Raw genomic sequence first — 115,343 nt, 5'->3', positions numbered from 1 at the left:
GGACTCGTCGTTCGGGAACAAGCCGCCGATCTTCTTGGCGCCCAACTTCTGCACCACCCACTTGATTTGCGGATCGGAGAACACGTCCGACGGGATCACCGGACGGAAGCTGTACTTGTATTCGGCCGACAGCGCCTTCGGGGTGAAGGCCATCGTCATCGTGATGACCTTGTTTTCGGTGCTGACGGGAAGAAGGGCGAGCGCCGGCGCCGATCCGAGCGGCCCGACCACGAACTTGATGCTGTCGTCGAACACCATGCGGTTGAACGCGGTCAGCGCGTCCGCCGCCTTGTAATGATCGTCATAGGCGACGATCTCGACCTTGTACTTCTTGCCGCCGACTTCCAGCCCGCCCTTGCTGTTGACATCTTCGGCGGCGAGTTCGGCCGCGCCCTGCATCGCCAATCCCCACGCGGTTCCGGCGCCGGAAAGTGTCGCCAGGACGCCGAGCTTCAACGTCTGCGCCGAGGCCGAATATGAGGAAACAGCGCAAGCCGTCGAAAGGAGCGCGACCTTCAAAAATCCACGCATGGCTACCTCCCTGATGTCGGGGAGCAGCTCGCTGCCAACCCCTCTCGATTTTTCTGTTGCTTCGTCCGGGCCCTGTCGGGCGACGGGATGGCGGAACCTATCTTAGGGAATTGACTAAAGTCAACTGTTGACAGTTTAACGTGCATGCAGGAAACATTCCTGCCGCCCCGTTCGGGCCACGACGCAAGCGGGCATGACGGATATGATCAGGAACGAAACAGAACAGGCGGGAGCCAAATGACATATCTGGTCGCCAATGACCTGCCGACGCTGGCCGCCGGCGATCGCTTTCGGAAGCTATTGCAGCGTCCCGGCATCCTGCAGATTCCCGGAGCCCATTGCGGCCTCGCCGCGTTGCAGGCCAAGGCCGCGCAGTTTGAAGCGCTGTATCTGTCGGGAGCGGCGATGTCCGCCTCGATGGGGCTTCCGGACCTCGGCATTCTCACGATCGACGACGTCTGCTTCTTCGTCCGGCAGGTTTCCCGCGCGTCGCAACTTCCCGTGCTGGTGGATGGCGATACCGGCTTTGGCGAAGCGCTGAACGTGATGAACATGGTGCGTGCGTTCGAAGACGCGGGCGCGGCCGCCGTCCAGATCGAGGATCAGATCCTGCCGAAGAAGTGCGGCCATCTCAACGACAAGAAGCTGATCGCGCCCGAGGATATGGCGGCCAAAATCGCCGCCGCCGCCAAGGCGCGGCGGCATCTCTACATCGTGGCCCGCACCGATGCGGCCGCGGATGAAGGGCTCGACAGCGCCATCAACCGGGCACGGCTGTATGTCGAAGCCGGCGCTGACGCGATCTTCCCCGAGGCGCTGCATGACCCGGAAGCGTTCCGCAAATTTTCCGAAACCATCAAGGTGCCGCTGCTGGCCAATATGACCGAGTTTGGACGAACGCCGTTCATGACGGCGTCCGAGTTCGAGGCGCTCGGCTACAAGATGGTGATCTGGCCGGCCAGCGCGCTTCGCGTGGCCGCCAAGGCGCAGGCCGAGCTGTATGACGGCATCCGCAAGGACGGCGGCACCCACCGCCTGATCGATCGCATGCAAACGCGGGCCGAACTATACGCGACCATCGGCTATCACGAATACGAGGCCCTCGACTCATCGATCATCACATCGATCACGCCCGAGGGAATGCCGCAAAAGCAAACCGGCCGATGAAAGCCGCGGCTGGTCCTTCACCGTGGGGCTATCTGCGCGACTGAACCGCAGCCTTGCTCTTGCCAGTCCACGCCGCACCTGCCTTGGGCTTCCGGACGGGCGGCGCGACTTCTTGCCGGGCGGCCGCTTCCCTCATCTGCTCCTCGACATACTGGCGGGCGTTGCTGATATGCAGCCGCATCTTGCGTTCGGCTTCCACGGGGTCCCGACGCATGAGCGCTGCGACGATGTCCTTGTGCTCACGCAGAGCCTGCTTGGCGCGCCCCGGCTTTGTACTCGATTTGTAGCGGTAGACCCGAAGCAGATAATAGAGGTCCTCGCAAAGCATCTGGACCAGCCGTGCATTGCGGCTGCCCTTGACGATGCGGAAGTGGAAATCGAAGTCCTTCGACTCCTGATAATAGCCGGTGCCTTCCTGGACGCTCTTCTGCTGCTGGTGCTGATCCAGCAGCTCGGAAAGCGCCTCCAGCTCATCGTCCGTCATATGCTGGGCCGCGAGCCCGCATGCCATTCCTTCCAGCGCTTCGCGAACCTGCAGCACTTCATACAGATCGCTCGGCGACAGGCTTGCGACGCGGACGCCGATGTTGGGTGTCCGCTGCAGCAGCTTTCGACCTTCGAGCCGGCGGATGGCTTCGCGCAATGGACCGCGGCTGACGCCGAGCGACGCGGCCAGCGCCTGCTCGCTGATCTTGCTGCCCGGCTGCAGGTCCCCGCTCATGATCGCCGCCTCGATCCGCTCGGCGAGCGCATCGACCAGCGACTGGGCAGAGACCTTGTTGCTCAAGATGCCGTTCATGAAAGCCTTTCGATACCGCTCCCGTGGGAGCCCGCACAGACACCTGCCGGCTCGCTCCTCGGCCAAGCCCTTGTACTTACTAGAGCCTTTTCCGTTCCGATGGAATCGGAACGGGGCTCTGGATTCTTGTTTTGACGCGTTTTCTTGACACGAACCGGTGTCCACTTCGCTGGACAACGCTCTAGTATGTCCCTTCGTGAACGACAATCAATCGTGGAAACCTGCGTTCCCGCAACTGTATACAACTAAGCGATGGCCGTTCGATAAACCACATTGCCTTCGAACAGGCGACGGGCGCTGCGATAGACCGCGCCATAGTCCGCCTTTACCGCGCCGGAGCCGGCAGGCGAAACGCCGGCGTCGACCAGCGTGACGCCCGATGGATGCGCGATACGAATGGGTCCGTTCGCCTTGCATAGTTCGGCCGGAATGCTTCCGGGAATGCGCGACGCCACCGCAAGGCAAATCGCTCCCGTAATGGGTGTAGCGCGATGCGGCAGCCCGACCGAGATCATCCGCACCCAGATGTCGGCGTCTTCAGCCGCGAGCTCGCGCCCCGACAGCGTTCGTCCGGATCTCGGGCCCGTCACCATCGCGACTTTGGGAATACCGGTCATACGCCGCGCCTGATCGAGATCCGGCGCAATCCCCATTTTGACCGATGCCGCACAGCGGATCGCTTCCATGCGCTGCAGGAAGGCGGCATCATTGTCTAGCACGTCGGGCAGCTCGTCGCCGGATTTTCCGGCCGCGCTTGCCGCAACAAAGACGCAGGGGTTGGCGGCGTCGACGCAGGACGCCTTCACGCTTTCCCCGCCGTCGATGTCGAGATCATCAACCGCGTTTCCGGTCGGCAGCAATGCGCCGGTCCGCGCCCCGCCGGGCTCGAGGAACTCCAGCCGGATCGGCGCCGCCTTCCCGGCGATGCCATCGATCTCGATGTCGCCGGTGGCGGCCAGCGAACCATTCTCGACCGGAAAGCGCGCAACGATGATCTTCGAGGTATTGGTGTTGTGAATGCGGACCGTGGCTTCGCCATTGGCTGGTGCCGTCACCAGCCCTTCGTCGAGCGCGAACGGCCCAACGGCCGAGGACATGTTGCCGCAATTGGCGCCGTAGTCGACAAAAGTGTCGCGCACGCCGATCTGCGCAAAGGTGTAATCGACATCGGCGTCGGTGCGGCTCGGCGGGCCGATGATGCAGATCTTCGACAGCGACGAGATGCCGCCGCCCATGCCGTCGAGTTGCCGGCCATTGGGATCGGGCGAACCCATCACTTCAAGGAAAATCGGGTCCCAAGCCTTCGGGTCATGAGGCAGATCGTCCCTTCGGAACATCACCGCCTTGGAAGTGCCGCCCCGCATGAACACCGCACGAAGTCGAGCATTTGCCATGGCCGATCCCTGTCCTTATTTCAGCGGCTCGGCATCCAGACGGATGATGTCTGCCGGCCCGCCCGGCTGCGCCGGATAGCGTTGTAGCACGAGCGGGTCATGGCCGGGCACGATGTGCGCCAGCGACGACGCCTGCCGGCGCATCGCGTCATAACCTTCCAGCGTCTCGCTGACGTCGACCACCACCGGGAACGGCCGGTACTGTTCGAAATTCGCGTAATAATGTGAAGCGTCCGAGGCGAGCACTACCCATCCGCGGCGGGTTCGGACCCGCACGAACTGCAGCCCGCGCGAATGTCCGCCGACCAGATGCACCGTGACACCGTCGGCGATCTCGCTCGTGCCATTGTGGAACCTGACGCGGCCCTGGAACAGTTTGCGCACCATCGCGGTGACATCGTCAGCCTCAAACGGGTGACGCAGACTGGAATGGCACATGCACCGGCCGGTGCAGTATTCCATTTCGCGATCCTGGATGTGATAGCGCGCGTTCGGAAAGATCTCGTGATTTCCCGCGTGGTCGTAATGCATATGGGTCAGCACGACATCCTTGACACCCGCAAGATCGACGCCCGCAACCTTCAGGCCTTCCGCAACCGGGCGCGTTATCTGGCGCGCGCGCCGTTTGGCCATGTCGGCGTCAAATCCGGTATCGACGATGATGGTCTGGCCGTCGCCTTTCAGCACCCAGACGAAGAAATCCATCGGCATCGGCCCGTCATGCGCATCGCCGCCGAGGAAATTTTCGGATGTGCGCCGTTCGGCATTATGGGCGTAACGGACCGCGAGAATCTCGTATTCCGACATGCGTTCCCCTCAGCTCGCCGGCGTGTCCTGCGCCTTGCGCCATTCCAGCAGCCGGCGGATGCCCTCCTCGATGGAAACCTCGGGCTTCCAGCCCAGCATCTTCTCGGCCTTGGCGATGCTGAAATCGAGCTGCTTGGTCACACTTGATCGCACGCTCGAAGGTGCCGATTTGTAGACGGGCTTGAGATCGCTGCCGGTGAACTTCAGCAACAGCGCCACCACCCGGTTGAGATCGGTCGCAACACCCGACGCGACGGTAAAGCTCTCAGCCGTGATGTCGGACGCCATCGCCATCACATTGGCGCGGGCGACGTCGGCAACGTGAACGTAGTCATGCACCTCACTGCCGTCGTCCGGAATGACTGGCGGCTCGCCGCGCATGATGCGGTCGTAGTTCTCCATGATGTAGAGCGCGTTGACGCCGCGATAGTGCTGGCGTTCGCCGTAAACCGTCGAGTATCGCAACGCGATCCCCTGGATGCCGTGCTTGGCGCTGTAAAGACGGCAGAGATTTTCGCCGATCAGCTTGGTGCACGCGTACAGCGCTGTCGCGGGCTGGAACGTGGCGAGCTGCGCCGGGGCTGACTCGTCGACCAAGCCCGGCGCCGGATCGCCGTACACGGCGATCGACGACGAGAACACCACCTTCTTGACGTTGCGATAGCGGCACGCCTCGAAGATGTTGACCTGCCCCTCGACATTGACCGCAAGCCCAAGGCTCGGATTCTGGCTGAGCGGCAGCGTCAGGAAGCCGGCGATTGCGAACACGCCATCGCAGCCCTCGAAGGCATCATACAGCTCGTTGATGCGCAGGATATCGCCGCGCACGAGCTTGACACGAGCATCGCCCAGCAGCGACCTGACGGTGTCCGGACTGCCCAGCGCGTAGTTGTCGAGCAGCACGACTTCCCGCGCGCCCTGGCTCAGCAATTGTTCCGCGACATGCGATCCGATCAGGCTGGCGCCGCCGGTCACGACAAATTTTCCTTGGGCGATCTTCATGGACGCTCACACATCGCGGCAAACTGCACAGGCTGTCTCAAGTTTCGCTCCCGTTGATCATCTGTTGAACCGATGTAGGCCGGTGGCGCGCGCATCGCAGCGGTGGCCGGCCGAATTGCACGGACGCTACCGCCCTCGCCTCAAACTGTCTACAGTTTTCATCATGCGACATTGGTGCACGCCGTTGCACCGCCTGCGGGGCTACGCCGTCGCCTTGGCACCGGCGCCTCTGTATAGAGTCGAGCGATGAGTCTGCTTCAGCGATAGCTCGGCACGACCTCGCAACAAAAGAATCGGGAGAAACGACATGTCTGAGAAGGTCGCGGTCATCGGAATGGGGCAGATGGGATCGGGGATGGCGGGACGACTGAGGGAATCCAACCTCGACGTCGTCGGCTATGACGTCAACGCCGATCAGCGCGCGCGCCTCGCGAAGGACGGCTTTCGGATGGCATCGAGCATCGCGGAAGCGCTCGAGGGCCGCGACATCGTGCTAACCAGCCTGCCCGATCCGAAAGCGGTGACGGAAGCCTGGCTCGGCGCCGACGGCATTGTCGCCCATGCCGCCAAGGGCACCCTGTGCATCGAGCTGAGCACAATCGATCCGCAGACGATGCGGCAGGCCGCCGAGGCAGCGGCCGCCAAAGGGATCGCGGTGGTCGATTGCCCGGTCAGCGGCAGCCCCAACGAGGCCCGCGCCGGCAAGCTGATCCTCATCGCCGGCGGCGACAAGGCCGACGTGGACCGCGCCGAACCGATCCTCAAACTGCTCGGCAATGATTGGAAATACACCGGCCCAGTCGGAACCGCGAAGGTCGTCAAGATCGTCAACAACATGATGTCGATGGGCAATGTCCTGGTCGCCGCAGAAGCCTTCGCGCTCGGCGTCGCCGCAGGCGTCGAGCCGGACAAGCTTTATGATGTTCTGTCGGTCAGCGGCGGTCGCTCGCATCACTTCACCAAGCGCTTTCCGAACGCGATCAAGGGTGATTTCTCGCCGGGATTCAAGATGGAGCTGGGCGAGAAGGACCTTGCACTTGCGGTCGAACTCGGGCGCATGACGAAGATGCCGACGCCGTCGGCCTCCGCGACGCGCGAACTTTATGCGCTTGCCCTGGCCGAGGGCTTTCGTGGCCAGGATATCGTGGCGCTGCTGAAGATGTATCAGAACTGGGCGAAGCCGGCCTGATAGCGTTCGTTGGAAGCCTCGCTCAGGGCACCCAGGTCGTCTCCGGCGCTTCCTGCGCGCCGCGCGGCGCGAAAACGACCTTCTTTGCCGACGCCTTGTGCAATTCGCTGACTTCGAGCAGCCGCGTGACCTGCGCGATCTCGGTGACTTTTTCAAGCGTTTCAAGCCGCTCGAACAGCGGCGCGATCTGCTCACGGGGAAGGCTTCGCGCCGCGCAATCGTTGAACTTGTCCCACAATTCGCTGCTGCTCATCGGATTGTCGCCGCCACGACCGACAAGATTGTCGACGCGCCGCGAGAGGCGGGTGCCGTCCTTGAGCGTCACGATGACCTCTGCGCCCCATTGGTCCTCGGCATCGTCGGCCATATCAGGGTGCGGGCTTGCGGTCGTGAGATCCAGAAGCCGCGTGATCTCCGGATCGGAATGGGCATCGCCTTCAAAATCCTTGAGCCGAAGCACGCCATAGCGAAGCGCCCGCGCGACGGCATACTGGACGCTGAATTTGGCTTGCAGCGATGTCTGCGGGTGCGGATTGTTGGTATGGCGCAGGCGCCGGCCATGCGGCCGCACTTCGATGCTGCTGATCTCCGCGGCTTTGACCTTGTCCTCGCGCCGCAGTTGGAGCGCCATCGCAATGGCGGGATGCGTGCTGCCGCAGCACGGGAATTGCTTGAGCGCGATCGATTTCGCCTCGATCTCCCACGGCGCGCCCCAGTTCTCAAAGAGCTTATCAGGGTCGAACGTGCCGGGCCCGTTGAAGACGTTGAGGAAGCCTTGTTGATGCTCGAACACGTCGGTGGCGGCGTCAAATCCTCCCTCCGCCAGCAGAGCCGCAAGCAGGCCATTGCGGCAGCACTGACCGATGTGGAGGGGCTTCGTCATGGTGCCGAAATTGGCCTTGAGGCCGCTTGCGAGCGAGGCCGCAATGCACAGCGCCATCGTCGTCCTGGCATGATCAAGCTTCATGAGATGGCATGCGGCCGCCGCGGCACCGAAAATGCCGAGCGTCGCCGTCGGATGCCAGCCCTTGTCGTAGTGATGAAAATTGACGGCGCGCGCGAGCCGGATCTCGACCTCGACGCCGATCACGTAGGCGGCAATGAGGTCTTCACCGCTGCCGCCGCGCTCTTCGGCGAGCGCGAACAGCGTCGATACCAGCGGCACCGAATGATGGCCGCCCATGATGCCGCTGAAATCATCGAAGTCGAGCGCGTGGGACGCCGTGCCGTTGATCAGCGTGGCATCGAGTGCGCTGGTGCGCCGGGCCGAACCGAATATCAGCGCGGGTCCGGACGCCGTCGCGATGCCCGGGGTCTTGAGGAGGATCTGCGTGCAGGGCTCCGGATAGCCGGCCAGGGTCACGCCGATCGCATCGAGGATGCAGGCTCTTGCCGACGCGACCGCTCCCTTTGTGAGCTGACGCTTCTCGAAGGCCAACACCCGCTCGGCCAGATGCTGGAGCATCGTGGTTCCGGACGAAGCGTGCTCTGCCGAACTTGCCTTCGACGATGCAACAGACGCATCACTCATGTCGGTTCTCCCGTGGTTCAGTCCGCCGCTGCCGCGCTGCGCCCTGCAATCCGCCCGAACGTCGCGCCCGACACGAGACCGGTGCCCGCCGGATAATTGTCGTAGAACAGCCCGCCGACCATTTCGCCGCAGCAGAACAGGCCCTTGATCGGCCGCCAGTCGGTGCCGATCACCTGCGCCGTCTCATTCACCTTCAGTCCGCCGAACGTGAAGGTGATGCCGCCGGTGGCGCTATAGGCGTAGAACGGCGGTTTTGCGATCCGAAGCGCCCAATTGGTTTTCTCCAGCGCGAGCCCCTTGCTGGAAAGACCGTCCTTCTTGGTCGGATCAAAACCGTCGTCCATCTCGCGGGCGCAGGCATTATATTCATCAAGCGTCTTCAGCGCCTGATCCCTGTCGTCGAAGTCGAGTTTTTCGATGAGATCTTCCAGCGTGTTGGCGGTGATCGGCTTGCTGGTCTGGTAGCGCGGCTCCAGCAGGTGAACGACTCTGGAGTCGAAGATCTGCCAGGCCTTGGCACCGGGTTCGGCGAGGATCGCGCGGCCGAACTTGGCATAGGTAAAGAGCGCACCGTCTTCGCCTTCATCGACGAAGCGCCGTCCCTTGCGATTCAGCATGACGCCATAGACATAGCTCAACCGGTTGCTGCGATCGGTGAGTTCGCGGGGTGCAAACTCGCCCCAATCCGCGCTGATCGGCGTGGCGTGGCAGCCGCTCCATTGTCCCCACGGCATCGCGCCGATGTTCATCGCCATCCGCAAACCGTCGCCCTGATTGTGCGGCGTGCCCCGCACTTTCGCCGCACCGACCAGCGGACCGATATGCTGGGTGCGCATCTGCACGTTGGCTTCGAATCCACCGCAGCCGAGGATCACCGACCTGGCATTCAGGACCGAGACGCCGTCGTCATCACGCACCTTGACGCCGTTGATCCTGCCATCGTCGCCGACCAGCAATTCGGTCGCCGCAGTTCCATAGCGAATTTCGATGCCGAGCTGCTCGGCGGTCGAGAACCAGCTCCGCGACAGGCCGACGCCTTCGTGTTCGGCGCGCACGACCAGGCCGCGCGCCCACACCATGACGTTGTCCTTCTTGACCGCGGAAAGCGTGATCGCCGGCTCCATCTTGATGCCGCCGACCTTCTTCATCCATTTCACGGTGTCGAACGAGTTGTGGACGAGCAGCTTCGACAATACCGGATCGGTCCGTCCGCTGGTGACGCGCATCAGGTCGCCGTGAAAATCCTCCTTCGAGTACGGCGATACGCCGTCATAGAAGTTCTCATATTCATCCTCGACGTCGGGGAGCAGTTCGCCGATTTCCCGGGGATCGTCGAAGGCAAAGCGCAGCACGCCGCCGCTCCAATGCGTGTTGCCGCCACGCATTTCCCGCGGTGCCTTCTCGATCACAACGACGCGCTCGGCACCGTTCTCCTTGGCGGACACCGCGGCAGCCAGAGCGGCGTTGCCCGCGCCAACAACGATGACGTCATACTTGTTCATTACTCAACTCCTGTGGGATTGACCTGGTGTGGATCGCAGCAAGGCGGCGATTGCGGCGCGCACCTCGCGTCTTGTTCGGAATTATTTTTTGTCGGGTGTTTCTCTCCGGCTATCGATCCGATGTTGCGATCCGGCGCGGGCGGCTTCGGCCATCGCGCTGAGACGCAGCTCGTAGCCGCGGCGAACGTGACGGCGGGCCAGGTCTTCGGCGGCAACCTCGTCGCGCCGCGCGATGGCGGTAACGATCGCCTGGTGCTCTGCCAATGCTTCCGCGATACGGCCGGGTGCCGCGAAGGTGGTGCGGCCCAGCAGTACGACAGAGTCATGCAGGTCCTGCAGACTCTTGATCAGGAACCGATTGTGAGCGGCGCGGTAGATTTGCTCGTGAAATAGAGTGTTTTCCCGGGCGTGTAGTTTCGGGTCATCAGGCAATTGACGATGCGAATCCAGCATCGCCTGCAGCATGTGGATTTCGGTCGCGTCGGCAAAGCGTGCAGCCAGTGCCGCAGCAGTACCTTCAAGCCGCTCGCGCACATCGTAGAGTTCAGCCACCGCGCGCAAATCGTGTTGCGCGACCGACAGCCCGCCGCCCGGCGCATGGACCAGCATGCCGTCGGATTGCAGGCGGCGCATCGCCTCGCGAATGGGCGTGCGGCTGACCCTGAGCCAGGAACACAGCTCCAACTCGAGAACGCGCTGACCGGCTTCGAGTTGGCCTTCCTGAATCGCATTGCGGATGGCCCGATAGGCATGCTCGGCGAGCCCGCCCGCGGCCCGCGATGACGCGGGGCCGGGCCAGATCACAAGCGTGTCGTCCTCAGCAGTGTTGGAAATCGCGGCCTCCCAAAAGCCAGATCGGGACTTTCCACTATGTATAACTATGTATACAAAGATATGCAAAGGGAATTTTAGGAGTGAAATGCCCACGGGTCAGCGGGGACTCGCCTGCGGAGCCCAGTATTTTGCCTTTGGCCGCACCGGGCCGCGAAGTCCGCACCCGCCGGGCGGACCGACATAACCGCCCGATGCAGTTCACGGTGTCGCTGACCCCGTTTCACGGACTTGCTGCCGGCATGGCCGGCGGATGAACCTGTCTCGCTGGATCGGTGCCGCTATTATTGCGGGCCCGGTGGCCTTACCGTTGCGACGGCTGACGTCCCGCCCCGATGGCAGCGCCAGCCAAATCGAAGCTCCATGCGGCCCGGTGACAGTGACCGGTCAGGGTGCCAACGCTGCACGGGTCAACGGCATGGCACTGCACCTGCTGGGTTCGAGCAGATGTGGAATCCGCACAACCACGCCCGCTCCCGGCCGCGGATTCTGCTCGCTGGCGGCAAAGCGCGGACTTCTCACGCGGCAGCAGCGCAGCGCCTTAAGCCGTGCCGGCGCTTTGTGACGTCCGTCACGGTGAAGCTAACGCGCAAACCTATTCTGGCAATCACAGAATAAAGGGGACACGCATGAACGCCGCTCGCTCACAGGCGTACCTGAATGGAATTGAGAAGATTGGTTGTCGTATCGATGAATTGCAGTGCCTGCTGCGTTTTGCTGAAGGCCAGCGGGAAGCGCGAACAGCGGTCCGACAATTGAACCAATCGTTTTCGTTCCTCGGCAAGGATCGTATTTGTCTTTTCGATCGCGAATTTGACGACGCCCTTCACCGGGCTGTTTTCGCCGAAGTCGGTGATCTCCTTTTCGATCGTGATGAGGTATTCGTAACTCGAAAGCTCCTCGGAGATCTGAAGCAGTTCCCGGATTGTCGACGTGATGCAATCGGCGTCACCAGTGGAAATATCGGGTCGCTTGGCGGTCTGAACGAGATCACCCATCAAGTTCTGGAATAACGGCTTTATGGCTTCGACCTTTTTGAAATCGCTTTCGCTGAGGACGCCGCTGCTGGATACGTTCGGCGCCAGCAGGAGCATCGTGACGCCGAGGGCGAGCGGCACCCATTCGCGACGCAGGCGGGTCATGGATTGCCCATTGGGAACGCAAGCGGGCTTCTTGCCGCCCCGCACCACTCTGCCAATCATTTTCCAGACGGCGGTTACGCCCATTGGATCAGCCTCGGACCTGGTCGCCAAGCATAGTTCGCGATTGCATGCGCTGCTAGGGCGGACCGAACCTGGCCTGCGTCATTTTTGCACGACGAACGCGCGTTCCGGCGCGGGTAGGCAGGCCCGTTTGGTTGTTCCGCATCGGCTTTTGTGTATTATCTGCCCCGAGAGGAACAGAGCTGTGCGTGATGAGAAAAATCAGCGACTGCTCGCGGCTGGGGAGGCCGTCCCCGGTTTGGTTACGGACCCGGGAAAATGACCGATCTCTCGCAGCGGACATTTCGCGCCGTCGCGCTGCAGCGCGCCGCATCGCCCGAACAGCTTGATCATCTCGTCCGCATTACCAGACCGTTCGACTGGATGCTGGTATTTGCCATTTGCATCGCCCTTATCGCAGCCGTCACATGGGGCATCGTCGGCCGCGTCCCTACCCGTGCTGAAGGCCAGGGCATTCTGATCAGCGGTGGCGGCCGCGTCGTCGAGGCGTCTTCTGCCGCCTCCGGCCGGTTGGCAACCATCAGCGTCATGGTCGGTGACCGCGTCACCCAGGGGCAACCGATCGCGGAGATCGTTCAGACCGACATCCAGCAACGCCACCAGGCTGCCGTCGAGGTGTTCCGCGAGAAGGAACGCCAGCACGCTGACCTGATCGACAAAACCAAGCGCGAGCTTGCGTCCAAGGCACAGAATTTTGCGAAGCTGGAAGCCGCGTTCAACCAGGTCATCAAGGCGACCTCGCAGCGCATCGACTATCTGACGAACGATGTCAAAACCCTCGAGGATTTGATGGCGAAGGGATTGACGACGCGGCGCACGCTCGAGGAGCGGCGCCGGGACCTCACCGACGCCCAGCAACGAAAAGAAGATACGTTCAATGAAATCCTGAAGCTCCGGACGACACAGACCGATCTGGAAACCCAGCGCGAACGCGAGACCCAGACATCCGAGTTTGCCCTCAATGACGCTCGCCGGCAGATGGACTCCGCCGCGGGGCTGCTGACCCAGAATACCAGGATCGTCAGCCCGGTGGATGGCCGCGTGCTCGAAATCAAGGTCTCCGCGGGCGCCGTGCTTGCGGTCGGCGCACCTGTCGTCGCGATCGAAAGCGAAGGCCAGAAGCTGGAAGCCCTGATCTATATTCCCGCCGAGCGCGGCAAGAACGTCAAGCTAGGAATGCCGGTCCGCATCGAGCCAAGCACGGTGAAGCGCGAGGAATTCGGGACCATGGTCGGCACTGTCGTGACGATCTCGGATTTCCCGATGACGCCGCAGGGCATGGCAGCCGTCCTCCACAACGACAATCTGGTTACCCGGTTTTCAAAGGAAGGAGCCGCCTACGCCGCAACCGTCAGCCTGGAGCAGGACCCCGAAACCGTCAGCGGATACCGCTGGGCGGTTGGACAGGGGCCGCCGATCCGCCTAACCAGCGGAACGCTGACGCGCGCGGAAATCACCACTCGGCGGCAACGCCCGCTCGATCTGGTGGTGCCCCTCTTGAGGCGGTTGACCGGAATTGATGGATAGCGCCCCGCCGCAGCAACCGCTTCCGCCGCAGTTCCGGCCGCCTTCCCTCTGGCACCGGTTTCGAAGGCTGTTTTGGCGCAGGAACGTCAAGAAGACGCCGACCATTCTTCAGATGGAAGCCGTTGAGTGCGGCGCGGCGGCGCTGGCGATGGTGCTCGCGCACCACGGCGCGTGGATTCCACTGGAGCAGCTTCGCGTTTCGTGCGGCGTCTCGCGCGACGGCAGCAAGGCGAGCAACATCGTCCGGGCAGCGCGCACCTTTGGTTTCGACGCCAAGGGTTTTCGCAAGGAGCCCACGACGCTGCACGAACTGCCGATGCCCTGCATCATCCATTGGAATTTCAATCATTTCGTGGTGCTCGAGGGGATCGACGGCAACGACGTTTACATCAATGATCCCGCGACCGGACGCCAGCGCACCGACATGGCCGAGCTCGATCTCGCCTTCACCGGCGTTGCGCTCACCATGGAGCCGACGGCTGAATTCCAGCGATCGGGCAGCAAGCCGCAAGGCTTGCGATTGCTGCTGCGCGAGTTGCGCTCCTCGAAGACCCCCGTCGGCCTGCTGGTGCTCGTCAGCCTCGCGCTGGTGGTGCCCGCCATCGTCGCTGCCGGCTTCTCGAAGATATTCATCGACAACATCTTGATCCAGCGCACCAGCAGCTGGTTCGTTCCACTGCTGATCGGCATGGCCTTGACCGCGATCATCCGCGCGCTGCTGACGCTGGTGCGCCAATCGCTGCTGCTGCGGCTGCAGACCAAGCTTTCGGTCGTGATGGTGAGCCGCTTTCTCTGGCATGTCATGGCGCTGCCGGTCGAGTTCTTCACCCAGCGTCACGCCGGCGATATCTCCAACCGCGTGGGCGCCAACGAGCAGATCGGCCGCCTGCTCTCGAGCGGTGTCGCGTCGAATGCGCTCAATCTGACGTCGATCGTCTTCTTCGCCGCGGCGATGGCCATCTACGATCTCCCGCTGGCCATCATTGGCGTGAGCATGACGCTGGCGAATGTGCTGGCGTTGAAGTTCATCGGAGGACGTCGCGAAGACCTCAGCCGCAGCCTCGCGCTGGAGCAAGGCAAGCTCGTCGGCTCCACCGTCAGCGCGGTGCGCAGCATCGAAACCCTCAAGGCCAGCGGTCTGGAGGACGAGGCGTTCGGCCAATGGGCCGGCATCCAGGCCAAGGCATTGAACGCCGAGCAGGAACTCGGTGCCTCCTCGATCTATCTTGATATGCTGCCGACGTTGTTCACGGGACTGACCGTGGCGGCGATTCTCGGCGTTGGCGGCCTGCGCGTCATCGAGGGATCGCTGACCCTTGGGGGCCTCGTGGCCTTCCAGTCCCTGATGGCAAGCTTCTCCGAACCGGTGACCGAACTCGTCAATTATTTCGGCAACGTGCAGACCATCAAGGGCGGGCTGGAGCGCCTGGAAGACGTCTACAATTATCCGCTCGGAAAGTCGGACAAGCCAGCGATCGCGCCCGAGCGCTTTCCGCCAAAACTGACCGGCCGGGTCGAGCTCAGCAATATCAAATTCGGCTACTCGATCCTGGAGCCGCCGCTGCTGGATGACATCTCGATCGACATCCATCCGGGTTCGCGGGTGGCCCTTGTCGGCGCCTCGGGAAGCGGAAAATCGACCCTCGGAAAGCTGATTTGCGGTCTCTACAGACCCTGGGCGGGCGAGGTTCGTGTCGACGGATGGAGTTTGCCGGAGATCCCGCCGCAGGTATTCGCTAATTCGATCACCTATGTCGACCAGGACATCTTCCTGTTCGAGGGTACGGCACGCGAAAACCTTACGCTGTGGGACTCGACCATCACCGAGGCCGATCTCTCGCAGGCATTGAAGGATGCCGTGATCCACGAAGACATCGCGACGCGGACGGGAAACTACGACTGCTATATCAACGAGGGCGGCACCAATTTCAGCGGCGGCCAGCGTCAGCGGATCGAGATCGCGCGGGCGCTGGTTTCCAATCCGTCGATTCTTGTCCTGGATGAGGCCACCGGCGCGCTCGATCCGATCACCGAAAAGATCATCGATGACAATCTGCGGCGGCGCGGCTGCACCTGCATCATCATTGCGCACCGCCTCAGCACCATCCGTGACTGCGACGAGATCATTGTGTTGCAACAAGGCAAGATCGTCGAGCGCGGCACCCACGAACAACTGATGGGCGTTCAGGGCACGTACGCAAAACTAGTGGCGCAGGAATGAGTGAATCTCTCCTCCAGCAGGCCCACGCGATGGCCAATCAGGAAGCGACCGCCCATCCGGCGGGCCATATCGCATTCGATGGACGGCATCCAAAGCTGCTCGATCACCGCGGCTATGCGCTCAAGATCACCGCGGGGCATGTCGATGTCTTCGCGGTGCGGCTTGTCGAAGGCAGTACCGACGGCGCCCGGCACCATCTGTTTCGGGCCGAGAGTGGAGAGATCATTCTCGATCTGCAGGAAGGCTTCAACCGGGCGGATCCGCAAATTCAAGTGCTCGCGATCGGAAGCCCCGGTACCGAAGCGCAGCTCGTGCCGCGCATGGACGTTCAGTCCCTCGATCCGATCACCACCTGGATCAGGCGGCTTGCGCGGCTGATCGCCGGACCCAACCCGAGCTGGGACATGCTCGAAGTCGCGAGCGATGGCGCGGCCGAGATCCCGCCGGATGAACGGCGCCGCGGTCCTGCACGCAGCATGGTCTGGGTCTCCCTGCAAGCCGGGACGGCGAAGCCGATGGGGCTTGAACCATCGATTGCCGCTGGAGGCCCGCCACTGCCGCTGACGTCAGGCATGTGGATCGAGGCGGGTCAATCCGGCTGTAGCACGCTCGGCAGTGAAACGATGCCGGACGCCGACCAACTGTGGCGCGCCATCGACCAGTTCCATCTCAGCGTGGCCAGCTGCATCAGGGAATATCTGGCGCGCGACGTCGAGCGCGAGGCACGGCGCCTCGTGCTTCGCACCGAATTGATCACAACGCAGACCGCGGAATCCTTTGAACGCCTTTCCGACGTCGTCGTGCAGCGCTCCACCCACACCGAGATGGCGACCGACTCGGCGGATCCTTTGTTCAACGCCTGCCGGATCGTCGTGGAAGCGATCAAGATGCCGTTCTCCGTCCCGCCCCGCTCCGTACTGGCCCAAGCCGGGTTTAATGGTGCCGTCGAGATCGCCCGCGCGGCACGCTTGCGCGTGCGCCGGACGCTGTTGCGGGGCGAGTGGTGGACCGAGGACGCCGGGCCGCTGGTCGCATGGCACGGCGAGGCGCGAAATCCGGTCGCACTCATTCGCCGCGGAAACCGCCGCTATGTGATGCTCGACACAACAACGGGAACGCGGCGGCCCGTCGATCGGTCGGTTGCAATGGAACTGGCGCCGGAGGCCGTCTCGTTCTACCCGGCGCTTCCGGCTCGCCCGCTTCGGTTCCGCGACTTGTTGACTTTCGCATTCCGGCACTCCACCGGAAGCTTCCTTCGTATCGCAATTGCGATCGTCGCGATCGGCTTGTTGTCGCTGGTGACGCCGCTCATCACCAACGTCCTGATCAATTCGGTGATCCCCCGCAGCGAGCTTGATCAGCTCACGTTCTGCGCCCTCGCCCTCGCCGTCACGGCCATCGCCATCGCCAGCATCCAGACGATGGAGGGGCTGGCGATGCTGAAAGTCGAAGGCTTGATGGATTGGCGGCTGCAGGCCGCGGTGATCGACCGGGTACTCAGGCTGCCGACGTCGCTGTTTCGTGAGTACACGGTCGGCGATTTCGTTGACCGATCGATGGGCATCGACGCGGCGCGCCGGGTCTTCACCGGGCGCGCGCTACGCAGCATGCTGATGGGCGTGTTCGCCTGGTTCAGCATCGGCCTGATGCTTTACTATGATGTCAAATTGGGATTGATCGCACTGTTGCTGACGCTGATCCGCGCGCTGCTGATCATCGCCACCAGCGCGCTGCGTCTTTATTACGAGAACAAGTATTTTACCCAGCAGGGCAAGATCGACGGCTTCGTGCTGCAACTGATCACCGGCATCGGAAAGCTGCGCGTCGCCGACGCGACTGCGCGCGCGCTCGCCGTGTGGTCGAAGCAATTCGCCGCGCAGAAGCGCAATTTCATCTCGTCGCAGAAGGTCTCCAATGCCCTCGGCGTTTTCGAGACGGCGTATCCGCTGATCGCCACCCTCATCATCTTCGCCGCGGCGACATATCTGCAGAGCAAGCTGCTGCTGGATGTCGGCGGCTTCCTGGCGTTTTTCTCCGCGTTCGGGCAGTCGATGGCGTCGATCGGCGCCTGGGCATCCGGCATCAGCGAATCCCTGATCGCCATCCCCAGCATCACCCGCCTGCGGCCCTTGATTTCGGGGGCGGCCGAACTGTCGGACGAACGGAAATCCCCCGGCGAACTGTCCGGAACGATCGAGCTGTCACGCGTGACATTCCGCTACACGCAAGGCGGTCCGCCAGTGCTCGAGAATGTCTCGCTCCGAATCGCGCAAGGCGAATACGTCGCCATCGTCGGTCCGTCAGGCAGCGGCAAATCTTCGCTGTTCCGGCTGCTGCTGGGGTTCGAGAAGCCGGAGTCCGGTACGGTATTTCTGGACGGCAAGGCCATCGACACGCTCGACATCAGCGCGGTGCGCCGCCAGCTCGGCGTCGTGCTGCAAAACGGCAAGCTGGCAACCGGCAGCCTCTACGACAATATTTGCGGCGGCGTCCAGCTGCCGCTCGACCAGGCCTGGGAAGCGGCGCGGCTCGCCGGTCTGGAGAACGACATCAAGGCGATGCCGATGGGCATGAACACCGTGGTTGCCGAAGGCGTCAATACGCTGTCCGGTGGCCAGCGGCAGCGCATCATGATCGCCCGCGCGGTCGCGCGCCGGCCGCGTGTTCTGCTATTTGACGAGGCGACAAGCGCGCTCGACAATCAGTCGCAGGCGATCGTGAGCAACTCGCTCGGCAACCTCAATGTGACGCGGATCGTCATTGCGCACCGGCTCTCCACCGTCCGCCAGGCGGATCGCATTATCGTGCTGGTCGACGGCAAGGTGGTGCAGACCGGAAGCTATGATGAGCTCAGCAACACGCCGGGAATGTTTGCATCCTTCGCCAAGCGCCAATTGCTTTAGTGATATGAATCACCCGGCGCGAACGTCCTTCGCAGCGTGATGCCAGTCACTGCGCCAGGCCGGCGCGAATCTTAGTCTCCCGACCATAGACGAAGCGGATTCTCCCTTCGCTAGAAAACAGGAGGCGACCATGAACCACGAACTTCTCAATGACAAAGAGCTTTCCATCGTTAGCGGCGGCAAACCTGCCGGCGGGCACGGCAGCGGCACCGGTGGCGGCACTGGCGGCGGCGGCGGCGGCGGCACCGGTGGCGGCGACGGCCTCGGCTGGCTCCGTAACCTCATCCGCAACATCTTCCCCTTCTAAGGGCTGAAGGCGTTGACAGCACGGAAGAGACCGCCTCTACAGGCGGTCTTTTTTGTGTTGGACGGTCGCTGCAGTGCCGCATCGCGTTTTGCTGCGCAGCAACGAAACATCCTCTATCCGCTTGTCCGGCCACGGCCAGCCGTCAACCGTTACGAAATACCGCAATAAGCAACGCCGAACCTGATATCGCTCGCCGTCGGGCTCTGCTGGCGATAGCATCACAGCCTCGCAGTGGAAGGCGCCGATGAGTAAGCCAGGTCCGGTATTTGCGTGGGGGAGGCTGTCGGAGGACCTCGCGTTGTTCAAGGCGCTCACGCCGGAGCAGCGATTCAAAACCTTCGATGCCATGATCCGGCAGGACCTCGTCCGCGGCGAAATGCTGGTGGCGCAGGGGGACCCCGCCGACTCCCTCTACATTGTGTTGCACGGCGCCCTCGCGGTACGCCGAACCGGCGACTCTCTCCCGATTGCCGAACTCCGCGCCGGAGAGCTGGTCGGTGAGATCGGGTTCTTCGCCAACCTTGCCCGTACCGCCAATGTGATCGCCATCCGCGACACCAGCGTGCTCGTGCTGACGCGCACCGCCTACCAAAGCCTCGCGGAGAACACGCCGGCGATAGCCGAGGCGCTGCTTGCGGCGCTCGCGCTTCGGTTTGCAAAGCGAACGGAACAGATTCCAACGACGCGTACCTCGCCGATGGCGCGCACGGTGGCGCTGATCGATGGTGGCTTTGAGCCGATTCCAGTCGCCTTTTATCGACGCATGCGCGAGACCCTCGCCAGGACCAACGCCCAGATCGTCGATCCGGCCCGCGTCAGCTCGATGTTTCCCGGCCGCGAGCTGGATGCCCCCGAAGTCACCGACTGGCTCAACAAGCTCGAGCAGGTTTCGCCGCTCGTGATTTATCTCGGCAGCGGTGAGGTGCCGGCCTGGACGCGGAAGGCGATCCGGCAGGCGGACATGGTGGTGCTGGCATGTCGCGGAGATGCGCCTGCGGAAAGCCTGACAGATATCGAAACCTTCGCCTGCCAGGTGCATCCGGTGTCGGCCCGCCGGATCGTGCGTATTCATGACCGGCGCAGCGGCGAAGTCAGCGGCACCACGGCGTGGCTCGCGCGCCTGCCCTGCTTCATGCACCACCACGTCGCGCTCGAGGATCAGCTCGACATCGACAGCCTGATCCGCTTTCTGTCCGGGCGTGCGATTGGATTCGTGGCCGCGGGAGGCGGAAGCTTCGGATTCGCCCATGCCGGCATCTACAAGGCGTTTCGCGAGCGCGGCGTGATGTTCGATATCTTTGTCGGCACCAGCGTCGGCTCCGCCATGGCCGCCGGCTTCGCCAAGAACTTCGAGGCTGACCGTCTCGAACGCGGCGCCCACGAGATCTTCGTGAAGAGCCGCAGCTTCCGCCGCCCGACCTGGCCGCGATACGCTCTGCTGGATCACAAGGCGTTCGATCGCGCGCTCGCCGAACAGTACGGGGCGGAGTGCAGGATCGAGGACTGCTGGCGGCCGTTCGCGGCGGTCGCAACCAACCTTTCGACGCACTGCCTCGAGCTGATCCAGTCGGGGTTGCTCTGGCAGGCGGTGCGCGCATCGAGCGCCATACCCGGGCTGTTGCCGCCCTTCTACACCAGGGACGGCGCGATGCTGGTCGACGGATGCCTGATCGATAACGTCCCGCTGGATCCGATGCATCAACTCAAGAGCGGCCCCAATCTGGTCGTGCATTTCGGCGAACCCGAGGTGGAGAGGTTTGACGTCGACTACGCGGCGTTGCCCGGCCGGCTGGAACTGGCTGCCGCGATGCTGGTGCCGTTCCGCAAGAAGCTGCTTCCGGCGGCGCCCAACGCGGTCAACGTGCTGTGGCGCAGTCTCGTCGCCCATCAGCGCTATGATACGATCCCGGCCGCACCGACCGATCACGTCATGCGGCCACCCATTCCGGCCGGAGTCGGCGTAACCGAATTCGAACGCCACACCGAGATTTTCGACTCAGCCTATCTCTGGGCGCGGCAGCGCATCACAGTGCTCGAAGCGGAGGGCAATTCCGCTATTGCCGCCATTCTTGGAAGCGGTGCGCTGACCAGGCTGTGAGCGCTACATCTGTCTTAAGTCGACAGCACGGCCCGCAACTCCGCGGCCAGCAGGCGCGGAACGGGGTCGCCGGGACACTCCGCAGCCAAGCCTTCAAACAACTGCGCCGCGCCGGTCTTATCGCCTTCGATCAATCGATACGCCGCAATATATCGTTCGCGCCAATCCGCCGAGGCCTCCGGCGGCCAGGGTTCAAAAACCTCGACGGGCACGTCAAGGCCGCGCAGTGACGCGACACCGAGCGGCCTGAACAGGGTTGTCGTGCAGCGCGCGGCCGCGAATGGCCCGACACAGATTGTCGATCCATAACGCTTGTTGAGCGCCTCCAGGCGCGCCGCCGAATTGATGGAATCGCCGTGGGCAGTGTAGTCGAGCTTTGACCTGATCCCGATATCGCCGACAATGGCTTCACCGGTTTCGATTCCGATACGCGTGCGGCCAAAGCCGATGTGAGACGGTTCGATCCGGGACTGGAATCCCTTCGCCCATATCCGGATCTCCTCGGCGCAGTCGAGCGCGCGTTGCGGATGATCTTTGAGATCGAGCGGCGCGTTGAAGAACGCGTGGACGGAGTCGCCGACGATCTTATCGACCATCCCGCCATGCTTCATCACAATGGCCGCCATCCCTTCAATATATTCGTCGAGCACGGCGACAAGCTGTTCGGGTCCTGCGCGATGCGTCATCGCGGTAAAGTCCTCGATGTCGGTCCACAGCGCAGTGATCTCGCGCTTCTCGCCGCTCAACTTCAGGAGGCCCGGATTCTCCGCGATCCTCTTCACAACCGCCGGCGCCAGATGTTGCTCGAATCGGCTCCGGATGCGTGCTTCGCGACGGGCCACCAGCGCGTAAGAGCTGACGGAGGATGTCATGAAGACGAACAGCCCTCCTATGGACGGCATCACGGGATCGATCAGCCGATCCCCGAGCAGAGACGCGAGGATCGCCCCCGACCAGAGAGCCGCCAAAGCGGTCAGGCCGACAAAGGCGCCCAGTACCGGCGACAAAGCAGACGCCGCGCCCACGGCGATCAATCCCATCATCAGGGTCAAAGCAAAGCCTAACGGGACCGCTTGTGGCGCCCGGCGCGCGTAGATCTGTTGAATGGCATCGGCCTGAATCTCGACCGACGGGACAAGCGGATCAGTTGGCGTTTCGCGCAATCCGCCAAGCTCCGGCGCCGATCCGCCGATCAATACAATAGCGCCGGCAAGCCGCGCGCGTTGCATGGCGTTGTTGCTCACGACATCAGCAGCGGAGATCGTGCGCGCCTCCCGTTTGCGGATATCGGCGCCGGCCAATCGCAACAGGCCGTCGCCGGGCAACGGCACGTCGAGATCGCCGACGATGATCCGCTGCGGGTTGGCATCGACGGAATAGGCCGGCGAGCGCTCAAACAGCCGGATCGCTTCCAGCGCCAGGCCCGGTCGCGTCGCTTCGCCGGCGCCGACGAGGAGCGGCACGCGCCTGATCCTGCCATCCGCGTCTCCGGGCAACGAAAGCGCGCCAAGCCCTTTCGCCGCGTCGACCAGCGGCGACACCGGCCCGAGGCCGCCGGTCATCCGCCAGAGGCCATCCAGCACGACCGGATGGCGTGCGAGAACCGGCACCCCTGGGACGCCGTCGGCCTTGTCGGCATCGAGAACAAATCCGAGCGCCACCGGAACGCCCTTCATCGCCGCGGCGAGATGCTTGTCACCGTCGAGAAGACCGCCGGCGAGCGCGCTGATATCCTGATTGCCGGTGAGAGAGCCGAGCTGTCGCGCCAACGCGGCTGGAGAGCGGGTATCCACCTGCGTAAAGAGGACATCGATTCCAACGACGGCCGGCTTGCCACTGGCCACCGCTTCGACGAGACGTGCCATCGTCTCGCGCGGCCACGGCCACGGCCCCAAAATGTCAAGCGTGCGCCGATCGATATCGACAACGACGACCGGAACAGCGCTTGCTGTCTCCTGCGGCTTCGATCGGCGGATCTGCCGGTCGGCCGCAAGCACCACATCGAATGCCCTTTCACGAGATACGTTCCGCCATTCCCTCGGCATCAACAATATGGCGGCGAGGAACAGCGCGAGCGCTAGAATGCCGGCAATCAGACCCGAATGAGTCTTGCCAAGCTGGCTAAGCATGAGACCCGTCAACTTCGGCGAGCTTGAGCGGATCGCAGAAGATTCGGTCCAGCGTGCGGCCAATGGCGCCGACTTCCTCCAGCTTGCCCAGTGCCTCGTTGATCTTGGGACGACTGGCGCCGAGCAGCAAGGCGAGTTCGCCCTGTGACATGCCGAGATCAAGCGGCAGCCGCTTTCCCGGCACGGGCTTGCGGTCGCCGATCGCGACCAGGAAGAAGCGCGCCAGCCGGACATGCATCGGATGAAGCGCGATCGACTCAAGTTGTCCGCTGGTGTCCCGCAGCCGGCTGCAGAGAAACGATATCAGCCGCTCGGACAGCACCGGCCGCGCGGTCCAAAGCTTGCGAAAATCCTCCTTGTCGAGCCGGTAGGTCGTCACCGCCGTAAGAGCGGTGGCATCGGCGCTCCTTGTGCCGCCATCAAGCGCCGCAATTTCACCGAGCAGTTCACCCGCTGTCGCATGCCGAAAGCTCAATTCGCGACCATCCTCCGTGGCGATCGCCAATCGCACACGTCCTTCCGCGACGAGGTAAAGGCCCGTCGCGCGCTCGCCGCGCGTAAACAACGCCTGTCCCTTTTTGAATTTGGCTTCGCGAAACGACGGAATGCAGGCCTCGAGATCCTCGAGAGCCAGGCCCTTGAAGAGTTCGGTTTTCGACAGAAGAGAAACGAGAGTATCTTTGCTGGACATTTGTCGCCTGAATGAAAGGCCTCGGTTTGCAATGATTTGACGTCAGACCGGAAAATCTCTTCGCGTCTTCAGGATCTCCATCGTGAAGTTTCCTGCATGCCGTGCGAAATTGATCAGACAAGCTAACTAACGCTGTCCAAAGCGCCGCGAATCCGCTCCGTGCCCCACTTGGTGGCCGCGGAAGGTTTCGAACCCGGAGTGGCCAGGTTTGTCCCCTCTCCCGCCTGTAGCACGACCTCGCTCCCGCCTCCGGAAACAGTGACCGTGCCGTGATCGACAAACACGCCAAAAACGCCGTTGCTCGGTCCGGCAAAGAATTTTGTGCCACGGACAGCAATGAGGCCGTAGGAACTCCTGATCTTCATTGCGGCGGGCCGGCTCCCACTCGGCCGGTCAAAAAGCAACGGACCGGACTGCAGCGAGATTTCGCCTCCGGTGGTCGAAAGAAACTGGTCAATGACCAGTTGCGCCTTTTCGCCGAGCTTGATCGTCGTGTCCTCGCCCATCAACATCGTCAGCCGGGAGGATGGCCCCGTCCCGACGCGATCACCGACAAAAAGCGAGGATGCTTTCTGCAAAGGCCGCTGCTGGTTGCTCGCATCGACAAACGCTTCGCCCTTGATCTCTTGAACGCGGCCGGCAGGATCGGCGGCGCGCACTGGCGAACTGAGGGCTGCTGACGCAAGCAGCGTGCCGACGAAGCCCAAGAGCTCTCGTCGATCGAACGGATGCCCGAAGTATCGCCGCGATCCCTGAAGCATGAAACGCATCGTACAATCCGCTCTATTGCGGGATTGATGCTAGCGGAGCAGCCAAGTGCAGGCAACCGGAAGCCAACAATGGCTGGCCTCCTGTGTGATCTCACTACCGAACTGCCGATCAACTCAAGCAAATCGTAAACCAAATGGATGACACGCGGCCGCGACCGATGTTCTCAAGCCCGCATCGAGCGCGTTTGGATGCTGCCACGACAAATCACTGCGACAAATTGCAGCGCCGGCTTCCTCTAGTCTGAACTCTCTCTGCCGCATGCGGGAGGGAGACGCCGAACCACCTCAAGACTCTCGGGTCTTCACAATTGCCAGCTCCGCAGCTCACTTCACTCCCATATAGTTCCTTATTTTCCAACGTGTTATCAGGCATGCAACCACTCGAATGCTTGCTGTCTTGAGCTGTTCCCCAGGGAACAGCGGGGTAAAGCGCCGTCCCCTATGCTCTGCCGCCGACGTGAGGCTAGCGATAACCGCTGCCGGTCGGACGAGATGGAGAAAGTCATGATCACCCGGCCCAGCAACACCCACAGCCAACTCGGCGACAACGAACCCAATGCCGTCGTCGGCGGTCACCGCAAGTTTCGCTATAAAACGATGTACGGCCGCACCTATGCCATCGGCTACGTCAACGGCCGCACCCTGATGGTAAGGGTCGACTGATTAGCCAGAGGATACGGCCATCATCACCGTATCCTTGCAGGTTGATGATTTGCTTGATGCAGACGAAAGAGAATGGGACAGCAATTCGCTGTCCCATCCTTTGCGCGGTTTGATGGACACTCTCAGTGACGTCTTCCGCGAGGCCTCAGCGATCTCGACGATGCCGCCTCGGCAGCTTATGCGTCGAGCCCTTCCGAGCGATGTCGCGAACCGTCATGCGCGTTCGAGCAAGGCGGCAAGGCGCGGATCGCTGTACTTGCTGGCGACTCCAGCGCGGCGCAGGTCCTCTGCATACATCTCCAGCATGGCACGGATGACGGCAGGGTGCTTTGGCGCCACGTTGGTCGTTTGCTTTGGATCGGAGCGCAGATCATAGAGTTCGACCGGCTCGCTCGGCGTAGCGTAGAGCAGCGACCAGTCTTTCGTGGTGATGGTGACAGGCTGCCATTCGACCACTGTCCGCATCAGATCGTCGACCACTTCGACCGTCTCGCCGGGATTGGCGAGCGGCAGGGCCGTCAGCACGTGATCGCGCCCTTCGAAGGGCTGACCGCGGACCGCAGGAAGCAGCGAGAGTCCCTGCATCTCCGCCTGGCGCGGCAGGCCGGCCATGTCGCAGATCGTGGGAGCGAGGTCGAGCGCGCAGGTCAGCTTGCTGGTTCGTCCGGGCTTTGCGCCCGGCACATGGATCAGCAGCGGCACCCTGGCGATTTCCTCGTAGAGCGGCGAACGCATCCACGTCGCTTCGCCGGGCGCCCTGCGGACCATCTTGCCCATCAACCCATGCTCTCCCAGCAGGAAGCCGTGGTCCGAGACGAAGATGATGGCGGTGGAGTCCTCGATGCCGAGATAGACGAGTTGGTCGAGCAGATGCCCGATCCAGCGATCGACCAGTTCGAGTTCGCCGCTGTAGAGCGCGCGCGCCACCGCGATGTCGCGATCGGTCATGCCGTGCTTCTTGCAGTCGCCATAGGGCGGGTGCACGCGTTCGCCGGCATAGTCGGGAAGATAGTGTCTGACGTAATAGGCGGGCGGGTCCCACGGTTCATGCGGATCCCAGGTGTCGACCAGCGCAAAGAACTTATCCTGGTAGATTTCCTCCAGGCACTTAGCTGCCTGCACCATGGTGATCGGTGCCGGGCAATCCATCTCGCCGGTGCGCGGATCGGGCTTCACCTTGCCGGTGATCGGCCATTGCGGAAGCTTGCCTTCGCCCTGGCGCTTGGTCTTGTTGGGTGCGGTGTAGGAGCTGTAATGCGGCGTTCCCAGAAGCTGGGATTTCATGTCGTAGAAGAAGTTGAAGCCGCGATCATATGAATAGCCGTTGACCTGGTAGAACGGCGTGTCCACCACGCCGAGCGTCGTGTAACCCGCTTCGGTCAATGAGGTCGCAATCGAGCGATCGGCGCGCGGCAGCGCGCCCCAGCCGACGCCGGCAAAGGCAGGCTTGCCGGTGAGATAGTCGTAGCGCGCAGGCACTGTCGGAAAGCTCGACGCATAATAGCGATCGAAGACCATCGAGCGCGCGGCGAGCCGATCGAGATTGGGAGTTCGGACGTGGCCCCCGTTGTATCCGAGCATGTCCCAGCGGACAGTGTCGGATACGATCATCAAAATGCGTTCCACCACGGCAAACCTCCCATTTTCCGCGTTCTTTTTTAGTAATATATCACATATCACATAACGTCAACTGTAATACGTCACACGTTACATTTACTCACCCGCGAGTTTCGGATAGTGACAGCCATGGATCTTCGACAAATCGGCGCATCGAGTCTGGTGTCCGGACCCAGCCTGCGGGAGCAAGCCAGGCAGGTGATCCGTGGACTGATCATCACGGGACAGATGCAACCCGATCAGCTCTATTCCGTCCCGCGTCTCGCGATCGATCTCGGCGTCTCGGCGACACCCGTCCGCGAAGCTCTGCTCGATCTCGCGCGCGAAGGCCTGCTTGAGCCCGTGCGAAATCGCGGCTTCCGCGTGGTCTCGCTTTCGCCTGGCGAACTCAACGATATCTTCGCGATCCGCCTGCTGCTCGAAGTCCCTGTTGTCGCCGAGATCGCGCGGGCCCGCCTCACGCCCGCGCAGACCGAGCAACTGCGCCATCTTGCCCAGGCCACGAAACGGGCCGCCGATGACGGCAATCTCATTGAGTTCCTGGAGACCGATCGCCAATTCCACGTCGGACTCATCGCTACACTCGGCAACAAGCCCCTCGCCGACCTGGTCGAGACGCTGCGCGATCGCGTTCGGCTTCACGGCTTCAAGAATGACTCGACGCGCGAACATATCGCGCAGTCGGCCAGCGAGCATTTCCAGTTGCTCGACGCGCTGTCAAAGCAGGATGAGGCCGGCGCTGTGGCGGTGATGCGCCGCCACCTCGAACGATCGCGCCACGTCTGGGGCGAAGGCGATCGCAAGCCGCACACCGAAGATCAGACCTGAATCGAGGTCAGCTTCTTCAGGCACCGTAGCGCGAATGACGATCGGCTGTGGCGGATGCCCGGAATGCGATAAAGCTTTTCTCGCAGGAAGCGTTCGTAGCCGGCCGTACTCTCGACGGCGACCTTGACCAGATAGTCATAATCTCCTGTCGTGAGATAGGCCTCGATCACTTCGGGCAAACCAGCGAGCAATTCTCCGAACCGCTCCAGCACCTCCTCATCGTGACGGTCGAGCGTGATTTCGATGATCACTGTTTCCGGCAGACCGAGCTTCTCCTGATTGAGGAGCGCAACATAGCCGTCGATGTAACCCTGCTTCTCCAGTCGCTTGAGTCTGTTCCAGCATGGCGTCGTGGATAGCCCGACCTTGTCGGCCAGCTCCGCCGTCGTGAGCCGTGCATCGGCTTGCATCGCCCGCAAGATGCGCCGGTCGGTCTCGTCAAGGCGCAGTGAGTCCTTCCGCCGCGTCGCTTTCATGACCGAGAACTCTATTCTGGGTATTGGTTCATTTCCGAGGATAATTATATCGGTAACTTGTCAAATTGCCAGACGAAAGGAAGCCTCTTCTCAGGAAACACGGATACAACTTCTCCAAATTTGAAGGGGATGCCGTGTTCATTCTGGAGCTGCACGCAAGCGATCTACATGCCGCGCTCGGTCGCCTTCTCGACCAGGTGCGCGTCGCCGACCTTCGGCTGGCGGCCGTCGATGCCCGCCAGGAAGCCGGCGAATACAAGATCCAGGCTTCCATCGACGTCCGCGACCGCCAGGCCGTCGAAAGGCTCGCCCGCCGCGTCGGCGCGATCATCGGCGTTGCCGCGATCGAGGTGAGAGGCGGACGTCAGCACGCGATACTGGCGGCCGCCCCATGATCTCACCCGATCAGGCGCGCAATGGTCGCCGCAACAGCTTCCGACAGGTCCGCTAACCGTCCCTCGCGAGGCGGCTATTCCCAGGACCAGGCGGAGAAGTCATTTTCGAATTGCGGGACTTCCTTCCACACACCCTTCAGCTTCTTGCTCGCAATGGTGATCCATTGCGGCTGGAACAGGAAGCCGGCAACCGCATCGGTAGCCAGCATGCGCTGCGCGTCGCCGAGCAGTTTGGCGCGTTCGGCCTCGGCCGGTGTCGCCTTGATCTGCTGGTAGAGCGCGTTGAAGGCCTCGTTGTTATAGCCGAGATAATAGTCAGGCTCGGTTATCTTCACGAGATCGAACGGCTCGACATGCGAGACGATGGTGAGATCGAAATTGTGCGGGCCGTTGCCGGCAAACACCTGTGACAGCCACTGCGCCCATTCGACGTTCTCGATCTTGGCTGTTATGCCGACCTTGGCGAGCTGGGCCGCGAGGATTTCCCCGCCGTTGCGCGCATATGATGGCGGCGGCAGCTTGAGGCTGAGCTCCAGCGGCGTTTTGACTCCCGCTTCTGCCAGCAGCTTCTTGGCCTTTTCCGGGTCGTATGGATTGATGCCGGTCGTGTCGACATAGCCGAGCGATCCCGGCGTATAAAAGCTGCCGATCGGCGTGCCAAAGCCATCGACTGCGCCGTCGATCATCGCCTTGCGATCGATGGCGGCGAGAATGGCGCGGCGAACCCGCACATCGTCGAGCGGCTTCCTCTTCTGGTTGATGCCGACGATGGTCTTGGCTTTGGAGCCGCCGATCAGCACATTGAAGCGCGGATCGGCCTTGAATTGCGCCACGCTGCGCGCCACCGCGGCGCGCGGAAACGCATCGATGTCGCCCGACAGCAGCGCTGCAACCTGCGCGGAGGGATCGCCGATGAAGCGGATCGTCACCTTGGAAAGCTTGATCGCAGCGGCGTTGCGATAATCCGGCCATTTGTTCAGGGTGATCGACGATCCCTTGGCCCAGGCACCGAGCGTAAAGGGTCCGGTCCCGACCGGCTGCGTCGCATTGGTCGGCGCGCTCTTCGGCTCGACGATCGAGCCGCCGGCCTGACCGATCAGGAACGGCAGGTTCGGTTCGGAATATTTGAGCACGACCACGACCGTCTCCGCGTCAGGCGCGGTGACCGACTCAAACGCCTGGTACAGGCTCTTGTCCTTGTTGGTGCTGGTCGGCGCCGCGTTGCGATCGTAGGAGAACTTTACCGCAGCGGAATCGAACGGCTCGCCGTTGTGAAATTTGACGCCCTTGCGGAGCTTGAACGTATAGGTCTTCAGGTCTTCCGACGCCTTCCAACTCTCGGCGAGCAAGGGCGATACCGAACCGTCCTCGTTGATCTTGGTCAACGTCTCATAGAGGTTATAGAGCGTGACCTCGGCAATGGCGGCCGCGGCTGCGTTGGTGGGATCGAACCCCGGCGGCTCCAGCGTCATGCCCATGATGACGCTGTCCTTCTTGCCCTGCGCCAGGCTCGGCAGCGGCGCGGCGGCGAACGCGGCCACAACTGCAAAAATGGCTAACTTTCTGAACATCGCTTGCTCCCCTGACATATCGCGCGACCAGACTAAGCCAGTCCCGCATAAAAGGCTAACTCTCCTCCGACGCTACCGGAGGCAATGCCATGACAGTCTCGGCGCGATGGCACGCGGCTGATTGCAATGGACCCACCGTGCGCAGCGCAGGCGCGACCTCGCGACAGTGCTGGTCGGCGAGCGCACAGCGTGACGCGTAGGGACATCCCGTTGCGCCCACCGAATGCGAGGCGATCACCTGCGCACCGCGGCGCCGGCGCACTCCGCCGGCCCGGGCGCGCGGCACCGCTTCGAGCAGCGCCCGCGTGTAGGGATGGGCGCAATGCGCGAACAGATCCTCAGGGCTCCCCTGCTCGACGATCCGCCCGAGATACATCACCGCGATCTCGTCGCAGAGATAATCCACCACCGCCAGATCGTGGCTGATCAGGACGTAGCTCAATCCGAACTGATCCTGCAGGTCTTGCAGGAGATTGAGCACCTGCGCCTGCACGGAGACGTCGAGTGCGCTGACCGGCTCGTCGGCGACGATCAGTTTTGGCTGGGTGATCAGCGCGCGCGCGATCGCGATCCGCTGGCGCTGGCCGCCGGAGAATTCATGCGGGAACTTGTCCATATCGGCCTCGCGCAGTCCGACCTGCCGCAGTACGTCGGCAACGCGCTGACGCAGCGCGGCGCGATCCATGCGTCCGAGCGCGGTCAAGGGCTCCGCGACGATGCGCGCAATGGTCTGTCGCGGGTCCAGCGAGCCGTAGGGATCCTGAAACACCATCTGAAAATCACGCCGGGCGCGGCGTAACTCGTCAGCCGGCAGCCGGTTCAGGTCGCGGCCCATGAGCGACACCGAACCCGACGACGGCCGCTCCAGCGCCATCACCAGCCTCGCGAAGGTCGACTTGCCCGATCCGGACTCGCCGACCACACCGAGGCTTCGGCCCGCCGTCACCTGTGCGGTGACGCCGTTGAGCGCATGCACCTGTCCGGCCGGCCTGAACACGCTTTCGCGCGGCAAGGTGTAGCGCTGCGCCAGATCCTTCACATCGAGCAGCGGCGGTTCGGCGGACGATGACACCTGGTCCAGCACGGTCATGCGCCCAAAACTCCGGCCGCCTCAGCCATCGAAACATCCGTCCTGAGACAGCGCACGCCGTGGCCGGCGCCGACGTCCACCGCGGCCGGCGGCGCCACGCGGCAACGATCCTCGACGATCGCGCAGCGGTCGGCGAAAGTGCAACCGGAGGGCAGATCGGCAAGCTCGGGCACGGTGCCGGCGATGGTCTTCAGCCGGGTGCCCTTGCGCGCCCCAAGGCGCGGGCGAGCGCGAAACAGCCCCTGCGTATAGGGATGTCCCATGCGCGTGAACACCGCTTCCGTCGCGCCGCTTTCGACGACGGTGCCGCCATACATCACCATCATGCGCTGCACATTCTCGGCGATGACGCCGAGATCGTGCGAGATCAGAATCATCGACATGCCGCGCTCGGCAACGATATCCGCGATCAGGTCGAGAATCTGTCCCTGGATGGTGACGTCGAGCGCCGTGGTCGGTTCATCGGCGATCAGCACGTCGGGCTGGCAGGCCAGCGCCATGGCAATGGTAACGCGCTGCCGCTGCCCTCCGGAGAACTGGTGCGGATAGGCATCGACGCGTTTCGCCGCATCGGGCAGCCCGACACGATCGAGCAAGGCGATGGCCTGCTTGCGCGCCTCTCCCGCCGAACAATTGGTGTGGCGCCGCAATGGTTCGGCCACCTGGCGGCCGATCGTGTGCATCGGATTGAGCGCGGTCATCGGCTCCTGGAAGATCATGCTGATGCGATTACCGCGCAGCTTGCAGTAACTCGCATCCGGCAGACCCACCAACTCGCTGCCGTCGAGGCGGATGCTGCCGCTGATGACGGCGCTGTCGGGCAGCAGGCCCATCAGCGCCAGCGCGGTGACGGATTTGCCGCATCCGGATTCGCCGACGAGGCCCAGGGTCTCGCCGCGCCTCAGCGAGAAACTGACGCCGCGAACGGCCTGCGCGGGGCCGCGGCTGGTGTTGAGCCGCACGCCGAGGTCGCTGACTTCGATCAAAGGCGCGTTGGCGGACACGGTCATGCTCAACGCTCCCGCGCCAGCCGGGGATCGAGCAGATCGCGCAATCCGTCTCCGAACAGATTGAGTCCAAGCACAGCGATGGCGATCGCCGCGCCCGGATAGACCGCGAGCATCGGCGACTGGAACAGCAGCGTCTGGGCATCGTTCAGCATGCGACCCCAGGACGGTTGCGGCGGCTGCGTGCCAAGCCCGAGATAGGACAACGCCGCTTCGGCCAGGATTGCGAGTGCGAACTGGATCGTCGCCTGAACGATCAGGATCGGCAGGACGTTGGGCAGCACGTGCTCGATCGTGATGCGGAAGCCGCCTTTGCCGCAGGCGCGCGCGGCCAGCACGAACTCCCGCGCCCAGATCGCATTGGCCGATCCACGGGTCAACCGGACGAGAGTCGGAATCTGAAAGATGCCGATGGCGACGATCGAGGTCACCATGCCCGGGCCGAAGACCGCCGCCAGCATGATGGCCGAGAGCACCGCGGGAAACGCAAAGGTGAAGTCGCTCATCCGCATGATGATCTCTTCGGTCCAGCCCTTGCGCGCGGCGGCGATCAGTCCAAGACACACCCCGAAAGTGAGACCGATCCCGACGGCGATGATGCCAACCATGATGGTGGAACGGGCACCTACCAGCAGCAGCGAGACGATATCGCGGCCGAGCACGTCGGTGCCGAGCCAATGCGCGGCCGACGGTGGTCGCAGCTTGGAGGCCACGTCGATTTCATAGGCGGACCACGGCGTCCAAACCAGCGACAGCAAGGCAGCACAGAGCACCATCAGGCTGAGCGTGCCCCCCGCGACAAAGCTGCGGTGGCGCAGCGCGCGGCGCCAGAAGCCGGTTGCAAGCCGCGGACGCGCAGTGGCGCCGCCAACCTCGACTGAGGCGCTCAGCGGCGTATTCATAGGCTGTGTACCTTGATGCGCGGATCGATGAAGGCGTAGAGCACATCGACCACAAAGTTGACGATGACAACCACCGCCGCCAGCAGCATCACGCAGTTGCGCACCACGATCAGGTCGCGATTGGCGATCGACTGGAAGATCAGCCGGCCGAGACCCGGCAGATAGAACACGTTCTCGATCACGATCGTCCCCGCCAGCAGGTTGGCGAACTGAAGGCCCATGATCGTCATCACCGGGATCATCGCATTGCGCAGCACGTGCTGCCACAAGACGTCGCGCTTGCTCAAACCCTTGGCGCGTGCGGTGCGCACGAAATCCTCACGCAGCACCTCGAGCACCGCCGAACGCGTGACCCGTGCGAGGATCGCCGCCTGCACCACCGATAGCGAGATCGCAGGCAGCAGCAGCGACTTGATCCCGGCAATGATGCTTTCGTCCCAGCCGGCAAATCCGCCGGCCGAAAGCCATTGCAGCTTCACCGAGAACAGCAGGATCAGCAGGATGGCGAACCAGAAATTGGGAAGCGCGATGCCGAACTGGGTCAGCGACATCACGCCCACATCGCCGAGCTTGTTGTGATTTGCCGCCGTATAGATTCCGGCAGCCAGGGCCAGCACGACCGTCATGGACATCGACATGACGGCCAACGGAATCGTCAGCGTGAGGCGCTCCGCAATCAGGCCGGCGACAGGGGTGCCATAGGCATAGCTGTTGCCCAGATCGCCGGTCAGCATCCCCTTGATCCAATGGACGTACCGATAGTACAGCGGCTGATCCAGCCCGAGCTTGACCGTCAGCGCCCGGACGGCGTCAGGCGAGGCATCCGCGCCCATCAGCATCTGCGCGGCGTTGCCGGGCAACGCATCCAGAACGAAAAAGATGATGAGCGACGCGCCAACCAGCGTCGCCAGCAGTGTCAGAAAGCGGCGGAAAAGGAAGACGCTCAAGTCTCGATTCCCTCGTTGGCGGCCAGTCCCTTGCCGGCGATCAGGTGTGATGGCGGCCGCATTTTCGTTTAGACGTCCAGCCCCGGCCACCGGCCAAGCAGTTCTTGCGAGCCCTCAAACAACGCGCTGACGCGCAGCAGTTCGATGTCGCCACGGAATTTGCCGACGAGTTGAATGCCGAACGGCAGGCCGTCCGCATCAAAGCCACAGGGCAGACTGACCGCCGGATGACCGGTCATGTTGAACGGCATCGTCCAAGGAAACCAGCTTGGCCGAACGTCGCTCAACACTCGCCCGTCGATTTCGATCGTGCCGAACAGGTCCTGATCGATCGGAAGCGCGGTGCGGGTGATGGTTGGCATCGCGAGAATATCGACCCTCTGCAACAAACTCTGAATCCGCCGGAACAAGGCTGTACGGTCAAACATCGCCCGCTGATAGTCAACGCCGCTTACCTTCGTGGCCAGCGCCAGTTGCTTTTTGAAGGTTTCGCTCAGCACGTCGCCATGATCGGCCGCGAGCTTCTCGAATCGCGTGCGCCAGGCAGTGTGATTGATGGCCCGCCAGATCGGCTCCACCTCAAATCCGTCGGCGGACATTTCCTCGACCTCGGCCCCAAGGGCTTCCAGCCTGGCAAGCGCCGCCTTGAATGCGGCTGCGACGTCGGCCGCAACCGGCCGGCCTGAAGGCGCAAGGCAGAATGCAATCTTGCGCCCGCGCAGATCTCCGTTTGGAGCCGATCCCTCGACGAAATTCCATTGCGGGAATCCTATCGACCACGGATCGGAAGCATCTTCTCCCGACATTGCCTGCATCATCAGGGCCGTGTCCGCGACGGTGCGCGTCATCGGGGTGACGTAGGTCTGGTTGCCGAACGCGTCCTGCACCTGGCTGTGGGGAATGACACCGTTGCTTTGCTTCAGCCCGACAACGCCATTGCAGGCCGCCGGAATCCGCGTCGAGCCGCCGCCATCCGTCGCGATCGCCAGAGGCGCGATGCCGCTGGCCACGGCAACCGCCGCTCCCCCGCTTGAGCCACCGCTCGAGCGCGCGCCGCTCCAGGCATTGCGCGTACGGCCGAACAACGGCGAATCCGTCAGGCACTTGGTGCCGAACTCCGGCGTCGTGGTTTTGCCTATGAGGATGGCACCCGCTGCCCGCATGCGCGCCACGGCGACCGCATCATGATCAGGAACGTTATCCTTGTAGGGGACCGCTCCGAACGTCGTTCGCACCCCCCTGGTGTTAACCAGATCCTTCACGGTGAACGGAACGCCGTGAAGAACGCCCGGCGGCTCCCCGGCCATGACCGCACGCTCCGCCTTGCTTGCCTCGGCCATCGCCTCGTCGCCGCAGAGCGTGATGAAACAGTTCAACTCGGGCTGCATTCGCTCGGCGCGGGCAAGAACGGCACATGTAATTTCAATCGGTGAAACGTCCTTGCGGACGATCCGTGCGCGGAGTTCAGTCGCAGGCAGGAAGCACAGTTCATCACTCATCGCGCCAAGGCCCCGGGATCGAGTTGACGCGAAGATGACATTCGCATTGACTTCAGGTCCAATACCATCGGACAACGGAGCCATACGATTTCGGTATGGCACGAGATTTCGGTATGCCAATAACGGACCTCCGCCGTCTCCGCTACTTCGTTGCCGTTGCAGAAGAACGCAGCGTGGGTCGGGCAGCCGTCCGCCTTCGCATGGCGCAGCCGCCATTGTCGGTTCAGATTCGCAAACTGGAATCGGAAGTAGGAACTTCGCTGTTTCGTCGGGACACCCGGGGAATGGAGCTGACGGCGTCCGGTCGGGCCTTGCTGTCGCGCGCGCGTGAAGCGCTGGCCCTGACGGCTGAAGGTTTCGAGGCAGCCAGGGCGGTGGCGGCGGGACGCCGGGGGAGATTGTCAGTCGGGTACATGTTCGCGCTCGCCCACGCCGTGTTGCCCAAGCTCGTTCCGGAACTCCGAAGGTCGCTTCCGAAGGTCGACCTCGAATTCATAGAACTGAGCGCGTCGACGCGGGAGGCGCGGTTGCTGGACCACAGCGTGACTGTCGCACTGTGCATGCCTGCAATTCGTCACAGCGAAATTGAGGCCTCCACGATCGGAACGCAGCGATTGATGCTGGCCATGCCGGCCGGTTCGCCGCTGGCACGCTCCGCGGCCGTACCGGTGAAAAGACTTGAGGGCCGCCCGCTGATCAGCCTGCCCGGGGCCGCTGAAGATCCCGCGACCTCTGTTGTGACGTCGCTGCTGAGGCGGCATCAGGTCGGCATGCCGGTTGCGAACCGGGTCGAAACGGTCCACTCGGCTCTCAGCATGGTCCTCGCCGGGGAAGGCCTGGCGATCCTTCCAGCCTGCGCCGAACTCGGATGTCCAACGGGTGTCGTGTTCAGGCCTTTCCTGGATGCCGACGACGCTATTGATGTCGCGGTTTGCTGGCGCCGGGATTCTCTCAATCCGTTAGTCCGGAATTTCCTGAAGTGCGCCGAAAAGGTGATCCGCCAAGTTTGAGCCGATCGATATTATCGCGCGTTCGCGCTCTTGCCAGCCGGCTGGCGACGAGGATTTTTGTCGGAAGATTCTCCGGGACAATCCGGCCGCTCTGCAGTTTCAGGCAGGCCTAGGCCGATGCCTGGACAGCGACGTTCCTGCCAGATATCGAAGCGCCTGCTATGGCGCCGTGCCCAAGGCGATCCAAATCGCAACAGCGATGCACCAGACAATAGCCGCGTATGGCAGAGCAATACGCATTTTGCCTCCGCTCAAAATCGCACGAAACCAACGGGTGAACAATATTGGAATAACGTTCGTTCGTACCGCCCTGATTGAGGTCGATAGCCGCGCGGCCGCCGGCACACAGCCCGCGCTGATCATGAACTGCACGAATCGCACCTAAGACTGTCGCCAGACGACGCGCCAAGTCTACCATCCAATGGGGGTACCCCTTAAAAAACGCTTCTGCGCCAAGGAAGTGTTCTGGTTACGCCGCATCCAGCCGAATATCGTCGTGTGTCAGAATAGCTCTGCACTGATTCGATTGCAGCCTGGACTGTCCCATGAAGTCCAACCTATCGATTGGCGTTCGTGTTCGAATGAGCGCTCTTGGTGCATCACGCTGCGCGCGCCTTGCCAACAAGACGGGCACGATTGTTGGAGGGAGCGTCTACGTGAATAGCGTCAGCGTCTTGTTCGATGGAAATAAATCGCCGACCACCATTCATCGCGAATACGTTGAAGTAGTGCCACCAGCCCTGGACACAACACGAGACAGCCTGGCAAAGCGGCACTGAAAGCGAGAATTTCGTCTCACCCGATTGGGTTAGAGCGCGCCACCAGTACCGATGAGGCTATCGTCTCATGCGAAAATGGCCAGCCGTACGGACGACATGTTCGATCCATCGACGTCGCCGATGACTTGGTACTTCCAGGTCACCTTTATTGATTGGACCGGCACGGATTTCCCTCAGCCTGTCCCAGCTTCCATCAATCGGAAGAGATGGGCTGCGCCGGCTTGTCCTCAGGGGTACCCGCGCGATCGCTCTGCGAAATTGCGAGCGCCGCAAGCACCGTCCGGTTACTGATCTCGAGCTTCTGAAAAATGTGATGAAGATGCACCTTGATGGTGCCGTCGGTAATACTCAGGCGCCGACCAATTTCCTTGTTCGATAATCCTTCGGACACCAGGCGCATGATCTGGCGCTCACGATCCGTCAACGTTGTCAGCGCATTCTCAGCGACCGCGCTTTGCTCCCGAGTTATCGTTTGCTCAGGCGAAAGCAGTGGCAACAGCCGCTGACCTGTCGCAACCTCGCGCAAGGCCTGCATCAGAGCTTCGGACTCCGTATCCTTCGAAATGACGCTGTAGCCTTCGGCCGCAGCTGCCATAACCAGTTCGCAGTCCTCATCAGATGCGGTGAAAAACACCAGTCGCGTGGAAAGATTCTCGGAATTGATGACGGAGAGAATTTCCGACTCGGTCACGCCAGGAATTGAAACGCCAAGAATTGCGATGTCCGGCCTGAACTTCCGCAGCGCCTCGATGCAACTCGCACCGTCACTGCAACTCGCAACAATGTTGAAGTCGCCGTCGGCGCCAAGCAGGCGGCTCAACCCCTGCAGAACGATCGGATGCCGGTCTGCGATCACTACGCTGGTACAACGCATCGGGCGGTCCTCAGCCTGTCCCCCCAATAACTTAAACCCCACTCGCCCCTGCTTGTTTCACTGCTAGCCTAAACGAGTTCGAGACAAATTTCCAACAATGCACGGCATTTGATGCCGCAACGCAAAACGAGGTTAACCTGCGTCCTGTCTGCCTGTCTGTGTCTCAAAAGATGTAACCCCTTCGCAGTGCTTCCGTAGAAGTACGGATCGGTTTCGAGTCACGCGTTACTCGCTTTCGCATTTCATCATTTGAAGCTCTCGCGCCAGTGCATCTGTACTTGGCGACACCGTCAGCAGCGCAAAAGTTTCACAACGCCTGATTAGCGTCGCGCTATCAACTCGCTCAGAGAATGCGGCAGAAGGGGTCGTTAGCCATTATGAACGACATCCATCTGCCCGAGCGGGCACTATAACCAAAGGTATATAGGGATACGGAGAATTCGAATCTAACATTCGTAAAGACTTTACTAACGCGGATCCCTCGAAACCTGCCAAGCCGATATCCCTGCGAACGTAGGAAAGCAAGCATCACAGATTCGGGGCCTTTCAAATCCGCCAACAAAAAACCCCTTTGAACGAAGGAGCAAGACGACCGGAGAAGAAGTCCGACTGAAGTACGAGCCAATCATTTAGTTCAAAACAATTGCGTTTGGCGGGAGAGTAAAATGCGGAGGCAAAAATCTTTTACAACGGTTCTCGTTGGCAGGAGCATCTTAGTTAGGGAAGGAATTGCCAGAATCCTACGCGCAGCAAATTGTCGCACATCCGCCTCGGTATCGTGCGCTGATGATTTGCCGCCCGGCAAACTCCAACCACATCAATTGCTATTTCTCATTGTCCACACCGGTGACGATTTCAGCGTCGCCCTCGAACAGATCGAAATCTTGCGACAGAGGTATCCGGGCGGCCGCTTTGCAATCGTGGCCGATCACTATCGGCTGGATGAACTGGTTTCGGCATTTCGGGCCGGCGCCAATGGCTTTTTCGTCGACGTAATGAGGTGTGACGTATTCATCAAATCCGTCGAGTTGGTGATGATGGGTGAAACATTTTTTCCGCCGGCATTCCTGTCATTGTTCCTCGATTCCAAAGGCAACCATCTGCCTGAGGCGACGCCGAGCGACGAAAGCGGCGAGGCAATCCTCGTTACAAGCGAGGACACGATCGCGCCGCAGCTTTCCCCTCGGGAGAAGTCGATCCTGCGCGGCCTGATCGAAGGCGAGTCCAACAAATCCATAGCGCGAAAAATCGACATCGCCGAGGCGACCGTGAAGGTCCACGTCAAGGCAATCCTGCGCAAGATCCGGGTCCAGAACCGGACGCAAGCGGCGATTTGGGGGATGAACAATCGGGCAAGCAGCTTTCAGCCCTCAATCGCAAGTGTGAGCGAGCGACACCCGAACACCATCGCGGCGATCTCCGAAATCAAGCAAATCGGGGGGCCGGCGCCAGTGGAAGTGCTTAACCACGAGACAAATCAAGCCGAGGTAGCGCGTTACGACGGCCTGATCCGCAAGGACATCAACCCAAGGACTGTTGGCGCAGCGCGGTTTGGTAAATAGCCGGCGATCGCGGCGGGATTTGAAAGTCAGTGCCGCCGCGGTTTGCATGCGTTGCGTGCGCAATAGCGAGGCGTGCCGCCACGACGTCTTCGCGTTGCGCGATGTCCGGCTGCCGACATCGAGATCGAGCCAGAATGGCACGCGAAAGGCCGCGGCGAAATCTCGCGGGCGCTGACGGGCAGGCGGGCCCAAGCTGGCGGCCTATCTCGATCTGCACGAAGTCCTGCAATGTCACACGGACACATCGGCACCGAGGACGCTGCAGACGATCCGGCTCGTGTGCGACCACCGGGAGCCGTCGATGCCGACCTAGGTCGGGTAGCGTCCCTGCGTCTTGGCCAGGCGAAGGGCGGCGACGACAGTCGTATCCGTCGACGGTCGGGAATGCCGCTCGTTGCACGCCCTTGACCGGACCCACACGTCGCTGCGTTCAGACCGCGACGGCGCTCCCCGCCCCTTCTTGCGACGAAGCCTTCGAAGACGGGCTTGGCCGGCCCCGGGAAGCCTCGCGAGAAGCGGACGGCATCAAGACCGTACCGATGAACGCGGCGGGCCTGGCTGGGGCTCAGGGGCGCGCACACCGCTGACCGGGCACACCTGCTTCTCGATGATCTCGGCGGATGATCGGATCGTCGATGATGCGCTGGGATCATGCTGGCTGGAGCTGCGATCGCTCCATCAGACGATCCCTGAGGTTATCGTAACGACACAAACCGCATTGATGTGCGGCAGAGCGTCACGGTGCGTCCTGGTGTCAGGATGGCGGTGGCGCGCGCTTGCGCCGGTCCTAGTGCGCGAGGGCGCCTCGTCGCCGCTTGGATCGGTCCGGCGGGTTCTCGAATTTGAACTGCGCGACCTGTCGCCAAAGCTGCACCTCGTGGCCGTTCACCAACTGCTTGGCGCGCTCTTTCGCGGCATCGTCGTCAGCGCAGTCAAAGTTGACCACGGCCACCAACCGGCCGTGTTCGTCCGAAACGTAGACACGATAATGCGGCATCGTTTGTCCCTACCGTCACCGTTTTATCTGCAAGTTACGCTGCCAGGTATGGAGATTTCGGGTCTTAACGGGCTACCTCTGATGGGCGGCGTGCGCGCTGCCGCAACTCGTCCTCAAGCCCGCTCATGCGGTCGGACCATGCGGTGCTTGCTCACCCCCCCCTGGAGCGGACGCTCGGGCGGTGCCGGTCGGCATGCCTGGACCGCTCCTGGACGTTAAGCTCGATACCACGATAGCCGTTGGGGTTCTGCAATTGCCAACGCCAATGGTCCGCGCACATTTGCTCCAACGATCGCGCCGATTTCCAACCCAACTCCTCCTTCACAAACGTGGGGTCGGCGTAACAGATGGCGACATCCCCTGCCCGGCGCGCGCCGATTTCATACCGAATCGACCTGCCGCTCACCGCCTCAAATGTTCGAATGACTTCCAGAACGCTGCTGCCGCTGCCCGTTCCAAGGTTGACCGTGAGCACCCCTGACCGTTTCAGATGGCGCAAGACACTGAGGTGACCGGATGCAAGGTCGACGACATGGATGAAGTCGCGGATACCGGTGCCGTCCGGAGTGTCATAGTCGTTTCCCCAAACGAGCAGCTTTTCTCGCTTTCCAATCGCCACTTGCGCCACAAACGGCAACAGGTTGCTCGGAACGCCCAGCGGGTCTTCTCCGATGAGTCCGCTTTCGTGCGCGCCAACCGGATTGAAGTACCGCAGGATACCAATCCGCCACTCGTCGTCGGAGCTGTAAAGATCCCTCAGCATTTCCTCGATAAAGAACTTCGTGCGGCCGTACGGATTTGTCGGTCCGAGCGGGTGCTTCTCGTCGAGCGGCAGATAGCTGGGTATGCCGTAAACGGTTGCGGACGAACTGAAGACGAGCGACTTCACGTTTGCCCGTTTCATGGCCGACACGAGCCGCATCGTTCCCAAGACGTTGTTCTCGTAATACGTCATTGGCCGAACGTTGGAATCGCCCACGGCTTTCAGCCCCGCAAGATGAATGACCTCAGTCACCCCGCAGGAACGAAGGATTTCGTAGATGGCCTCTTCATTCCGGATGTCAGCGTGCCGGAAGACGAACGACCGCCCGCAGATGGATTGCACCCGTTGGAGAGAGGCCTCGTTGCTGTTGGAGAGATTGTCGACTGCGACGACGTCAAGCCCGGCCTCCATCAAGGCGATACAGACATGAGACCCTATGTAGCCAGCGCCGCCTGTCAGCAAGATCATTTCGGCCACTTTCCGTGTTCGTCCAACCGGCTTCCGTGCAATGCCTGCCTGGGCGCGCCGGCTGCGCTCTCCAGACCCGGACCGCAATAACTGTTTCTGCGAGAAAGCTTCGGCAGCCGCGCCAAGACGTGTCGTGGCGTAGACGAACGCCGTTGCCGCAACCCTCGTCACCTCCTCCCGACGCGCAGCGGGTCATTCCCGGTCGCGTCGACCCGGCCTATCGCTGACGGGATATTTGAACTGCTCAGGCTTCGGGGAGAAGCGTCAGGACGGTCATGATATCGCAAGGTGACCTCGACTGCGTCACCCGGCTGCAACTCGGTATCTTCGCTTGCGATAATCCGCTCCTGGCCCTTGTCGCCTTTTCTAATGATGGCAATCTCCGTTTGGTTACCGCTTCCGCGCGCGAGTTGTGATCGCACCATCGAAGTGTACTGAAGCTTCTCGCCGACGCTCTGCAACTTCTCGCGAATCTGGTTGAGCTTTACGCTGGTGTCTTGCAGCTCACGGAGCAGATCGAGCCTGCGCTGATCGTCAAGCTTTGCCAGCCTTCTGGTGAGCTCGTCCTGTTGCTTCTTGGCCTGCAGCAGTTGCGCAGAGGTCTGCAGCTTCCGGGTTGACGACAGCAAGACCGCGCGACGCGCGTCCGTAACGCGAGGGCTGGTCAAGGACCCCCTGCCATAAAGATCGGACGCCTTTTGCAATTCTTCGAGGTCTGTGTGAAGTCCCTCTTCCTCTTTCTTCTGCTGCTCCGAGAGCACGCGGATCTCGTCGTCTCCCCGTCGGACGCCGCCCTGAAGGAATGTCTTTTCCTGCTGAAAGTCACTCTGCTTCGTTTTCAAATATTCCGTTTCTGCATTGACTATTTCCGAGATCGCCGATCGAGCTATCGGCACGTCCGTCAGAATGCCTGGATTGAGCTGCGTCGCCTCTCCAAGCTCATTCTTGATGCGCCACATACGCGCCTGTTCTTTGGCGAGTTCAGTCCATAGCGATCCGTACTCGCTTCTCAGATCCGCCGACTCGAGATACGGATTGTTCATTCTAATTCGCATGATGTCGTAGCCGCCTGCCACAGCAACGAGTTGGCGCGCGGTGATGGACGGACGGTAAGGGTACTCGCCCGGCTTCGACACGTCCCCATTTACGTATATCGGTCTGTATTCCGCCACCATCGTTGTGACTTGATCTGCGTCTATCACGATGACGGCCTCGCGCTGTCGAAACACCTTGCTCGCCAGTGCGGCACCAATCTTGTCCCGGGCCTGCGGCAAGGGCAGGCCGGCCACTGGAAGCATTCCGACCAGTGGTAACGAAATATTCCCGTCCATTTGGACGGCAGCACGATGCCGCAGCTCCGGAACACCCGCCACCGAGACCTCCAGCACGTCTCCGATGCTTACCCGATATTCGGCCTTTGCTTGAGGAACGAAAATCGTGAGGCCAACGGCCACCAGGCCCCATTTGATGCTGCGGCCCAGGATGCTGCCGAAGACATCGATATGGAAATCATTGCGCAGTCCGGCATTCCGCATGGTAGCAATTCCCTGCTTGGACGTGGTCTATGGGTGAAGTTCTTCAAAGCTCCTGATGGAAGGCAGCGCGCCTGCATCGCTATCGTCCGAGCGACCGTCCAGATAAGCGATCCGCACGACTTGCCGTTCTTTTGCTCTCCACATTGGCGCTGTGCCGCTCAGTGTCTCCCTCGCCGTTCGATTGATCAGTGCTGAGCATTGCGAGCGGATTTCTTTCCGGCAATTTTAATCCCGCGTTGCCGCAGCTCAATCGACCATCGTGGTTACCCCTCCCTACCCATTTATTGCCAGTTCGAAGTGGCGACTCCGATGCTACTGATTTGGCCAGGGGGACGGAATGGCTGGGTGGCAGAGTGCGATGAGTTACGCCTCCTTTACCAATTTGCCGGCCTCTACACGTTCGGTCGGCGTCGGCAGGACACTCCCGGCACGCGTCGGCAAGAACCGATTAGCTGCCCTGTTGGCATTGGCAGCAAGTACCGAATTCCTGCTCATAACTGTAGCGGCCTATTTCGCCGCCATCCTTTATCATCGACTGATCCTGGGGCAGGTCCTGGTCTCGCCGGATCCCGCCAAGTACATTCAGGAATCCCTTCTGATTGCTACCTTGGAGCTGCTCGTTTCCATTGCGCTCGGCCAGTACTCCCGGATCCTGACGCAGCCCCGCCACATGTTCCTATGGAGTGGCGCAAGCAGCGTCTTCCTCGCATTCTCCTTCTTCCTCTCGACGATATTCGTTCTGAAAATCTCCGAAGAGTACTCACGCGCCACTGTCATCGCCCAGGCCGTGAGCGTCCTCCTCGCGGTACTTGGCACACGGGCAATATGGTTCTCACTACTGCAGCCGGCTATTGCAGCGGGACTGATCGACGCCAGGCGCATCGTTCTAATTGGAGACCAGGGTCACTGCCTGCAGTTCTCCGTTCGAGCGATGGGCACCGGAATTCGCACCATCCACTCGTTCGACTTTCCGACGGTTCGCACCGACGCCTCCGTACCGGCGCTTCCCGACGCGGCCCAAGCACTACTTGATGCGCGCCAGCTTGTCGCAAACTGCCGGCCCCTCCGAGCAGATGACATTGTGATTTTACCTTCGGAAGCGGACGTTCCGTCTGCTCTCGCGCTTGCCAGCGCCCTGTCAGACCTCCCGGTTGACGTTCACGTCCTTCCTGTTGGATCCATCGATCTCATGGCCGTGTCGCGGATCACTCAGTTCGGTGACATGGTGACGATGCGGATCTTCCAGTGTCCCCTCGATCCTTTCAACCGGGCAATAAAGCGAGCATTCGACGTCGCCGCTGCAATCGCCGGGCTGATTATGGTTAGCCCCCTCTTCGTCATCGTTGCGCTCGCAATCAAGCTCGATTCCCGTGGGCCGGTTTTCTTTCGCCAGACACGGCACGGCTACAACAACGAGCCGATTCGCGTGCTGAAATTCAGATCGATGACCGTGATGGAGGATGGCGACAATTTCAGCCCTGTCACCAGACACGATCCACGGGTGACTCGTCTGGGACGCCTCTTGCGCCAAACCAATGTCGACGAGCTTCCACAGTTGTTCAATGTCCTGGCCGGTGACATGTCGCTGGTCGGGCCTCGCCCACATGCGACCGCGCAAAACGAGGTGTTCGTTGAACTGATTTCGTCATTTTCCCGTCGCCACAACGTCAAGCCGGGCATTACCGGCTGGGCTCAAGTCAACGGATACCGTGGCGAGACTGATACCCTCGAGAAGATGCAGCGCCGTGTGGAGCACGATCTCTACTACATCGACAACTGGTCACTCCTTCTCGATCTCAAAATCATACTCATGACCTTCTTCTCCAGAAAGGTGTATTGGAACGCCTACTAAGCGACTCCGGCTGCCGCATCTTCCGCCAGCTGACTTTTTATTTGGTAGTTCGCACAGCGCAACAGGCTTGGGTATCCGCGGTATCCCATTTGCGCCCGCTGTGCAGAACCGCGGTAGTACAACTAGCAGGGCTGGGAAGTGAAAATGCTGCAGAATTTTAGAACTGATAGCTCCGCAACTCAGGACACTATGCTGCCTGAGTCTCGTTCACCTATCGAGCCCCTGCTGGAAGGGCTTTCCTTCATACGGCGGCACCTCGCGATCATGATCCTGGCGTGTCTTGCAACGGTTAGCGCGGCTCTACTCTACCTCGCTATTGCAGTGCCGACGTATACCGCCACCGCGAAACTCGTCGTGGATGCGAAAGCGACTCCAGGAGACACGGCATCCGCGTCAACGATGGTGGAGGGTCAGATCGCAGTCATAAAGTCTGAGGGTCTCGCTCGCACCGTGATACGGAAGCTCAGCTTAGCAGAGGATCCGGAATTTGCCAGGGGCGGCCTGCGCAGCACGATCAAGTCGACATTCCGGATGCTCGGCTTGAGTAAACCGGACACGGAATCCAGCGTGATGCGGCGCGCTCTCGAATCGTTCGATCGCAAGCTTTCGGCCAAGCGCGTCGGCACTACGTACATTGTCGAGATTGCCTTCGACTCCGTCGACCCTGAGCGCGCGGCCCAGATCCTGAACACCGTTGCGGAGATGCATATTGCGGCGCAAATGGACGCAAAGATCAAATCCTCTTTGCGAAGTGAGAAATGGGTCAGGGATCAGATAAAAGAATTAAGCAGCCAAGCGTCAGCCGCCCAAAACGCTCTGGCGAATTACCGTAAGAACAAGAGCAACAGCGCGGATCCTGCAGAGCCCGCCGATCCGGGAACACCCCCATCGCAATTGACGGCGAAAACGCAAGCTGACCTCTCCGAACTTGAAGCCACCGCGGAATCCACTGCAAAGGCTTATGATAATTTTCTTCGTGTGCTGCGTTACATGGAGGCGCAACAGCAATCCTCGCCGACGTTACAAGTGTATCTGCTGATCGAAGCGGCCCCTCCCATGGACGCCAGCTCGCCGAAAGCGGCAATCGTCCTTGGAATATCGATCGTGGGAGGCGTGCTCCTTGGTGTCGCTATCGGAATGCTGCGCGATCTGTCGGATCGAGGCTTCCTCCGCACCAGTGGGGACGGCACCGTTCCCGTGGTGGTCCTTCAGCAAGGTGAAGGGGCGCTGGCCAAACAGAACTATACACCCGCGGCCTTGTCGACGCTTCGACGCCAGAACCCGAGGGAGGAGCCCGGTGGGGTAGCGGAGCACGGCGGAATCAGGCGTGGCCTGGACGCGTGATCGAGTCCCGAGGATGACGACGTCACGGCCGGGCTCGGGCACAGCGGTGGTTCAAGGCGGCGATGCTTCAGCCGGCCTCCCTTCGGCACGAGCCGGAAGGGGTAGTCCAAAAGGGTCGCGGCTCGATGCGGCAGCACGAATATACTCGGTGGGACGTCCTCGATATAACAAACTCATTGTTGATTTTTTTTATCGTCGGCGCCAGCCGTAGATGTTCACAACGGCAAATCTCTTGGGCTCCTGCTCCTCATCATCGAGTGGAGTCGCCCAGGGATTGGCTTGGTAGAGCACGCCCTCGGCGCAGCACGAAGCGTATATAGCAAGAAGCGTACATGGCAATTTGCTTTGTGCAGTATTCAATGAAGTGAATCGAGGGCCTTGGATGCTTGGATCCCTCTTTGGGAAGTCTGTACTGGCCTTCGCTTATCGTTGCTCTGGCGCAGTGGTAACGTTCGCCTTTGGCGTCTGTTTTGCCAGGATGATGAGCATCGAGGAGTATGGCGCCCTCATGTCGCTGATGACGTTCGGGTTGATCGCCTCGACGATTGGCCTCGTCGGTCAGCAACTTCTTGTGGTACGGGAAATACCAGGTCTCGCGGCCCGGAACGACTATCCGGCGATCGGCTCGATCGTCTCAAGCCGGGTTCGTGTGACATGCGTCGGCAGTATTGCAGCGACCGTGATCGCGCTCCTGATATTCGTCGTCGCTCACGGCCGGGGAGGAATATTCGGACGCTGGGAGTATTCCGCGTGCTTGCTTCTGATACTGCCATTGGCATTGATCGAAATGCAGAGCTCAGTCGGTCGCGCGCTCGGCTCCGTCTACCTCGCACTTGTGCCGAAGGACGTGCTGTGGCGATTGCTCATCATACTGCTCGGCGGAGCTCTCTTCGCCACGTATGGCCATCCGCTGAAGGCGGCAGATGTTCTCGTGATCGCAACCGGCGTCCTGATCCTGCTGATCGCCATTCCGGAAGCTTACCTGCGACACCTCGCCGACGGCCATAATAGACTGTTCACCACGGCGGCGAGGCGATCGAAGGAGGGCATTGCCGACACCCTCTCCACTTCAGCACCGTTCTGGGTGACCAGCGTAGCCCTCGTCCTGTTCGTTGCAATCGACATCGTCATCGTCTCGGTTATGGTTGGCCCGGAATCCGCCGGATACTACTACGCCGCCAATCGAATCGCGCTCCTTCTCGATTTCTTCCTGGCGACCTTCTGCGTTCCCGCCGCACCTCTCATCGCGCGCCTGTTCGACGAGGGACGCCGCACCGAGATCACGCGTATCATGTCAGGTGCGACACTGGCTGCCTTTCTCGCAGTTCTTGTGTGCGTCGTGGCATTGGCGCTGGTCGGCGACATCGTGTTGATGGTGTTCGGAGAGAATTTCGTCCGCGCTCACGGCGTCCTGATGGTCCTGTCGGTCGGTATGCTGGCGTCAACATACTGCGGTGTCGGCAGTATCGCACTGAACATGACCGGGCATCAGCGGGCCGCGATGTACATCATGGTCGTCACTTCCGCATTGGGGATCGTGGCCATGATTGGCGCGACCTGGAAGTTCGGGATCTGGGGAACAGCGACGGTTGTCGCCATCGCATGGGTGGCGAACAGGGCATCGATGGCGGCCTACATCTATGCGATGGAAGGGATCGATCTCACCGCCACCACGGCGCTGCTCGCTGTCTTGAAACGCAAGAAACGGGTGCCCGCATGAAGGTGGACCGGGGCGCATTCGATCACGAAAGTTCAGGAAGCCGGCCTTCGATTGGGCCGGTGAGAGTTCTCACCGCCAGTACGCGGATTAGCGGGCTGGTGGTACCGTACCGTCCGGATATTGCGCGGCTTCGGGATGGTGCCCGGCGTGCGGGCCGCAATCGCGACGGACAAATGATGGATGAACGGTGGCTAACCACGGTCTTGTAGAGGCAGATGTTCAGCAAATTTCACAGGCAATCGGCGTCGCGGCTCAATGTCGTGGTGGTCACCCCCCTTGGCGAAGGTGGAAAAGGTGGAATCGATCGCATGATGGATTCCATCCGGTACGAATTTCGCGAGCACCCGCGTGCCAATGTTGATCTTCGGTTTGTGGCCAGCCGCGGAGCGAATATTTATCTGTCACCCGTCGTGTTAGCCTGGGCGCTTCTTAGAATAATCTACCTGCATGCGTTGCAGGGGATCGACGTCATTCACATCAACCTTTCTGCCAATGCAAGCGCATACCGGAAGTTTATCGTTGCGGCAGTCGCGTCGGCGTTGCGCATTCCCTACGTCGTCCATCTACATTCAGGCGAATTCGGTCACTTCTGGGACTCGTGCAATGGATTTGCACGCCGTCGGATAGAAACTCTGTTTTCCAACGCCAAATTCGTAATCGTTCTTGGTCGGGTATGGTCCGATTTGATAACTACGCATTTGCCGGAACTGGCAGACCGCATAATCATTATGCCCAATTCGACCAGGAAGCAGCGACACGATTCTCACGCCGATGGCCCGGTCAAAATCCTGTTTCTCGGCCGTCTTGGTCCGGCCAAGGGAATTGGGGAACTCCTCGATTCGTTCGAGATGATTCGGCATCGCAATGACTGGCAAGCAACACTTGCCGGTGATGGAGCCGTGACAGAGACCCGTATTTTGGTCGAGCGCCTTGGGCTTGCCGGACGCGTGAGCGTACCTGGATGGCTCGATGACGGCGGTGTAACGGCTGAACTACAGGTGGCTGATATTCTTGTCTTGCCGTCCTGGGTCGAGAACCTGCCAATGTGCGTGGTGGAAGCTTTCGCTCATGGACTAGCCGTTGTGTGCACTCCCGTCGGTGCCTTGCCAGAGATTGTGGAGCACGAAAGGACGGGTCTTTTGGTGCCTGTGAAGAACGCCCCGGCCCTCGCGCAGGCGTTGGAGCGGCTTCTAACTGATCCCGCGCTTCGTGCCCGGCTCGGGATTCAAGCGCGCGCCCAGCATGCCATCCAGTTTGAGATCGGCGCCTACGTCGATAAACTCGTAGGCGTGTGGCTGGGAGCTTCACGGGCGGAAAGGCGCCGGGCCGACCCTTCAAGCTCGATGACCGCCGGCGCCCGGTGATCGCCAGCGCGATTATTGGGGTTGACCCACATGCGCCCGAGCGCGGGTTCCGATTGATGAGATCGCATCGGGGCAGATCATGCCGAACAGACACGCGTTTCTCATAGCGTTAACCGGCGAGTTGACGCGGCACCGTTGTATCCGGATCCCGACCACCTTCAGGAGTACCCACAATTGGTAGCTACTCAGCTACCGGTAAACCGGTCGATGTGTTTTTATTCTCAACGCTATTGCCTACACTTGCTCAATGAGGTCGGCACCTCCAGGACGACCGTAACAGGAGGCGAGGTAACGGGTGGATTCGATCCCGCGTAGCTGTCATCGGCACGGGGCATCACGCACCCGCTGAGTGGGTCCTAATGAACCAGATTTTGAAAAACTGTCTGTACTACGGCGCCAGTCGAGTTGGAGAACTGCCTTTCTTACGCGCACGCTTCGCGGCCAGAGCCGCTATCATTCTATTTCATGAGATACAGCGCGATTGCCAGTCGGAGTTGATGACCGGAACATCAGCTTCGCTCTTCGAGTATTCACTCAATTGGCTGCAGCGAGAGGGATGGTCAATCGTCGGCCTGGATGAGTGTCTTGAGCAACTGGCAAGGAACGATCAATCGCGCCGTTATGCTGTTCTGACTTTCGACGACGGCTATCGCGATAATGTCTCGGTGGCGCTTCCGATCCTCGAGCGGCATAACGCGCCGTTCATGATGTACGTGCCCACTGGCGCCCCAACGCGAACCATGAATTCGTGGTGGCTCGGTTTGCGAAAACTGTTTCTCGCGAACGACACGGTTACGATCGACGCATTGGGCCGGCATTTCCATTGTTCTGATATTCGAAGCAAGACATCCGCATTGACCGAGGTGAGCCAATGGGTTCACCAGGATTACCGGCGCAGCGCAATGCTCGCGCCGACGTTTATGGAGAATGGAATTTCGCTAGCCGCATTGAATGACGAATATTTCCTTGACGAACGCGAGCTTGGCCTGCTTGCGCGTCATCCGCTCGCGTCAATCGGCGGCCATACGACCTCACATGCAGCGCTTGCGACCCTGGACGAACCTTCAGCGCGGGCCGAACTGGCCGATAACCGTGGCTATCTCGAAAATTTGCTTCAATTGCCGATTCGGCACCTTGCATATCCGTATGGCGGTCCCACAGCGTGCGGTCCTCGTGAAGAAGATCTGGCGAAGGAGGTCGGCTTTCAAACTGCCGTAACAACACGACAAGGGCGGCTGTACGAGCACAAGCTGAATGAGTTTGCACTTCCCAGAATTGGATTCAACAGTCGTTCAGGCTTCTCGGCTCGAATGAGCGGCATCATCGAAGCGGTGCAGGCGCCATGACCCTGCCCTCAAGGTCTTCATCCAGTTTGACGTTTGATCTGGCCCACCACAACTATGAAGCGCGGCCGCTTTTCGGACGAGCAGATCATCGGGATTGGTTATCGACGTTTTCGGATTCGCAGAGGCGTGCGCTAGCAGGTTCAGGATGCCCGAGGAAATTGCTCTCAGCATGAACACATTTGATTGGTCAGGATTACTCTCACGGACGGTCAGTCCCCTAAAACTAGGCTTGATCGCCCGAATCTGTTTGGGCTTGAGTCCTCTTTTTCTTGTCCTTGGACCGGCGTCACCCACCGACGCTCCCCGGCTTCTTTTCAAGTCGGGCTTCGAGGGAAGCCTGCAGTTGGGTGAACCTTATGATTGTGAAACATCATGCTGGCAGGACATCAAGGGTTCAGATTCAGCGACCGGCTATAGCTGGCCACCTGAAATTTGGCAGGGCGGCGCAAAGCTTCAACTTCTCGCCGACACGCCAGTCACGCCAGACGCGGTCAGCACGTATGTCTTTAATGATCTCCAAAGAGTCATGGGGCCTCACGGTCGGCCATCCTCGGTTCTGTATAGTGAGATACGGAAGCACGGCGGCAGTTCAACACAAACGCCGTATCTTCTCACGCCCTCCACCACCGCCTTGCAAGGCGACCTTTACGTCAGCCAATGGATCAAACTTCAGCCTGACCTTCTGGAACGGCTTGGGCCAAACAGCTGGTGGGTGCTCTTCGAATGGAAGACCAACGCACAGCAGAGGCTGATTACTTATATCTGCACCGACGGTATGAATAAGCCTTACTGGTATATGAAAACGGACGATCTTTCGGGTGGCACGACCAAGGATTTCTGGAAAATTGCGAACCGCACCGCCTTGGTGCCGATCGGAGAATGGTTCAAGTTCGAATTTTTTTGGCACCGGAGTTCTCAACGCGACGGTCGCGCATGGCAGGCCATCAATGGACAGGTAGTGTTCGATCGCTTTGGGCCATTGCTTGGCGGAAACGATCCCATAAACCGGATTATGCTAACGCAAGTCTATGCTGGTGGAACTCTGCCATTGTATCAGTGGGTCGACGACATCGAAATATGGGATGGATTTCCCTGCGGAGACGGCGCGCCCTGTGGGACCAAGGTGGCTGTCCCCCAATGACGGATGAATGTGAAATGTGGCTGCGGACCAAGGGCGCGTCGTCGCAGCCGCAAGGCCGACGGGGTTCAAGCTGGTGATCGCCGCATCAAAACTTCACGGTGGCTCAGGGCACAAATCCATTGCCGGAGTTCATCGCATGTCACATTCAACGACCGCATCGATGTCATCCACGTGCCGGCAAGCCACGCTGCCTGATCACCTCATCGACGACGTTCCCGGATAGCTCCTTCTGTCTTTTCCCGGCCATGAAGAGCACGAACAACAGATTGGACTGATGGAATATCACACCGTTCGTGACAAAGAGCACGAGGAACAACGCAATGCAGGGCATCCTGTATTCAGGATCCAGGCGTGACAGGATCACATACCATGCATAGAGGACGGCGGCTGTGCCGGCGAGTCCGTAACAAACCATCAAATTAAGAAGGTCGTTATGAGCGGACAACGGGAAGGATCCATATAGCCAGATCGCACCACGCCCGAACAGCAACTCCAGTAACGATGACTTTTCCAGCATTTGACCATAGTAGAGCCAGATTTCGTCGCGCCCGCTCGTCAGATTGGTGGTGTCCTGCTCAAAGAAATCTCGATCTCGATAGAGAATTCGCTGGAGGAAGGCATCCATCAGTTCGGAGTTCGACAGAAGAAAGGCGATGCAGGCGCCCGAAATGATGAGCGTCACCAGAAACGCTCGCAAGTTAAATGAGCTGTATTTCTTGATCAAGAATGCCAGCAGGAAACCAAGGAGGGCAGATCGGACATTAAAAGCGGTTAGCAAGAGCAATGCAACGATTGGAAAGCCGATCCATTGATTGATGATCAGAATCGAAAACTTCGCTATCGTCTGGGCGACGACATGGAAAGGTTTCTCATTGAGGTTGGTTAACAGATCTGCGTCGAGCCCGCCCTCGCGTAAAAAGAAAATGAGCAATAATCCGCACAACACGGGTGTACCAAACATCAAAGCCCGTTTGCGTAACACGACAAAGATTGACGGATCGCAGCGCGACAAGAACAGCAGGAATATGATCGGCAACAGGACCGTTATGGAAAAATAGAGTTGTGGGGTCGCTGCGGCAGGTATCCAGAGCAGGTTGACTATCACCAGCCAGAAGACGGCAAGGCAAATAGCCATGTCCCCGCGAGTGGTCCCGGATAAAGCAATCTTGATGGCCGTCAGCCCCAACGCCACGACGACATAAAGAGCCACCACCACTGTTGCCTTATCCTCGGGACTAAGAATATCGGCAGCGCACCTAAACATAAGGAAGAAGAACAGCGCGTTCACAAACATCCGCGGGTGCTCCCTAGGGGGTCGCAACTTTCAGGTCCTGGTTATCTTTTATGAGTTTTTGCTGCCAATTGCTACCGGGAGACGGCGTATCGGGGCGAGCGTCTAATCTGCCACAACCTCTCGAGGGGAGCGATACGCCCTGAAGGACTACCAACATTGCCCCGTTCGGCTAGCCCGAAGAGATCGCGGGGTGCCAGATCCAGCGCATTTCAAGGCGAAACGCTATCAACTATAGTAGTTGCACAAATCGATGGGTCGGTGGTCGCAGCAGTCGACATGAAAAGCATCAACGATCTGAAACTGCTGTCGAGACCCGTTCTGCACCGGTTAGCTTGGTATCACGCCCGTCTTGCAGCAATGGCCCCGGCGGAGATTGCTCACCGGCTGGTCGAGGCTGCCGCCAGGCAGGCTTCGCGCCAGCGTAGTCGCGGCTGGGAGGCAGTTGAGCCAGTTGGCTCGTTGGCGATGATACCTGACGTCGCCTCCCGGATTCGCGCCGCTCCACCGGATATCTCCGCACTCATCGCACGCGAAGCCGACTACGTCCGCACAGGTTGTTTTCATCTCCTCGGTGCGCGATGGCCAGAGCCGCCTGTCATGCCCGCTGACCCCGAATTTTGGCGCATTGATCCCGACGATGGCCAACCATTTCCGCAATGGGACGCCTTCACCTTCGACATTTCGTTCCGACATGGCATCGGCACCCGAGAGATAAAGCGCATCTGGGAGCTCAATCGGCTGCAATTTTTGGTCCCGCTTGCCGCCGATACAGTGCTTAGGAATGATCAGCAGCCTACCCTCTTGGCTATTGGTCTGATCAGATCATGGATGGCCGGCAATCCACCTTTTCGCGGCCCAGCCTGGAATTCCGGAATCGAACTCGCGCTTCGTACCGTTTCCGTCGCACTTGCGCTTTCCATCATAGGGATCGAACGCCTTGACGCCGCCACGCGCAGTGCGGCGCTTCGTTTCTTCTTTGCACATGTCGACTGGATCAGGCGATTTCCATCGCTGCATTCTTCCGCGAATAATCACCGGATTGCCGAACTTGCGGGACTGATCGTCGGTTCGACGATGGCTCCCGGGTTTCCCGGTGCAGTTACATTGCGCGACAATAGCTGGCGCGCGCTGCTCGTCGAGATCGATCAGCAAATTCGTCCGGACGGCGTGGGCGCCGAACAATCTCCCGGCTATACTGCATTCTCGATCGAGTTGTTCCTCGTTGCGGCCGCTGCACTTGGATACCAAGGCAACCTGCCGGCAGCTACCAAGGACCGGCTCTCGGCGTGGGCTGAGCATTCCCTTTGGCTGATGGACGCCGACGCAAGAGTACCTGCGATCGGCGATTTCGACGATTGCCGTGTGATCGCGACGACGCAAGCGCCCGAGTCAAAATACGTTGCGTCCGTTGTCGCGGTCGTTTCGGGGTGCGTAGGCCGCCCGGATCTCGCTCCACCGGCCACGGATCCAGGTATTCGAGATGCAGTCCTGGGATCCGCCACGGTATCACCAGCACAACCGGTTGGAATACGTTCATTTACGAGCGGGGGTTATTCGGTAATCCGAAGCAGCCATAAGGCGCCTACAGTTCTGACGTTTGATCATGGGCCAGTCGGCTACTTGTCGATTGCCGCTCATGGCCACGCCGATACCCTCGCCATCTGGCTATCTGCAGGCAACCAGCCTGTCATCGTTGATGCTGGAACATACCTGTATCATTCCAGCAGGGATCTGCGGGACCTGTTCAGGCATACCTCAGTTCATAACACTTTGACTCTTGACGGCACCGGGTCAAGTCGCCCTTCAGGTCCATTCAACTGGGCGACCAAGGCCAACGCGCGACTGGTTTCGTCCGAAAGCGCCCCGGTTTCGCGTATCGTCGCGGAGCATGATGGCTACCTCGCACAGTATGGCCTTGTACACCGGCGAACGGTGCAATTTGACGGCGCTTCGTGCTTCACAATAATTGATGAACTTATCGGATCCTCTGCCGACAAAAAAGTTACCGTATCTTTCCTGCTCGACCCTTCCTGCCGATCAACGGTAGATGCGGATCGCAAGGAGGTACTGATTACCAACAATGATGGTCACGTCGCACGGATCGCAAGCAGCGGCCCGCTAAGAGCCAGGATTGTACGCGGCGATGAAGCTACAGGTCTTGGCTGGCTGTCGCCGTCCTTTGGCGTGCGCCTCCCTACGGATCAGCTTCTCTTTGAAGGGGTTCTAGACAGTCCCTCGACGATCACAATTTGCGTCGTGTAGGAACCTCACCAGTATTGCGCTCGAACGCAGCCGGATTGGTACTATTCTGGTGGACTCGCTCCGACCACTCAGCGAGGAGGCTGTGTCGTTATATTGTCGATCGTTGCTGCCGTACGATAACCAACAGATTCAGACCCCACTGCGCCACGTCTGGAAACACGACTCGCATGGGCGGGATTGCCACGAAGGGGTAATCAGAAAGGGTTTTAGCCGCCCCGCGATTTACGGAATAGAGTTGCATACCAGTATTCAGGTGATCCTTTTGCCTTCCCGGAACCCGCGCGCGTCGAATGGGATGCTTCACGAAACGTTCCGCTGGTGGCCAGAGCCGACGCCTGATCGCGTGAAGGGGTTTGTTCAGCATGTCCGGACTCGCCATGGCGGAACACGATATAGATCCAGTCTACCGTGCACGGGAGGCTAACAAGAGCTTAGCTCTTGTCGATATCATAAAAGACAAAATCCGCACGCCAATAGACGATATACTCGTTGTCGGTTGCGGATCAGGGCGTGAAGCAGGTCTCCTCGCACGAGGCCTTAAATCCAAGACGGTGGGGATCGATATCGGAGGTGAGTTCTCGTTCGATCATGCTGGATCTGCGCCGGCAAAACTATTTGAAATGGACGCCAGAGAGCTCCAGTTCCCCGATGGTGCTTTTGATTTTGTTTTCTCATTCCATGCTCTAGAGCACATTCCTCATCCCGAAAAAGCACTCGCAGAGATGGCTCGTGTTCTGCGATCAGGTGGAACTTATCTAATCGGCACCCCAAACAAGCGTCGGCTGATCGGCTACGTGGGCTCAGCAACCTCGATGAAAGACAAGATATTGTGGAACTTCGCTGATTTCAAGAAACGCCTGAAAGGCGAGTGGAGCAATGAAGCCGGCGCTCATGCAGGTTTCACGCAACAAGAGCTCTTCGATCTGTGTTCGGCGGCGTTTGGCGGCAATCCTGTCTCTGTCTCTGGTCAATACTATTCGAGGCTTTACGGACGACTTGCAACGGGGCTGAGCATGACTGGAATGCATTCAGTCCTTTTCCCATGTGTCTACGTTATGGGGAAGAAGGCCTGAGACTCCGATAGAATCCGCTGGAATAACCAGGCAGGTGATACGGCGGAGCGTAAGGCGGCTCATAGCCGTCAGATTCCGACCCAGTCATTCAGGTCCAACACAATGCCGGGTGCATAGCGCCGACGCGAACCAGCGTCGAGAGTAACTCGATTGCCCAGGCGCGACAGACGGATTCATTTTCACGTTGCTATCCTGAAGGTACGCAAGAAGATCTCGAGATTTGTCAGTGACCAAAGAATTCTCTCGTGGTTCTGCCGACCGTTGAGGTGCTCTGTTACAAGCCTGCGAAGCTTGGGGCCGCTTATCATTTTCGCTACGCTGGACGCTTCACTCACCAGCATGTCCTGTACGAAATCACGGTAAGGACCTCTGAACCATTCTCCGATTGGTACGCGGAATCCTACCTTTCTCCGCCGTACGATTTCCGGTGGCAGGATCTTGTCCATCGCCGCACGCAGCACCGTCTTGCCGCCCTTGCCTCCCGTCAGAAACTCGTCCGGGAAACGCGCTACAACGCTGGCCAGCACGGTATCCATGAATGGCATCCGGCCCTCGATCGACCCCGCCATCATCATTCGATCGCCGCGTTCCAGCAGGTTGTCTGGAAGCCATGATGTCTGATCGAAGAATAATGTACGCCGCAGACTGGATTCTGCCCCCGACGAATACGGGAAGAGATCAGGCGGTGTCGCCGAGAGGAGCCGGCCCAGCATTGCTTCGCTTTCGCCAACCGAAAGGCCGCCGAACCATACTCGCATGCGGTTCACAAGGTCGCGCTCGCCCGCGGCCAATGCAAGGATCTTCACGCGCCGCATCCCATAAGGCAATGAACGCACCAGCGGGTAGATCAGCCGCTCGTGCAACAGGTGTGGCATCAGCCATTGGTACAGACCTATCCACTGCTCAGCCCGATGCTTTGGATATCCACCCATCAACTCATCGGCGCCTTCTCCCGTGAGTACCATCTTCACGCTGCTGGAGGCCATCTCCGAAAGCATGAAGATCGGGACATCGGACGCCTCACTGACGGGAGCACCACGACGCAACACGGCGGTCGACCAATGCTCCATGAATGCGTCGGGTTCGACGAATAGTTCATTGTGAATGGTGGCAAACCGACCTGCAATGACCCGCGCGTGATCGAGCTCCGAATACTCCCCTTCGCGAAAGCCTACCGAGAACGTTCGTACAGGCTCCGCGCTATGCTTAACCATGGTTGCCACGACCGCCGACGAGTCGATACCACCCGAAAGATAGGCGCCGAACGGCGCGTCGCTGCGCATGCGAATGCGAACGGCCTCATCGAATGTCTCTTCGAACAGGCGAACTGCATCATCGAACGACTTGATGTCCGGCACTGTCGTCGCAACTGGCGGCGCAAAATAGCGTGTCGTTTTCAGCGTTCCGCCCTGCCATACGGCATAGTGGCCAGGCTGCAGCTTCTTCACCGCATCGAAGAACGTGGAAGGTCCCGGAACATATCGGTTAAGAAGATAGTGACCGAGTGCTTCGGAATCGAACGTTCGGTTGAAGCCCGAAAACTGAACGAGCGGCTCAATCTCCGAGCCGAAGAGTACAACACCCTGCATCTCGGCGAGAAACAGCGGTTTTTTGCCGAAGGCATCGCGGGCCAGTATTAGCCGCTGCTCTGCTTCATCCCAAAGCGCGAAGCCGAACATGCCGCGAAATCTTAGTACTGCGTCGAGGTGCCAGGCGCGATATGCTTCGATAAGCACCTCGGTGTCCGAGTTCGTGCGAAACCGATGGCCAAGCGCAACAAGTTCCTGCCGCAGTTCAATATAATTATAGATTTCGCCGTTGAAGATTAACGTGAAGCGGCCATCTTCACTCGTCATCGGCTGCGCGCCGCCACCGATGTCAATAATCGAAAGCCGGCGGTGGCCGAAGCCGATCTGAAATCGCTCATCGGACGTCTCGTGGAGCCAGTAACCCGAGCCGTCAGGTCCCCGATGAGACATCAGATCGGTAAGACCGATAAGCGTCTTGCGATCCTGATGCTTTCCTGCCCCAAGAACCCATCCAAATATCCCACACATGGCTATTATGCCCTATTTGGACGGCAATCAGCCGATCGCCGACATATGCTCGTTCTGGGCACCCGCTGCGATGATGCAATCGATCAAAACGAACAAGGCCAGACGACCGAAGAAATGGCTGCGCGAGAGCGCCGGCATCAGCCCGGGCTATCGTGCCGGCTCAATTCGGGTACGGCAGCGCGTCGCTGGCGGCCTGGTGAATATCTTAGACTGAAGGCTTTCTCATACGCGCCCAAGAGGTTTGCCATCTCGTGGTCCCAGGCGAGTTCGTCATGGATCCTCTTCTGGCCGAAGGCGCCCATACGGTCACGCCGCACTGGATCATCTACGAGCTCCAATACCTTGTCGCCGAAGTCCGCAGTATCGGTATTCCGTGCATATAACGATGCCTCGCCGGCCGAAACGCGCCCCTCGGTGAGGTCGAACTGGACAATAGGCTTACCCAGCGCCATGTACTCCATGATCTTGTTCATCGTTGATTTGTCGTTCATCGCGTTGGGGCGGTCGGGATTCACGCAGACGTCTGCGGTCGAGAGTATTGTGAACAGGGTTGCATCATCAACACGGCCGGTGAACGTGACCAAATCGTCCAGCGCGAAGGCCGCTGCAAGTTTCTTGACCTCCTCCAGCTCCGGACCGCTCCCGACAATGACGAACTGGACGTCGTCGCGGTTTCGTCTCCCGCGGATGTGCTTGATCGCTTCCAGTAGCAGATCGATTCCCTCTTGTTTTCCAATGACACCCACATATGCGACAAGGAATTTCCGCCCCTTCTTCCAGGCCGGCTCTGGTCGAAGTGACCGGACGCGTGAAAGGTTGGGACCGGAGCGCACCACGAACACGCGATCTGGGTTCATTCGCCCTCGCTCGATGGCGATGGTGCGATATGACTGGTTTGTCGCTATTGATACGTCAGACAATGCGAATGTAATGCGTTCAAGCAGGACCATAACCCGCCAGAGAAAGCCACGTTGTCCGAATTTTGCTTCATAAAGTTCCGGGTTGATATCGTGCTGATCGAAGATGAAAGACTTTCCAAATAGAAACTTGTGAAATGCACCAACCACGAAAATGAGATCCGGCGGATTGCAAGCGTGGACGACATCAAACCCGCGCGTGGTGAGAACTTTCAAACTCAGCACGAACTCCCAGAACAATGCCGCGCTGTACTCGGCGAGATAGCCCAGGACCCCGCGTCCTTCTCTCGGCAACCAGTGACGATAGACGGCGATTCCGTCGATGATTTCAAACGTGGCGGTCGCGCCCGGTCCCTTGGGACAAATTATGGATACTTCATAGCCATGCCGCGACAATGTGCTGGCCTCCGACCACACCCGGCGGTCGAACGGCACTGGCAGGTTTTCGACGATGATAAGCACCCGGCGGCGGACCGAACCATCGATCCCGGGTTGCGCGGCTGGCGCGGCGTCGACCAAATCCGCAGAAGTGGCATTCGAACCGGCCAATTTGTGAAGTTCGCGGTTGACGCCAGCCGACTTAAGTGAGTGCGCTAGACCCGCTTGATCGGGGCGGCTTGCGCCGCGACCGTCACGAAAGAGTGTTAACATCGATGACCCGCCTGGTGCGTAACGCCATTTGCTTCGCCCATCCTCTGGTGTCGATGACCAGGTCGAACAGCTCCGACTCGGCGACCGACTTTGAGACCAGCAGTTTGCGGAGTGCGGGCAAATTCGAGAACGCATAGCCAAGATTCTGGCCCAACAATTTGGACGGCTCGACGTGAGGATCGTAGATCGACAAGCCGATATGCGACTGAAGGAATTTGCGCGCCAGGTCGATATTGGGGCTCTCGCGAAGATCGTCGCTGTTGTCCTTGAAGGCGAGCCCCAGCATGAGCACCTGTCCGCCGGCCCGGACTGTTTTCACGCAGCTCTCAAACAGAAAATTCTTGTGCGCGTCATTCGACCTCAAAAGCGAATCCACAAGGTGCGTATGCGCCCCAACATCGCTTGCGATGTATTGGAGTGCGCGAACGTCCTTCGGCAGGCATGAGCCGCCGAATGCGCCACCTGGCCTCAGATAGTATGGCGAGATGTTGAGCTTCGTGTCAGCGACGAAGATGTTGTGGACGGTGGCTGCGCTGATATTGAGCTTATCGCAAACGCGACCAACTTCGTTGGCAAACGCAACCTTTAATGCGTGAAACGTGTTGTCGACGAATTTCGTCATCTCTGCCGCGCGATAAGTCGTATAGAAGACGGGCGCCTTTATTTTTGCGTTCAACTCGTCAAGAGCTGAGCACCTTCCCCCGTCCTTCGTCCCAATCACGATCTTCGGCGGATTGACGAAGTCCTGGATCGCTACAGATTCACGCAGAAACTCGGGATTGTAGACCAGCTCGACCAGGTCCATCCTGTCTTTCAACGCTTCCTCGAAGATCGGGAGCACCAGCTCCTCGATCGTGCCGGGTCGCATCGTCGAGCGAAATACGACCGTCAACGTCGTCGTTCGAGCGGGCCCGACCAGCTCCGCGAGCTGATGGGAAACCTCGACAATAAAGCTCATATTGTGAGACCCGTCCGGCGCACTGGGCGTTCCCACACAGACTATGGCCATGTCGCAACTGTCGAGATGCGGGCTCGCATCCTTCGTCGCGAGCAGCAAACCTTTCCTGATCGCACGAGCCACAAGCTCATCGAGACCGGGCTCCGTGATCGGCGACTTACCGGCATTGACGATCGCCACTTTTTCATCGCTGACGTCAACACCAATGACTTCGTGGCCATCCCTCGAGAGGCAGGCGGCCGCCGTCATGCCAACATAACCAAGTCCGAACACTGCAATTTTCATCCCGCTACAATAGCCTTGGAGCCTGCCAGGCAAGTGTAAGCAGAAGGATTGTTACCTGGGGCTGAGTGGGTACCCAATTGTGAGTACGGTGGCGCTATAATTTCAAGTTGCCGTTGTTATGGAATGCAAGCAGAGCGGGCCGCAACCAACCACAGCCGTAATTGCTGCGGCTCGGCCTCGAGGGCGCGGTACCGGACACTCGACCTTCTCCAGGAATAGAGCCCGCCGGAGAACGCCTTGAGCTCTCTTCCGAACGCCTTGCGGCCGACGGCGCCTGCGGGTCAGCCGAGATGCTGGGTTGGTTGGTAAGCGAGCTGGCGATCGAGCCGCACATTCCGGTGTTCGATAGATTGGCCCCCTGCCGACGGGGCTCGCGCGAAGACTTCGCCTACGCTCAACGGCCCGACACTTACATTTGCCGAGCCGGCAAGGAGCTGACCTCGACCGACACTCCCGTGAACGATGGGACAACACTGGTTTATCGCGCCAGCAAACCCAACTGCGACGCCCGCGAACCTGAGCCCGTTGCTCTGCGAAGATGCCGACTTCGCGCTCGATCCACGAAACTGCACGAGAAGTCGCGCGCGATATCACCAGGATCGATGCCGATGTGACGTCGCGGCGTGAACGGGAGAAGATCGAGATGCAGTTCGCACATATGAAGCGGCGTCGCGCTCGACCTCCCGCAACGCTGACGACGAGGCAATCTGATGGAAGAATCGTGGGAGTGCCTTGAATCGACCCGATATGGGGACGTATTAGGCCGACATACATGGGTATAAATCATACTTTGAAAGTTTTTTCGCCATTTTTGCTTATTAACCAGCCAACCAGCAGTCGGGGGGGCGAAATCCCACTGCTTTGAAATACCCTCGCGGTTCGAGGCTGCAATGCTTTGAAATACGTTCGCGGTGCCATGCACAGCGAGCGAGCGGTATGTCGTGCGCCAACTGCACGGCAGTGAAATATCCTCGCGGTTCGAGGCTGCAATGCTTTGAAATGTGCTCGCGGTGCCAGGCGCTGCGAGCAGCGGTATGTCGTGTGCCTTCGTGATGCACGGCAGTGGAATACCCCTCTTCAACGTCAAAAGGATAACGGAATGGCTTCCGCACCTGTAATCAAGTCGATCTCTCCCGATACCCTCACTGCGGGTGATAGAATCACCAGCGACAATGAGCTAACGGTGGCTGGGACGGCTGGGGCAAACAGCACGGTAAACGTATTCGACGGCACGACGCTTCTCGGCACGACCACGGCGAACAGCAGCGGCGCGTGGTCCTTTGCAACCAGGCCATTGTCGGATGGCGTTCACAGCTTCACCGCGACGAGTGCGGATGCAACCGGCACAAGTCCGGCGTCGGCGGCCCTGAGCGCGACGATCGTGCCGAACATCAATTCGTTCTCGGGTGCCTCTGGTTCCAGCGTAACGATCGACGGGATCAGAGCGGGAGTCCAGAACGCCAACGAGTCATGGAGCCTGACATCGCCCGATTCCCACACGCTCCGATTTTCGCTCCGCCCCGGAGATAATTGGATCACTTCTGGCTGGAACGACCTTACCCAAAACAGGGGAGCGGAGCGTTCCGAGATCAGGCTTCTGCCGGAGTATGCACAGGGCACCCAGATCAACGTAGACTACCAGCTTACGGTACAACCGGGCGCGACGAATACTGCATCGTGGATGCTGCTCAGCCAGTTTCACGAAACGCCCTCGGACGGTCCGCCTCCCTTCGCTGTCGAGATGGTTGGCGAACGTATGCGAATCGTCGCGCGGTATCAGGAGCCGGGCCAGTCAGGCACGACGACAAAGGTGCTCTATACGGATCCAAACCCCATTCAGCGGGGTCATTCGTATGACATGAACATTCAGGTCAACTTCGACAACACCGGAAATGGCTATCTCAATGTTTGGAGAGATGGCGTCCAGATTGTCGATTATAACGGGTCGATCGGATACGAGAGCGGGCAAAAGTACTATTGGAAGGAAGGCGTGTATCGTTCGCCGGCCGCCGAAACAATGACGGTGGATTACAGCAACCTGCACATCACGACCGGATCGGCACCGGTCCCCACCGTACCGACGACGCCGACGACGCCAACCACGCCCACGAATCCAACCAATCCGGTAAACCTCGCGCCGACGGTGACGCAGGCGTCCGCTTTACCGGGGACGGGAATCGAGCATGTCGGCGATACCATCACATTGACGCTCGGCTTCAGCGAGGCCGTGACCGTCACCGGTACGCCTACGCTGTCGCTCAATGATGGCGGCAAGGCCACCTATGTGGGTGGGACGGGCACGAGCACGCTCACCTTCAAAACGACTGTCGCGGCGACCGACCGCGATACCTCGGCGCTTGCCATCACCGGCGTCGATTTGACCGGCGCGAGCATCAAGGATGCATCCGGCCTGGCGGCGAACCTTTCGGGCGCGTTGAAGACCTTCACCGGTCTCCAGATCGATGTCGATCCGATCTCACCGACGAACCCGACCTCGCCGACGAACCCGACATCACCGACGTCTCCATCCTCGGTCGCGCCGGTCCTCGCCGTCGCTGATCACACCCTCACGGTGGCCGGCAGGGGCGGTACGGTCGACCTGGGCGTGAAGGTGTCAACGACCGATCCCAACGACAGTGTGACCGTGAACATCAGGGGATTGGCGTCGTACGAGACGATCACCGACGGCCTCGGTCACACGTTCAGTGGCAGAAACATCACCTTGACGAAGGCACAGGTTGACAGCGGACTGACGCTGCACAACTACTACCGAGGCTCGCGTGATCCGGTCGACACAATCACGTTGACGGCAACCGCCAAGGATCCGGTCACCGGCGCCGTTACGACATCCGCGACGCAGAGGATGACCCTGTCGGATGCGCCGTCTTGGACCACCACGACGCCGCAGACCCCCACGGTGACGCCGCAGACCCCCACGGTAATGGCGCCTTCGACCTCTACCCCGGTCGTCAGCACGGTGACGGCACCGCAGCCGATCTCCGTGACGAATGCCCCTCCGGGGATTGCCACGGCCACAGCACCTGCGACCACCACGACCGCAGCGTCTTCGACGAGCCCGGGTTCGGCGCTGCTTAGCCGCATCGGGGACTTTGCCGCCGGCGGAGTCGCGACCTCTGCGCCGCAGATGATCAACGTGACCGATCTATCGCCTGCGACCAGCACTCCCGCAGGATCCCTGGCAAACCAGGGCTTTGCGCTGCTGAACCAGTATATGGCGGCCAACACCGGCCGGGTCGATCCCGGTCAGATTGTGGCGGCTACATCGAATGGCACCACTTTGGGTCAGGTTTCGTTCCTCACCAGACCACCTGCCTGATCGGCTCCGCACCCGGGCGCTCGTCGCCCGGGTGCGCCACCATCGAAATTTGGGAATGCATGAGAAGGAACATCGGAAGCGGTCGGTAGCCGCGAAGGATTGAGTAGAACAACATGGCGATCCAGAATGGAAATGCCCACGCCGCAGATCTGGGGTTTCGAGCCCTGGCTCTGTTCCTGCGGATTCATGGCGTAGACGCTGCGCCCGACCAGCTCCGCGATCGATGCGGAAGCAACGCATTCGGCATCGGCGCAATGCTGCGCTGTGCACGCGAGTTTGGCGTCAATCTCGGTTCGCGGACGACGCATTGGAAGCGACTTGCGGGCATCCAGCTGCCTGGAATCGCATCGCTGCATGACGGCGGATTCTTGCTTCTCGGAAAGGTCGACGACAGGGGTGCGCTTGTGCTGCATCCGACCTGGTCAAATCCCCGGGTGATGACGCGCGCGGAATTCGAAGAAATCTGGGACGGTCGTTTGATCCTGCCCGGACCTCAGACCGTCGCTAATCGGGTACTTCATGCACTCGCCGGCATCAGCACCCGCGGCGTTGACCTTGCACGCCGTGCAGGGGACGTCCTGGTGCGTGCCCTCGGGCCTTTCATGCGTCCTGGCGATGCCTTGATGAAAGCCCGCGATTCCCTGATGCGCGGACGTTTCGCCGCTCGAGGCGATATTGCTTCCCCGCCGGTAAGCACCGAACTCGCGGTGGCGAGTACCGAATCCGACAATGCCGATGAATCGGCGCTCATTGCGCTGACTATATTGCTGCGTAGCCATGGTATCGCGGCCGACCCGGGTCAAATCCGCCATCGGGTAGGCGCGGCGCGCGTAGGTGTTACCGAAATCCTGCGCTGTGCCAAGGATTTCGGGCTCAAGGCACGGGTACAGAGGACGAGCTGGAGTCGGCTTGCGGTTACCCCGCTGCCGGGAATCGCCGTGCTGCGCGACGGTGGATTTCTGATCCTCGGCAAAGTGATCGACGACAATCTCCTCGTTCAACGCCCGCTGTCGCCCCGACCCGAAACCATGACGCAGGCCGAACTGGAGGCCATCTGGGACGGCGAGATCATCCTGATGGCCCGGCGCGCGAGCCTGACGGACCTCTCCCGACGCTTCGACATCGGCTGGTTTGTCGGCGCAGTCCACAAGTATCGCAGCCTGCTCAGCGAGGTGCTGGTCGCCTCGTTCTTCATTCAGATCTTTGCCGTCGTCTCACCGCTGTTCTTCCAGGTGGTCATCGACAAGGTGCTCGTGCATCGAAGCATGAGCACGCTCGACGTGCTGATCATTGGCCTGGTCGCCCTCACCGTCTTCGAGGCCATTCTCGAAACGCTGCGCGTCTATCTGTTCGCGCACACGACAAACCGTATCGACGTCGAGCTCGGCGCCCGGCTGTTTCGTCACCTGATGGCGCTGCCGATCGCCTATTTCCAGACCCGCCGCGTCGGCGATTCGGTGGCACGTGTCCGCGAGCTCGAGAATATCCGCCAGTTCCTGACGAGTTCGGCGCTTACGCTGGTCATCGATCTGCTGTTCACGGTCGTTTTCCTTGCGGTAATGTTCTACTACTCGACGACGTTAACGCTGATCGTCCTGGCGTCCTTCCCGTTCTACATCGGGATCTCCGCGGGCGTTGCGCCGCTGTTTCGCCGGCGCCTCGATGAGAAGTTCAATCGAGGTTCCGAGAATCAGGCCTTCCTGGTCGAGAGCGTGACGGGCGTCGAAACCCTGAAGGCCATGGCCGTCGAACCGCAGATGCAACGCCGCTGGGAGGAGCAACTCGCCGGCTATGTGGCCGCAAGCTTCCGCGTGCTCAGCCTGAACAATACGGCGAGCCAGGCAGTCCAGATGATCAACAAGCTGGTCATCGCCGCAATCCTTTACTTCGGCGCCAGGCTGGTGATCGGCGGGGAGCTGACGGTCGGCGAGCTCGTCGCGTTCAACATGCTGGCCGCGCGCGTCAGCACGCCGGTGCTGCGGCTCGCACAGATCTGGCAGGATTTCCATCAGGCCCGGCTGTCGATCGATCGCCTCGGCGACATCCTCAACACCATACCTGAGCCGAGCTTCAATCCCGGCCGCGCCGCGCTGCCGGCGATTCGGGGCAAGGTCACATTCGAGCACGCGACCTTCCGCTACCGCATCGACGGCCCCGAGGTGCTGCACAACGTCTCCTTCAGCGTCGAACCCGGCCAGGTCGTCGGCATCGTGGGCTCCTCGGGCTCGGGCAAGAGCACCATCACCAAGCTGATCCAGCGCCTCTATGTGCCGGAGAGCGGACGCGTGCTGGTCGACGGCGTCGATCTCGCGATGGTCGATCTGAGCTGGCTGCGACGACAGATAGGCGTCGTGCTGCAGGAGAACGTGCTCTTCAACCGCTCGGTTCGCGAGAACATCGCGCTTGCCGATCCGTCCATGCCGATGGATCGGGTCATCGAGGCGGCATCGCTCGCCGGCGCTCACGACTTCATCCTTGAGCTGCCCGAGGGCTACGACACCGTGGTGGGCGAACGCGGCAGCAGTCTGTCCGGCGGGCAGCGCCAGCGCATCGCGATCGCGCGCGCACTTATCACCGATCCGCGCATCCTCATTTTCGACGAGGCGACAAGTGCGCTGGACTACGAAAGCGAGCGCGCCATCCAGCAGAACATGAAACAAATCTCTGCCGGACGGACCGTCTTCGTCATCGCGCACCGGCTCTCCACCGTGCGCAATGCGAACCGGATCATCACGATCGAGCATGGTCGGATTGTTGAGGACGGCAGCCATGATGAGCTGATCCGCACCAACGGTCGTTACGCGAACCTTCATTATTTGCAGGCTGGTATCCATGACGTCCGCTAACCGAAACGTCGTTGCATTTCCGAGAGCCGAAGTTCGCCGGCGCGAGAACGAAATTGCGTTCCTGCCGGCGGCTCTCGAAATCACCGAATCACCCCCCTCGCCGATCGGGCGTGCGATCGGGGCGAGTATCATCGCACTCTTCTGCGTCGCGCTGGCTTGGGCGTCGCTCGGCAGCGTCGATATCGTCGCCAGCGCGACAGGCAAGATCGTGCCGGGTGGACGCACAAAGCTGATCCAGCCGTTCGAAACGGGCGTTGTCCGCGCCATCCAGGTGCGCGACGGACAGCGCGTCAAGGCCGGCGACGTCCTGATCGAGCTCGACCCGACGATGACGGAAGCCGACCAGGAGCGCCAAAAGAGCGATCTCCTTGCGGCCGAGCTCGAAGTCGCGCGGCTGCGCGCGGCGCTGGCGGCGGATCCTCTCGCCGCCTTCCGGCCGCCGCAGAACGCAAGCGCTGCCGAGGTCGAAATGCATCGCCAGTTCCTGATCAGCCAGCGCGCCGAACAGAACGCCAAGCTCGCGGAGATCGAGCGCCAGCTGGGTCAGAAGGAAGCGGAACGGGCGACCACGTCGGCGAGCGCGGCGAAGCTGCAGGCGACGATACCCGTGCTGCAGGAACGCGTCGACATCCGCAAAGGCCTCGTCGAGAAGGCATTGGCCTCGAAGGTCATCTACCTTTCGGAGTACCAGGACCTGGTCGGCCTTCAGCAGGACCTCGTCTTGCAGCAAAGTCGACTGCTCGAAACCGACGCGGCCACCGCGCTCCTGAAGGAAACCAGGGAAAGGACCGCAGCGGAGTATCGTCGCACGACCTATGACGCACTCGCGAAGGCCGAGCAGAAGGCTGCGAACGCCGCGCAGGAGGTGGTCAAGGCGGATCGACGTACGAAACTACAGCGCCTGACCGCACCGGTCGACGGTATCGTGCAGCAACTTGCCGTTCATACGGTGGGAGGCGTGGTGACCCCGGCGCAGGCGCTGGCTGTGGTGGTTCCGAGCGACAGCCAGCTTGAGATCGAGGCCATGCTCTCCAATCGCGACATTGGCTTTGTTCATCCAGGACTGAAGGCCGAGATCAAGGTCGACACCTTCAACTTCACGCGTTATGGGCTCCTTCATGGCGACGTGATCAGCGTGTCGTCGGATGCCATCACGCGCGACAGGCCGCAGAGCGGTTCGAGTGACCGGGGATCGGGTACAGCGCAGAGCAGCAGTGAGCCGAAAGGTCAGGAACTGGAATATGCCGCGCGCATTTCGCTCGACCGTCCGGAGATGCAGGTGGAGGACAAGCTCGTCAAGCTCGGCCCCGGAATGGCGGTGACGGTCGAAATCAAGACTGGCACGCGCAGGATCATCAGCTACCTTCTGTCGCCACTAGCGCGATACAAGCAGGAGTCGCTGCGAGAGCGGTAGACAGACACCATCGATGAGCCTTGCGGGCAACAATTGCCCGTAAGGCGCTGCCCGCTTTCGAACCAAGTACGTGCCGGGAGATGCCAGAGACGGTTGCGCGGCTGGCGCCGGTCGATTGGCGTATGCGCTAGCGACGCAGCGCCTCCAGCCGCGCTTTCGCCTCCTGGATTCCTGCGGCGTCAGCCCTTGCATAGAGGCCCTGCGCCTTGCTCGCATCGCCGCGCGTGCCCTGAGTTTTCCATTTCGCAAGAATCAATGGGTCGTAGGTTTCTGCCAGCGCGAAGCTCGCCTGGGCGCTGCCCATCTCGACGGCGCGCTCGAGTACAAGCCGCGCCGCGCCTATATCGCCCTGCCGGAGCAGCGCGGCCCCGCGCGCAACCAACCCTGTCGCCACCGCGGCTTGCTCGGGATCGAGCTGAGCATCGCCACGCGCGGGCGCCGCTGGTGCCCGCTCGGCACGCGCCGCCACAAGATCCTGCTGCAGCCACGCGGGCCGCTCGCGCTCCTGTGCCGATTTGCGATGCAACGACGCGCCGTTTGCAGCCGCCTCTCTGACTTCCGCCGCTTCGTCTCCAGCTTTGCGGGCCTGCGCCCTGTACGCATAGATCGCGCTCCGCGTCATCGAGAGGTCTGCTAGCAAATCGGCCGTTTCGTGCCCTTTTTGCATCGATCGCCTCGACTCCGCGGCACTCGCTACCGTCCCCTGCTTCCGCCGCGAAGCCTCCTCGCCTGCCTTTGCCGCCAGCGCGGTCTGGGTCTCGATATCGCGGCGCGCTGCCGCGATATCCTGCTCCAGCCGCGCGGACCGCTCGCGCTCCTGTTGCAGGGCCTTTTGCAGCTCCGCCACACCGCTCTCGGCCGCCGCTTTCAGCCGGGAAGTTTCCGCGCCTGCTCTCGTCGCCAGCGCGGTCTGGGTTTCGACCTCGCGCCGCGCCGCTGCAAGCTCCTGCTCCAGCCGCACGGATCGCTCACGCTCCTGTTGCCGGGACTTCTGCAGCTCCGCCGCGCCGCTCTCCCCCGCTGCTTTCAGCCGGGAAGCTTCCTCACCCGCCTTCGTCGCCAGCGCGGTCTGGGTCTCGACCTCGCGCCGCGCCGCTGCAAGCTCCTGCTCCAGCCGCACGGATCGCACACGCTCCTGTTGCCGGGCCTTCTGCAGCTCCGCCGCACCGCTCTCCCCAGCCGCTTTCAGCCGGGAAGTTTCCTCACCCGCCTTCGTCGCCAGTGCGCTCTGGGTCTCGACCTCGCGCCGCGCCGCTGCAAGCTCCTGCTCCAGCCGCGCGGATCGCTCACGCTCCTGTTGTCGGGACTTCTGCAGCTCCGCCGCGCCGCTCTCCCCCGCCGCTTTCAGCCGGGACGTTTCCTCACCCGCCTTCGTCGCCAGTGCGGTCTGGGTCTCGACCTCGCGCCGCACCGCTGCAAGCTCCTGCTCCAGCCGCGTGGATCGTTCACGCTCCTGTTGCCGGGACTTCTGCAGCTCCGCCGCGCCGCTCTCCCGTTCCTGTTTCAGCCGGACCGCTTCCTCACCCGCTTTCGCCGCCAGCGCCGCCTGGGCCTCGACGTCACGTCGGGCCACCGCCAGATCCTGCTCCAGACGTGAGAACCGCTCGCGCTCGTCCGGAGCGGCCTTGCCGGTCGACGGCGCGCCGTTTGCAGCTGCTTGCCTGAGTTCCGCCGCTTCGTCTCCAGCTTTGCGGGCCTGCGCCTCGTATGCATAGATCGCGCTCCGCGTCAGGGAGAGGTCTTGTGCCAGCGCGTCGGCCCTTGCGCGCGACTGCTTCAGTTCGGCAGCTCCCGCTTCCGCCGCCTGCTTCCGCCGCAAAACCTCCTCGCTAGCCTTTGCCGCCAGCGCGGCCTGGGTCTCAACATCACCCCGCGATGCCGCAAGGTCCCGCTCCAGCCGGGCGGACCGCTCGCGCTCCTGGTGCAGGGACTTCTGCAGCTCCGCCGCGCCGCTCTCCTCCGCTGCTTTCAGCCGGGAAGTTTCCTCACCCGCTTTCGTCGCCAGCGCGGTCTGAGTCTCGACCTCATGCCGCACCGTCGCCAGATCCTGCTCCAGCCGTGCGGACCGCTCGCGTTCCTGTTGCAGGGACTTCTGCAGCTCCGCAGCGATGCTCTCCCCCGCCTGTTTCGACCGGGACGCTTCCTCGCCTGCCTTTGCAGCCAGTGCGGTCTGGGTCCCGACATCGCGTCGCGCCGCCGCGAGGTCCTGCTCCAGCCGCTCCGCCAGCTCGCGCGCCTGTTGCAGGGAGTTCTGCAACTCCGCCGCACCGCCTGGCGCAGCCTGCCTCATGCGCGCGGTTTCTTCGACCGCTTTGGCCGCTAGCGCGCTCTGGGTTTCGACGTCCCTTCGCGCTGCCGCAAGACTCTGCTCCAGCCACTCGGCCCGATCGCGCCCCTGCTCGAGACGTTGCAGCAACTCGATATCGCGCCTTGCATTGGTGAGTTCGCGCGACAGGGACTCCGCCCAGTGAAGTTCCTGTTCCGGAGACTGCCTTGTGTCGCCGATCGTCGCTTGGACAACCTGCACCGATCTGTCGTTGCCGGCTCGGCTCGGCGGCAAGGCAACTGACAAGGCAACTGAATCGCCATCACCTTCCGTTCCAACAGAATCGAGATTGCGGGCAACCGTCACGTGCTGCGCATCCGCCAACGGTTGCTCTCGATCGGAGCAAGCCTGCGTTTCCGACGCCCAAGTGATTGCGAGCATGGCGGCGGCCATCCACAGCGGCGCGGATCGTCCGGGCGCAGGCAGCTGCCTCCCTGTCCTTTGCATTGTCTTCTGCGCAAACGGCGTCGTGTCCGAATTGTTGCGCGACGCGCTAGCGATATCGGAGACGGTATTTGATCCGTCACTGAGAATAACCGTGCGGCCCATCTGCAATCACCCGTCGCTTGGCGATGCGACCTGTTCAGGTCGCGCTATTATGCGCTCCGCCGCCACGCAAATCCTATGATTCGCATGGCGGACCCCCACCCCTTTCGGGTTAGGGTTTTACATAGGACCAGCCCTTCTCCTGCAGTTCCATCACGCGCACGACGCCTGACTTCACCACCTCTGCCTGACGAACAATCGGGATGCTCTTGTTCTCGGCTTTGTGCATTCGTTCCTGAGTATTGCCGCAGGCCTTGAACGATACCTCCGGCGTGCTCAGCGCCATCTCCTCGATACGGGCCTTTACCGGCGAGGTGTCATCGCGCAGCATATGCAGGCCGGGCCCGAACGTGACCACTTCGATCTTCACCTTCTCGCCGGCATCCTTGTAGTATTGCGCGACGTTGGTGGCGTTGTTGAGCGCGAGATTCATGGCGGCGGGGTCGTTCGTGTTCACCTGCAAAATCAAACGGTGCGCTTTGGAGTCGGCAAGCCGAGCGTTGGCGGCGAGAGGGGATCGTGCGGCAAGAGAGGATCGTGCCTTCTTTTGTTTGGTTGCTTTGTTATGTGTGGTGGCCTTTGCCGCAATGCGCTGATGGTGCGTAGCGGGCTCCGTCGTTGTCGGCACCCAGTACCGTCCGCCTTGCTCCGCCGCAGCGAATGGCGCGGCGAACAGTACCGTTGCGGCTGCCATGGCGATTACCCGCGCAATATATCGAAACATGCTCATGAGGCCTCTCCTATCAATACACGTCATTGGACTGCTCATCCGTTGGGTTTCGTGGCTGGATGTGGCCACCTGCACACTGTGGCCATCTTCGCACGCACCGCCTCCAACCCGCCTAGCGAGAACACTGCATCCAGAGCAGTCCCCATCCGGGATGTAAGGTGAATACTGAGGCTCCCGCTGTCTGGAAGGGACTGCAGCAACCGAACAACGTCGCCCCCGAACGCGACTCCGACTCCGGACGTCGGCACGGCTGCCGCGATCTGCAGCCCCTGACCGTCGTTGACGCGATAGGAAATCGCATAATCGTTGCCGCGACCGGGAACGCCGGGCCCGGCGACCACCAGTTCGCTCCGCCCGCCGCGGCAGCGAATCGAAAGCTTGACGCCGGATTCGCCGGCAGCATCGCGTGACGATGTTGTGGCGGTAGCGACCGGTGAATAATCGACGGGTGAGATCGTCACGCTAATGATCCAGTTGTTTCCCTGGTTCGCCTGACGAGGTGCGGTGGTCCGCGGCGCCCTCTCGGGGCACTCCAGACCTGCTGCGCGTTCCGCCGGGGAACAATCGTGAAGCTGCGCTGTCGGGTGATCTTGTGCCCCTTGCGCCAACGCATTGCCGCTTGCGAGCGTGATTCCAGCCACGAACAGACCGGCCGCGCGTCTCATTGCGATGCATGCGCAGCACGCGGCCCACGATCGAGCCATGCCTGCGCCGCAGGGAAGCGCGCAAGACCAGGAACGGTAGCCGCGAGATTGATCGATTTCCACTTCTGGTCGAAGCCCGGCTGCTGCAACTTTTCAATCCGCGAGAACAGATGGTCCACGAAGCGCGCCAGCCGCTCGTAGCGGTTCGATTTGGCTGGAAAATTGAAGGCGACGAGCGCGGTCGGCACCGCAATCGTCGTTACGCGTTCGCCCGGCTTGATCAGATTTGGGTATTCTGCGGCATCGAGCGCAGCGGGAAGATAATAGTCCTCGAACTTGCGGTCATAGGGGACGGGCAGGAACTTGAACCCTGACTCCCAGCGGCCGCGCACGAAAGCATCCACCGGCTTCGAGGTAATGAAGACGACCGCGGCCATCTCGCCCTTGCGCATCTGCTCGAGCGCGATCTGATGCGGGATGAAGGTCTTTTCCACGTCGAGGCCAAGACGACTGAAGATCAACGGCCCCGAATAGGCCGCAGCGGTGCCTTGGGTATTGAAGTTCACCTTCTTGCCGACGAGATCGTTCAGGCTCTGAATCTCGGGACGAACGAAGACATGAAGTTCGGACGGAAACAGGTTCAGCACATAGGCCAGCCGCTGCTGAATATCGGGCACCTGGCTCTTGTATTCCTCAAGTACGTCGGAGTTGATGATGGCGGCATCGATGCCGCGCAAATAAAGCAGTGAGTTCACGTTTTCCGTGGCTCCGCGCGTCACGATCGGAAGAACGTGCAGTTTGTCACCATCATCCACGACGCGGGCGACTTCGGCCGCCAGGCGAATGGGCGCGCCCTCGAGAAGACCTCCGGCGAGGCCAACCGTCCAGGCGTTCATCGTCACTTGCGGCTTCTGCGGCGGTGCTTCACGTCGCAATTGCCGAGCAGCAGGTTGCGTCTGTGCATCCACGTCGGACGGTTGAACGATCATGAGCAGCGGGGCCAGCGCCGCCCGCACAAGCAGCTTGCGCAGCGCAGCCTTTGCGTTCCGCGCCCCAACTGCAATCACCTGTCCCATGGTGATATCCTTTCTAATCCGTCAGCAGTTTTATGCACTTCGCCCATGCATCCTATTCCCTGCATGAAGGAACCACACCTACCCCTTCGGACTAAGCCGCGGAGCCCTCATCACGTGAACAGATGGAACGGTACGAATTCCCCCTCGCGATTCCTGTTTTCAGTACGCAGCTGATATCCGTAGGTAACCCTTCAGAGGTACACCTAGCGGGGAACGATCGGCATCATTAGCCGCTCGCGGCCTGAGGACCGTAGATAAACAGCCTACCGGCGCTCCGATGCATCAGCGCGCGCAGCGGCGAGGGATCGATCGAGTGTTTGGCGCACATCAGATCGAACTTCGAGCACTACGGGGCCCTTGGCCGACATTGCTTCCGCGACGACCTCGGCTACCTGCGCCGCGTTCGTGATCGTGTAGCCCTGCGCGCCGAATGCGCGGGCAAGGGCCGCAAAGTCGGGGTTGGACAGGTCCGTACCGCAAGGACGCTGCGGAAACGCTTTCTCCTGATACGAGCGGATGGTGCCGTACGATTGGTTGTTGGAGATCACAATCTTGATATTGAGCCGGCGGGCAACGGCTGTTGCCAGCTCGTTCCCGGTCATCAGGAAGCCGCCGTCTCCGCAGAACGCGATCACCTGATTGTTCGGATAACGAAGGCTCGCGCTCAATGCAGAAGGAACACCACTGCCCATCGCGCCGCAGGCGGAGCCAAGCAGGCGGGCCGACGGCTGGAAGCGGAATATGCGGTGCACCCAGGCGGCGAAGTTGCCGGAGTCGGTCGTCACGATACCATCTGCCGGGAAGCGTTTGGCGATGGCCGCAACAGCATGCCCGAAGACATCGGCGCTGGGGATACCCGGCTCGGGCCATGCGTGCACCGCCTCTCGCGTTTTCGCCACGGCTTCGATCCACCCACCGCGCTCGCGCGACACGACCGGTACGTCGAGCCAGGCTTTCAAGAACGGATGCGCCGACGCGACGATTGAAAGATCCGTATGGAAGTGAGTCCCGATCGCATTCGGATCGGGATAGACGTGAACCAGAGGCTGAGACGGCGGCGATTGTCGCGGAAACCGAAAGCCCATGGAAGACAGGTCGCCGAGCCGCGTTCCGATCGCAACGATCAGATCCGCTTGCTCAAAGAGCGCAACATGCGCTGGCGACGTGAAGAAGCCAAGCTGTCCAATCCAGAGCCGGTGATCGTTCGGAAACAGATCCTGCATCTTGTTGGTGGCCGCGACCGGTACATTCCAGCGCTCGCTCAGCGCGAACAAGTCCTTACGAAATTCCGCCGTTCGACACTCTCCTCCGACCAGCAGGATCGGTCGCTCCGCCTTGCCAAGCAGAACGGTCGCCTGCTCCACGGCGGCTCGACTGGGCTCGGCTCGCGCGACGCCGTGAACCCTGGCGGAGAGCGGATCCGCCTCCATCTCGAGAACGTCTTCGGGAAGCTCGATCACCACCGGCCCGGGCGTGCCGCCAAGCGCCACGGAAAATGCGCGCGCCATCATCTCGGGCACCTGGGCCGCCGAATCGATTCTGGTGGACCACTTGATAAGGCCACTGAACGCCCGCCCGGTGTCGATCTCCTGCACTGCGTCGCGATTCAGCTCAAACGTACCGACCTGACCAACGAGCAATACGAGGGGTATGGCCTCCTGGGAAGCTACATGCAGACCAAGCGCCGCGTTGGATGCGCCCGGCCCGCGGCTTACCATCACCACGCCGGCCCGGCCGGTAAGCTTGGCGTCGGCAACTGCGGCAAGACTGGCGCTTCCCTCGTGGCGGCAAGTCACGAGATCGATCTCGTCGCGTTCGTACAGAGCGTCAAGGAGCGCAAGAAAGCTTTCGCCGGGTACGCTAAATGCCCGGTCGACGCCGTGCGCGATCAGAGAATCGACGAGTAGATCGGCAACTCGAAAAGCCATGCGACTTGATCTCGGTTGAAAGGTCATCATCACGCCGCAAGCTTTACCGCGTGCGCAAATTCCCAGTACAGTTTCCGTGCACGCGTATAGAACGGCCCGGGCGTAAGCTGCCGGTCGTCAATCCGAATTACGGGCGCAACCTTGGCAAAATTGCCGGACGAGAAGATCTCGTCCGCGGCAAGGAAATCGGCATAGCGCAGCGTGGCCTCCACCACGGTGACGCCCGAACCGCGCAGGAGTTCGATCACCCGCTGCCGGGTGATGCCGTTCAGGAAGGTGCCGTTCGCCGCCGGCGTGTAGACTACACCGTCTTTCGCCATGAACACGTTGGCATTGCCGAACTCCGCGACGTTGCCCAGCATGTCCAGCATCAGGCAGTTCTGGAAGCCGCGCGAGGCGGCCTCGATCAGCGCGCGCGAACAGTTCGGGTAGAGACAGGCGGCCTTGGCATCGACCGGCGCGCATTCGGCGGTCGGTCTGCGGAACGGCGACAGCGTGATCGCGTTGCCGACCGGCTTCGGTAGCGGCGCTTCGTAGATGCAAAGACACCAGTCCATCGTTTCCGGATCGAACAGCACGCCGCCGCCCACGCCATTCTGCGGCCAATACATCGGGCGGACGTAGAGTTCGGCATTGGGCGGGAAGCGCTTGATGCCTTCGCGCGCCAGACCCATCCACGTGTCGAGATCGACGATCGGCTTGAGCCCGAAGTTGAGCGCGGATTGATTGACGCGGGCGCAATGGCGGTCGAGATCGGGCGTAACGCCTTCGAAGGCGCGTGCGCCATCGAACACGGTCGAGCCGAGCCAAAGCCCATGGGTGCGTGGCCCCATGATCGGCACATTGCCCTCGTGCCACTGGCCTTGGTAGAATGTCCATGTCTGCGAATGGCTGACGGACTTGCTGTTGGGAATCATGACGGCTCTCCATTGGCAGCAGAGTTACGGTCCATAGATCACCAGCTCGGTATCCGACAGATCGGCAAGCCGGGGGCACCGCGGACCCTTGAAGTATTTGCGGCCGCGCTCTCCCCTGTAGAAGCCGACCAGATCCTTCATGCGGCCGTTGGCGTCGAGGGCGACCAGGATCCGGCCGCGCCGGAGCAGGAAGCGGCCGATGGCGCCGGCGCAGGCGACATAGTCGGCCACATCGGGGCAATAGATCAGCCGCATCGCTGGCAGGGGGATCCCGCGTTTGCGCATCGGCTGCAGGACGAAGGGGTAGCCGCGGCCGTCGCCCGCGCGGCACACCAGGCTTAGGCAGCCGTACGAGGCGTGCCGCGCAAGCAGCGCGACGTCGGCGTCGGACAATCCGTCGACCGCATGTGCGTCCTTCTGAACGACTTCGACGCGCATGCTCTTCGGACGCGACAGCGCCGGAAAGGAGAAGAACAAGCCGCCGCAATAGGGACGGAATCCCTGGGCCTCAATGGTCCGCCAGGTCGAGAAGGCCGGACTGATGTTGACGTAGGTGACGCGCTTGTGGCGCTGCGCGACGCTGGTCAGCATCGGCGCGTAGTTGCGGAAGGCAGGTTCCACATACCAGCTGGAGAGGTTGCAGCGGATCGAGGTTCCGCCGTCATCGTCCCGCTCAGTGTAGATCAGCAGCAGAACGCCGACGGGCATCCCTTCATGGTCGAGCATGTACCCGAAGCGGGGGAAACCATCGGGTACCTCCCGCACGGAAGCGCGCCGGAGCCCGTCCATCCAGTAGTCGCGCGAACGGCGGGCAAAGCCACGCGTCAGAAGATCGGCGATGGCAACAAGATCGGCCGGTCCTATCTCGCGGCATCGGATCACGGTCCGAACTCCATCATGCAATCCGCTCCCGCTTCTTCGTCGGCAGGTCGGCGAGCGAGAGCCCGGCTAGCAGATCGCGGCCGTTGCTCCGGTTCTCCATGTTGCCCGCACGCACCCATGATCTACGCCGCGGCAGGCCTGGGCCTCGTTCGATAACTTCCGTTGAAGGCAAACGGCTTTGAGCGTCCAGCTCGCTGCGAGGCCATGTACAGCAGCCAGTTGCGGTAAATGCGCCTGGCCGGCTGATGCCAGGCGTTTCTCAGATCCTTCGCCAGTTGGTCGACCGGGAAATCGGCGAAAAGCTCCGGACTTCTGTCGGAAAGGGCTTTCCGCCGGAAGGCCGTCAGAATCTCTTCCGCCTCCGAGGCGAAATAGCCGCTCGGTATCGTCGGACAGACCTCGCTCTCGCTCCGGAGGAAACGACCCATGTCCCTTCTGAACTCAGCCAACAGGCTATGGGTGTCGTACTCCGGATGGCCCTGGAAATTGACGAAGAGACTCTTTCTCTGTTGCTTGACGAAGCAGTCGACGCCGGCCTCTGCCGACTTGGTGAGAACGGAATATCCGCAGCTCTCGACAGCCCTCTCCTGCACCTCGTTCCACCGGGCGTGCGGCGTTCTGAAGGTCGCCGGAACATTGCGCATCAAGGGATGATCTCTCGTCTTCGTTTGAGCGAAGACGCCGATGCATTTCGCAGGCAGCTTGTGGCGCTCCACACCATCCAGGTGCAGGACGGCACCATGGACGGCCAGACAGGAAAACACCGAAGAGACGGTGCTCTCCCTGGCCCAGTCGATGATTTGGACGAAGCTGGACCAGTATGGTTCTTCCGGCAGGTTGGCGGCTTTTGGTTCGGCGCCGGTCACGATCACTCCGTCCAGGCTCCTGTTCAGCAGATCGTCGGTGCCACGGTAGTAGCGACGCACGTAATCGCGCCCCCAGTCCGAACGGGGCGTCGTCTCCATCGTGTAGAAATGCAGCCTGACCAGGAGCTCTCCGGCCGCCGCGCCGATCAGGTCGAACAGCTGGCGCTCGGTGGACATCAAGGCGGCATCCGACATGTTGTTGATCAGCCCGATGTCGAGGCATTCCTTCCGGTTTCCGGGGGACTCAGCGCCGCTTCCGTTCCGCGCTCTTGAGAAAAGGTGGTGTTCGTACGAGTCTATATTTACAAGGACGGGCATCTGAATGCCTTCATGGTTGACCTGCACTCAATCTGCGGCACGGAGCGCCTGATCGAGGTCGGCGATGATGTCGTCGGCGTGCTCGATCCCAACGCTCAGCCTGATCATCTCGGGCCGCACGCCGGCCCGTTCCTGCTCTTCGGGCGACATCTGCCGGTGGGTGGTCGATGCCGGGTGGCAGGCAAGCGATTTCGCGTCCCCGATGTTGACCAGCCGCTTGAACAGTTTCAGCGCGTCGTAGAACCGCTTGCCGGCCTCGAACCCTCCAGCCACGCCGAAAGTCAGCAGCGAACACGCGCGGCCGCCCAGATATTTCTGCGTCAGCGCGTGATAGGGACTATCGTCAAAGCCTGCGTAGTTGACCCATCCGACGCGGCGGTCGTCGCGCAGAAACCGCGCGACCTTCTCGCCATTCTCGACGTGCCGCTCGATCCGCACCGCGACGCTCTCGATGCCCTGGAGCAGCAGAAAAGCGTTAAAGGGTGCCAGGATGGAGCCGGTGGTCCGCTGCGAGACGGCGCGGCAGCGGGCGATGTAGGCGGCGGCCCCGTAGCGCTCGGTAAAGACCAGCCCGTGGTAGGATTTCTCCGGCTCGTTCAGCATCGGAAAGCGCCGGCGATGTTTCGCCCATGGGAACCTGCCGCTATCGACGATGATTCCGCCGAGCGTGGTGCCGTGCCCGCCCATGAACTTCGTCAGCGACTCGACCACGATGTCCGCTCCGTATTCGATCGGTCTGAGCAGGATCGGGGTAGGAACCGTGTTGTCGACGATCAGCGGCACGCCATGCCTGTGGGCGACCTCGGCTATCGCTTCGATGTCGCAAACGTTTCCGGCCGGATTTCCCACGCTCTCGCAGAACACCGCTCGCGTATCGTCGTCGATCAGTTTCTCCATGCTCGCCGGACTGTCGTCTTCCGAGAACCGGACCGTGATGCCCTGCCTCGGCAGGATGTGCGCGAACAGCGTATGCGTGGTGCCGTAGAGCTGCGGGACCGAGACGATGTTGCTGCCCATATCCGCGATGTTGACCACCGCATAGTTCACCGCGGCCTGGCCACACGCCACGCTCATCGCCTCGACGCCTCCTTCCAGGGCGGCAACGCGCTTCTCCAACACCGCGTTGGTCGGATTGCCGATTCGGGTGTAGCGAAAGCCGTCCACTTCGAGGTTGAAGAGCGCGGCGCCATGGTCGGCGCTGTCGAAGGCATACGAGGCGGTCTGATAGATCGGCACAGCGACGGCTTTGGTGGTCGGATCGTTGTCGAAGCCGCCGTGTACGGCGAGGGTCTCTCTTTTCATAGAGGTTGGCCCTTCGGCTCTTTTGTCGCGGGCTACCTCGGGAGTTCGTTGGTGCATTTCAGTTCCTCGAATGCCGACGTCGGCTACCGGTCGTTCCGCGGGAAGCCGAGCAGATCCCGCACCGCGGTCGGCCACCTTGCGACGGACTTGCCGTGGGTATGGAACATGGCCACGGCGAGACGATCCATTCCGAAGGCCACGCAACCAGTATGGGCCGGCTCACCGGTCGCGTCCGTAATGCCCCAGGTGGTGCCGAAGTGATCGCGGTGATAGTTGAAGCTCATGCATGCAGTCGGTTGCTCCTCGGAGCGCAGAGGCACCAGCAACTCGAATTTCAGCGACTGCTGCTTTTGGCTCACCGCCATCATCTGGCCGACCCGGCCGAAGAACGGATCGCTGGCATAGTCGACCCTGAAGGTCAGTCCGAGATCGCGGGCGATCTCCTGAGCGCGCACCATCCAACGCTCCCGGAACGCCGAGACGTGGTCGGGGCTGCCGATGCAGACGTATTCGCGCATCCTGAAGGACTGCAGCCGGTCGAGATGGCGCGAGGGCTCGCGACGGAAGCAATCGGCGGCCACGTCGAAGCATAAGCCGCCCGCCGGCAGGGGGCCCCGGCTCGCCGCGATCGGATAGACCGGATAGCAGGCGGCCGGCGACAGCACGAGGTCGGCCGGTGAAAGTGACATGGTCCAGTCGCCGCCAGCATCGAAACGGCTGACCGCCGCGTCGATCTCACTGTCCGTGCCGTGCAGGCCGCAGACACAGCCGAGCAGGTTCGGAAAGCTCTTCAGATAACCCGACTTCTCAAGCTGCGTGCGGCTCATGACGGGAGGAAAGCGCATCACCTCGGTGTCCGGTTCGCGGTGCCGCGTGATCAGCGCCGCGAGCCGCTCCACGACGTCTTCATAGAGCGCAGTGCGGGCGTAGACACCCGGAGAGCCCATCTTGTGGAACAGCACGTCGGCAAGATGGTCCAGCGGATCAGCCTGAGCCTGAGTGGGTTCCGCCGGTGCAGCAAACATGGCTACGTTCATATCAACCCCATTTCCTAGAGAAAAAAAATCAATCGCGCAGTGACGCCGGGACAGCGCTCATCAGAGTGGCGCTCCCCATGCTGGCAAGGATGCGATCGTTGTTGATCATGATCGGAGCCGACAGCACGTCGCGGAGATGGCGGCCGACACTGACGTCGGTGTCGTTGCGATAGCCGGACAGGCCGCACGCGCGCATCGCATGCATGACGACCGTGACCGCGAGTTCCGAGGCCTCCACCTTGAGAAGGTTGATCGAGGACTGGAAGTCGATGGACGAAAGCGCGCGCTCGTCTTGTTCGCGAGCTGCAAAGGAGTCGAGGTTCGCGGCGATGATGGCGCGCAGTTTCGTCAGAGTCATCTTGGCGGCGGTAAAATGCGGCGCGCCGGGAGGCAAGTTGCCGCCGGCCCCGCGGGCGGCCTTGCGGATGAAGAGCTGCGCCCGGTCCACCGCCGCAGCCGCGATTCCCGCCCAGACCGACGACCAGCATAGGTGCGCGACGGGCGTCATGGTCTGCGCATGGACCTTTTCGTATGCCACGGGGAATATCTGTTCCGCGGAGCCCTTGAAGCTCAGCTTGAAGCCGGCGCTGCAGGTGCCACGCATGCCGAGCGTCTCCCATGCGAGAGTTTGCTCCAGCGTGTAGTCGTCACGTGTGATGGCCAACAGTACCTGATCGGATCCGGTGGCGTCGTCGGAGCGGCGGGCGATGGTTACGATGCCGTCCGCCTCGGCGCCGTAGGAAATCACCGTCGCGTCGCGCACCAGCGAGATCTCGGCGCCCTCGCGCTCCACCGCAGCCGAGCTGAAGCGTATGTTTCCACCGTTCTGGCCTTCCGTGGTCGAAGACGCCAGGAGCATTTGTTCGGCCGCCACGCGGCGCATGAGCCGTTCGTGCCAGCTGCTGCCCGCGCCGTGACGGACCAGACAGGCGATCTTGGTCTGATGCATCGCGAAGATCATCCCGGCCGAAGCGCAGGCGCGTCCGAGCGCGTAGCACATGTCGGCCACCTCGGAAATCGACGCGCCGTCGCCGCCGAACTCGATCGGGATCTGGGCGCCTAGAAGTCTTTCCGCGCGCGCCGCGTCGATCGCCTTCAGCGGGAAGCGTGCCTCGCGGTCGACCGCTTCGGCCTCCGACGCCGCAGCCTCCGCGACGGCGGCAGCCCGCTGCTGGAACGAGGCGCGATCGGGAGAGAATGGTACTCGGCTGCTTTCCCGGGCGAGGCTGCGGAACTGGACTTCCTGCACATTCATGGCCCAACGGCTCCCATTTGTTTGATGGTCGGAGACCCGAACCGGGTCGAGATGAATTCCGCGCGAGTTCGACGGCGGCAATCTAACCGACCGCAGTTGCGGAGTCGGCGGCGCAAAGGTGGATGTTACCGAGAACGTGCTCCCAAGCGGGGTACCCCCGAAGTGGAGCTACTGACCTGAGCTGCAGTCAGGTATCGTCACGTCCATCATGATCTGCCCCGTCACGCGATGAGTGGAGCTGAAATGCAAGACTTTGCCGCAAACGTCCAAGAGCGTGTTCTTTCCGTCGTCAGGAACGTTCTCGCGCAGAACGCTATCATCGCGGATGTCCACCCGGAATCCCGGCTGGTGGATATCGGACTGGACTCGATGGATATGGTCGCGCTGATGCTCAAGGTCGAAGCCGAGTTCGATCTCACCCTTCCCCAGCCCGAGATCACGCCCGAGAATTTCCAATCGGTGAAGACGCTGGAGGTTATGATCCTCAACCAACTCGGACCCGCGACGGGATAAGGGAGTTGGACAGAGATGCGTCTTGTGCGATCGAGCGAAACCTCATCGACAGTGATCGCAAGATCGCGCGCGGTCCGGTGCGCCTCGTCGCTCCTTCCGCCGCAGCTCTACCGCCTCGCGACCTGGTCGGCGCGAACAACGATCGAAATCATCTGGGTCAGATCATGAAAGCAGGCGCAGCTCAGCGGGCGACTGAAAGCGGTGACTCGCGACACAGACCGTCTGCCACCAAAGCCTGGCTGAAGGCCATCGAACTGACCTCGCGGATCGAGACCGAGCCGCAACGGCTGTTCGCCGACGTCGTGGAAGAATGGGCGAAACGGCAACCCGAACGCCCTGCACTGCTCTCCGACCGCCAATCCTTCACCTACGGGGAACTCAGCGCCCGGATCAGCCAATATGCGCGTTGGGCGCGGAGCCTGGGCGTCCGCGCCGGCGACACCGTCTGTCTGCTGATGCCGAACCGGCCGGAGTACGTTGCCTGCTGGCTCGGCATCAGCAGCGTTGGCGGTACGGTGGCGCTAATCAACACCCGCCTGGTCGGCCGGTCCCTTGCCCACTGCATCGACGTTGCCCGTGCCGACCACATCGTTCTTGCCGCCGATTGCATGAATGCGTTCGAAGCCGCACGTCCGCACCTTGATCGCGTGCCCCAGATCTGGAGACTGGGTCCCGGCAGCGCTGGCGCCGATCTGGATGCGGCGCTCGCCGGCACGGATCCACGCCCGCTATCCTCCGTCGAGCGCGGCGACGTCACGATCAATGAACGCGCCCTGCTGATCTACACCTCCGGCACCACGGGATTGCCAAAGGCGGTAAACGTCAGTCATCGCCGCATCCTCAGTTGGGGAGGATGGTTTGCCGGGCTGACAGACGCTTCCATCCACGACCGCCTTTACGATTGCCTGCCGCTCCATCATTCGGTGGGCGGTGTCGTCGCGCCTTGCAGCATGCTTCGCGCCGGCGGTTCAGTCGTGATCGCCGAGAAGTTCTCCGCGGAAGACTTCTGGGACGACATCATGTATTTCGACTGCACCGTCTTCCAGTATATCGGTGAACTCTGCCGCTACCTTCTGAACGCACCGGCGTCCGGGCTAGAGGTCGGACACGGGCTGCGGCTGGCCGTCGGCAATGGATTGCGCGGCGACATCTGGGAGGCGTTCGCGAAGCGGTTCGCGATTCCGCAGGTCCTGGAATTCTACGCCGCGACGGAAGGTAATTTTTCGCTATTCAACTTCGAAGGAAAACCCGGCGCGATCGGCCGTATCCCGCCGCTGCTGGCGCATCGCTTTCCCGCCTCGATCGTGAAGGTCGATGCCGACAGCGGCAGCCCGGTCCGCGGCGACGACGGGCTCTGCATCGCCTGCACCCACGGCGAGGTCGGCGAGGCAATCGGGCGCATCGGCACCGCAGATCGGGGCGGCGGACCTTTCGAAGGCTATACGGAGCCGGCCGAGACCGAGAAGAAGATTCTCCGCGACGTGTTTGCGGAAGGCGATGCCTGGTTCCGGACCGGCGATCTGATGCTTCGTGATCAGCAGGGCTACTTCTATTTCGTCGACCGGGTCGGCGACACCTTCCGTTGGAAGGGCGAGAACGTCGCGACCAGCGAGGTGAACGACGCGATCATGGACTGCCCCGGCGTTGTTGACGCCTCAACCTACGGGGCCGCCGTCCCCGGTGCCGACGGACGCGCCGGCATGGCGGCTTTGGTCGTGGACCAGCATTTCGATCTTGGGATCTTCGCGGAACAGCTGTCGCGCCGGCTCCCGGTCTATGCCCTTCCGGTCTTCGTCAGGTTCTGCGCGGAACTCGACGCCACCGAGACCTTCAAGAGGAACAAGCAGCGGTTGATCCGCGAGGGATTCGATCCTTCGGTCGTGAACGACCGGCTGTTCCTGCGCGATCCGGCGACCGGCGCCTATCGTTCGATCGACCGGGCCGTCTACGCGCGCGTCGTGGAGGGCGGAATCAGGTTTTAGCATCGGCTCGAAGAGCCGCTTTTTGAAGAGGTGAGGTGTTCATGTCGGTAAAGTTGAGGATTTTCTCGGCGATGCAGCAGATCGCTGAAGAGCAAAAGGTCACCCTTCCGCCGCTCCGGGATGATCTGGCGCTGCAGGACACCGGGTTCGATTCGTTGGCGTTCGCGATCCTGGTCGCGCGGCTGGAGGACGATCTCGGCATCGATCCGTTCACCATCGCGGAGGACGCCGCCTTCCCGTCGACCGTCGGCGAGTTCATCAGAGCATACGAGAATGTCCCAGCCTGACGTCCTAGCACTGCGCGAATATCTCGGCCCGGAGCTGAAGGGCCGCACGATTTCCGATGCCCGGCACGTCATATCGCTGACCGACATTCTCGGGCACAGCTGTCTGATCGGCAGATATCGCGAGCTGTCCGGCCGCTCGGTGATGCTTGCGACGTCGGGACAGCTGCAGTCTGCGCTCGCGATGATCGAGCTCGACGGCATCGCCCGCCGCATGCTTTTGTGCCCGCCCGACCTCGATCCGGATCACATCGAGGCCTTGCTTGCGGATGCCGAGATCGACGCCATCGTGACCGACAGGCCGCTGCACCGATGCGATGACGGCGCGTACCTGGTCGTCGGCGCCGGTCTGCCTGAACGGCCGGGTGCGGGATGGAAGACCGAACGCGCGACCGAGTGGCTGATGCTGACCTCCGGCACATCCGGGCCGCCCAAGATCGTCGGCCATACGCTCGACGGGCTGGCCGGCGCAATCATCGCCGACGGAGCTGCGCGCTATCAGAACGCGACCTGGGCGACGTTCTACGACATCCGTCGCTACGGCGGCCTGCAGATCTTCCTGCGCGCGGTGATCGGCGGCGGATCGATGGTGCTGTCGGAGCCCAGGGAAGCCATCGTCGATCACGTGGCACGGCTGCGCGCGGGCGCCGTCACCCACGTTTCCGGGACACCGTCGCACTGGCGCAAGCTCCTGATGAGCAGCGCGGTCGCGGACTTCTCGCCACGCTATGTCCGCCTGTCCGGCGAAATCGCCGACCAGGCGGTGCTCGACGGCCTCGCCCGGGCGTTTCCGCAGGCATCGATCGGCCATGCCTATGCCTCGACCGAGGCCGGCGTTGGTTTCGCGGTCAACGACGGGCGCGAGGGTTTTCCTGCCGACCTGATCGGACGGAACCGCGACGGCGTCGAGATGAAGGTCGTCGACGGCTCGCTTCGGATCCGCTCTCACCGCACGGCACGCTCCTATGTCGGCACCGGCGCGCCGCAGCTCACCGACGCCGAGGGCTTCGTCGACACCGGTGACCTGGTCGAACTGCGCGACGAGCGCTACTATTTTGTCGGCCGGCGCACCGGCATCATCAACATCGGCGGGCTGAAGGTCCATCCCGAGGAGGTCGAGACCGTGATCAATCGACACGAGTGCGTGCGAATGTCGCGCGCCCGGTCGCGCAGGAGCCCGATCACTGGCGCCATCGTGGTCGCCGACATCGTCCTCGCCGACGGCACCGACGCTGGTCGCCACGAGACGATCCGTACGGAGATTCTCAGCCGGTGCAACGACGCGCTGGCAGCATACAAGGTGCCTGCGGTGATCCGCTTCGTCGAGCGGCTCGACCTGACGGCAGCCGGCAAACTGACGCGCGCCGATGCATAACGTCCTCGTCACGGGCGGCAGTCGCGGCATCGGGCTTGCGATTGCACGCAGGCTTGCCGCATCCGGCGACTACAATGTGGTCGCGGTCGCGCGCCGCCAGAGCGAGGAGCTGGGACAGGCCATCCGCGAGGCGGGAGCGGACCGACTGCACTTCAGGGCGTTCGACCTCGGCCAGACCGACAAGATTCCCGCCTTCGTGAAGGAGCTGCGCGACGCCTTCGGCGCGATCTACGGTCTCGTCAACAATGCCGGGATCAGCAGCGAAGGGCTGCTGGCCAACACGCGCAATTCGGAGATCGAGGCGTTGATCCGTCTGAACGTGCTGTCGCCGATCGTTCTGACCAAATACGTGGTGCGCCATATGATGGCCGACGGCGCCGGGCGCATCGTCAACATCTCCTCCATCATCGCCTCTACCGGCTACAACGGCTTGTCCGTCTACGGCGCGTCCAAGGCAGCGGCCGGCGGATTCACCCGTTCGCTGTCCCGCGAGGTCGGCAAGCTCGGCATCACCGTGAACGCGATCGCGCCCGGCTTCGTCGACACCGAACTGACCAAATCCCTGGACGACGACGGCCGCCGGCGGATCGCCGGCCGCAGCGCGTTGCGCCGCCTGCCCGAGGCCGACGACATCGCTTCCATGGTCGAGTATCTCCTGGGCGAAGGCGGCCGGAACATCACCGGCACTGTGCTGACGGTGGACGCCGGCAACACCGCCTAGAGCATTATCGGTTCTGATTGAATCAGAACCGAAGCTCTAGACTCTTGTTTTGACGCGTTTTCTTCACGCGAACCGGTATCCACTTCGCTCGAAAACGCTCTAGACGTCGCCGGCCCTCACGTCCGCCTACCCTGACATGCCGGGGAAGCAGCGGCTGAAAACCTCCCGAACAGCGATCAGACTGCCAAGCTGGCTCTCCAGCTCCTGCACGCGCTTTTCGCCGGCTATCATCTGCGACTCGTATTCCTTGATCATGGACGCGTCCCTGGCATCCCGGGTCAGATATTCCTCGTAGTCCGTGCCCGCGGCAAAGGAAGCCAGATCGCGGGCCGCATCTACTCGCCCGCGCAACGCGTCCCTCTCCTTCTGAACTGACGCAACCGCAGCGCTAATCGCGGCCGAAATCGAACCGAACCGTTCGCTATCGGTCCGAGCATCGCGCTCGGCGGAACGAACCTTGAAACCTCGAAGCATAGCCGGCCTCCTTGTCGCACCGGCTTCGTCGCATCATCGACCCTTTTCGCCGGGCGCCAGCCGCATTCTAGCTTCATCTCGAGTTTCGACACGGCGCCTGAGCTGCCTCTTTGGAGGTAACCCGCGTTGAGCGACCACTCTTCGTTCTTTTTGGGGTAATCTAATCCATCCGCCGCGCGAGAATTGGCAATCTGCAACTCGCGTGGCCGGGACGCTGTTGAGCCGTGCCTACTTATTCAATCCGCTGAGGTGATCGATGCCGCTTGCGCTTATTGAAACCGGCCATTTGAACGTGGATCTCAAGCCGTCGCCGATCGAGCCATCCTGGATCCTTGAAGGCAATCCGGAAGCCCGCTCGCATGTGCTGTCGACCAGCGCGGACGGCGCTGCCACAACCGTGATCTGGTCCTGCACCGAGGGCAAATTCAACTGGTACTACGATGTCGACGAGACCATCGTGATCCAGGAAGGATCGATCGTGCTTGAGAGCAAGGGCATGCCACCGAAACGTTACGGCGTCGGTGACGTGATCGTTTTCCACAACGGTGCCCACGCCAAATGGCATGTCGAGGGCTATGTGAAGAAGGTCGCCGTCTTCCGCCAGACCAGTCCGTTCCCGCTCGGTCTGGCCGTTCGCGCCATCAACAAGCTGAAGCGGACGCTCGCCCCCGTCCATTGACTTCCTGACTGCTGATCCGCCATGCGGAGCATTCAGATATTGCTCGGCCGCGACCGCGCCAACGGTTCGCGGTCTGCGGCTATCTGGCCAAGTTCTTGAAGGGCTTGGTGGGCGCACCAGGGCTCGAACCTGGGACCCGATGATTAAGAGTTCAAAATGAACTCTTCTCTGCAGTTTCCAAATGCACGCCTTAGTGCGACGCGAGCTCACGAAGGCCTTTGTTTATAGGTGCTTTGCGCATATTTTCGCGCTTCATCGAATTCAAACCTTCGAACTGCTTGATCCGCTAACACCGTTTGAAAACCGTTTTAGCGCCCTTGGATTCTGCTCATGCCTGACATTCGAATTGCTCTGACTGACAAAACGATTGCTCAATTGCCCGCACCAAAAGACGGTTGGTATTTGGCGCGGGACACGGATTTGAAGGGTTTCTTTGTCGTCATTGGAAAACGAAAACGGACGTTCACCGTCCAGGGCGACCTCCGCCAAGGAGGCAAACGCGCTTCTTCGGTCAGGGTCTCCATCGGCAATGCCGGCGAGATGTCAACGCGAGCTGCGCGCGGCATAGCGAAGGCATACTTGGCTCGGATCAGCCAAGGGCGACACCCGAGGGACGACAAACGACCCGAAGCGGGTAGTCCCGCTCCAAACGGCGCATGTGGCGGTGCTATCGCTGGCGTCACCCTTAGGGAGGCTTGGCAGCGGTATCTGGAGGCTCATCTGATCCGCAAGGGACGGAGCGAAGTGACCATTAGCGGCTACCGCGACCATGTCGAACGGGTATTTGCCGAATGGCTCGACACTTCCCTGCATGAACTCGCAATGGACCCGGCTCGGATGGCAAAAAAGCACGATGACGTCACACGGGAGAACGGCCCGTACATGGCCAATGGCTGCATGCGAACGTTACGCGCGATCTACAATCACGCCCGGAAGACCAATAGGTCCTTGCCGGCCGACAATCCCGCGGATGCGGTCGACTGGAATGAGGAGGAGCGGCGCAACACGGGGATGGGATCGGCCGACCTGGGCGGCTGGTTCATGGAGCTCGCATCCCTCGAGAATCCGGTGCGCCGGGAGTTCCACCTCTTTACTCTTCTGTGCGGGTCTCGCCCCGCTGCGTTGCAGCAGATTAAGCCTAATCACATAGATTTTTGGCGACGCACGTTGCACATTCCAAAGCCAAAGGGCGGCAGGAAAAAAGCCTTCGATATACCGCTCTCTCGCCAGATGATCCTGTGCCTCATCCGAGCAATTCGGTTAGGCAGGCAGATGCATCCTGTGCAGGCCTTAGAATGGGTCTTTCCGGCGGACAGTGAATCGGGGCACTTGGCCGAGACAAAGGAGGACCGTGAGATACTCTCGAAGTGGGGCAATGATCTCCGCCAGACCTTCCGGACGATCGCAACGGCGGCGGGCGTTTCAGAAATCGATGCCAAACTCCTGATGAACCATGCCATCCCTGGCGTGAACGCGGGCTACATCACCCGACACAAGCTTCTAGAGAACCATCTACGGAGCCAGCAGCAAACAATAAGCAGTGCAGTATTCACTGCGCTGGGCGCATCGATTACCCAAGATCGTGCGTTGCGGGATTGGCTCGGGCGTGCGCGACCCCGCCCCGAAGGAACCGTCTCCGCTGGGAGACAGTTCGTAGTACGCATGGCTGCTGGAATGACGCAGGGATCGTCCTGAAAAGCCGCGTTAGGGAGGACGCTGCTTTAATCCGCATCAGTCGGTCCAATCCATCATGGGGAAGTTTGAGCTAGATCCAGCCAACGTACGGTCTAACTGCAAGCCCTTAACGACCGCTTTGCGCCAATTTGCGGACGCTGGCGCGATCCGGAGCGCAGGCAAGGCAGTCTCCATTTCCCAAGATCAGGGCCGCCAGCCGCTCTCGTGTGATCTCATTCACAGAGCCTTAAGCCTGACGAGAGGATACTCGGAACGAAGGCATTTGTTTCAACTTGTGCCCGAGAGGTGCAACGACGAATCTTCTTGATCAAGCTTCCCGCGCCGAGCGTTTGGCACGATCGATCCTGGATGAGAAAACTAGCGAGGCCCTACTCCGCTATGCTCAAGAATGCCGGGAAAGGCCGCCTACGCAGCCGGCGTTTCGACAAGCTCAGTCCAACTGATGACTGCCCGGTTGGAAGATACGACGCTGCAAAAAGCACTGTGATACCGCGGACTGCAACCCAAAGGTAGCATTGAGGTCCGTTCGAGTCGCCTAATGGCACTGGCAACCTTTGAACCTTGGACTTCCAACTGCGGCGGCTTACTTCCGTGGCCTTCCGCGCTTGGCGAACAGAATCCCTTGCGCATCGGCTACGCTACCCAGCCGACCGAAGTCCGCGTGAAAGACGTCTCCTCGCTAAATGAACGATCCTGTCAATACTGTCTGACCCGCTCCATCTCAATCCCGAATGAGCCCAGCTTGTTGGCGAACCACGCGATCCCCATTGCCGGGCGCCCTAAGACACCGGCTGCCAAGCCAGTCTCTTCGACTTCGCCGTTCTTATGCAGAATGCAAGCTGCCCAGCGCAGATCGATCTCTTTGGGAGATACGGATCTGCCGCCGAGCACAATACCGGCCGATGCTCCGTTGTCAGAGATCGTGTCGAAAATGCTGCGAGGATCTTGAATGCGAGCATCCACGACCTCGATTGCCGGGATCACATACTCCGTTGCCCTTATTTGTCACGAAGCGGAGACGACCGCCCCAAATTTCGTGAAGAACTCCCCGGCCAGCTTCTTTGCCGTTGAATCGATCAACCGCCCGCCAAGTTGCGCCAATTTACCGCCGATCTGCGAATCGACCTCATGCAGGACCGTTTCGTTCTCACCGACGGCTTCGAGCCTGATCGCAGCTCCGCCCTTGGCGAAACCCGCAACCCCGCCGGAGCCCTCACCGGTGATCCGGTAACTGTTCGGCGGATCGAGATCGCTCAGCGTGACCTTGCCGCCGAACGTCGCCTTCACCGGTCCGACCTTGATGACAACCGTCGCCGTCATGTCGGTCGGCGATGTCATCTCGAGGCTCTGACAACCCGGAATGCACTGTTTTAGAACATTGGGATCATTGAGCGCTGACCAGACCTTATCGCGTGAAGCCGGCACGCTCCGGCTGTCGTTCATCTGCATGGGATCACCTGTTTTCAAGGATGCGCATCAAACCGCGCAATAACGCTCCTGGATCGCTTTGTCGGCGAGCAGCGCGGCGGAGCTGCTTTCATAGACGACCTCGCCCTGATCCATGATGATGGCGCGATCGGCGAGGCGAAGCGCCCATTCCACATTCTGCTCGACCAGCAGCAGCGTGACGCCCTGATCGCGCAACCGGCGGAACAGTACGCCCATCTCCTCGACTAGCACCGGCATGATGCCTTCCGATGGCTCGTCGAGCAGGATCATCTTCGGCTTGGCGATCGTGGCCCTGGCGATCGCAAGCATTTGCTGCTCCCCTCCGGACATCGTCACGCCTTCCTGGTCAAGGCGTTCCTTGAGGCGCGGGAAGCTTTCCGCGATCTCCTCGATCGCCTCGCGCTCGTCGATATGGTCGCGTGCGGCCACGAGGCCCAGCTGAAGATTCTCGCGCACCGTAAGCCCAGGGATGATCCGGCGCTCTTCCGGCACATAGGCAAGGCCCAATCGGAAGCGATCATGCGCGCGCAGTGACAGAAGGTCCGCACCGGCGAAGCCGATGCTGCCCGTGGTCTTCGGCATCAACCCCATGATGGAGCGGATCGTGGTGGTCTTGCCGGCGCCGTTGCGACCGACCAGAGCCACGACTTCGCCCTGCTCTACCGCGATTGAGACGCCGTGAAGCGTATGGCTCGCGCCATACCAGGCTTGCAGGTCCTTGGTTTCAAGCATAGCCATCGTTCTGTCCCAGATATACGCGACGGACTTCCGGATCCGTCTGGATGTCACGCGGCGAGCCGTCGGCGATGAGCCGCCCATGGTGCAGCACCAGGATCCGATCGCTGAGGCCAAGAATCATCTTCATCTTGTGCTCGACCAGGAGGATCGTTCGCGCCGCGGCGAGCCTTTCCAGTAGCGCGACCATCTCCTTGGTCTCTTCCGGTCCCATGCCCGCCGTCGGCTCGTCCAGCAACAGAACCTCGGGATCGGAGATCAGCGCGATTGCGATTTCGAGAGCGCGTTGCTGACCATGTGCCAGAAACTTGGCGATCTCGTCGCGCTTGGCGACCAGGCCTACGGATTCGAGCGCCGCGTCGGCCCGGACGTCCAGCTCGGAGAAGCGCTTCCGATTGGTCCAGATGTTGTAGCGAGACCGGCTTGCCTGGGCGGCAACCCGCACGTTCTCGTGCACGGAGAGGTCGGGAAAGATGTTGGTGATCTGATACGAGCGCGCGATACCCCGGTGCACGAATTCGTGCTGCCGCGTTCCCTTCAGGTCCTGGCCCTTGAAACGGATCGTTCCGCTCGACGGCGTCAGGACACCCGACAACACATTGAATAACGTGCTTTTTCCGGCACCGTTCGGGCCGATAATCGACGTTACCCGTCCCGGATGAAATGCGGTCGTGACGCCTTGCAGCGCCACGAAGCCGCCAAACCTCACTCCGATATCGTCGACGGCGAGAAGCGGCGCGCTCATCGCATCACCCTTGCCAGAAAAGTGCCCCAGATGCCCTTGGGCAGGAACAGGACGAACAGCACGAAGATCGACCCGACGATGATCTGCCAGTGTGACGTCCACAGCGAGAACACGTCCTCCATCACGAGGAAGACCAGGGCGCCGACAAAGGGCCCGAAGAAGCTGCTGGCGCCGCCCAGCAGCGTCATCATCACGATCATGCCAGAAGCATGGTAGTGCAGTGAATCCAGCGGCACGAAGGCCAGATGAAGCGCCGACATCGTGCCGCCGAGCGCGCATATCGTCCCCGACAGGGTGAAGGACAGCAGCTTGGTCCGCTCAACATTGTAGCCGCAGGTGCTGGCACGTCGCTCGTTTTCGCGGATTGCCTCGATCGCCGCGCCGAATGGCGAGTTGAGAATGCGTGAGACGATCCAGAGCGCCAGCGCTGCAAACGTCATCAGCACGTAGTACTTGTTCACCGGATCCAGGAAGTTGACGTCGTAGCCGAGCAGATTGATCTTGTTCACGGTAAAGCCACGCAGCCCGTTCTCGCCACCTGTCCAGGACGACGCCTGTAGCGCGACGTAATAAACGAGTTGCGCCAAAGCTAGCGTGACCATCGAAAAGTAGATTCCGCGCGTCCGCGTCGACAGGGCACCGATCGCGAATGCCAGCAGCCCGCCACCCGTGACACCGAGCAGGATCGCCGCGTACCAGGGCACGCCGAAATGACCGATGGCGATACCGGTGATGTAGGCACCAGCGCCGACGAACGCCGCGTGTCCGAACGACAGCAGGCCTGTATAGCCGAACAGAAGGTTATAACCGATCGCGACGACGCCATAGACCAGGACGTTGACCGCCAGCGCCTTGGACGGGAGCAGCCATGGCAACAGGCAAAGTGCGATGATCGACAAGGGAACGCGATAGGTCGTCACCAGCGATTTCAATCGGGCGGGCTTTCGCACGCTTGATGGCATAGATGCGGCGAGCGCCGGGGATGTCATGGTTGGTTCCCTCACGCGAGTTTTCCGAACAGGCCTTGTGGCCGGATCAAAAGGACCAACGCCATCAATGCGAACATCACGATGGTGGCCATTTCCGGCGCGAACAGCGCGGTCATGCTGATCACGATTCCGACCACCAGACCGGCGATGATCGACCCCAGCAGCGAGCCAAGCCCGCCGATCACGGTCACGACGAAGGCTTCCGCGAGCACCAGCGCCCCCATTTCCGGATTGACGCTGCGCATCGGCCCCGACAGGACCCCGCCCAGCGAGGCCAACCCGACGCCGAGACCGAACACCAGCAACCACACCTTGCTGATATCGACGCCCAGCACCCGCATCATTGTCGGGTCGCGGGCGCCGGCACGCACGATCAGCCCGAACCTGGTCTTCTCGAGGCCCAGCCACAGCAGCAGCACCACGATAAAGACGACGCCGACGACGAAGATCCGATAGATCGGGAAGAATCCGACGCCAAGATCGACCACGCCGGTGAGCGACGATGGCGTCGGGAACGGGATGCCGTCGCTGCCGAACACGATCCGCACGCCCTCCACGAGCACGTAGCTGAGCCCGAAGGTGAGCAGAAGCGGGTCGTCGATCGAGCGGCCATACAGCGGACGCACCAGGAGATACTCGATCAACATCCCGAACAGGCCGATCATGACCGGGGCGACCAGCAGCCCCCACCAGAAGCTGCCGGTCAGCGACGCAACCCACAGTCCCGCATAGGCGCCGACCATGAACAGCGCGCCATGCGCGAAGTTCACGACGCCCAGCATGCCGAAGATGATTGACAGGCCGAGCGCAGTGAGCACGAGGATCGCGCCGAGGGTAACTCCGGAGAAGAGCTGCATCAGGATGAGTTCGGTATCCATTGGAGAGTGGGCGCTTTCGTTAGGCGGGGAAGCCAAGTTCGGTGCAGCCGCGTAGCACTTTCTCGGAGGCAGGCTCGTTGGCGACGACCTTGAACAGGTCGGCGTCGCTCTTCATGTCGGCCTTTTTCTGCGACTCGAGCACGAGGACGGACTGCACCGACTGGTGATCGCACTTCCGGTAGCTTTGCGGACCCTTGGCCACGTCGTACTTCAAAGCTTCCAGCGCTGCGATCACCTTGTCGGTGTCGGTGCCGCCGGCCACCTGCATGGCCATCAGCAGCGACGACAGGCCGGTATAACCATAGGCGCCATAGTCGGTCGGGATCGCGCCACCATTGGCGGCCCGATAGGCATCGTTGAACGCCTTCGCGCTCGGGAGCTGGCTCTCGAGGCCCCAGTAATAGTTCGCACCACCGACGACACCCTCGAAAACCTCGGGTCCAACCGCCAGCCGCTGGTTATGCAGGATGACCGGCACGACGATCTTTGCCTGCTGCTTCAAGCCGAAATCGACGGCCTGCTTGATCGAATTCGCCTGGTCGCGGCCGAAATTGCTGATGCACAGGAAGTCGGGACGCATCGAACGCAAACGCGGCATGAACGTGGAATAGTCGGCCGCGCCGATCCGCGCACCGCCGACGCCGTAGAATGCCGGGCCGGGATTGGTGATCTCGACGAACGTCGCGATACCGATGCCGCGATGAATACCCTTTGTCCGAAGCTCCGCCTGCTCGGCCCGCAACCGGTCGTAGTCCATCATCTGTCGCAGCCTGGCGAGGCATGCATGGTGCGAGAGCGCTTCGAACTGGTAGCCCGTCGGCGACGTACAGGGGTAGGCATCGTCGGGTATCAGGTTGCCGCTGCGAATCTCGAAAACGTCGCACGCCATCTTCCCGGCGATCATGTCGACGAGCCGTTCGGTGACCGCACAGGCGATCGGATGCCCGACGGCGCGGTACTGACTCATCTGCACCTTGTTCTGGAACACCACCTGCAAATCGGCGCGGTAGTTCCTGAACGTGTAAGGCGCGCCCATCAACCGGTAAACCTGATTGCCCTCGACGACGCTGGTGCGTGGATAGGCGGAGAAGGCGCCGATGGCCGTCACATCTTCCACATCCATTGCGAGAATTTCGCCTTCGGCATCAACAGCCATGCGAGCCCGGACACGATGGTCCCTTGCATGGATGTCCGAGACGAACGATTCGATGCGGTCGGCTACGTACTTGACCGGACGACCCAGCATGATGCTGAGGCCGACCACGGCCATGTCCTCGTGGTACATGTGAAGCTTCATGCCGAACGAACCGCCGATATCGGGCGCGATCACCCGCACGCGGGATTCTGGAATGCCGTAATGGCGCGAATAGATGTCTTGGAACTGATAGGGCGTCTGGGTGGCGTGATGCACCGTCAGCTGCTGCTCGCTGGCGTCATAATCCGCGATGATCGCCCGCGGCTCCATGGTCACGGCCGTATGACGCCCGAAGTGAAACTCCTCCTCGACGATATGCGCGGCGTTGGCGAAGACGTCGTCCACCCCGCCGGTGTCGATCTTGCCGTGGAAGCAAAGATTGCTGCCCAGTTCGGGAGAAATGACGGGCGAACCGGCCACGCGGGCTGCGTCGATATCGACGACAGCAGGCAGTTCATCGAATTCGATGGCAACGGTCTCGGCGGCATCCTCGGCCAGTGCCCTTGTATCCGCGACGACGGCGACCACCGCCTGCCCCGACCACACCACCTTGTCGACCGGCAATGGCAGCTGCGGCGGCGATTTCATACCCTTGAAATGCTCCATGGTCCCGACCCACGGGGTGCAGAGGCGTGCGACATCTTTCCCCGTCGCGACCAGCTTCACCCCGGGCATCTCGCGCGCGACTTGCGCATCGATCGAGACGATCCGCGCATGGGCGTAAGGGCTGCGCACATAGGCAACATGCAGCATGCGTGGCAGCACGATGTCGGTGACGTAACGGCCGCGGCCAGCCAGCAGCCGTTTGGCATTGGGTCGCGGGACCGAGCGGCCGATGTAGGAATTCGGACGATCGAGTGAGGTAAGTACGTTCATGCGCCGGCTCCCTCGCGCGTCCGCGCAATGGAGGCCGCGTCGCGGTCACGGGCGACGTTCTCGATCGCATCCACGATCGCTTCGTACCCGGTGCAACGGCAATAATTCCCCGACAGCGCATCCCGGATCTCGTCGCGCGTGGGAATACCGGGCTGCGACAGCAGGCTGTAAGCCGTCATCAGCATCCCCGGCGTACAGAAACCGCATTGCAAGGCATTGCGCAGATGAAACGCATCCTGGAGATCGGCAATTGCGGCGCGTTCGGTCAGGCCTTCCACGGTCTCGATCACCGAGCCACCCGCCTGCACCGCGAACATCAAACAGGAATGCACGACCCGTCCATCGACGACGACCAAGCAGGCACCGCACGCGCCCATCTCACAGCCCGTATGCGTTCCGGTGAGTTCCAGCGCCTGGCGCAGGAAATCCGCCAGGGTGTCACGCGGCGCAACGTTGCGCGACACCTCGCTTCCATTAACCGTCATGTTGATATTGACCGGCTCGCTCACGAGTCTTGCCTCATGATTTGGCCGAGCAATCGGCCGAGAAGAACGCGTGCGAGGTGACGCTTCATGTCGGGCGGCACATGCTCATCCTCGGGTGGATCGAGATCGTCGCCGACCACGGCCTGGGCTGCCGTCACCGCGGCCTCGTCCAATCTCCTGCCGATTAGAATCTGCTCGGTCTGTCGGGCACGCAGCGGCGTGTTCCCAACGGAGAAGAACACGATGCTGATGTGCTCGATCAGATCGTCGGAGAATTCAGCCAGCACTCCGCAGCCGACCAGCGCATAGTCCCCGCGCCGGCGGGCGAGTTCGTGAAAGGCCCATCGATGTCCTGTCCGGATCACCGGCACGTGGATCGCGACGAGCAGTTCACCGGGTTCGATGGCGGTCTGAAAAAGATCGATGAAGAAGTCATCAGCTGCGACCCGGCGTGTCCGCGTGCGGCTGATGAGCTCCAGTTCGGCGCCCATCGCCAGCGTCATCGCCGGAAACTCCGACGCAGGATCGGAATGGGCGACGCTGCCGCCGATCGTGCCTCTGTTGCGGATCGCCGGATGCGCGACGTGCGGCGCCGCCGCGTGATAGAGCGGCGCGTGCCGGGCAATCAGGGGATTGGTCAACACCTCGCAATGCCGGGTGAGCGCGCCGATGCGCAGCCAATCCCCCTGCAGCTCGACGCCGCGAAGCGCCTCGATATGGACAATGTCGATCAACAGTTGCGGCGCTTGCAAACGCAAGGCGAGCGCCGGAACCAGACTCTGGCCACCAGCAATGTAGCTCGCATCTTCGCCCGAATCCGCGAACGTCTCGAGCGCCTCCATCACGGTGGAGGGCCGTGCGTAGCTGAATCCCCGCGCCTTCAAAGGCAAACTCCCGGCTGTTTCGTCCATCCCAAATTTGTGACCATTTGGTCTGAAATCAACATCACGCCGGTTTTTCGAAGTCAACTAAAAACGACCATTTGGTCACTAATGAGAAATGGAGTATCGATAGCGACCGCAAGGCGAACTGCAAATGGCGAAAAAAGAAGTTAAATCAACGAAGAAGCGACCACGCCAAAATATGCGTGCCGCGGAGCGAGAGCGCTTCATCGTCGACGAGGCCGTGCGATTTTTTGCCGAGCAGGGATTTGGCGGACAGACGCGCGAGTTTGCCAAGCGCATGGGCATCACCCATTCCGCGATCTACCGCCACTTCCCGAGCAAAGAGGCTCTGATCGAGCGGGTCTATGAAGAAATTTATCTCAGCCGATGGTCGCCATCATGGAGCGACCTTATTCGCGACCGGAGCCTGCCGCTGCAGACGAGGCTGACAAGGTTTTACCTGGAGTACGTCGAGCGAGTGTTCGAATATAACTGGGTCAGGATATTCGTCTTCTCCGGAATGAAGTCCTTTGACATCACCAAGCGCTATCTCGAGATCATTCGAAAAGAAATCATCGAACCGGCCTGCTGCGAGCTGCGACACGACCTCAAACTGCCTCCGATCGATGAGGTAAAACTCTCGGAACGCGAGGTGGAAATGTTCTGGGGCCTGCATGGTCGCATCTTTTACATAGCCATCCGGCGTTTCGTCTATCAAACGCCGACGCCGACCCAGTTGGATGACGTCGTCGTTGACGCCGTCAGGCTGTTTCTCGACGGCTCAAAGCCCCTGATGCGTGAGCTCGTCGCATCCAAGAGCAAGCCCTGATGAGGATGTGCGATGCGGTTCGATCCGCGAGCCACGTCGATCAAGGCCTCATGCTCGAGGCTTGCCGGGATTGCGGCCTCTTGGCCGTCTCTTTGAAAGAGTGTGTTCCCGAGACTCCTGCAGCGCACCTTGGCGCTGCAGCCCCTGCACTGTTTGGCGCAGCGTAGCGAGGAAGCGACGCGCCGGCCGCGACAGGGGCGTGCTGCTGTTGATCAGCACCTGGGCGGCGACCGGCGTCTTCGGCCGGAACTTCAGACAGACGACGCCATGCTCGCGCGCTTCGGTCAGCCAGAACGGGTCAATCACGGCGATGCCGGCCCCCGCCCGCGCCAGCGCGCAGGCGACTGACGACTGGTTGACCTCGAGGGCGATGCGACGCGGCAGGCCGGCCTCACGAAAGGCCTGCTCCACCAACGTGCCGAGTGGCTGGCTGCGGCTGAATGAGATCAGCGGAAAGGGCTGGATATCGCGTGGCCCGACCGTCTCGCGGCGGGCGAGCTCGTGGTCCGGATGGACAATGGCGACGAGGTCGGCGACGCAAAGATCGAGCGCGAGCGCATCGTGATGAGTGAGCGGCGACAGGACGAGACCGAGGTCGACCTCCTCGCGCACAACGCTGGCGATGACGCTCGGAGTGTCGGAGCTGCGCACCACGATGTGGATGCGCGGCCGCGCCTGCTGGAAGGCGGCGATCGCCACAGGCAGGATATTGTCGGCGAGCGTCGCGGTCGCCGCGATCTGAATGGTGCCGACATGGGCGTCGCCCATGTCCTCGATTAGCCGCCCGATGCGGTCGACACCGTCGAAAACCCGTTCGAGATCGGTCAGCAGGAGCTTGGTCTCGGCCGTCGGCTGCAACCGTCCCTGCTTTCTGAGGAACAGGGGAAAGCCGGCGAGCCGGGCGCAGTCCCTCAGCATCATGCTCACCGCGGGCTGCGAGATTCCGAGCGCGTCCGCAGCCGCCGTCACCGATCCGCTGCGGCTGACGGCGTGGACGACTTGAAGCTGGCGCAGGCTGAGTGACATCAGTCTGCCTTATACAGAATTAAGGCAGGCACAATTGAACTTATTTTGGGGGATGCCTAGCGTGCCGGTCAAGAATCCTGAGGAAACGCTGACTGGCCATGAAGATTACCGCGGTTGAAACCTGCGTCGTGTCGCTGCCCTTCGACATGGGCGGCCCGAAGCCCGCTTTTGCCGGCAAGCCCTGGACGACGCTCGACGTGCTCATTGTCAAGGTGGAGACCGAGGACGGTCGCACCGGCTGGGGGGAGGCTTTCGGCCATGCCGCCATTCCCGCCACCAAGACGGCGATCGACACCATCGTCGCGCCGCTGGTGCTCGGGCGCGACGCCGGGGACATCAACGGCTTGTCACGCCAGATCTCGCACGCCCTGCACCTGCTCGGCCGCAACGGCTCCTTTCTCTATGGCTGGTCCGGCATCGAGATCGCGCTCTGGGACCTCGCAGGAAAGCGCGCCGGCCAACCGCTCTATCGCCTGCTCGGCGGGCGTGACCCAGGGCCGATGGACGGCTACGCAAGCCTGTTGAACTATGGAGACGACGCCCTGGTGTCGAAGAACACCGCGGATGCATGCGCCGCAGGCTATCGCTTCATCAAGCTGCATGAAGTGACCCGGCCGGCAGTGCTCGCCGCGCAGCGCGCGGCGAGTACTGCCGCGATCATGCTTGACGTCAATTGCGCGTGGTCGCCGCAGGTGGCGCGCGAAATGGCCGCCTCGCTCGCCGGTGATGGGCTCTACTGGCTGGAAGAGCCGGTCTGGCCACCGGAGGACGTGCATGGGCTCGCCAGCATCCGCGCCCATGGCATCCCGATCTCGGCGGGTGAGAATGTCGCCGGCGTGTTCGGTTTCAAGTCGCTGATCGAGGCAGGCGCCATCGACATCGCTCAGCCTAGCGTCACCAAGGTGGGCGGCATCGGCGAGATGCTCAGGGTTTTCGACCTGTGCCAGACCCATGGCGTGGCGGTTGCTCCGCACAGCCCGTATTTCGGCCCGGGCTTCGTCGCCACTCTGCATATCGCTGCCGCGCGCATGGAGAAGCCGCTGATCGAAGTGCTCTGGCTCGAGATGGAGGCCAATCCGTTCGACCCGTGGGTGCGCGCCAAGGACGGCAAACTCAGCCTGCCTCATGGTCCCGGGCTCGGCTGCGAACCGGATCTGGACGTGCTCCGGCGCTATCAGGTTGGCGAAGCCATGCGCAATGAATGGCGGGCCCATTGATGAAGGTCCTCAAGGTCGAGACAGAATCCGTTCTCGTAACCCTGCCGTCGCCGATCGGCAGCGCCCTGGGCCAGATCCGCGATTTCGGCTGCGTGCTGGTCACGGTCAGGACCGATGAAGGCCTGACCGGCGAGAACCTGATCTTCACGCTGAACAACCGGCGCACCGCCGTGCTGCGCCAGATGGTCGATGAACTCGCCGATCTCATTATCGGCCGCGATCCCGGGCATATCGCCAATTTTTGGGCGCGCGCCTGGAAGGACATCAATTTCCTCGGCCACAAGGGCGTCCCCGTCGTCGGCATCTCGGCCCTGGACGGCGCGCTCTGGGATCTTGCGGGAAAGGCTGCGGGCCTGCCGCTCTACCGCATGCTGGGCGGCGCCCAGGACCGCGTGCCGGTCTATCACAGCGGCGGACTCTGGCTGTCGCTCGCCACCGACGAACTGGTCGAGGAAGCGGGCCGCTTCGTGGCCGAAGGTTTTGGCGCGATGAAGATGCGGCTCGGCCATGCCGATCCGAAGGAAGACATCGCCCGCGTTCGGGCCGTGCGTCAGGCGATCGGCCCGAAGATCAAGCTGATGGCCGATGCGAACCAGGGCCTTAACGAAGCACAAGCGATCCGGCTCGGCCGGATGCTGGAGGAATTCGATCTCACCTGGTTCGAGGAGCCGCTGCCGGCCTGGGACCTGGATGGCCTCGCCCGTGTTTCGGCCGCGCTCGACACGCCGATCGCCTCGGGCGAGACGGAATACACGCGCTACGGTTTCCGCCGCATGCTGGAGTTGCGCTCCGCCGACATCTTGATGCCCGACATGCAAAGGGTTGGGGGGTTGAGCGAATTCATGCGTGTCGGCCACATGGCCGAGAGCCACGACGTGGCGGTTTCGAGCCATCTGTTCCCAGAAACAAGCATCCAGGCACTCGGCGCGCTGTCCAATGCCGTGTTCCTTGAATACATGCCCTGGTTCTCGCCGCTTTACAACGAACGGCTCACCTTTGCCGATGGCTGCGCCATCGTGCCCGAGCGGCCGGGCTGGGGCTTCACTTTCAACCGCGACTATATCGCACATTTGAGGACGTGAGGCCCGCAAGGCGCGTAAGCGACAGGTTCCGGCGATACGAAGCCTTTGCTGGAAGAAATACGACAAGAACAAGCCGAAGCTCGCGACCGACGAGCGGTGAAAACAACAACAGGGAGAACGAAATGATTATCAGTCGTCGTCAATTCACCAAGGCCGCAATGGGCGCTTCTGTGCTCGGTCTCGCCTGTCCGGCCATCGCCCAGAACGAGCCGATCAAAATCGGCTGGCTGGCCGCACTCACCGGCCCGAGTTCGGCGCCGGGCGTTGGCTTCAACCGGGGCGTCATCTATGCAACCGAGGCCATCAATGCTGCCGGCGGCGTCAAGGGACGCAAGGTGGAGCTGATTACCCGCGACACCCAGGGCGACCCGACGAAGGCGGTGAACGCCACCCAGGAGATGATCAGCCAGGCCCGCGTTCACGCCATCTGGGGCCCGACCAATTCCGGCGAGTCGCTGGCGGTGACCCCCATCATGGCGCGCGCCAAGATGCCCAACATCCACCCCTGCGTGGTCGACAGCCTGATCGACGTCCAGAAATTCCCCAACGCGTTTCGCATCGCGCCGTCCAATACCCAGTGGGACGACGCGGTACGCAACTATTGCCTCGCGATCCTCAAGCTGAAGAAAGTGGCGGTGATCGGCGACACGACCGGCTATGGTGTGTCGGCGGTCAACGCGTCCGTCGCCGGCTTCAAGAAGGACGGCGCCGAGGTGGTCTATCAGGCCAACATCGACGCGACCCAGCCGGACCTGACGCCCGACCTGTTGCGTGCCCGCAATGCCGGGGCAGAGGCAATCGTGATCTGGAGCGTCTCCACCGGCATGGAAGCGCGTATGATGAACACGCGCGCAGCCATGGGCTGGGATGTTCCCTTTGTCGGACACCCGTCGCTGTCTTCCGGGGAAATCGGCGGCCTTATCGACAAGCCGGCCAATTGGGACAAGGTCTATGCCGTCGGCTATCGGAGCTGCAGCTACGGCGCCGACGGCAAGCTGCAAGGGCGCAACCAGGAACTGGTCGAGCGGCTCGCCGGCAAGGTAAACCTTTCGGACACGCTGCTCTGGTGGGTCGCGTGCGGCATCGACGCCGTCGACCTGGTGGCCAAAGCGGTGGAGGCGCGCGGCTCCTCCTCGAGCGAGGCGATCACCGGCTACTGGAACAGTCTTACGAAATACAACGGCTATTTTGGCGACTACAGCTATAGCCCCACTCAACACAACGGCTATCCGACCGCGGATGTCGTGATGTCTGCGGCAAGCTCGGCCAAGAACGGCGCCTTCGCGCTGGCGCCCGGCTATTCTGGCGCACGATGATGAACTGGGCTTCGTGCATCCGGCACCGCGCCGGATGCGATCCCCACGATCGCTCCAGGACTTCGACCGCTCCAGGACAACCGCGCCTAACCGGCCGGCGGCGCAAACCGCGGCACCCGCAATCTCGGTATCAGTGAGGTGATGATGCTCGCTTCAATCCTGGCGTCCGGCCTGGCGGTCGGGGCCATCTATGCCCTCATCGGGATCACCTACAACACGATGTTCGCCACCTCCCGGGTCATGAGCTTCACCGCTGGCCAACTCGGCATGCTCGGCGGCGTCTTCGGCTCGCTGTTCATGCTGCGCCTCGGCTGGCCGCCGGTGATCGGCTTGCTGGCGTCGCTTGGCGCTTGCGCGCTGATCGGCGTGGTGACCGAGATCGTCGCGGTGCGCCCCGTCTTGAAGAGCCTCGAACAGCATCTCTATGTGCTTTCGACACTGGCGCTGGCGCTGATGATCCAGCAGGTCACGGCCATCGAATGGAGCACCGAACCGCAGCCTTTCCCGAAACTCTTCGGCTTCGGCTCGGGCGTGTTCGACGAGAAATTCTGGCTCCCGCTGGTTGCTTGCGCGCTAACCATTGCCGGGCTCGAACTTCTTTACCGGAAGACCCTGGTCGGCCGCGCCTTCCTGGCCATCGCCGAGGACAATTTCGCCGCCCGCGCGCTCGGCCTGCCCGAGCGCAATCTGAGAATCGCCAGCTATGCGCTCGCCGGAGCCATCGGCGGACTAGCGGGCTTCGCCGGTGGGCAATTGCTGCTCGCCTTCTTTGCCAACGGTCCGCTCCTCAACTTCTACGGCTTCGTGCCGGTTGCGCTCGGCGGCCTCGGCAATAATCGCGGCGCGGTCATCGGCGGGCTCGCGCTCGGCGTCTTCCAGCAGGCCGCCAATTTCCTGGTCGGCGGCATCTTCTCATCGGTTGCCGTCTTCGTGCTATTCATCGTCGTCCTGCTCGCGGCACCGCAGGGCTTGTTCGGCGCACCCGCGGCGCGGAGAGTCTAATGACAGATACGAGTCAACCGGCGATCCACTCGAAGGCGCCTGCCGATATTGGCTGGCGTGCCGCCTTGCCGACGGTCCTGCCTTTGGTCGCCCTGTTCGGCTTCGCCGTGCTGCTGCCGCTTACGGGTAACGAATATTGGGCGCTGATCACCACCCGCGCGGCGATCTATTGGGTCCTGGTTGCAGGCCTCAACCTGGTCGTCGGCTACGCCGGCCAGCTCGCCATCGGCTATGTCGCGCTCCTGACGCTCGGCGCCTATACGACGAGCGTGCTCGCGGCCGGCAATGTGCTGCCGCCCCTGCCGACCTTCGTGGCGCTGGCGGTTGCCGCAGTTGCGGGCGCGCTGTTCGGCGTCGTCGTCGGCCTGCCGGCGTTAAGGTTGCGCACCTTTTATTTCGCCATGGCGACGCTCGGCTTTGCAACCATCGTCACCCAGGTGGCGCTGGCCTGGCAGGGCGTCACCGGCGGTGGCATCGGCATCAGCGGGCCGGAAATGCCGGCGCCGTTCAACACCGCCTGGGGTTTCCTCTATCTTTGCCTTGCCCTTGCCGCGCTCGTCACCTGGGCGACCTCGAATGTCGCCAAGAGTCGATTCGGCCGAGCGCTGATCGCCGTGCGCGACGCCGATGTGGCGGCCGAGGCGAACGGCATTTCCAAACCGAAGCTGTTCGTCACCATCTTTCTGTTCAGTGGCGCGGTGGCGGCGGTCGCAGGCGGCCTGTTCGCAAGCCTCCAGACCTATATCACGCCGGACGCCTTTACCTTCGAACTGTCGCTGCTCTTCTTTATCGCGGTGCTGATCGGCGGCCGGGGTTCCATTCTCGGTCCGCTCATCGGCACGATCATCCTCACCATATTGCCGGAGATCGCCGCTCCGCTCGCCGCGTGGTCCACCTTTCTCTATGCTGCGCTGCTCCTGATCATCGTGCTCGCCATGCCCGGCGGCATCGCCGCGCTCCTTGATTTCAAGAACCGCAAGCCGCTTCAAAGCGATCGGGCGATCAAGCCGCGGCCAGCCCTGCTGGGCGAGATTCTGGAACGCAGCGGAGCCGACAGGCCCATGACGCTGAGGGGAATCGTCCTCTCCTTCGGCGGCGTGCGCGCCATTGCGGCCCGAACGGCGGCGGCAAGACGACGCTTCTCCGCGCCGTCTCCGGGCTGCTGCCTTGGACCGGCTCCGTGCGTTTCGCGGGCCAGGACTTGCGCGGCTGGGGCCCTCGGGAGGCGGCGCGGGCCGGCCTTGTCCATGTGATTGAAGGTCACCGCGTCTTCACCCAACAATCGGTGACCGACAACCTGCTGCTCGCGGCCTATGACCTGCCGCGTGGCGAGCGCATGGCCCGGGTCGAGGAGGCGCTAAACTTCTTTCCGGAGATCGCCGAGAAGCGCCACCAGCGTGGCGGCGCGCTGAGCGGCGGGCAGCAGCAGATGCTGACGGTGGCCCAAGGGCTGGTGCGTAGGCCGCGCCTCCTGATGCTCGATGAACCGTCAGCGGGCCTCTCTCCTGTGCTCGTCGACCGGGTGCTTGCGGTGGTGGCGAAGCTGCGGGCGAACGGCACCGCCGTACTGCTGGTCGAACAGCTGATCGAGAAGGCGCTTGCGGCCGCCGATCGAGTATGCGCGCTGGCCCAGGGGCGCATTGTGCTGCAAGCCGCGACCACCGAGGCCGATCTGCCGCGCCGCCTGGAACGGGCCTATTTCGGCCAGGAGCACGTCACCGCACTGCATGCGTGAAGGGACGTCGAGGACGCCTGCGCAAGGATTGCTCATCGCATTCAACTAGCAGAGCCAACGCGCGATGCTTGCCGCCATGCGTGTCGCAGGAGAAGCAATATCGTGCGCTTTACCGCAGTTGTTGCGCCGACGATCGAGATTATCGGCTTTCGCGGCGCGCGCCTGATGCCGTTCGAAGTGATTGGATAGATCAACGTCAAGCGTTTCTTCCAAAGGGGTAGGTGCTGACGAATGACGTCACCAGTGATCCCCGGTCAGCAATCCTGCCGGAGCCTTGAAAGTCGTAGGAGATTGTGGCCAGCCGGCAGATAAAACAACGCGATGACCGCGCCAATCCGGTCCTCCGGATAGTGCCGACTGCTGGGATCGGGCGCGGTCCAGCCGGGTCTCAACCCTGCAAGCCCTTCAACTGAGCGCCATTTTCGAGAGGAACTACCAATTCCCGCGCAAAACGCTGCGACAAGGCTCGGCCGCCCCTCCCAGGCCACCACGGAGCCCCCCTCTAGGGCCGTATGGTCGGCACGGCGCCACACGGGCCCTCTGCGGGGAACCATGGAGACCCAGTAAATTTCTGTAAATCGTAAAATTCCACTTGCCTCGTCGGGCAAATCACTGGTTTATGAAGCGCTGGTCTAGCAGTCGCATACGGAGCCGGCTCAATGTCTGAACATCTCGATAGGTCTTCAGAATTAGTCGAAATATCCAAACTCAACGGCAGCTTCAAAAGGAACTATGGAACATTAATCGGCGCTTATCTGTATTTGCGCTCCGTCAATGCCGCGCGCGGACAGTCTTTCTTTTGGACCGGGTTGGCCTCGGTGGCTTTTTCCGTTGCGCTTGCCTACCTGGCGAAGCACGGCTTGGCTTGGTTACGCGTCGGATGAGTGATTTCACCAGCGCTTCGAAACTTGCAAAACTCTCCGGTCGGCAGTTGACTTTTGCGGTCAATATCCACGCGATGTTTTATCTGGCCAAGGCCGCCGTGCCGCACATGAGCCGGGCAGCGCGATCACAATACGGCATCGATCAATTCGGACATGCCGAACCCGATTTAGCTGGCCTACGCTGTCACCAAGGGCGCAATCCAGAACTTTACCGGCGGGCTCCCGCAAATGTTGGCGGAGTGGCATTCGCGCGAATGTGGTGGCGCCGGGACCGGTGTGGACGCCGCTGATCCCTTTCGGACACAAAAATGAGCTTCCCAAAGAGCGGAGCCTGTCTGCTGCTTGTGCTGAGATAGTTGCGGGGGCGACGCCGTCCGTCCGTGCACTCCAACGCGAACTCGAGGTTCAAAGACAAGGCCCGGCGGAAAATTTGAGAGTAAGGTAAGGCCTGCGTGATATGGGTGCCCCGAGCCGGATTGGGTCTGTTAGCCTGCGCTCGATCCCACGCAGATCATCCGCATACTTCATCGACTTACCCCGCCAATAAAAAAAGCCCCGGACGATGCCGGGGCTTTTGATTGATCAATCGGGAGATCAGTACCGCGTTCCGGCCGGAGCACCCCAGTTGAAGCGATAGACCAGCGAAGTGCTGATGGTCTGGACCCAAGGCTTGAAGGTAATCGCACTACCAGTAAGTGCGCCGCCAAAGCCAGGGGTGAATCTTGTAGGCAGATCAACACGATCGTAAAATGCCGAGCGATATTCGGTCTTCATGAACCAGCCCGGGGCCGAGATTCCGAAGATGTCGAGATTGTTCTCGACGCCGCCGCCGATGAACCAGCCATCACGACGGAATGAAGGAGTGGTGGTAACATCGATCCCGCCGGGGACGATAAACGACTGAGTGCTGCCGGACCATTCCGAACCGGAGTAACCGCCGTTGACGTAGGACAGCACATTCGGCGCAACGAGATAGCCGAGTCTCACGCCCGCTGCATAGCTGGTTTCGAGCTTTACACGACCTTCGCTACCGAAGAAGGGATCGCTGAGGGAACCCTTGATGCTTCCGAACTGGCCGTCACCGAAAATACCGGCCACCCACTTGCCACCGAACTGCATATCGTAACCGACGCCGACCGTTCCGAACCAGCCGTCGCCACCAAGGCGCTGATCGCGGGTGAGTGCAAAGCCTCCCGGGGAAGTGACCACGTTGCTGTCGGCACTCCACAGCCCGCCGCCACCGCCGCCGAAGATGTAAAAGCCGGTCCAATTATAGACAGGAGCCAGGGGGGGCGGAGCCTTGGTATACGGACGGGCCCCGAGGTCAGCGGCCGAGGCCGATCCGGTGATTGCCGCTACCGCAGCCAGAGCGAGCACTAATTTCTTCATGTCACTATTCCCTACCTGTCGCGCCGGGTGCGTCGCACCGATTCCAAAATTCAATGCGAGGAGTATACGCAATTCGGCTTTGACGGCTGTCACCCGGATGCCACACTGAACGGCAAAGTGAACTGAGGACTTTGATGTCGGACGACGAATTTGACCCGAAACTCTACCGCGACAACCCAGGGGCGATCGCGGCGTATCTAGATGAAGTGTTTCGCAAAAACGATCTGCCTGAAGTTTTAATTGCTCTAAATCAGGTGATGAGAGCTCAAAACGTAAAGGCAATGGCACGCGAAACCGGCCTTCGACGAGACAACCTGTACAAGACGTTCGGGGGTGAAATCGACCCTCAACTCGGACGTGTCATGGCTTTGTTCGAGGGGTTGGGCGTGCGTCTATCGGTGATGTCAGTCAAACCTAAAGAGCGCCCACCGCGGCCTAAACTTGGACGACCGCGCATTTCAAAGCCGATCCGCACATTATAGTTGATTCCGAAGCCGCTGCCTTTTTGGATTTGTCGGCTTGAAGCCCCTTGCCGACCGCATTCCAAGTTCGTACCGCCTTTGTTCTCCGCGCCCCGTGAACGATGTTCCACTAAAGGGGCATACGGCCGTTTCCAGTTTGTTCGAGGGCGCAATGCTGCCGGACTTCGGTGCTGGTTAATAACGAGGCGGGCTACATGTATCAAAAGAAACCAAAGGCAAGCAGGTTGGACCAGGCGTCTTCCGCTAGACGCTTGAACAACGCCGCGTTGAGGCAACTGCGGGTGCCAACGCGAGTTACTGCAAGATATTGGTCTTTCCGGGCTCTAGTCTTGAGTACCTCGCGGCCGCGGGCGCAAAAAAAGGCCGAGGCGGCGCTCATTCCTGCTTTTGATTTCGTTTATACATATCAAGCTGCAGGGCATCGGCCGCGGCGGCAGTCGTAGGAGCGGCGAGTTTCCTTAAGTCACTACAGTTAGGAACGATAGTGTCGCGATGAGATTACTTCGGCGGGCCATCATCCCTCCAAGTGCAGTGGCCTGTGCACGGTCCGCCGTCAACGGGATCGGACGGGCCGTGCACCAAATGGGAGTTTCGCATCATGGCTGACCGCCAGAAACGCGCGCGCTAAGCTCGCCCAATTGCCTCAAGAAATACGACCCGGACATACGCCTTATTTGCCGCTGACTATGATGCGCGCACCCCGCCATGAGCGGCATGGGTTCGGCGCTGCTCGGTTTCATCGAGTGCGCGCTGGGCTGCAGGCGAGTGGGTCTTCGGGTCCCTGGGTACATCAATAAGTTTGTCGGTGCCGGTCGCAAATCGTGCGAGGCGCTTTAAGTTCGAGACGAACACAATGGTCTCGAAAACGAAGATAGCCGCCCGCGCGAGAAGGGTGAAAAGGCCCCATAAAAACTCTATCATTGACATCAACCCACGAGGCGGATGCCCCTTCTATGGTAGAGTTGGCATCTCCGCGCCGTCGCAGCGCAGTCACCTCGGAGATCACTTCTTGCCGATACACAGCGCGGCAAGGTCGCGATCCGCGTTTGCGAACAGCTCCATGGGTTCAAGCTTGCGGACATTCTCCGAGTTCACGCTTCGGGTGCGGGCCGCTTCGACCTGGTCGGCAAGTTCGAGATAGCGTTGCAGCGCATGCGATGAGGATTGCGCAATAAACTTTTCCACAGCCTCCTCGGTGGCCACCGTCGGATCCTCCGGCATCGGCTCTTGCTCGCCGCGCGCGACCGGCGTCACGTTCTCGAGCTTGAGGCTAGCCATCGCGATGTAATGGTCGAACTGCTCGAATGTCTGGGTGACGACGCTAGCGAGCCGACGGGGGCGCGCCAGTTCCTCGAACCGGGCTACCTCAGGATCGCGTTCCAATCGTGCGAGTTCTGCTGCGGCGTCCGGTCCCATGTTCGCAGCGAAGGCCTTCGCAGCGGCACCCTCGTCATGACTCCCGTTTACAAGCGTGGCGAGGCGCACGCCGTAGCGCACCAAGACGTCGCGAACACCCGCCGCCAGAGCCGGCGAATTAAGCCCACGCTCGCGGCGGCACGCAGCCTCTGCGGTCTTTTCTACCGCAGCCGCAAAGCGCGCTAACATGGCCCTCCCATAGGGCGCGTCCAGCGCATCGCGTACAAGGGTATCGGGAGGCTCGTTGGCGAGTAGCGCCGCCGCGGGCAGGATGGCATAGGCGAGCATCGCGGTAGCGAGAAGGAAGCGGCGCATCAGGGCTCCTAAGCAGTGGAATTTGTTGGTCGCCGGAACCGCGCCGCACGTTCAAAACCACGGAGGGCACTTAACCCAGCCACTGCCGCCGATGACCCTTGCGCCGGGGCTTGTGAAGTTCCGCTCTTTTCCTGGTCGCGCCCATTCCGACGGCCCAAACTGTTTGGATGAAGAAGGCCTCAAGGTTTTAGGCTCCGTTTGAGTAAAAGCCGAGCGTCAGATGCCGGACGCATCTCGGGACCTAATTCGGCAATGCAACTTTTGCGGGACTGTTGCCTTCAGGCCATAGCAGCAGCGACATTTCTCCCCTAACTTTGTCGACAATCCATTGGGGAGTGATTCAAATGCGATCGATCGTTTTAGCGCTAGCAACAGCAGCGGTAGTCGTTTCCGCACCTGCAATGGCCGCAGACATGCGCATGCCTGTGAAAGCTGCACCGATGGCTGCTCCCATCTTCACCTGGACAGGGTTTTATATCGGCGGGTTTGTCGGAGGCGCGACGGGCGACCGTAACGCAAGATCCACCGAGCCTTGTACCGTGGTTGGTGCCTCTTGCTTCGGCTTGTTTACAGTGGCCGGTGTGACCACGCCAAACGACTATTCGCTGGGCAGCAGCTTCATTGGCGGCGGCACGGTTGGCTATAACTGGCAGGCGCCAGGATCGCAGTGGGTTTTCGGTCTTGAGGGCGAAGCCGGTTATCTCCACCTGCAACGCTCTGTTCGTGACATCAACGCGCCGCCCCCCGGCCTCTCGCCCGGCGGCTTTGATTCGACCCGTATTGGTGATGTTTACGGTGTAATCGCCGGCCGGTTGGGTATCGCGGTGGACAGGCTGCTGTTCTACGGCAAGGGTGGTGTCGCGTTTGTCGAGAAGAACCACAACTACGCATCGACGGTGGGGGTGACGAGCGCGAGTCTTAACAACAGCCACCTCCAGACGACCTGGGCGGCAGGCGCCGGTCTGGAATGGGCCTTTGCTGGCAACTGGAGCCTCAAAGGGGAGTATCTCTACATCGCGACCCGCGAGACCTATAATACCACCGGTCTCTGTACAGGCGGCTTCTGCGCACCGGTTGCTACTTTTACCAGCATTCACAGCGATCCGGGCGTCCATACCGGTAAGCTCGGTCTCAATTACCGTTTCTGACCAGACATCTACGCAGGGCTGGATGAAGGGCTGGAGCAAATCAGCATCCAGCCCTTTTTCGTTCTGATCGACGACGCAGACAGGCGGTCAGGGCTAACAAGGATCAGCGCATGAAGAATCCGCATCGATCTTCATAAACGAGGATGCATCAAACGCAGGGGCATACTGTCGGCGGCATGGCGCCTAATCGTTCCTAACGCCAGCTCGCCGGTTAGGGCGGGCTAAGTCTTGCAAGGCGGCTTTCGCGCGCGCTCGGGTTGCGTTAGCTGGACACCAATGTCGACGACAAGGGTCGAAAGCGCGAACCCGCCCTTTCTGTTCGCCTAAGAAAAGCCCGGCCAAAGGCCGGGCTATGATTGCCCTCCTAAAATGTCGGACGTTGCTGAAAGTTCCCGTATCTAGTCCGATGGTTGGCGCCGCTTGCTCCAAAGCGGTGAGCGCAGCCAACCAACGAGTCTTGCTGACGTCGGGTCGCGACGCGCTTTCCGAAGGCCTGCAGGACTTTATAGACGGCCGGGTGTGGCGAAAGATCGGCATGTAGCTGCGCTACCGTTGCACATCTAGATGTCACCTTCTTACGGTGCTCGTCTGCTTCCGACCTCTGGCCTGTTCCATCTGATTGGAAATCAAACGCCCGCGCCAACTTCTCCCCGGGCGATGCGACGCTACTATTTTGACATTCGAGAAGGCGACGCGCCCCCCGATGAGGTAGGGCTGTGACTTGTCGGACCGATGCGGTTGAGTGGATACAGAATACAACCGTTCCGTCGTCTGCGACCCAAAGTCATTAGGAAGATATGAGGGCATTTTCCGTTGCGGAAACGCCACACGGCTCGCCATTTTGTTCGTTCCTGGCTGCCGAACAGCCGCCCTACCTAGCTACCCGGCCCTCGCTTAGGTAGAACAACCAAAGTGACGGTTGTCAGGGCGCGCAAGGGAGCGCCCGGCCGTACGAGTGACGAGCAATGGGAATGGCAAAAGAATCTCGATTGGGCGCTGGTTCGGTAACCAGGTCAGCCAAGGCTGAGACTTCGGATTCACAGCGTCGCCGCCACCGTCAGATCTCTATTGCAATCGCCGTCACGATCTGCCTCGCGGCGCCCGCGAAAGCCCAGGACGCAACGTGGCTCGCCGCGCCCGGGTCGAGCGACTACAACACGAGCACGAACTGGAATCCCAACACGGTCCCGACCGGCATCGCGTTCTTTGGTGCATCCAACATCACAAGCCTGACTATCTCGGCCAACACCAGCGTCGACGCGTGGACATTCAACGCCGGCGCGCCCGCCTACTCGTTCACGAATACCCAGACGTTGACCTTCGATGACGCCGGCATCGTCAACGGCGGCGCCGCCACGATTACCAACAACGCCGGGGCGTTTATTCGGTTTAGCGATTTCAGTACGGCAGGAACCGCCACGTTCATCAACAACGGCGAGACGCGCTTCTTCGATAGCAGCAAGGGCGGCAACGCAAGTATCATCAACAATAACTTTCTCTCTTTCCAGACCCAGAGCAGCGCCGGGAACGCCGTCATCACCAACAATGGCCTGCTGGAATTCGCAGTCAGAGGCACCGGAGGCAACGCCGCCGTCACCAATAGTGCCGTGGCGGTCGTCGATTTCTCCGACAGTTTGGGTCCTGCGAATGATGGTGCACTTGCGATCGGCTCGTTGGCCGGCGGCGGCGAATACTATCTCGGCGCCCGCCGTGTGACGGTCGGGGGCAACAATCTCAGCACGACGGTGACCGGCGTCATCAGCGACTGCGGCGCCAGCGGCGTGGCCTGCGGCGACCCCGGCGCAACGGGCGGGCAACTGATAAAGACCGGAACGGGCACGCTGAATTTGGCGGGCAACAACATTTACACCGGCAATACGACCATCGACGCCGGCACGCTGCTGGTGAATGGTTCGATCGCCTCGTCGGCCCTGACCACGGTAAATGCCGGCGCCACGCTCGGCGGCACCGGCACGGTCGGCAACCTCACGATCGCGGGCGGCACGCTGGCGCCCGGCAATTCGATCGGCACCCTCTCGGTGCAAGGCAGCCTGGTATTCACGGCAGCTTCGACCTACCTGGTCGAAGTCTCACCGACGAATTCGGATCTTACCAACGTCACCGGCAGCGCGACGCTCGGCGGCGCGACCGTTTCCGCTATCTACGCCAATGCCGCTTATGTGGCGCGGCGCTACACGATCGTGAACGCGGCCGGCGGCGTCAACGGCACCTTCGGCTCGGTGGCCAACA

The 115,343-nt window shown here is 61.3% G+C and carries 94 protein-coding genes and 1 pseudogene (1 of these 95 running past the window's edge); 42 read left to right on the top strand and 53 right to left on the bottom strand.

All coding sequences use genetic code 11. The features are described from left to right. A protein-coding gene (locus JQ558_RS28355; protein WP_212295843.1) for an ABC transporter substrate-binding protein crosses the window boundary here: on the bottom strand, positions 1-531 show its beginning. The gene continues 636 nt to the left of window position 1, outside the view; only the first 531 of its 1,167 coding nucleotides appear in the window; it begins with the start codon at positions 529-531; the stop codon falls past the left edge of the window. Positions 532-768: 237 nt separating this feature from the next. Here JQ558_RS28355 and prpB point away from each other — a divergent pair, with 237 nt between their 5' ends. Further along, positions 769-1,698 carry a methylisocitrate lyase gene (gene prpB, locus JQ558_RS28350; protein ID WP_212295842.1) on the top strand — a complete coding sequence of 310 codons (930 nt, stop codon included), beginning with the start codon at positions 769-771 and terminating at the stop codon, positions 1,696-1,698. 28 nt (positions 1,699-1,726) lie between these two features. Here the strand turns inward: prpB and JQ558_RS28345 are convergent, their stop codons facing one another. The 4 genes from JQ558_RS28345 to JQ558_RS28330 form a co-directional block, all read right to left on the bottom strand. Continuing rightward, complete coding sequence (locus JQ558_RS28345; RefSeq protein ID WP_212211139.1) at positions 1,727-2,497, bottom strand: GntR family transcriptional regulator; 771 nt, start codon at positions 2,495-2,497, stop codon at positions 1,727-1,729. A 245-nt stretch (positions 2,498-2,742) separates the two neighbouring features. Continuing rightward, positions 2,743-3,891, bottom strand: a complete 1,149-nt coding sequence (locus JQ558_RS28340) for a 2-methylaconitate cis-trans isomerase PrpF family protein (protein ID WP_212211137.1) — start codon at positions 3,889-3,891, stop codon at positions 2,743-2,745. Between the two features lie 15 nt (positions 3,892-3,906). Then, positions 3,907-4,698 (bottom strand): N-acyl homoserine lactonase family protein, encoded by a 792-nt coding sequence (locus JQ558_RS28335; protein WP_212295841.1) that lies wholly within the window; start codon positions 4,696-4,698, stop codon positions 3,907-3,909. A gap of 9 nt (positions 4,699-4,707) precedes the next feature. After that, the gene (locus tag JQ558_RS28330) at positions 4,708-5,700 is read right to left on the bottom strand and encodes an NAD-dependent epimerase/dehydratase family protein (protein ID WP_212295840.1); all 993 of its coding nucleotides are present in this window, start codon (positions 5,698-5,700) and stop codon (positions 4,708-4,710) included. 292 nt (positions 5,701-5,992) lie between these two features. On the opposite strand from JQ558_RS28330, the gene JQ558_RS38195 reads away from it, so the two are divergent. After that, positions 5,993-6,889: an NAD(P)-dependent oxidoreductase gene (locus tag JQ558_RS38195; protein ID WP_312015043.1), complete on the top strand. Its 897-nt coding sequence runs from the start codon at positions 5,993-5,995 to the stop codon at positions 6,887-6,889. Between the two features lie 22 nt (positions 6,890-6,911). Here the strand turns inward: JQ558_RS38195 and JQ558_RS28320 are convergent, their stop codons facing one another. The 4 genes from JQ558_RS28320 to JQ558_RS28305 form a co-directional block, all read right to left on the bottom strand. Continuing rightward, entirely contained in the window at positions 6,912-8,420 is a 1,509-nt protein-coding gene (locus JQ558_RS28320) for an MmgE/PrpD family protein (RefSeq protein WP_212295838.1), read from the bottom strand. 17 nt (positions 8,421-8,437) lie between these two features. Next, a complete protein-coding gene (tcuA, locus tag JQ558_RS28315) occupies positions 8,438-9,922 on the bottom strand; it encodes an FAD-dependent tricarballylate dehydrogenase TcuA (RefSeq protein WP_212295837.1) in 1,485 nt (494 codons plus the stop codon). Positions 9,923-10,003: 81 nt separating this feature from the next. Then, positions 10,004-10,726: a GntR family transcriptional regulator gene (locus JQ558_RS28310; RefSeq protein ID WP_312015040.1), complete on the bottom strand. Its 723-nt coding sequence runs from the start codon at positions 10,724-10,726 to the stop codon at positions 10,004-10,006. A gap of 671 nt (positions 10,727-11,397) precedes the next feature. After that, positions 11,398-11,979 carry a hypothetical protein gene (locus JQ558_RS28305; RefSeq protein WP_249127634.1) on the bottom strand — a complete coding sequence of 194 codons (582 nt, stop codon included), beginning with the start codon at positions 11,977-11,979 and terminating at the stop codon, positions 11,398-11,400. A 255-nt stretch (positions 11,980-12,234) separates the two neighbouring features. Here JQ558_RS28305 and JQ558_RS28300 point away from each other — a divergent pair, with 255 nt between their 5' ends. The 5 genes from JQ558_RS28300 to JQ558_RS28280 all read left to right on the top strand — a co-directional run bounded on the left by JQ558_RS28300 (position 12,235) and on the right by JQ558_RS28280 (position 21,032). Next, positions 12,235-13,503, top strand: coding sequence for an NHLP bacteriocin system secretion protein (locus tag JQ558_RS28300; protein WP_212295836.1), 1,269 nt, complete (start codon positions 12,235-12,237; stop codon positions 13,501-13,503). Then, positions 13,496-15,724: an NHLP family bacteriocin export ABC transporter peptidase/permease/ATPase subunit gene (locus JQ558_RS28295; RefSeq protein ID WP_212295835.1), complete on the top strand. Its 2,229-nt coding sequence runs from the start codon at positions 13,496-13,498 to the stop codon at positions 15,722-15,724. The genes JQ558_RS28300 and JQ558_RS28295 overlap by 8 nt, the downstream gene beginning before the upstream one ends. Continuing rightward, entirely contained in the window at positions 15,721-18,627 is a 2,907-nt protein-coding gene (locus JQ558_RS28290) for an NHLP bacteriocin export ABC transporter permease/ATPase subunit (RefSeq protein WP_249142675.1), read from the top strand. The genes JQ558_RS28295 and JQ558_RS28290 overlap by 4 nt, the downstream gene beginning before the upstream one ends. 130 nt (positions 18,628-18,757) lie before the next feature. Continuing rightward, positions 18,758-18,934, top strand: a complete 177-nt coding sequence (locus JQ558_RS28285) for a hypothetical protein (protein WP_212295834.1) — start codon at positions 18,758-18,760, stop codon at positions 18,932-18,934. 244 nt (positions 18,935-19,178) lie between these two features. Then, positions 19,179-21,032: a patatin-like phospholipase family protein gene (locus JQ558_RS28280; RefSeq protein ID WP_212295833.1), complete on the top strand. Its 1,854-nt coding sequence runs from the start codon at positions 19,179-19,181 to the stop codon at positions 21,030-21,032. Between the two features lie 14 nt (positions 21,033-21,046). Here the strand turns inward: JQ558_RS28280 and JQ558_RS28275 are convergent, their stop codons facing one another. From JQ558_RS28275 to JQ558_RS28265, 3 genes are all read right to left on the bottom strand, one after another. After that, a complete protein-coding gene (locus JQ558_RS28275) occupies positions 21,047-23,161 on the bottom strand; it encodes a CHASE2 domain-containing protein (RefSeq protein WP_212295832.1) in 2,115 nt (704 codons plus the stop codon). Further along, on the bottom strand, positions 23,154-23,852 hold the full coding sequence (locus JQ558_RS28270) for a Crp/Fnr family transcriptional regulator (RefSeq protein WP_212211124.1): 699 nt from the start codon (positions 23,850-23,852) through the stop codon (positions 23,154-23,156). The genes JQ558_RS28275 and JQ558_RS28270 overlap by 8 nt, the downstream gene beginning before the upstream one ends. Before the next feature lie 122 nt (positions 23,853-23,974). Next, positions 23,975-24,622, bottom strand: coding sequence for a FecR domain-containing protein (locus JQ558_RS28265; RefSeq protein ID WP_212295831.1), 648 nt, complete (start codon positions 24,620-24,622; stop codon positions 23,975-23,977). 504 nt (positions 24,623-25,126) lie between these two features. On the opposite strand from JQ558_RS28265, the gene JQ558_RS28260 reads away from it, so the two are divergent. Continuing rightward, the gene (locus JQ558_RS28260) at positions 25,127-25,285 is read left to right on the top strand and encodes a hypothetical protein (RefSeq protein ID WP_212211121.1); all 159 of its coding nucleotides are present in this window, start codon (positions 25,127-25,129) and stop codon (positions 25,283-25,285) included. Between the two features lie 213 nt (positions 25,286-25,498). Here the strand turns inward: JQ558_RS28260 and JQ558_RS28255 are convergent, their stop codons facing one another. Next, positions 25,499-26,914, bottom strand: a complete 1,416-nt coding sequence (locus JQ558_RS28255; RefSeq protein WP_212295830.1) for a sulfatase — start codon at positions 26,912-26,914, stop codon at positions 25,499-25,501. A 117-nt stretch (positions 26,915-27,031) separates the two neighbouring features. Here JQ558_RS28255 and JQ558_RS28250 point away from each other — a divergent pair, with 117 nt between their 5' ends. Beyond that, positions 27,032-27,730 carry a GntR family transcriptional regulator gene (locus JQ558_RS28250; protein WP_212295829.1) on the top strand — a complete coding sequence of 233 codons (699 nt, stop codon included), beginning with the start codon at positions 27,032-27,034 and terminating at the stop codon, positions 27,728-27,730. Here JQ558_RS28250 and JQ558_RS28245 read toward each other — a convergent pair. After that, complete coding sequence (locus JQ558_RS28245; RefSeq protein WP_212034820.1) at positions 27,721-28,206, bottom strand: Lrp/AsnC family transcriptional regulator; 486 nt, start codon at positions 28,204-28,206, stop codon at positions 27,721-27,723. The genes JQ558_RS28250 and JQ558_RS28245 overlap by 10 nt on opposite strands. Before the next feature lie 134 nt (positions 28,207-28,340). Between JQ558_RS28245 and JQ558_RS28240 the strand changes: the two genes are divergently transcribed. Next, positions 28,341-28,601, top strand: a complete 261-nt coding sequence (locus tag JQ558_RS28240) for a hypothetical protein (RefSeq protein WP_212211113.1) — start codon at positions 28,341-28,343, stop codon at positions 28,599-28,601. A 74-nt stretch (positions 28,602-28,675) separates the two neighbouring features. On the opposite strand, the gene JQ558_RS28235 is transcribed toward JQ558_RS28240, so the two are convergent. The 6 genes from JQ558_RS28235 to JQ558_RS28210 form a co-directional block, all read right to left on the bottom strand. After that, positions 28,676-30,172: an ABC transporter substrate-binding protein gene (locus JQ558_RS28235; RefSeq protein WP_212295828.1), complete on the bottom strand. Its 1,497-nt coding sequence runs from the start codon at positions 30,170-30,172 to the stop codon at positions 28,676-28,678. A 55-nt stretch (positions 30,173-30,227) separates the two neighbouring features. Further along, positions 30,228-31,262 carry an ABC transporter ATP-binding protein gene (locus JQ558_RS28230; RefSeq protein ID WP_212295827.1) on the bottom strand — a complete coding sequence of 345 codons (1,035 nt, stop codon included), beginning with the start codon at positions 31,260-31,262 and terminating at the stop codon, positions 30,228-30,230. Beyond that, positions 31,259-32,272: an ABC transporter ATP-binding protein gene (locus JQ558_RS28225; RefSeq protein ID WP_212295826.1), complete on the bottom strand. Its 1,014-nt coding sequence runs from the start codon at positions 32,270-32,272 to the stop codon at positions 31,259-31,261. Before JQ558_RS28225 ends, JQ558_RS28230 begins: the two co-directional genes overlap by 4 nt. A 2-nt stretch (positions 32,273-32,274) precedes the next feature. Further along, the gene (locus JQ558_RS28220; protein ID WP_212295825.1) at positions 32,275-33,171 is read right to left on the bottom strand and encodes an ABC transporter permease; all 897 of its coding nucleotides are present in this window, start codon (positions 33,169-33,171) and stop codon (positions 32,275-32,277) included. Beyond that, positions 33,168-34,118 (bottom strand): ABC transporter permease, encoded by a 951-nt coding sequence (locus JQ558_RS28215; protein ID WP_212295824.1) that lies wholly within the window; start codon positions 34,116-34,118, stop codon positions 33,168-33,170. The genes JQ558_RS28220 and JQ558_RS28215 overlap by 4 nt, the downstream gene beginning before the upstream one ends. Positions 34,119-34,186: 68 nt before the next feature. After that, the gene (locus JQ558_RS28210) at positions 34,187-35,617 is read right to left on the bottom strand and encodes an amidase (protein WP_212295875.1); all 1,431 of its coding nucleotides are present in this window, start codon (positions 35,615-35,617) and stop codon (positions 34,187-34,189) included. Positions 35,618-35,730: 113 nt separating this feature from the next. On the opposite strand from JQ558_RS28210, the gene JQ558_RS28205 reads away from it, so the two are divergent. Beyond that, positions 35,731-36,627, top strand: coding sequence for a LysR family transcriptional regulator (locus tag JQ558_RS28205; protein WP_212211202.1), 897 nt, complete (start codon positions 35,731-35,733; stop codon positions 36,625-36,627). Between the two features lie 972 nt (positions 36,628-37,599). Here JQ558_RS28205 and JQ558_RS28200 read toward each other — a convergent pair. Then, positions 37,600-38,280, bottom strand: coding sequence for a response regulator transcription factor (locus JQ558_RS28200; RefSeq protein WP_212211103.1), 681 nt, complete (start codon positions 38,278-38,280; stop codon positions 37,600-37,602). A 791-nt stretch (positions 38,281-39,071) separates the two neighbouring features. Here JQ558_RS28200 and JQ558_RS28195 point away from each other — a divergent pair. Continuing rightward, positions 39,072-39,842 carry a LuxR C-terminal-related transcriptional regulator gene (locus JQ558_RS28195; RefSeq protein ID WP_409410591.1) on the top strand — a complete coding sequence of 257 codons (771 nt, stop codon included), beginning with the start codon at positions 39,072-39,074 and terminating at the stop codon, positions 39,840-39,842. A 787-nt stretch (positions 39,843-40,629) separates the two neighbouring features. Here the strand turns inward: JQ558_RS28195 and JQ558_RS28190 are convergent. The 3 genes from JQ558_RS28190 to JQ558_RS28180 all read right to left on the bottom strand — a co-directional run bounded on the left by JQ558_RS28190 (position 40,630) and on the right by JQ558_RS28180 (position 43,605). Further along, positions 40,630-40,839: a hypothetical protein gene (locus JQ558_RS28190; RefSeq protein ID WP_212211099.1), complete on the bottom strand. Its 210-nt coding sequence runs from the start codon at positions 40,837-40,839 to the stop codon at positions 40,630-40,632. A gap of 151 nt (positions 40,840-40,990) precedes the next feature. Then, positions 40,991-42,070: a UDP-glucose 4-epimerase GalE gene (gene galE / locus JQ558_RS28185; RefSeq protein ID WP_212295822.1), complete on the bottom strand. Its 1,080-nt coding sequence runs from the start codon at positions 42,068-42,070 to the stop codon at positions 40,991-40,993. Positions 42,071-42,237: 167 nt separating this feature from the next. After that, positions 42,238-43,605 carry a polysaccharide biosynthesis/export family protein gene (locus JQ558_RS28180; RefSeq protein ID WP_212295821.1) on the bottom strand — a complete coding sequence of 456 codons (1,368 nt, stop codon included), beginning with the start codon at positions 43,603-43,605 and terminating at the stop codon, positions 42,238-42,240. A 337-nt stretch (positions 43,606-43,942) separates the two neighbouring features. Here JQ558_RS28180 and JQ558_RS28175 point away from each other — a divergent pair, with 337 nt between their 5' ends. From JQ558_RS28175 to JQ558_RS28150, 6 genes are all read left to right on the top strand, one after another. After that, on the top strand, positions 43,943-45,457 hold the full coding sequence (locus JQ558_RS28175; protein ID WP_249142674.1) for an undecaprenyl-phosphate glucose phosphotransferase: 1,515 nt from the start codon (positions 43,943-43,945) through the stop codon (positions 45,455-45,457). Positions 45,458-45,601: 144 nt separating this feature from the next. Then, positions 45,602-46,801 (top strand): Wzz/FepE/Etk N-terminal domain-containing protein, encoded by a 1,200-nt coding sequence (locus JQ558_RS28170; protein ID WP_212295820.1) that lies wholly within the window; start codon positions 45,602-45,604, stop codon positions 46,799-46,801. 382 nt (positions 46,802-47,183) lie between these two features. Then, entirely contained in the window at positions 47,184-48,521 is a 1,338-nt protein-coding gene (locus tag JQ558_RS28165; RefSeq protein WP_212211198.1) for a lipopolysaccharide biosynthesis protein, read from the top strand. A 215-nt stretch (positions 48,522-48,736) separates the two neighbouring features. Beyond that, a complete protein-coding gene (locus JQ558_RS28160; RefSeq protein WP_212295819.1) occupies positions 48,737-49,885 on the top strand; it encodes a glycosyltransferase family 4 protein in 1,149 nt (382 codons plus the stop codon). Between the two features lie 359 nt (positions 49,886-50,244). Then, a complete protein-coding gene (locus JQ558_RS28155; protein ID WP_212295818.1) occupies positions 50,245-51,231 on the top strand; it encodes a polysaccharide deacetylase family protein in 987 nt (328 codons plus the stop codon). A gap of 169 nt (positions 51,232-51,400) precedes the next feature. After that, positions 51,401-52,372, top strand: coding sequence for a hypothetical protein (locus tag JQ558_RS28150; protein ID WP_212295817.1), 972 nt, complete (start codon positions 51,401-51,403; stop codon positions 52,370-52,372). 163 nt (positions 52,373-52,535) lie between these two features. Here the strand turns inward: JQ558_RS28150 and JQ558_RS28145 are convergent, their stop codons facing one another. Continuing rightward, positions 52,536-53,666 carry a hypothetical protein gene (locus tag JQ558_RS28145; protein ID WP_212295816.1) on the bottom strand — a complete coding sequence of 377 codons (1,131 nt, stop codon included), beginning with the start codon at positions 53,664-53,666 and terminating at the stop codon, positions 52,536-52,538. Between the two features lie 276 nt (positions 53,667-53,942). Between JQ558_RS28145 and JQ558_RS28140 the strand changes: the two genes are divergently transcribed. Beyond that, positions 53,943-55,928 (top strand): alginate lyase family protein, encoded by a 1,986-nt coding sequence (locus JQ558_RS28140; RefSeq protein ID WP_212295815.1) that lies wholly within the window; start codon positions 53,943-53,945, stop codon positions 55,926-55,928. Positions 55,929-56,290: 362 nt separating this feature from the next. Continuing rightward, on the top strand, positions 56,291-57,001 hold the full coding sequence (locus tag JQ558_RS28135; protein WP_212211083.1) for a bifunctional 2-polyprenyl-6-hydroxyphenol methylase/3-demethylubiquinol 3-O-methyltransferase UbiG: 711 nt from the start codon (positions 56,291-56,293) through the stop codon (positions 56,999-57,001). A gap of 179 nt (positions 57,002-57,180) precedes the next feature. On the opposite strand, the gene asnB is transcribed toward JQ558_RS28135, so the two are convergent. From asnB to JQ558_RS28120, 3 genes are all read right to left on the bottom strand, one after another. After that, a complete protein-coding gene (asnB, locus tag JQ558_RS28130) occupies positions 57,181-59,058 on the bottom strand; it encodes an asparagine synthase (glutamine-hydrolyzing) (protein WP_212295814.1) in 1,878 nt (625 codons plus the stop codon). 137 nt (positions 59,059-59,195) lie between these two features. Continuing rightward, positions 59,196-60,626 (bottom strand): glycosyltransferase family 4 protein, encoded by a 1,431-nt coding sequence (locus JQ558_RS28125; protein WP_212295813.1) that lies wholly within the window; start codon positions 60,624-60,626, stop codon positions 59,196-59,198. Further along, complete coding sequence (locus tag JQ558_RS28120) at positions 60,607-61,869, bottom strand: nucleotide sugar dehydrogenase (protein WP_212295812.1); 1,263 nt, start codon at positions 61,867-61,869, stop codon at positions 60,607-60,609. The genes JQ558_RS28125 and JQ558_RS28120 overlap by 20 nt, the downstream gene beginning before the upstream one ends. A gap of 1,099 nt (positions 61,870-62,968) precedes the next feature. Between JQ558_RS28120 and JQ558_RS28115 the strand changes: the two genes are divergently transcribed. From JQ558_RS28115 to JQ558_RS28105, 3 genes are all read left to right on the top strand, one after another. Continuing rightward, on the top strand, positions 62,969-65,206 hold the full coding sequence (locus JQ558_RS28115) for a heparin lyase I family protein (protein ID WP_212211075.1): 2,238 nt from the start codon (positions 62,969-62,971) through the stop codon (positions 65,204-65,206). A gap of 182 nt (positions 65,207-65,388) precedes the next feature. Next, entirely contained in the window at positions 65,389-68,052 is a 2,664-nt protein-coding gene (locus JQ558_RS28110; protein WP_409410596.1) for a type I secretion system permease/ATPase, read from the top strand. After that, positions 68,039-69,466, top strand: coding sequence for an HlyD family type I secretion periplasmic adaptor subunit (locus tag JQ558_RS28105; RefSeq protein ID WP_212295810.1), 1,428 nt, complete (start codon positions 68,039-68,041; stop codon positions 69,464-69,466). The genes JQ558_RS28110 and JQ558_RS28105 overlap by 14 nt, the downstream gene beginning before the upstream one ends. 127 nt (positions 69,467-69,593) lie before the next feature. Here JQ558_RS28105 and JQ558_RS28100 read toward each other — a convergent pair whose 3' ends face one another. The 10 genes from JQ558_RS28100 to JQ558_RS28055 form a co-directional block, all read right to left on the bottom strand. Then, positions 69,594-72,341, bottom strand: coding sequence for a hypothetical protein (locus JQ558_RS28100; RefSeq protein ID WP_212295809.1), 2,748 nt, complete (start codon positions 72,339-72,341; stop codon positions 69,594-69,596). 109 nt (positions 72,342-72,450) lie between these two features. Beyond that, positions 72,451-73,068 (bottom strand): DsrE family protein, encoded by a 618-nt coding sequence (locus JQ558_RS28095; protein ID WP_212271837.1) that lies wholly within the window; start codon positions 73,066-73,068, stop codon positions 72,451-72,453. A 661-nt stretch (positions 73,069-73,729) separates the two neighbouring features. Further along, positions 73,730-74,788, bottom strand: coding sequence for a TAXI family TRAP transporter solute-binding subunit (locus JQ558_RS28090; RefSeq protein ID WP_249142673.1), 1,059 nt, complete (start codon positions 74,786-74,788; stop codon positions 73,730-73,732). Positions 74,789-75,051: 263 nt separating this feature from the next. Next, complete coding sequence (locus tag JQ558_RS28085; protein WP_212295808.1) at positions 75,052-76,716, bottom strand: thiamine pyrophosphate-dependent enzyme; 1,665 nt, start codon at positions 76,714-76,716, stop codon at positions 75,052-75,054. 29 nt (positions 76,717-76,745) lie between these two features. Next, positions 76,746-77,633: a branched-chain amino acid aminotransferase gene (locus JQ558_RS28080; RefSeq protein ID WP_212271839.1), complete on the bottom strand. Its 888-nt coding sequence runs from the start codon at positions 77,631-77,633 to the stop codon at positions 76,746-76,748. Positions 77,634-77,657: 24 nt separating this feature from the next. After that, the gene (locus JQ558_RS28075) at positions 77,658-78,536 is read right to left on the bottom strand and encodes an acyl-CoA acyltransferase (RefSeq protein ID WP_212271840.1); all 879 of its coding nucleotides are present in this window, start codon (positions 78,534-78,536) and stop codon (positions 77,658-77,660) included. Positions 78,537-78,637: 101 nt separating this feature from the next. Next, complete coding sequence (locus tag JQ558_RS28070; RefSeq protein ID WP_212295873.1) at positions 78,638-79,699, bottom strand: homoserine O-succinyltransferase; 1,062 nt, start codon at positions 79,697-79,699, stop codon at positions 78,638-78,640. Between the two features lie 27 nt (positions 79,700-79,726). Next, positions 79,727-81,001: an O-acetylhomoserine aminocarboxypropyltransferase/cysteine synthase family protein gene (locus JQ558_RS28065; RefSeq protein ID WP_212295872.1), complete on the bottom strand. Its 1,275-nt coding sequence runs from the start codon at positions 80,999-81,001 to the stop codon at positions 79,727-79,729. 83 nt (positions 81,002-81,084) lie between these two features. Then, positions 81,085-82,038: an amino acid--[acyl-carrier-protein] ligase gene (locus JQ558_RS28060; protein ID WP_212295807.1), complete on the bottom strand. Its 954-nt coding sequence runs from the start codon at positions 82,036-82,038 to the stop codon at positions 81,085-81,087. Positions 82,039-82,066: 28 nt separating this feature from the next. Beyond that, positions 82,067-83,293, bottom strand: coding sequence for an acyl-CoA dehydrogenase family protein (locus JQ558_RS28055; protein ID WP_212271843.1), 1,227 nt, complete (start codon positions 83,291-83,293; stop codon positions 82,067-82,069). Positions 83,294-83,536: 243 nt separating this feature from the next. Here JQ558_RS28055 and JQ558_RS28050 point away from each other — a divergent pair, with 243 nt between their 5' ends. The 5 genes from JQ558_RS28050 to JQ558_RS28030 all read left to right on the top strand — a co-directional run bounded on the left by JQ558_RS28050 (position 83,537) and on the right by JQ558_RS28030 (position 88,168). Then, positions 83,537-83,806 carry an acyl carrier protein gene (locus JQ558_RS28050; protein WP_192738752.1) on the top strand — a complete coding sequence of 90 codons (270 nt, stop codon included), beginning with the start codon at positions 83,537-83,539 and terminating at the stop codon, positions 83,804-83,806. Positions 83,807-83,970: 164 nt separating this feature from the next. Then, positions 83,971-85,788, top strand: a complete 1,818-nt coding sequence (locus tag JQ558_RS28045) for a long-chain-acyl-CoA synthetase (protein WP_212295806.1) — start codon at positions 83,971-83,973, stop codon at positions 85,786-85,788. A 41-nt stretch (positions 85,789-85,829) separates the two neighbouring features. After that, positions 85,830-86,075, top strand: a complete 246-nt coding sequence (locus tag JQ558_RS28040; protein ID WP_212263824.1) for an acyl carrier protein — start codon at positions 85,830-85,832, stop codon at positions 86,073-86,075. Beyond that, positions 86,062-87,447, top strand: a complete 1,386-nt coding sequence (locus JQ558_RS28035) for a class I adenylate-forming enzyme family protein (protein ID WP_212295805.1) — start codon at positions 86,062-86,064, stop codon at positions 87,445-87,447. Before JQ558_RS28040 ends, JQ558_RS28035 begins: the two co-directional genes overlap by 14 nt. Next, positions 87,440-88,168, top strand: coding sequence for an SDR family NAD(P)-dependent oxidoreductase (locus JQ558_RS28030; protein ID WP_212271846.1), 729 nt, complete (start codon positions 87,440-87,442; stop codon positions 88,166-88,168). Before JQ558_RS28035 ends, JQ558_RS28030 begins: the two co-directional genes overlap by 8 nt. A 126-nt stretch (positions 88,169-88,294) precedes the next feature. Here the strand turns inward: JQ558_RS28030 and JQ558_RS28025 are convergent, their stop codons facing one another. Beyond that, positions 88,295-88,642: a hypothetical protein gene (locus JQ558_RS28025; RefSeq protein WP_212215073.1), complete on the bottom strand. Its 348-nt coding sequence runs from the start codon at positions 88,640-88,642 to the stop codon at positions 88,295-88,297. Between the two features lie 256 nt (positions 88,643-88,898). Between JQ558_RS28025 and JQ558_RS28020 the strand changes: the two genes are divergently transcribed. Both JQ558_RS28020 and JQ558_RS28015 read left to right on the top strand, forming a co-directional pair. Beyond that, positions 88,899-89,321 carry a cupin domain-containing protein gene (locus JQ558_RS28020; protein WP_212215072.1) on the top strand — a complete coding sequence of 141 codons (423 nt, stop codon included), beginning with the start codon at positions 88,899-88,901 and terminating at the stop codon, positions 89,319-89,321. Positions 89,322-89,651: 330 nt separating this feature from the next. After that, positions 89,652-91,016: an integrase family protein gene (locus JQ558_RS28015; protein WP_212295804.1), complete on the top strand. Its 1,365-nt coding sequence runs from the start codon at positions 89,652-89,654 to the stop codon at positions 91,014-91,016. 696 nt (positions 91,017-91,712) lie between these two features. Here JQ558_RS28015 and JQ558_RS28010 read toward each other — a convergent pair. From JQ558_RS28010 to JQ558_RS27965, 9 genes are read right to left on the bottom strand one after another with little or no spacing between them, the layout of a single operon-like run. Next, positions 91,713-92,000 carry a hypothetical protein gene (locus JQ558_RS28010; protein ID WP_212295803.1) on the bottom strand — a complete coding sequence of 96 codons (288 nt, stop codon included), beginning with the start codon at positions 91,998-92,000 and terminating at the stop codon, positions 91,713-91,715. 21 nt (positions 92,001-92,021) lie between these two features. Further along, positions 92,022-92,459: a CoxG family protein gene (locus JQ558_RS28005; protein ID WP_249142679.1), complete on the bottom strand. Its 438-nt coding sequence runs from the start codon at positions 92,457-92,459 to the stop codon at positions 92,022-92,024. 33 nt (positions 92,460-92,492) lie between these two features. Continuing rightward, entirely contained in the window at positions 92,493-93,197 is a 705-nt protein-coding gene (locus JQ558_RS28000; RefSeq protein ID WP_212295870.1) for an ABC transporter ATP-binding protein, read from the bottom strand. Then, positions 93,190-93,945: an ABC transporter ATP-binding protein gene (locus JQ558_RS27995; RefSeq protein ID WP_212295869.1), complete on the bottom strand. Its 756-nt coding sequence runs from the start codon at positions 93,943-93,945 to the stop codon at positions 93,190-93,192. The genes JQ558_RS28000 and JQ558_RS27995 overlap by 8 nt, the downstream gene beginning before the upstream one ends. After that, positions 93,942-94,907: a branched-chain amino acid ABC transporter permease gene (locus JQ558_RS27990; protein ID WP_212295871.1), complete on the bottom strand. Its 966-nt coding sequence runs from the start codon at positions 94,905-94,907 to the stop codon at positions 93,942-93,944. Before JQ558_RS27990 ends, JQ558_RS27995 begins: the two co-directional genes overlap by 4 nt. A gap of 38 nt (positions 94,908-94,945) precedes the next feature. Continuing rightward, a complete protein-coding gene (locus JQ558_RS27985) occupies positions 94,946-95,812 on the bottom strand; it encodes a branched-chain amino acid ABC transporter permease (protein ID WP_212295801.1) in 867 nt (288 codons plus the stop codon). A gap of 19 nt (positions 95,813-95,831) precedes the next feature. Continuing rightward, positions 95,832-97,883 (bottom strand): molybdopterin cofactor-binding domain-containing protein, encoded by a 2,052-nt coding sequence (locus JQ558_RS27975; RefSeq protein ID WP_249142672.1) that lies wholly within the window; start codon positions 97,881-97,883, stop codon positions 95,832-95,834. Beyond that, the gene (locus JQ558_RS27970; protein ID WP_212295868.1) at positions 97,880-98,368 is read right to left on the bottom strand and encodes a (2Fe-2S)-binding protein; all 489 of its coding nucleotides are present in this window, start codon (positions 98,366-98,368) and stop codon (positions 97,880-97,882) included. Before JQ558_RS27970 ends, JQ558_RS27975 begins: the two co-directional genes overlap by 4 nt. 20 nt (positions 98,369-98,388) lie before the next feature. Then, entirely contained in the window at positions 98,389-99,252 is an 864-nt protein-coding gene (locus tag JQ558_RS27965) for a xanthine dehydrogenase family protein subunit M (RefSeq protein WP_212295800.1), read from the bottom strand. A gap of 151 nt (positions 99,253-99,403) precedes the next feature. On the opposite strand from JQ558_RS27965, the gene JQ558_RS27960 reads away from it, so the two are divergent. Continuing rightward, entirely contained in the window at positions 99,404-100,081 is a 678-nt protein-coding gene (locus JQ558_RS27960) for a TetR/AcrR family transcriptional regulator (RefSeq protein ID WP_249142671.1), read from the top strand. A 48-nt stretch (positions 100,082-100,129) separates the two neighbouring features. On the opposite strand, the gene JQ558_RS27955 is transcribed toward JQ558_RS27960, so the two are convergent. Continuing rightward, on the bottom strand, positions 100,130-101,107 hold the full coding sequence (locus JQ558_RS27955) for a LysR family transcriptional regulator (protein ID WP_212295799.1): 978 nt from the start codon (positions 101,105-101,107) through the stop codon (positions 100,130-100,132). Positions 101,108-101,205: 98 nt separating this feature from the next. Between JQ558_RS27955 and JQ558_RS27950 the strand changes: the two genes are divergently transcribed. From JQ558_RS27950 to JQ558_RS37495, 6 genes are all read left to right on the top strand, one after another. Continuing rightward, a complete protein-coding gene (locus JQ558_RS27950; protein WP_212295798.1) occupies positions 101,206-102,324 on the top strand; it encodes a mandelate racemase/muconate lactonizing enzyme family protein in 1,119 nt (372 codons plus the stop codon). Next, positions 102,324-103,406 (top strand): mandelate racemase/muconate lactonizing enzyme family protein, encoded by a 1,083-nt coding sequence (locus JQ558_RS27945; protein ID WP_212295797.1) that lies wholly within the window; start codon positions 102,324-102,326, stop codon positions 103,404-103,406. Before JQ558_RS27950 ends, JQ558_RS27945 begins: the two co-directional genes overlap by 1 nt. A gap of 122 nt (positions 103,407-103,528) precedes the next feature. Continuing rightward, positions 103,529-104,722 carry an ABC transporter substrate-binding protein gene (locus JQ558_RS27940; protein ID WP_249142670.1) on the top strand — a complete coding sequence of 398 codons (1,194 nt, stop codon included), beginning with the start codon at positions 103,529-103,531 and terminating at the stop codon, positions 104,720-104,722. Between the two features lie 144 nt (positions 104,723-104,866). Then, positions 104,867-105,724: a branched-chain amino acid ABC transporter permease gene (locus JQ558_RS27935; RefSeq protein WP_212295796.1), complete on the top strand. Its 858-nt coding sequence runs from the start codon at positions 104,867-104,869 to the stop codon at positions 105,722-105,724. Then, positions 105,724-106,977 carry a branched-chain amino acid ABC transporter permease gene (locus tag JQ558_RS27930; protein WP_249142669.1) on the top strand — a complete coding sequence of 418 codons (1,254 nt, stop codon included), beginning with the start codon at positions 105,724-105,726 and terminating at the stop codon, positions 106,975-106,977. Before JQ558_RS27935 ends, JQ558_RS27930 begins: the two co-directional genes overlap by 1 nt. Continuing rightward, positions 106,884-107,459 carry an ATP-binding cassette domain-containing protein gene (locus JQ558_RS37495; RefSeq protein ID WP_312015042.1) on the top strand — a complete coding sequence of 192 codons (576 nt, stop codon included), beginning with the start codon at positions 106,884-106,886 and terminating at the stop codon, positions 107,457-107,459. Before JQ558_RS27930 ends, JQ558_RS37495 begins: the two co-directional genes overlap by 94 nt. A gap of 254 nt (positions 107,460-107,713) precedes the next feature. Here JQ558_RS37495 and JQ558_RS37490 read toward each other — a convergent pair whose 3' ends face one another. Next, the gene (locus tag JQ558_RS37490) at positions 107,714-108,013 is read right to left on the bottom strand and encodes a DUF4863 family protein (protein WP_249142677.1); all 300 of its coding nucleotides are present in this window, start codon (positions 108,011-108,013) and stop codon (positions 107,714-107,716) included. Between the two features lie 105 nt (positions 108,014-108,118). On the opposite strand from JQ558_RS37490, the gene JQ558_RS27920 reads away from it, so the two are divergent. Continuing rightward, positions 108,119-108,343, top strand: a complete 225-nt coding sequence (locus JQ558_RS27920) for a hypothetical protein (RefSeq protein ID WP_212295795.1) — start codon at positions 108,119-108,121, stop codon at positions 108,341-108,343. A 44-nt stretch (positions 108,344-108,387) separates the two neighbouring features. Beyond that, positions 108,388-108,638, top strand: a pseudogene (locus JQ558_RS38405) (SDR family NAD(P)-dependent oxidoreductase); the annotation flags it as partial. Between the two features lie 299 nt (positions 108,639-108,937). Here the strand turns inward: JQ558_RS38405 and JQ558_RS27910 are convergent. Continuing rightward, positions 108,938-109,732: an outer membrane protein gene (locus tag JQ558_RS27910; protein ID WP_212295794.1), complete on the bottom strand. Its 795-nt coding sequence runs from the start codon at positions 109,730-109,732 to the stop codon at positions 108,938-108,940. 134 nt (positions 109,733-109,866) lie between these two features. Between JQ558_RS27910 and JQ558_RS27905 the strand changes: the two genes are divergently transcribed. Then, the gene (locus tag JQ558_RS27905; RefSeq protein ID WP_212295793.1) at positions 109,867-110,214 is read left to right on the top strand and encodes an addiction module antidote protein; all 348 of its coding nucleotides are present in this window, start codon (positions 109,867-109,869) and stop codon (positions 110,212-110,214) included. 684 nt (positions 110,215-110,898) lie between these two features. Here the strand turns inward: JQ558_RS27905 and JQ558_RS27900 are convergent. Together JQ558_RS27900 and JQ558_RS27895 are read right to left on the bottom strand one after the other, a co-directional pair. Then, positions 110,899-111,135, bottom strand: a complete 237-nt coding sequence (locus tag JQ558_RS27900) for a hypothetical protein (RefSeq protein ID WP_212295792.1) — start codon at positions 111,133-111,135, stop codon at positions 110,899-110,901. Positions 111,136-111,216: 81 nt separating this feature from the next. Then, entirely contained in the window at positions 111,217-111,945 is a 729-nt protein-coding gene (locus tag JQ558_RS27895; protein WP_212295791.1) for a hypothetical protein, read from the bottom strand. 344 nt (positions 111,946-112,289) lie between these two features. Between JQ558_RS27895 and JQ558_RS27890 the strand changes: the two genes are divergently transcribed. Both JQ558_RS27890 and JQ558_RS27885 read left to right on the top strand, forming a co-directional pair. Then, positions 112,290-113,093, top strand: a complete 804-nt coding sequence (locus tag JQ558_RS27890; RefSeq protein ID WP_212277115.1) for an outer membrane protein — start codon at positions 112,290-112,292, stop codon at positions 113,091-113,093. 971 nt (positions 113,094-114,064) lie between these two features. Next, on the top strand, positions 114,065-115,343 hold a 1,279-nt coding region (locus JQ558_RS27885), incomplete at its 3' end, for an autotransporter-associated beta strand repeat-containing protein (protein ID WP_249142668.1).

It is taken from the genome of Bradyrhizobium sp. AUGA SZCCT0160, from assembly GCF_018130105.1.
In the GTDB taxonomy this organism is placed as follows: Bacteria; Pseudomonadota; Alphaproteobacteria; order Rhizobiales; family Xanthobacteraceae; genus Bradyrhizobium.
Note: the sequence above shows the minus strand (reverse complement) of the source record. Positions and strands in the feature narration are given on the sequence as shown.

Coding starts and splice junctions, on each gene's coding strand:
- JQ558_RS28155 (WP_212295818.1), top strand. CDS start 50,245: ATGAACCAGATTTTGAAAAACTGTCTGTACTACGGCGCCAGTCGAGTT.
- JQ558_RS28115 (WP_212211075.1), top strand. CDS start 62,969: ATGGCTTCCGCACCTGTAATCAAGTCGATCTCTCCCGATACCCTCACT.
- JQ558_RS28200 (WP_212211103.1), bottom strand. CDS start 38,280: ATGCGTTGTACCAGCGTAGTGATCGCAGACCGGCATCCGATCGTTCTG.
- JQ558_RS28040 (WP_212263824.1), top strand. CDS start 85,830: ATGTCGGTAAAGTTGAGGATTTTCTCGGCGATGCAGCAGATCGCTGAA.
- JQ558_RS27905 (WP_212295793.1), top strand. CDS start 109,867: ATGTCGGACGACGAATTTGACCCGAAACTCTACCGCGACAACCCAGGG.
- JQ558_RS28275 (WP_212295832.1), bottom strand. CDS start 23,161: ATGCTTAGCCAGCTTGGCAAGACTCATTCGGGTCTGATTGCCGGCATT.
- JQ558_RS27960 (WP_249142671.1), top strand. CDS start 99,404: ATGGCGAAAAAAGAAGTTAAATCAACGAAGAAGCGACCACGCCAAAAT.
- asnB (WP_212295814.1), bottom strand. CDS start 59,058: ATGTGTGGGATATTTGGATGGGTTCTTGGGGCAGGAAAGCATCAGGAT.
- JQ558_RS28120 (WP_212295812.1), bottom strand. CDS start 61,869: ATGAAAATTGCAGTGTTCGGACTTGGTTATGTTGGCATGACGGCGGCC.
- JQ558_RS28095 (WP_212271837.1), bottom strand. CDS start 73,068: ATGAGCATGTTTCGATATATTGCGCGGGTAATCGCCATGGCAGCCGCA.
- JQ558_RS27920 (WP_212295795.1), top strand. CDS start 108,119: ATGTCTGAACATCTCGATAGGTCTTCAGAATTAGTCGAAATATCCAAA.
- JQ558_RS27975 (WP_249142672.1), bottom strand. CDS start 97,883: ATGAACGTACTTACCTCACTCGATCGTCCGAATTCCTACATCGGCCGC.
- JQ558_RS28055 (WP_212271843.1), bottom strand. CDS start 83,293: ATGAATGTGCAGGAAGTCCAGTTCCGCAGCCTCGCCCGGGAAAGCAGC.
- JQ558_RS28045 (WP_212295806.1), top strand. CDS start 83,971: ATGAAAGCAGGCGCAGCTCAGCGGGCGACTGAAAGCGGTGACTCGCGA.
- JQ558_RS28330 (WP_212295840.1), bottom strand. CDS start 5,700: ATGAAGATCGCCCAAGGAAAATTTGTCGTGACCGGCGGCGCCAGCCTG.
- JQ558_RS28320 (WP_212295838.1), bottom strand. CDS start 8,420: ATGAGTGATGCGTCTGTTGCATCGTCGAAGGCAAGTTCGGCAGAGCAC.
- JQ558_RS28230 (WP_212295827.1), bottom strand. CDS start 31,262: ATGACCGTGCTGGACCAGGTGTCATCGTCCGCCGAACCGCCGCTGCTC.
- JQ558_RS28165 (WP_212211198.1), top strand. CDS start 47,184: ATGCTTGGATCCCTCTTTGGGAAGTCTGTACTGGCCTTCGCTTATCGT.
- JQ558_RS27945 (WP_212295797.1), top strand. CDS start 102,324: ATGAAGGTCCTCAAGGTCGAGACAGAATCCGTTCTCGTAACCCTGCCG.
- galE (WP_212295822.1), bottom strand. CDS start 42,070: ATGATCTTGCTGACAGGCGGCGCTGGCTACATAGGGTCTCATGTCTGT.
- JQ558_RS28015 (WP_212295804.1), top strand. CDS start 89,652: ATGCCTGACATTCGAATTGCTCTGACTGACAAAACGATTGCTCAATTG.
- JQ558_RS28180 (WP_212295821.1), bottom strand. CDS start 43,605: ATGCGGAATGCCGGACTGCGCAATGATTTCCATATCGATGTCTTCGGC.
- JQ558_RS28020 (WP_212215072.1), top strand. CDS start 88,899: ATGCCGCTTGCGCTTATTGAAACCGGCCATTTGAACGTGGATCTCAAG.
- JQ558_RS27955 (WP_212295799.1), bottom strand. CDS start 101,107: ATGTCACTCAGCCTGCGCCAGCTTCAAGTCGTCCACGCCGTCAGCCGC.
- JQ558_RS27930 (WP_249142669.1), top strand. CDS start 105,724: ATGACAGATACGAGTCAACCGGCGATCCACTCGAAGGCGCCTGCCGAT.
- JQ558_RS28260 (WP_212211121.1), top strand. CDS start 25,127: ATGATCACCCGGCCCAGCAACACCCACAGCCAACTCGGCGACAACGAA.
- JQ558_RS28285 (WP_212295834.1), top strand. CDS start 18,758: ATGAACCACGAACTTCTCAATGACAAAGAGCTTTCCATCGTTAGCGGC.
- JQ558_RS27935 (WP_212295796.1), top strand. CDS start 104,867: ATGCTCGCTTCAATCCTGGCGTCCGGCCTGGCGGTCGGGGCCATCTAT.
- JQ558_RS28105 (WP_212295810.1), top strand. CDS start 68,039: ATGACGTCCGCTAACCGAAACGTCGTTGCATTTCCGAGAGCCGAAGTT.
- tcuA (WP_212295837.1), bottom strand. CDS start 9,922: ATGAACAAGTATGACGTCATCGTTGTTGGCGCGGGCAACGCCGCTCTG.
- JQ558_RS37490 (WP_249142677.1), bottom strand. CDS start 108,013: ATGGTTCCCCGCAGAGGGCCCGTGTGGCGCCGTGCCGACCATACGGCC.
- JQ558_RS28030 (WP_212271846.1), top strand. CDS start 87,440: ATGCATAACGTCCTCGTCACGGGCGGCAGTCGCGGCATCGGGCTTGCG.
- JQ558_RS28250 (WP_212295829.1), top strand. CDS start 27,032: ATGGATCTTCGACAAATCGGCGCATCGAGTCTGGTGTCCGGACCCAGC.
- JQ558_RS28340 (WP_212211137.1), bottom strand. CDS start 3,891: ATGGCAAATGCTCGACTTCGTGCGGTGTTCATGCGGGGCGGCACTTCC.
- JQ558_RS28160 (WP_212295819.1), top strand. CDS start 48,737: ATGTTCAGCAAATTTCACAGGCAATCGGCGTCGCGGCTCAATGTCGTG.
- JQ558_RS28305 (WP_249127634.1), bottom strand. CDS start 11,979: ATGGGCGTAACCGCCGTCTGGAAAATGATTGGCAGAGTGGTGCGGGGC.
- JQ558_RS27950 (WP_212295798.1), top strand. CDS start 101,206: ATGAAGATTACCGCGGTTGAAACCTGCGTCGTGTCGCTGCCCTTCGAC.
- JQ558_RS28335 (WP_212295841.1), bottom strand. CDS start 4,698: ATGTCGGAATACGAGATTCTCGCGGTCCGTTACGCCCATAATGCCGAA.
- JQ558_RS27985 (WP_212295801.1), bottom strand. CDS start 95,812: ATGGATACCGAACTCATCCTGATGCAGCTCTTCTCCGGAGTTACCCTC.
- JQ558_RS28125 (WP_212295813.1), bottom strand. CDS start 60,626: ATGTTAACACTCTTTCGTGACGGTCGCGGCGCAAGCCGCCCCGATCAA.
- JQ558_RS28295 (WP_212295835.1), top strand. CDS start 13,496: ATGGATAGCGCCCCGCCGCAGCAACCGCTTCCGCCGCAGTTCCGGCCG.
- JQ558_RS27970 (WP_212295868.1), bottom strand. CDS start 98,368: ATGACGGTTAATGGAAGCGAGGTGTCGCGCAACGTTGCGCCGCGTGAC.
- JQ558_RS28235 (WP_212295828.1), bottom strand. CDS start 30,172: ATGTTCAGAAAGTTAGCCATTTTTGCAGTTGTGGCCGCGTTCGCCGCC.
- JQ558_RS28210 (WP_212295875.1), bottom strand. CDS start 35,617: ATGAGTGATGAACTGTGCTTCCTGCCTGCGACTGAACTCCGCGCACGG.
- JQ558_RS28225 (WP_212295826.1), bottom strand. CDS start 32,272: ATGACCGTGTCCGCCAACGCGCCTTTGATCGAAGTCAGCGACCTCGGC.
- JQ558_RS28205 (WP_212211202.1), top strand. CDS start 35,731: ATGCCAATAACGGACCTCCGCCGTCTCCGCTACTTCGTTGCCGTTGCA.
- JQ558_RS27910 (WP_212295794.1), bottom strand. CDS start 109,732: ATGAAGAAATTAGTGCTCGCTCTGGCTGCGGTAGCGGCAATCACCGGA.
- JQ558_RS28025 (WP_212215073.1), bottom strand. CDS start 88,642: ATGCTTCGAGGTTTCAAGGTTCGTTCCGCCGAGCGCGATGCTCGGACC.
- JQ558_RS28190 (WP_212211099.1), bottom strand. CDS start 40,839: ATGCCGCATTATCGTGTCTACGTTTCGGACGAACACGGCCGGTTGGTG.
- JQ558_RS28145 (WP_212295816.1), bottom strand. CDS start 53,666: ATGTTTGTGAACGCGCTGTTCTTCTTCCTTATGTTTAGGTGCGCTGCC.
- JQ558_RS27995 (WP_212295869.1), bottom strand. CDS start 93,945: ATGAGCGCGCCGCTTCTCGCCGTCGACGATATCGGAGTGAGGTTTGGC.
- JQ558_RS28175 (WP_249142674.1), top strand. CDS start 43,943: ATGGCTGGGTGGCAGAGTGCGATGAGTTACGCCTCCTTTACCAATTTG.
- JQ558_RS28290 (WP_249142675.1), top strand. CDS start 15,721: ATGAGTGAATCTCTCCTCCAGCAGGCCCACGCGATGGCCAATCAGGAA.
- JQ558_RS28270 (WP_212211124.1), bottom strand. CDS start 23,852: ATGTCCAGCAAAGATACTCTCGTTTCTCTTCTGTCGAAAACCGAACTC.
- JQ558_RS28090 (WP_249142673.1), bottom strand. CDS start 74,788: ATGGGACAGGTGATTGCAGTTGGGGCGCGGAACGCAAAGGCTGCGCTG.
- JQ558_RS28220 (WP_212295825.1), bottom strand. CDS start 33,171: ATGAATACGCCGCTGAGCGCCTCAGTCGAGGTTGGCGGCGCCACTGCG.
- JQ558_RS27990 (WP_212295871.1), bottom strand. CDS start 94,907: ATGCCATCAAGCGTGCGAAAGCCCGCCCGATTGAAATCGCTGGTGACG.
- JQ558_RS28085 (WP_212295808.1), bottom strand. CDS start 76,716: ATGGCTTTTCGAGTTGCCGATCTACTCGTCGATTCTCTGATCGCGCAC.
- JQ558_RS27900 (WP_212295792.1), bottom strand. CDS start 111,135: ATGATAGAGTTTTTATGGGGCCTTTTCACCCTTCTCGCGCGGGCGGCT.
- JQ558_RS28140 (WP_212295815.1), top strand. CDS start 53,943: ATGAAAAGCATCAACGATCTGAAACTGCTGTCGAGACCCGTTCTGCAC.
- JQ558_RS28060 (WP_212295807.1), bottom strand. CDS start 82,038: ATGAACGTAGCCATGTTTGCTGCACCGGCGGAACCCACTCAGGCTCAG.
- JQ558_RS28065 (WP_212295872.1), bottom strand. CDS start 81,001: ATGAAAAGAGAGACCCTCGCCGTACACGGCGGCTTCGACAACGATCCG.
- JQ558_RS28245 (WP_212034820.1), bottom strand. CDS start 28,206: ATGAAAGCGACGCGGCGGAAGGACTCACTGCGCCTTGACGAGACCGAC.
- JQ558_RS28035 (WP_212295805.1), top strand. CDS start 86,062: ATGTCCCAGCCTGACGTCCTAGCACTGCGCGAATATCTCGGCCCGGAG.
- JQ558_RS28080 (WP_212271839.1), bottom strand. CDS start 77,633: ATGATTCCCAACAGCAAGTCCGTCAGCCATTCGCAGACATGGACATTC.
- JQ558_RS28050 (WP_192738752.1), top strand. CDS start 83,537: ATGCAAGACTTTGCCGCAAACGTCCAAGAGCGTGTTCTTTCCGTCGTC.
- JQ558_RS28345 (WP_212211139.1), bottom strand. CDS start 2,497: ATGAACGGCATCTTGAGCAACAAGGTCTCTGCCCAGTCGCTGGTCGAT.
- JQ558_RS27940 (WP_249142670.1), top strand. CDS start 103,529: ATGATTATCAGTCGTCGTCAATTCACCAAGGCCGCAATGGGCGCTTCT.
- JQ558_RS28280 (WP_212295833.1), top strand. CDS start 19,179: ATGAGTAAGCCAGGTCCGGTATTTGCGTGGGGGAGGCTGTCGGAGGAC.
- JQ558_RS28300 (WP_212295836.1), top strand. CDS start 12,235: ATGACCGATCTCTCGCAGCGGACATTTCGCGCCGTCGCGCTGCAGCGC.
- JQ558_RS28070 (WP_212295873.1), bottom strand. CDS start 79,699: ATGCCCGTCCTTGTAAATATAGACTCGTACGAACACCACCTTTTCTCA.
- prpB (WP_212295842.1), top strand. CDS start 769: ATGACATATCTGGTCGCCAATGACCTGCCGACGCTGGCCGCCGGCGAT.
- JQ558_RS27895 (WP_212295791.1), bottom strand. CDS start 111,945: ATGCGCCGCTTCCTTCTCGCTACCGCGATGCTCGCCTATGCCATCCTG.
- JQ558_RS28170 (WP_212295820.1), top strand. CDS start 45,602: ATGCTGCAGAATTTTAGAACTGATAGCTCCGCAACTCAGGACACTATG.
- JQ558_RS28100 (WP_212295809.1), bottom strand. CDS start 72,341: ATGGGCCGCACGGTTATTCTCAGTGACGGATCAAATACCGTCTCCGAT.
- JQ558_RS27890 (WP_212277115.1), top strand. CDS start 112,290: ATGCGATCGATCGTTTTAGCGCTAGCAACAGCAGCGGTAGTCGTTTCC.
- JQ558_RS28150 (WP_212295817.1), top strand. CDS start 51,401: ATGAACACATTTGATTGGTCAGGATTACTCTCACGGACGGTCAGTCCC.
- JQ558_RS28000 (WP_212295870.1), bottom strand. CDS start 93,197: ATGCTTGAAACCAAGGACCTGCAAGCCTGGTATGGCGCGAGCCATACG.
- JQ558_RS28135 (WP_212211083.1), top strand. CDS start 56,291: ATGTCCGGACTCGCCATGGCGGAACACGATATAGATCCAGTCTACCGT.
- JQ558_RS28265 (WP_212295831.1), bottom strand. CDS start 24,622: ATGCGTTTCATGCTTCAGGGATCGCGGCGATACTTCGGGCATCCGTTC.
- JQ558_RS28005 (WP_249142679.1), bottom strand. CDS start 92,459: ATGAACGACAGCCGGAGCGTGCCGGCTTCACGCGATAAGGTCTGGTCA.